Source organism: Pseudomonas sp. YA1, from assembly GCF_058680555.1.
Genome location: NZ_JBZWBG010000008.1, coordinates 112,048 through 224,334 on the forward strand (window position 1 = coordinate 112,048; position 112,287 = coordinate 224,334).

97 protein-coding genes, 1 pseudogene and 1 riboswitch (2 of these 99 cut by a window edge) are annotated in these 112,287 nt (G+C 66.7%); of the genes and pseudogenes, 55 read left to right on the forward strand and 43 right to left on the reverse strand.

The annotated features are described in order from the left end of the window. The 9 genes from AC4OR5_RS13135 to AC4OR5_RS13175 all read right to left on the reverse strand — a co-directional run. A protein-coding gene (locus tag AC4OR5_RS13135; protein WP_003110831.1) for a dihydrodipicolinate synthase family protein crosses the window boundary here: on the reverse strand, positions 1-548 show its 5' portion. Its footprint begins 370 nt before the window's first position; only the first 548 of its 918 coding nucleotides appear in the window; its start codon is at positions 546-548; its stop codon lies off the left edge, out of view. A 150-nt stretch (positions 549-698) separates the two neighbouring features. Further along, positions 699-1,733: a trans-3-hydroxy-L-proline dehydratase gene (locus tag AC4OR5_RS13140; protein ID WP_058160510.1), complete on the reverse strand. Its 1,035-nt coding sequence runs from the start codon at positions 1,731-1,733 to the stop codon at positions 699-701. A gap of 25 nt (positions 1,734-1,758) precedes the next feature. Beyond that, positions 1,759-2,481, reverse strand: a complete 723-nt coding sequence (locus tag AC4OR5_RS13145) for an amino acid ABC transporter ATP-binding protein (protein WP_003086746.1) — start codon at positions 2,479-2,481, stop codon at positions 1,759-1,761. After that, entirely contained in the window at positions 2,478-3,122 is a 645-nt protein-coding gene (locus AC4OR5_RS13150; RefSeq protein WP_058160509.1) for an amino acid ABC transporter permease, read from the reverse strand. The genes AC4OR5_RS13145 and AC4OR5_RS13150 overlap by 4 nt, the downstream gene beginning before the upstream one ends. A 10-nt stretch (positions 3,123-3,132) precedes the next feature. Continuing rightward, on the reverse strand, positions 3,133-3,798 hold the full coding sequence (locus AC4OR5_RS13155) for an amino acid ABC transporter permease (RefSeq protein WP_003086750.1): 666 nt from the start codon (positions 3,796-3,798) through the stop codon (positions 3,133-3,135). Further along, entirely contained in the window at positions 3,798-5,540 is a 1,743-nt protein-coding gene (lhpI, locus tag AC4OR5_RS13160) for a cis-3-hydroxy-L-proline dehydratase (protein WP_058160508.1), read from the reverse strand. Before lhpI ends, AC4OR5_RS13155 begins: the two co-directional genes overlap by 1 nt. Positions 5,541-5,598: 58 nt before the next feature. Further along, a complete protein-coding gene (locus AC4OR5_RS13165) occupies positions 5,599-6,420 on the reverse strand; it encodes an ABC transporter substrate-binding protein (RefSeq protein WP_003082561.1) in 822 nt (273 codons plus the stop codon). A gap of 257 nt (positions 6,421-6,677) precedes the next feature. Beyond that, positions 6,678-7,475, reverse strand: coding sequence for an AraC family transcriptional regulator (locus tag AC4OR5_RS13170; protein ID WP_003110834.1), 798 nt, complete (start codon positions 7,473-7,475; stop codon positions 6,678-6,680). Positions 7,476-7,516: 41 nt separating this feature from the next. Continuing rightward, the gene (locus AC4OR5_RS13175; protein ID WP_491952833.1) at positions 7,517-8,956 is read right to left on the reverse strand and encodes an MFS transporter; all 1,440 of its coding nucleotides are present in this window, start codon (positions 8,954-8,956) and stop codon (positions 7,517-7,519) included. A 38-nt stretch (positions 8,957-8,994) separates the two neighbouring features. On the opposite strand from AC4OR5_RS13175, the gene AC4OR5_RS13180 reads away from it, so the two are divergent. After that, positions 8,995-9,939, forward strand: coding sequence for a helix-turn-helix transcriptional regulator (locus AC4OR5_RS13180; protein WP_023443510.1), 945 nt, complete (start codon positions 8,995-8,997; stop codon positions 9,937-9,939). Positions 9,940-10,059: 120 nt separating this feature from the next. On the opposite strand, the gene AC4OR5_RS13185 is transcribed toward AC4OR5_RS13180, so the two are convergent. Continuing rightward, on the reverse strand, positions 10,060-10,926 hold the full coding sequence (locus tag AC4OR5_RS13185; RefSeq protein WP_023106932.1) for a LysR family transcriptional regulator: 867 nt from the start codon (positions 10,924-10,926) through the stop codon (positions 10,060-10,062). A 99-nt stretch (positions 10,927-11,025) separates the two neighbouring features. Between AC4OR5_RS13185 and AC4OR5_RS13190 the strand changes: the two genes are divergently transcribed. Beyond that, a complete protein-coding gene (locus AC4OR5_RS13190; protein WP_058160507.1) occupies positions 11,026-11,928 on the forward strand; it encodes a DMT family transporter in 903 nt (300 codons plus the stop codon). Here AC4OR5_RS13190 and AC4OR5_RS13195 read toward each other — a convergent pair. From AC4OR5_RS13195 to AC4OR5_RS13215, 5 genes are all read right to left on the reverse strand, one after another. Continuing rightward, on the reverse strand, positions 11,925-13,178 hold the full coding sequence (locus tag AC4OR5_RS13195) for an NAD(P)/FAD-dependent oxidoreductase (RefSeq protein WP_023099821.1): 1,254 nt from the start codon (positions 13,176-13,178) through the stop codon (positions 11,925-11,927). The two genes, AC4OR5_RS13190 and AC4OR5_RS13195, sit on opposite strands and share 4 nt — an antisense overlap. Continuing rightward, complete coding sequence (locus AC4OR5_RS13200) at positions 13,175-13,411, reverse strand: (2Fe-2S)-binding protein (protein ID WP_023095917.1); 237 nt, start codon at positions 13,409-13,411, stop codon at positions 13,175-13,177. Before AC4OR5_RS13200 ends, AC4OR5_RS13195 begins: the two co-directional genes overlap by 4 nt. Continuing rightward, a complete protein-coding gene (gene lhpB, locus AC4OR5_RS13205; protein WP_033990205.1) occupies positions 13,408-14,523 on the reverse strand; it encodes a D-hydroxyproline dehydrogenase subunit beta LhpB in 1,116 nt (371 codons plus the stop codon). The genes AC4OR5_RS13200 and lhpB overlap by 4 nt, the downstream gene beginning before the upstream one ends. Then, positions 14,520-15,464 carry a 4-hydroxyproline epimerase gene (locus AC4OR5_RS13210; protein WP_003117444.1) on the reverse strand — a complete coding sequence of 315 codons (945 nt, stop codon included), beginning with the start codon at positions 15,462-15,464 and terminating at the stop codon, positions 14,520-14,522. The genes lhpB and AC4OR5_RS13210 overlap by 4 nt, the downstream gene beginning before the upstream one ends. A gap of 116 nt (positions 15,465-15,580) precedes the next feature. Continuing rightward, entirely contained in the window at positions 15,581-16,249 is a 669-nt protein-coding gene (locus AC4OR5_RS13215; RefSeq protein WP_003086767.1) for a GntR family transcriptional regulator, read from the reverse strand. A 244-nt stretch (positions 16,250-16,493) separates the two neighbouring features. Here AC4OR5_RS13215 and AC4OR5_RS13220 point away from each other — a divergent pair, with 244 nt between their 5' ends. The 12 genes from AC4OR5_RS13220 to AC4OR5_RS13275 all read left to right on the forward strand — a co-directional run bounded on the left by AC4OR5_RS13220 (position 16,494) and on the right by AC4OR5_RS13275 (position 29,682). Next, positions 16,494-18,533 (forward strand): FUSC family protein, encoded by a 2,040-nt coding sequence (locus AC4OR5_RS13220; protein WP_058160514.1) that lies wholly within the window; start codon positions 16,494-16,496, stop codon positions 18,531-18,533. Positions 18,534-18,580: 47 nt separating this feature from the next. Further along, positions 18,581-18,788, forward strand: a riboswitch (cobalamin riboswitch). 96 nt (positions 18,789-18,884) lie between these two features. Next, positions 18,885-20,735, forward strand: coding sequence for a TonB-dependent vitamin B12 receptor (gene btuB, locus AC4OR5_RS13225; protein ID WP_023092068.1), 1,851 nt, complete (start codon positions 18,885-18,887; stop codon positions 20,733-20,735). A 63-nt stretch (positions 20,736-20,798) separates the two neighbouring features. Next, entirely contained in the window at positions 20,799-21,410 is a 612-nt protein-coding gene (gene cobO, locus AC4OR5_RS13230; protein ID WP_058160506.1) for a cob(I)yrinic acid a,c-diamide adenosyltransferase, read from the forward strand. Between the two features lie 31 nt (positions 21,411-21,441). Then, positions 21,442-22,749, forward strand: coding sequence for a cobyrinic acid a,c-diamide synthase CobB (locus tag AC4OR5_RS13235; protein WP_023126351.1), 1,308 nt, complete (start codon positions 21,442-21,444; stop codon positions 22,747-22,749). 1 nt (position 22,750) lies between these two features. Beyond that, the gene (gene bluB / locus AC4OR5_RS13240) at positions 22,751-23,407 is read left to right on the forward strand and encodes a 5,6-dimethylbenzimidazole synthase (RefSeq protein ID WP_058160505.1); all 657 of its coding nucleotides are present in this window, start codon (positions 22,751-22,753) and stop codon (positions 23,405-23,407) included. Then, positions 23,404-24,342 (forward strand): adenosylcobinamide-phosphate synthase CbiB, encoded by a 939-nt coding sequence (gene cbiB / locus AC4OR5_RS13245; RefSeq protein WP_058160504.1) that lies wholly within the window; start codon positions 23,404-23,406, stop codon positions 24,340-24,342. Before bluB ends, cbiB begins: the two co-directional genes overlap by 4 nt. Then, entirely contained in the window at positions 24,335-25,330 is a 996-nt protein-coding gene (gene cobD, locus AC4OR5_RS13250; protein WP_034048374.1) for a threonine-phosphate decarboxylase CobD, read from the forward strand. The genes cbiB and cobD overlap by 8 nt, the downstream gene beginning before the upstream one ends. Further along, entirely contained in the window at positions 25,323-26,795 is a 1,473-nt protein-coding gene (locus AC4OR5_RS13255) for a cobyric acid synthase (RefSeq protein WP_058160503.1), read from the forward strand. The genes cobD and AC4OR5_RS13255 overlap by 8 nt, the downstream gene beginning before the upstream one ends. Continuing rightward, entirely contained in the window at positions 26,788-27,309 is a 522-nt protein-coding gene (cobU, locus tag AC4OR5_RS13260; protein ID WP_003162533.1) for a bifunctional adenosylcobinamide kinase/adenosylcobinamide-phosphate guanylyltransferase, read from the forward strand. Before AC4OR5_RS13255 ends, cobU begins: the two co-directional genes overlap by 8 nt. After that, positions 27,306-28,361 carry a nicotinate-nucleotide--dimethylbenzimidazole phosphoribosyltransferase gene (gene cobT / locus AC4OR5_RS13265; RefSeq protein WP_058160502.1) on the forward strand — a complete coding sequence of 352 codons (1,056 nt, stop codon included), beginning with the start codon at positions 27,306-27,308 and terminating at the stop codon, positions 28,359-28,361. Before cobU ends, cobT begins: the two co-directional genes overlap by 4 nt. Continuing rightward, positions 28,358-28,942 (forward strand): alpha-ribazole phosphatase family protein, encoded by a 585-nt coding sequence (gene cobC / locus AC4OR5_RS13270; RefSeq protein ID WP_058160501.1) that lies wholly within the window; start codon positions 28,358-28,360, stop codon positions 28,940-28,942. Before cobT ends, cobC begins: the two co-directional genes overlap by 4 nt. Positions 28,943-28,944: 2 nt before the next feature. Beyond that, a complete protein-coding gene (locus AC4OR5_RS13275) occupies positions 28,945-29,682 on the forward strand; it encodes an adenosylcobinamide-GDP ribazoletransferase (RefSeq protein ID WP_023116311.1) in 738 nt (245 codons plus the stop codon). On the opposite strand, the gene AC4OR5_RS13280 is transcribed toward AC4OR5_RS13275, so the two are convergent. Next, positions 29,645-31,150: an MFS transporter gene (locus tag AC4OR5_RS13280; RefSeq protein ID WP_058160500.1), complete on the reverse strand. Its 1,506-nt coding sequence runs from the start codon at positions 31,148-31,150 to the stop codon at positions 29,645-29,647. The two genes, AC4OR5_RS13275 and AC4OR5_RS13280, sit on opposite strands and share 38 nt — an antisense overlap. Before the next feature lie 118 nt (positions 31,151-31,268). Here AC4OR5_RS13280 and AC4OR5_RS13285 point away from each other — a divergent pair, with 118 nt between their 5' ends. After that, on the forward strand, positions 31,269-31,829 hold the full coding sequence (locus AC4OR5_RS13285) for a TetR/AcrR family transcriptional regulator (protein WP_023106922.1): 561 nt from the start codon (positions 31,269-31,271) through the stop codon (positions 31,827-31,829). Positions 31,830-31,859: 30 nt separating this feature from the next. On the opposite strand, the gene AC4OR5_RS13290 is transcribed toward AC4OR5_RS13285, so the two are convergent. Then, positions 31,860-33,680: an acyl-CoA dehydrogenase C-terminal domain-containing protein gene (locus AC4OR5_RS13290; protein WP_031638239.1), complete on the reverse strand. Its 1,821-nt coding sequence runs from the start codon at positions 33,678-33,680 to the stop codon at positions 31,860-31,862. Positions 33,681-33,810: 130 nt separating this feature from the next. Between AC4OR5_RS13290 and AC4OR5_RS13295 the strand changes: the two genes are divergently transcribed. From AC4OR5_RS13295 to AC4OR5_RS13305, 3 genes are all read left to right on the forward strand, one after another. Further along, on the forward strand, positions 33,811-34,260 hold the full coding sequence (locus AC4OR5_RS13295) for a MarR family winged helix-turn-helix transcriptional regulator (protein WP_003082614.1): 450 nt from the start codon (positions 33,811-33,813) through the stop codon (positions 34,258-34,260). A gap of 73 nt (positions 34,261-34,333) precedes the next feature. Further along, positions 34,334-35,533 carry an MFS transporter gene (locus AC4OR5_RS13300; RefSeq protein ID WP_003449467.1) on the forward strand — a complete coding sequence of 400 codons (1,200 nt, stop codon included), beginning with the start codon at positions 34,334-34,336 and terminating at the stop codon, positions 35,531-35,533. Positions 35,534-35,697: 164 nt separating this feature from the next. Next, positions 35,698-36,252 carry a glutathione peroxidase gene (locus AC4OR5_RS13305; protein WP_003086801.1) on the forward strand — a complete coding sequence of 185 codons (555 nt, stop codon included), beginning with the start codon at positions 35,698-35,700 and terminating at the stop codon, positions 36,250-36,252. Between the two features lie 54 nt (positions 36,253-36,306). Here AC4OR5_RS13305 and AC4OR5_RS13310 read toward each other — a convergent pair whose 3' ends face one another. From AC4OR5_RS13310 to AC4OR5_RS13320, 3 genes are all read right to left on the reverse strand, one after another. Next, positions 36,307-37,581 carry an outer membrane protein transport protein gene (locus AC4OR5_RS13310; protein ID WP_003133490.1) on the reverse strand — a complete coding sequence of 425 codons (1,275 nt, stop codon included), beginning with the start codon at positions 37,579-37,581 and terminating at the stop codon, positions 36,307-36,309. A 205-nt stretch (positions 37,582-37,786) separates the two neighbouring features. Then, positions 37,787-38,266, reverse strand: coding sequence for a hypothetical protein (locus tag AC4OR5_RS13315; RefSeq protein WP_003082640.1), 480 nt, complete (start codon positions 38,264-38,266; stop codon positions 37,787-37,789). A 221-nt stretch (positions 38,267-38,487) separates the two neighbouring features. Beyond that, a complete protein-coding gene (locus tag AC4OR5_RS13320) occupies positions 38,488-39,081 on the reverse strand; it encodes a TetR family transcriptional regulator (protein WP_058160499.1) in 594 nt (197 codons plus the stop codon). A 111-nt stretch (positions 39,082-39,192) separates the two neighbouring features. Between AC4OR5_RS13320 and AC4OR5_RS13325 the strand changes: the two genes are divergently transcribed. Further along, the gene (locus AC4OR5_RS13325) at positions 39,193-40,032 is read left to right on the forward strand and encodes an alpha/beta hydrolase family protein (RefSeq protein WP_058160498.1); all 840 of its coding nucleotides are present in this window, start codon (positions 39,193-39,195) and stop codon (positions 40,030-40,032) included. A 21-nt stretch (positions 40,033-40,053) separates the two neighbouring features. Here the strand turns inward: AC4OR5_RS13325 and AC4OR5_RS13330 are convergent, their stop codons facing one another. After that, positions 40,054-40,908, reverse strand: coding sequence for a sulfurtransferase (locus AC4OR5_RS13330; RefSeq protein ID WP_058160497.1), 855 nt, complete (start codon positions 40,906-40,908; stop codon positions 40,054-40,056). 508 nt (positions 40,909-41,416) lie between these two features. Here AC4OR5_RS13330 and AC4OR5_RS13335 point away from each other — a divergent pair. From AC4OR5_RS13335 to AC4OR5_RS13390, 12 genes are all read left to right on the forward strand, one after another. Beyond that, the gene (locus tag AC4OR5_RS13335) at positions 41,417-41,908 is read left to right on the forward strand and encodes a hypothetical protein (RefSeq protein WP_023980797.1); all 492 of its coding nucleotides are present in this window, start codon (positions 41,417-41,419) and stop codon (positions 41,906-41,908) included. Further along, a complete protein-coding gene (locus AC4OR5_RS13340) occupies positions 41,892-44,171 on the forward strand; it encodes a type II secretion system protein GspD (protein WP_058160496.1) in 2,280 nt (759 codons plus the stop codon). The genes AC4OR5_RS13335 and AC4OR5_RS13340 overlap by 17 nt, the downstream gene beginning before the upstream one ends. Before the next feature lie 518 nt (positions 44,172-44,689). Next, positions 44,690-46,495 carry a hypothetical protein gene (locus tag AC4OR5_RS13345; protein ID WP_010895559.1) on the forward strand — a complete coding sequence of 602 codons (1,806 nt, stop codon included), beginning with the start codon at positions 44,690-44,692 and terminating at the stop codon, positions 46,493-46,495. Between the two features lie 147 nt (positions 46,496-46,642). Further along, entirely contained in the window at positions 46,643-47,656 is a 1,014-nt protein-coding gene (gene galE / locus AC4OR5_RS13350; protein ID WP_023875586.1) for a UDP-glucose 4-epimerase GalE, read from the forward strand. Positions 47,657-47,679: 23 nt separating this feature from the next. After that, entirely contained in the window at positions 47,680-48,804 is a 1,125-nt protein-coding gene (locus tag AC4OR5_RS13355) for a glycosyltransferase family 4 protein (protein ID WP_003133305.1), read from the forward strand. A gap of 19 nt (positions 48,805-48,823) precedes the next feature. Continuing rightward, entirely contained in the window at positions 48,824-50,092 is a 1,269-nt protein-coding gene (locus AC4OR5_RS13360; RefSeq protein WP_071536193.1) for an ABC transporter ATP-binding protein, read from the forward strand. Between the two features lie 17 nt (positions 50,093-50,109). After that, positions 50,110-51,795, forward strand: coding sequence for a GT-B fold glycosyltransferase domain-containing protein (locus AC4OR5_RS13365; protein ID WP_488986529.1), 1,686 nt, complete (start codon positions 50,110-50,112; stop codon positions 51,793-51,795). 16 nt (positions 51,796-51,811) lie between these two features. Then, complete coding sequence (locus tag AC4OR5_RS13370; RefSeq protein ID WP_016253654.1) at positions 51,812-52,540, forward strand: glycosyltransferase family A protein; 729 nt, start codon at positions 51,812-51,814, stop codon at positions 52,538-52,540. 96 nt (positions 52,541-52,636) lie between these two features. Further along, positions 52,637-54,121, forward strand: coding sequence for a glycosyltransferase family 4 protein (locus tag AC4OR5_RS13375; protein ID WP_016253653.1), 1,485 nt, complete (start codon positions 52,637-52,639; stop codon positions 54,119-54,121). A gap of 5 nt (positions 54,122-54,126) precedes the next feature. Continuing rightward, complete coding sequence (locus tag AC4OR5_RS13380; RefSeq protein ID WP_191634670.1) at positions 54,127-55,341, forward strand: glycosyltransferase family 2 protein; 1,215 nt, start codon at positions 54,127-54,129, stop codon at positions 55,339-55,341. Further along, a complete protein-coding gene (locus AC4OR5_RS13385; protein ID WP_191634672.1) occupies positions 55,338-57,110 on the forward strand; it encodes a glycosyltransferase family 4 protein in 1,773 nt (590 codons plus the stop codon). The genes AC4OR5_RS13380 and AC4OR5_RS13385 overlap by 4 nt, the downstream gene beginning before the upstream one ends. After that, positions 57,111-58,355 (forward strand): sulfotransferase family protein, encoded by a 1,245-nt coding sequence (locus AC4OR5_RS13390; protein ID WP_058160553.1) that lies wholly within the window; start codon positions 57,111-57,113, stop codon positions 58,353-58,355. A gap of 56 nt (positions 58,356-58,411) precedes the next feature. On the opposite strand, the gene cysC is transcribed toward AC4OR5_RS13390, so the two are convergent. Further along, positions 58,412-59,002: an adenylyl-sulfate kinase gene (gene cysC, locus AC4OR5_RS13395; protein WP_023085039.1), complete on the reverse strand. Its 591-nt coding sequence runs from the start codon at positions 59,000-59,002 to the stop codon at positions 58,412-58,414. A gap of 504 nt (positions 59,003-59,506) precedes the next feature. On the opposite strand from cysC, the pseudogene AC4OR5_RS13400 reads away from it, so the two are divergent. Both AC4OR5_RS13400 and AC4OR5_RS13405 read left to right on the forward strand, forming a co-directional pair. Further along, positions 59,507-59,759 (forward strand): annotated as a pseudogene (locus tag AC4OR5_RS13400) (hypothetical protein). A 15-nt stretch (positions 59,760-59,774) separates the two neighbouring features. Further along, positions 59,775-60,191: a hypothetical protein gene (locus AC4OR5_RS13405; RefSeq protein WP_003086969.1), complete on the forward strand. Its 417-nt coding sequence runs from the start codon at positions 59,775-59,777 to the stop codon at positions 60,189-60,191. A gap of 26 nt (positions 60,192-60,217) precedes the next feature. On the opposite strand, the gene AC4OR5_RS13410 is transcribed toward AC4OR5_RS13405, so the two are convergent. Beyond that, on the reverse strand, positions 60,218-61,840 hold the full coding sequence (locus AC4OR5_RS13410) for a two-component system sensor histidine kinase (protein WP_058160555.1): 1,623 nt from the start codon (positions 61,838-61,840) through the stop codon (positions 60,218-60,220). A 145-nt stretch (positions 61,841-61,985) separates the two neighbouring features. On the opposite strand from AC4OR5_RS13410, the gene AC4OR5_RS13415 reads away from it, so the two are divergent. The 7 genes from AC4OR5_RS13415 (at position 61,986) to AC4OR5_RS13445 (ending at position 70,525) form a co-directional block, all read left to right on the forward strand. After that, positions 61,986-62,618, forward strand: coding sequence for a response regulator (locus AC4OR5_RS13415; protein ID WP_009876145.1), 633 nt, complete (start codon positions 61,986-61,988; stop codon positions 62,616-62,618). Between the two features lie 305 nt (positions 62,619-62,923). Further along, positions 62,924-64,999 carry a type VI secretion system Vgr family protein gene (locus AC4OR5_RS13420; protein ID WP_058160557.1) on the forward strand — a complete coding sequence of 692 codons (2,076 nt, stop codon included), beginning with the start codon at positions 62,924-62,926 and terminating at the stop codon, positions 64,997-64,999. Then, on the forward strand, positions 64,996-65,844 hold the full coding sequence (locus AC4OR5_RS13425) for a DUF4123 domain-containing protein (RefSeq protein ID WP_058160560.1): 849 nt from the start codon (positions 64,996-64,998) through the stop codon (positions 65,842-65,844). The genes AC4OR5_RS13420 and AC4OR5_RS13425 overlap by 4 nt, the downstream gene beginning before the upstream one ends. Beyond that, entirely contained in the window at positions 65,841-66,632 is a 792-nt protein-coding gene (locus AC4OR5_RS13430; protein WP_058160562.1) for a hypothetical protein, read from the forward strand. The genes AC4OR5_RS13425 and AC4OR5_RS13430 overlap by 4 nt, the downstream gene beginning before the upstream one ends. Positions 66,633-66,775: 143 nt before the next feature. Next, complete coding sequence (locus AC4OR5_RS13435; protein ID WP_058160564.1) at positions 66,776-67,567, forward strand: hypothetical protein; 792 nt, start codon at positions 66,776-66,778, stop codon at positions 67,565-67,567. Continuing rightward, positions 67,564-69,804, forward strand: coding sequence for a lipase family protein (locus tag AC4OR5_RS13440; protein WP_058160566.1), 2,241 nt, complete (start codon positions 67,564-67,566; stop codon positions 69,802-69,804). The genes AC4OR5_RS13435 and AC4OR5_RS13440 overlap by 4 nt, the downstream gene beginning before the upstream one ends. A gap of 379 nt (positions 69,805-70,183) precedes the next feature. After that, positions 70,184-70,525: a hypothetical protein gene (locus tag AC4OR5_RS13445; RefSeq protein ID WP_003086981.1), complete on the forward strand. Its 342-nt coding sequence runs from the start codon at positions 70,184-70,186 to the stop codon at positions 70,523-70,525. Between the two features lie 15 nt (positions 70,526-70,540). Here the strand turns inward: AC4OR5_RS13445 and AC4OR5_RS13450 are convergent, their stop codons facing one another. After that, complete coding sequence (locus AC4OR5_RS13450; protein ID WP_015503220.1) at positions 70,541-71,461, reverse strand: LysR family transcriptional regulator; 921 nt, start codon at positions 71,459-71,461, stop codon at positions 70,541-70,543. A 204-nt stretch (positions 71,462-71,665) separates the two neighbouring features. On the opposite strand from AC4OR5_RS13450, the gene AC4OR5_RS13455 reads away from it, so the two are divergent. After that, the gene (locus tag AC4OR5_RS13455) at positions 71,666-74,953 is read left to right on the forward strand and encodes an acetyl-CoA carboxylase family protein (RefSeq protein ID WP_058160568.1); all 3,288 of its coding nucleotides are present in this window, start codon (positions 71,666-71,668) and stop codon (positions 74,951-74,953) included. A gap of 27 nt (positions 74,954-74,980) precedes the next feature. Here AC4OR5_RS13455 and AC4OR5_RS13460 read toward each other — a convergent pair whose 3' ends face one another. Together AC4OR5_RS13460 and AC4OR5_RS13465 are read right to left on the reverse strand one after the other, a co-directional pair. After that, a complete protein-coding gene (locus tag AC4OR5_RS13460) occupies positions 74,981-75,385 on the reverse strand; it encodes an ester cyclase (protein ID WP_003086989.1) in 405 nt (134 codons plus the stop codon). 77 nt (positions 75,386-75,462) lie between these two features. Further along, positions 75,463-76,134, reverse strand: coding sequence for an O-methyltransferase (locus tag AC4OR5_RS13465; protein WP_015503218.1), 672 nt, complete (start codon positions 76,132-76,134; stop codon positions 75,463-75,465). A gap of 92 nt (positions 76,135-76,226) precedes the next feature. Here AC4OR5_RS13465 and AC4OR5_RS13470 point away from each other — a divergent pair, with 92 nt between their 5' ends. Next, positions 76,227-76,859, forward strand: coding sequence for a TetR/AcrR family transcriptional regulator (locus tag AC4OR5_RS13470; protein WP_034020700.1), 633 nt, complete (start codon positions 76,227-76,229; stop codon positions 76,857-76,859). A 130-nt stretch (positions 76,860-76,989) separates the two neighbouring features. On the opposite strand, the gene AC4OR5_RS13475 is transcribed toward AC4OR5_RS13470, so the two are convergent. Then, the gene (locus tag AC4OR5_RS13475) at positions 76,990-77,217 is read right to left on the reverse strand and encodes a hypothetical protein (RefSeq protein WP_003082927.1); all 228 of its coding nucleotides are present in this window, start codon (positions 77,215-77,217) and stop codon (positions 76,990-76,992) included. Positions 77,218-77,387: 170 nt separating this feature from the next. On the opposite strand from AC4OR5_RS13475, the gene AC4OR5_RS13480 reads away from it, so the two are divergent. Beyond that, positions 77,388-79,343, forward strand: coding sequence for a UvrD-helicase domain-containing protein (locus AC4OR5_RS13480; RefSeq protein ID WP_058160570.1), 1,956 nt, complete (start codon positions 77,388-77,390; stop codon positions 79,341-79,343). An 18-nt stretch (positions 79,344-79,361) separates the two neighbouring features. On the opposite strand, the gene AC4OR5_RS13485 is transcribed toward AC4OR5_RS13480, so the two are convergent. The 3 genes from AC4OR5_RS13485 to AC4OR5_RS13495 all read right to left on the reverse strand — a co-directional run bounded on the left by AC4OR5_RS13485 (position 79,362) and on the right by AC4OR5_RS13495 (position 83,587). Beyond that, the gene (locus AC4OR5_RS13485) at positions 79,362-80,120 is read right to left on the reverse strand and encodes a nucleotidyltransferase domain-containing protein (RefSeq protein ID WP_058160572.1); all 759 of its coding nucleotides are present in this window, start codon (positions 80,118-80,120) and stop codon (positions 79,362-79,364) included. A gap of 35 nt (positions 80,121-80,155) precedes the next feature. After that, on the reverse strand, positions 80,156-81,097 hold the full coding sequence (locus AC4OR5_RS13490; protein WP_058160574.1) for a class I SAM-dependent methyltransferase: 942 nt from the start codon (positions 81,095-81,097) through the stop codon (positions 80,156-80,158). Between the two features lie 66 nt (positions 81,098-81,163). Further along, complete coding sequence (locus AC4OR5_RS13495; RefSeq protein WP_031685999.1) at positions 81,164-83,587, reverse strand: DUF3772 domain-containing protein; 2,424 nt, start codon at positions 83,585-83,587, stop codon at positions 81,164-81,166. Positions 83,588-83,796: 209 nt separating this feature from the next. Here AC4OR5_RS13495 and aphA point away from each other — a divergent pair, with 209 nt between their 5' ends. From aphA to AC4OR5_RS13510, 3 genes are all read left to right on the forward strand, one after another. Then, entirely contained in the window at positions 83,797-84,837 is a 1,041-nt protein-coding gene (gene aphA, locus AC4OR5_RS13500) for an acetylpolyamine amidohydrolase AphA (RefSeq protein ID WP_043080647.1), read from the forward strand. A gap of 10 nt (positions 84,838-84,847) precedes the next feature. Continuing rightward, a complete protein-coding gene (locus AC4OR5_RS13505) occupies positions 84,848-85,939 on the forward strand; it encodes an extracellular solute-binding protein (protein WP_003082943.1) in 1,092 nt (363 codons plus the stop codon). Between the two features lie 210 nt (positions 85,940-86,149). Beyond that, positions 86,150-87,061 carry a DMT family transporter gene (locus AC4OR5_RS13510; RefSeq protein ID WP_003082945.1) on the forward strand — a complete coding sequence of 304 codons (912 nt, stop codon included), beginning with the start codon at positions 86,150-86,152 and terminating at the stop codon, positions 87,059-87,061. Here the strand turns inward: AC4OR5_RS13510 and AC4OR5_RS13515 are convergent. Further along, complete coding sequence (locus AC4OR5_RS13515; RefSeq protein WP_003133268.1) at positions 87,021-88,214, reverse strand: MFS transporter; 1,194 nt, start codon at positions 88,212-88,214, stop codon at positions 87,021-87,023. The two genes, AC4OR5_RS13510 and AC4OR5_RS13515, sit on opposite strands and share 41 nt — an antisense overlap. A 104-nt stretch (positions 88,215-88,318) precedes the next feature. On the opposite strand from AC4OR5_RS13515, the gene ptrR reads away from it, so the two are divergent. Together ptrR and AC4OR5_RS13525 are read left to right on the forward strand one after the other, a co-directional pair. Continuing rightward, positions 88,319-89,191, forward strand: a complete 873-nt coding sequence (gene ptrR, locus AC4OR5_RS13520) for a putrescine utilization regulator PtrR (RefSeq protein ID WP_003087005.1) — start codon at positions 88,319-88,321, stop codon at positions 89,189-89,191. Between the two features lie 154 nt (positions 89,192-89,345). Continuing rightward, positions 89,346-89,480, forward strand: a complete 135-nt coding sequence (locus AC4OR5_RS13525; RefSeq protein WP_003087006.1) for a PA1414 family protein — start codon at positions 89,346-89,348, stop codon at positions 89,478-89,480. A gap of 59 nt (positions 89,481-89,539) precedes the next feature. Here the strand turns inward: AC4OR5_RS13525 and AC4OR5_RS13530 are convergent, their stop codons facing one another. The 7 genes from AC4OR5_RS13530 to speB all read right to left on the reverse strand — a co-directional run bounded on the left by AC4OR5_RS13530 (position 89,540) and on the right by speB (position 97,794). Further along, positions 89,540-90,268, reverse strand: a complete 729-nt coding sequence (locus tag AC4OR5_RS13530) for an MBL fold metallo-hydrolase (protein ID WP_003082954.1) — start codon at positions 90,266-90,268, stop codon at positions 89,540-89,542. A 44-nt stretch (positions 90,269-90,312) separates the two neighbouring features. Then, positions 90,313-91,695 (reverse strand): FAD-binding oxidoreductase, encoded by a 1,383-nt coding sequence (locus AC4OR5_RS13535; RefSeq protein ID WP_023106848.1) that lies wholly within the window; start codon positions 91,693-91,695, stop codon positions 90,313-90,315. A 13-nt stretch (positions 91,696-91,708) separates the two neighbouring features. After that, positions 91,709-93,310 carry a 5-guanidino-2-oxopentanoate decarboxylase gene (locus AC4OR5_RS13540; protein WP_003122953.1) on the reverse strand — a complete coding sequence of 534 codons (1,602 nt, stop codon included), beginning with the start codon at positions 93,308-93,310 and terminating at the stop codon, positions 91,709-91,711. 75 nt (positions 93,311-93,385) lie between these two features. Further along, positions 93,386-94,777 carry a sodium:solute symporter family protein gene (locus AC4OR5_RS13545; RefSeq protein ID WP_003100479.1) on the reverse strand — a complete coding sequence of 464 codons (1,392 nt, stop codon included), beginning with the start codon at positions 94,775-94,777 and terminating at the stop codon, positions 93,386-93,388. A gap of 93 nt (positions 94,778-94,870) precedes the next feature. Continuing rightward, positions 94,871-96,382: a purine-cytosine permease family protein gene (locus tag AC4OR5_RS13550; RefSeq protein ID WP_003087019.1), complete on the reverse strand. Its 1,512-nt coding sequence runs from the start codon at positions 96,380-96,382 to the stop codon at positions 94,871-94,873. An 18-nt stretch (positions 96,383-96,400) separates the two neighbouring features. Next, entirely contained in the window at positions 96,401-96,820 is a 420-nt protein-coding gene (locus AC4OR5_RS13555) for a YybH family protein (RefSeq protein WP_003109911.1), read from the reverse strand. Positions 96,821-96,834: 14 nt separating this feature from the next. Then, entirely contained in the window at positions 96,835-97,794 is a 960-nt protein-coding gene (gene speB / locus AC4OR5_RS13560; RefSeq protein ID WP_003087022.1) for an agmatinase, read from the reverse strand. A gap of 207 nt (positions 97,795-98,001) precedes the next feature. Here speB and AC4OR5_RS13565 point away from each other — a divergent pair, with 207 nt between their 5' ends. Beyond that, on the forward strand, positions 98,002-98,895 hold the full coding sequence (locus tag AC4OR5_RS13565) for a LysR family transcriptional regulator (protein ID WP_003087025.1): 894 nt from the start codon (positions 98,002-98,004) through the stop codon (positions 98,893-98,895). A gap of 3 nt (positions 98,896-98,898) precedes the next feature. On the opposite strand, the gene bdlA is transcribed toward AC4OR5_RS13565, so the two are convergent. Next, a complete protein-coding gene (gene bdlA / locus AC4OR5_RS13570) occupies positions 98,899-100,152 on the reverse strand; it encodes a biofilm dispersion protein BdlA (RefSeq protein WP_073646470.1) in 1,254 nt (417 codons plus the stop codon). A gap of 293 nt (positions 100,153-100,445) precedes the next feature. Between bdlA and AC4OR5_RS13575 the strand changes: the two genes are divergently transcribed. Continuing rightward, positions 100,446-101,057 (forward strand): tRNA-uridine aminocarboxypropyltransferase, encoded by a 612-nt coding sequence (locus AC4OR5_RS13575; protein WP_023095879.1) that lies wholly within the window; start codon positions 100,446-100,448, stop codon positions 101,055-101,057. On the opposite strand, the gene AC4OR5_RS13580 is transcribed toward AC4OR5_RS13575, so the two are convergent. Continuing rightward, positions 101,015-101,350: a hypothetical protein gene (locus AC4OR5_RS13580; RefSeq protein ID WP_003087031.1), complete on the reverse strand. Its 336-nt coding sequence runs from the start codon at positions 101,348-101,350 to the stop codon at positions 101,015-101,017. The genes AC4OR5_RS13575 and AC4OR5_RS13580 overlap by 43 nt on opposite strands. A 196-nt stretch (positions 101,351-101,546) precedes the next feature. Between AC4OR5_RS13580 and AC4OR5_RS13585 the strand changes: the two genes are divergently transcribed. Beyond that, entirely contained in the window at positions 101,547-103,163 is a 1,617-nt protein-coding gene (locus AC4OR5_RS13585) for an ATP-binding cassette domain-containing protein (RefSeq protein ID WP_079992436.1), read from the forward strand. Here the strand turns inward: AC4OR5_RS13585 and AC4OR5_RS13590 are convergent. Beyond that, positions 103,129-104,718 carry a hypothetical protein gene (locus AC4OR5_RS13590; RefSeq protein WP_058160579.1) on the reverse strand — a complete coding sequence of 530 codons (1,590 nt, stop codon included), beginning with the start codon at positions 104,716-104,718 and terminating at the stop codon, positions 103,129-103,131. The two genes, AC4OR5_RS13585 and AC4OR5_RS13590, sit on opposite strands and share 35 nt — an antisense overlap. Positions 104,719-104,977: 259 nt before the next feature. Here AC4OR5_RS13590 and AC4OR5_RS13595 point away from each other — a divergent pair, with 259 nt between their 5' ends. The 3 genes from AC4OR5_RS13595 to lasR all read left to right on the forward strand — a co-directional run bounded on the left by AC4OR5_RS13595 (position 104,978) and on the right by lasR (position 109,453). After that, on the forward strand, positions 104,978-105,409 hold the full coding sequence (locus AC4OR5_RS13595) for an acetyltransferase (RefSeq protein ID WP_003082981.1): 432 nt from the start codon (positions 104,978-104,980) through the stop codon (positions 105,407-105,409). A gap of 165 nt (positions 105,410-105,574) precedes the next feature. Further along, the gene (locus AC4OR5_RS13600) at positions 105,575-108,283 is read left to right on the forward strand and encodes a cation-transporting P-type ATPase (protein WP_031693307.1); all 2,709 of its coding nucleotides are present in this window, start codon (positions 105,575-105,577) and stop codon (positions 108,281-108,283) included. A gap of 450 nt (positions 108,284-108,733) precedes the next feature. Continuing rightward, positions 108,734-109,453: a transcriptional regulator LasR gene (gene lasR, locus AC4OR5_RS13605; RefSeq protein WP_003082999.1), complete on the forward strand. Its 720-nt coding sequence runs from the start codon at positions 108,734-108,736 to the stop codon at positions 109,451-109,453. Here lasR and rsaL read toward each other — a convergent pair. Further along, positions 109,443-109,685, reverse strand: coding sequence for a quorum-sensing transcriptional regulator RsaL (rsaL, locus tag AC4OR5_RS13610; RefSeq protein ID WP_003083010.1), 243 nt, complete (start codon positions 109,683-109,685; stop codon positions 109,443-109,445). The genes lasR and rsaL overlap by 11 nt on opposite strands. 131 nt (positions 109,686-109,816) lie before the next feature. Here rsaL and lasI point away from each other — a divergent pair, with 131 nt between their 5' ends. Beyond that, the gene (gene lasI, locus AC4OR5_RS13615) at positions 109,817-110,422 is read left to right on the forward strand and encodes an acyl-homoserine-lactone synthase LasI (RefSeq protein WP_003083017.1); all 606 of its coding nucleotides are present in this window, start codon (positions 109,817-109,819) and stop codon (positions 110,420-110,422) included. A 106-nt stretch (positions 110,423-110,528) separates the two neighbouring features. Here the strand turns inward: lasI and lapD are convergent, their stop codons facing one another. Beyond that, positions 110,529-112,287, reverse strand: partial view of a cyclic di-GMP receptor LapD gene (gene lapD / locus AC4OR5_RS13620; protein WP_003083019.1) — the 3' portion only. It continues 194 nt past the right edge of the window; only the last 1,759 of its 1,953 coding nucleotides appear in the window; the start codon falls outside the window, past its right edge — the gene reads right to left on this strand; it ends in the stop codon at positions 110,529-110,531.

The window sequence follows — 112,287 nt, forward strand, 5'->3', positions numbered from 1 at the left end:
CCCACCTGGTTGCGTACGTCGATGAAGCGGCGGGTGTCGCCGGAGCTGTCCTTGAAGCAGACGATGTTCTCGCAGTCGGCCAGGGAAACCAGGATGTCCGGGGTGACGTCGTTCCGGTAGATCGGCGGGTTGTTGTAGACCATCACCGGCAGGTCGGTGCCGCTGGCCACGCTGCGGAAATGCTCGGCGGTCTCGTGCGGCTTGGAGGAATAGACCAGCGCCGGCATCACCATGATGCCGTCGACGCCGACCCGCTCCACCGCCTTGGCCACCTTCGCCGCGCCGGCGCTGGTGAACTCGGCGATCCCGCAGATCACCGGCACGCGGCCGCCGGAGGCATCCTTGGCGACCTCGGTGACGGCCATCTTCTCCTCGATGGTCAGCGAGGTGTTCTCGCCGACGCTGCCGCATACCACCAGCCCGGACACGCCGTCGCGCACCAGGTTGGAAATGACCGTGTGGGTTTCCTCCAGGTTCACCGAGAAATCGGCGTTGAATTGGGTGGTGACCGCGGGGAATACGCCGCTCCAGTTGACGTGCTTGCTCATGGTTTCTCCTTTTTTCGTATTTCGTATACGAATTCAATCGGACCGCTGCGGTCCGAGTCACAGGGCGACGGCAGCGTTCGCCGTCGTGGGCGATCCGGTACGCGCCGGATCGGTTTCCGCCCGGCCGCTGCCTGCGGTCGGTCGGGGTGGTCAGCAGTGGCCGCCGGGCCAGGTATCGGACAGCCGATAGCCTTGCGGCCAGGGATCGTCCGGGTCGAGCAGGTACTGGTGGATGCCGGTGATCCAGGCCCGCCCGGACAGGCACGGGAGGATCGCCGGACGGCCGCCGAGTTCGGTCAGCGACTCGATGTGGCAGTGGAATTCCGAACCGATGATGGAGCGCCCGACGAAGCGTTCGCCGACCCGCAGCTGGCCTTTCGCCTGGAGCACCGCCATCCGCGCCGAGCAGCCGGTGCCGCAGGGCGAGCGGTCGATCTTGCCGGGGCGGATGACCACCGCGTTGCTCGCGCCGAGGACACCGTCGCGGCGCTCCGGCGGCGCGGCCAACTGGCAGAAGGACAGATGCTCCCAGTCCGGGTTGGTCGGGTGGTGGAAGCCCAGTTGTTCGTTGGCCGCGTGGGTGATCTTCAAGCCGGTGGCGACCAGCTCGGCGGCCTCGTCGGCGCGCAGGGCGAAGCCCAGGCGCCGGGCGTCGGCGATGACGAAGCTGTCGCCGCCGTAGGCGGTGTCGACCTGTAGCGAGCCGAGGCCCTCGACTTCGATCCAGGCGTCGAGGCGGTCGGCGAACGACGGCACGTTGCGGATTTCCACCCGCTCGGCCTTGCCGTCGCGGCATTCCGCGCGGGCCTCGATCAGCCCGCCCGGCGCTTCCAGCAGCAGCCGGGTCAGCGGTTCGCGCATCGGCAGGATGCCGCTGTCGAGCAGTACGGTGGCCACGCACAGCGAATTGGAACCGGACATCGGCGGGGTGTCGGCCGGCTCCATGATGATCCAGCCCATCTGCGCGCGCGGGTCCTTGGCCGGCACCAGCAGATTGGCGTGGCGGAACACTCCGCCGCGCGGTTCGTTGAGGACGAAGTTGCGCAGGTCCTGGTCTCTGGCGATCCAGCGCGACTGTTCCCAGAGGGTGGCGCCGGGCGGCGCGGCGACGCCGCCGACGATCACGTCGCCGACCTCGCCTTCGGCATGGCAACTGACGATGTGGACGATCCGCTGCGAACGCATGGCTATCTCCTGTGCGGGGGCGGGCTCAGAGCACCGAGCGGAGGAATTCCACCGTCTCCGGCCGCTGCGGGTTGCCGATCACCTGGTCGGGGGTGCCGATCTCGTGGACCAGGCCATTGCGGAAGAACGCCACTCGGTCGGACACGTCGCGGGCGAAGCGGATCTCGTGGGTGACCAGGACCATGGTCATGCCTTCTTCGGCGAGCAGGCGCATGGTGTCCAGCACCTCGCCGACCAACTGCGGGTCGAGCGCCGAGGTGGCTTCGTCGAACAGCATGTAGTCCGGCGACATCGCCAGCGCCCGGGCGATCGCCATGCGCTGTTGCTGGCCACCGGAAAGGCGCTGGGGGAAGACCTTGAGCTTGTCGCCGAGACCGACGTGGGTAAGTTGCTTCAGCGCCATCGCCTCGGCTTCGGCGCGGCTCTTGCCGAGCACCTTGCGCGGCGCGAGCATGACGTTTTCCAGCACGGTCAGGTGGGGGAAGGCGTTCCACTGCTGGAAGACGATGCCGATCTTCCGCCGCAGGCGGTTGAGGTCGGTACCGCGGGCATGCACGTCGATGCCGTCGACGCGGATGCTGCCGCGCTGGATCGGCTCCAGGCCGTTGATGCACATCAGCAGGGTCGACTTGCCGGAACCGGAGCCGCCGATGATCGACAGCACCTCGCCCTTGTCCACCCTCAGGTCGACGCCCTTGACCACCTCGAACTGGCCGTAGGCCTTGTGCACGCCGCTGATCTCGATCATTGCTGCCATCTCCGTTCCAGCCGGGCGCCGAGTCGCGCGACCACCCAGCTCATGAGGTAATAGACGAGCCCCGCGATGCAGAGCACGAAGAGCGGTTCCTGGATGCGCGTGACGATGGTCTGCGAGGCGCGCAGCAGTTCGACGATGCCGATCCAGAGCACCAGCGAGGTGTCCTTCATCACCGACAGGGTCAGGTTGACCCAGCCGGGGAAGGCCACCCGGGCGGCCATCGGCAGGACGATGTGGAGCAGGTCCTGGCGATAGCTCAGGCCCAGCGAACGCGCCGCCCGGCGCACGCTCGGCGGTACCGAGAGGACGCCGCCGCGGACCACCTCGGTGCAGTAGGCGGCGGCGTACACGCCGAGCACCAGGCAGGCCACGGCGAAGGCGCTCCAGTCGAGGCCGAGGATGCTCTTGAAGGAATTGAGCAGGACGAACTGGATCAGCAGCGGCACGCTGCGGAATACGTCGAGCAGCGCCGCCAGCGGCAGGCTGGCGCGTGGCAGCAGGGCGCGGAGCAGGCCGAAGACGACACCCAGCAGGGTGCCGATCAGCATCGCCATGGCGGTGATGGCGAGGGTGGTCCAGGCGCCTTGCAGGAGGAACAGCAGGTCGTTGGCGGTGAGGCTGGTGGTGAACACGGCATTCCCCTCAGTAACGGAACAGGCGCCAGCCCAGCAGGCGGGCGGCCAGCACCAGCAGCTTGGCCATGGCGAAGTAGAGGACGGCGGCCAGGGCGAAGTATTCGAAGGTGCGGAAGGTCTTGACGTTGAGCGCCTGGGTGACGCCGGTGAGGTCGTTGGTCAGGCCCACCACCACGCCGAGGGAGGTCATCAGCATGGCCCAGACCAACTGGTTGGTCAGCGGGTAGAACACCACCCGCAGCAGCTGCGGGATCACCACCAGGCGATAGGCCTGCGGCGCGCTCATGCCCAGCGAGCGGGCCGCCCGCAGCTGGGTCTCGGGCACCGCCTGGAGGCCGCCGCGGAAGGTCTCGGCGAGGTAGCCGGCGTTGTTGAAGGTGACCCCGGCGAGCAGGGCGAACCAGGAACTGACGTGCAGGCCGAAGGAGCCCAGGCCGAAGTAGAGGATGTAGATCTGGAATAGCGCCGGGGTATTCCGCGCGATGGAGATCCAGGCCCCGGCGGCGGCGCGCAGCGGGCGGTTGCCGCCGAGCCGGGCGAAGGCCAGGAGCAGGGCGATGAGGATGCCGAAGAGCATCGACAGCGCGGTGACCTGGAGCGTCACCAGGCTGCCGGCGAGCATCTCCGGCAGGGCGTTGAACGCCGAGCGCCAGTGGAAGGTGTAGTCGAACATCAGCAGTCCTCGCTCAGCCAGGCGGGCAGCCCGGCGGGGGCCCGTCCGCCGACGGCGGCCTCGACGCAGCCGGCGAGGCCGGCGAAGCGCACCTGGCGGCCGACCAGTCCGGGGGCGTAGTGGGCATACTTGGCGGAGTTGGTCATCAGGGTGCGCGCGCCCGGCGGTACCAGCGGTTCGTCGAGCATGCACCAGCAGGTGTCGGTGACCAGCCGCGCGCCGAACGCCTGCAGCGTCGCCAGGTGCCCGGCCGCTTCGGCCTGGGCGACGACCTGCCGGCTGCTGGTGATCACCAGCGCTACCTCCGGGTGTCTGCGGCGGCCGTGGCAGAGCGCGGCGAGCTGGGCGAATTCGCTGGCGGAGAAGTGCGGGTTGCCCAGCGCCACCAGGTCGATCCGCGTCTCGCCGGCGCTGTCCAGCTCGCGCCAGGCGTCGCGCAGGCGCTCGCGACCGACCCGCAGGGTCCGCCGCGGCGCGCGGCCGCCGAAGGCGCTGGCCAGGTCAGGGGCTTCCGGGGTGACGCCGATGACGTGGAACATCGGCACCGAGGAACTGGTGCCCAGCGCCGCGCCGAAGGCCTTGAGCGCGTCGCGGTCCGGCTGCCGCTGCCGCAGGCCGTCGATCGCCGGGATCTGTCCGTCGCAGAGCAGGCCGCAGAGGTAGCCGAGGGTCGGGTAGAAGGCATCGTCGACGCTGCCGAGGTCTTCCACTTCGATCAGTACCCGCGCCTGGCGCTGCTCGTCGAGGTGGCAGCCGGCCAGCGGCGCGCGACCGGTGAGGGCGCAGCAGATATCCATGAAGTCGGCGTACTTGTTGGTGCGTGCGCCGAGCACGCTGTTGGCGAAGAGCACCGCGTTGGACTCGGCCCAGACGATCTGTTCGCCGGCCCGCGCGCTGTCGTCGAGCAGGTAGGGCGCGCAGGTGAAGCTGGGCTGCGCGCCCATGTCGAGATAGGCCTGGGCCAGGGCCGCGGCCGGCTCGCCGAGGGTGGCGGGTACGCCCTGTTCGCGCCAGCGGCGCTGGTCCACGGAGATGGCGTTGAGGGTGGTCGGTACCCGCACCCGGGCACCGAGGTCGCGCAGGGTCTCGGCGAAGCGCAGGCCGGCCGGGCCGGTGTAGATGCAAGCGTCGATGTGCGCGCGCTGGATCTCGACCAGCCGTTGCGCGCCCTGCAACGCCGCCATGCGCAGGACGATGCGCATCGCCAGGCGCGCGGCTTCGCCGTGTTCGCCGGCGAGCAGGGCCTGGTCGAAGGCGTCCAGTCGCGGGCCGGCATCGGTCGCCAGCGCTTCGGCGGGCCGGGCCTCCAGCGGCGGCGGGGCATCGCGGTGGAGTTCCAGGCGACCGTCGGCCAGGCGCGCCCAGGGATAGGCGGCGAGTTCGTCGAAGCGCTCGCCGAGACAGGCGATGGGTAGCGAGCGGCCGAACAGTTCCTCGGCGACGATCGCGCCGAGGGCGAGGATTTCGTCCGGTTCGCGCAGGAGGATCGCCGCCGGCGCACGTCCGCCGAGGATCAGTTCCAGCAGTACGCTGCTGCCGGTGCAGGAGCCGCGCCCACCGGGAATCGCCAGCAGCCTGCCGTGCAGATGGCGGCCGCTGAGCGGGTGGTGGCGGTCGATCACTTCCGCGCTGCGCGGGTCGACGCCGCCCCAGAAGCTCAGGCCGGTCGGTGCGTACAGCAGTTCGCCGGACGCGCTGCCGGCGACCAGGGTACGGGGAACGATGAGGTGTGCGTGCTTCATCGGCGCATCCAGGACGGGGGGAAACGGCGCGGCCCGGCGGCGGACCGCGCCCTCGGCTTCAGCGGTAGACCGCGCTGGTGGTCAGCTCCGGCGCCGTGCCGCCGACCCATTTCTGCGCCAGCTCGGCGTAGCGGCCGGTGCGCACCTGCTGGTTGATGAACAGGTTCAGGTAGTTGAGCAGGCCGTATTCGTTGCGCTTGGCGCCGAGGGCCACGTAGTCGATGTCATAGGGCGCGTCACCGGCGATCTTCAGGCCCTTGTACTTGCCCGACTTGATCCACGAGGCGGCGACGGTGGAAGAGACGACCGTGGCGTCGATATGCCCCTGGCTGATCGCCAGGGCGGTGTCGGCCTCGGACTGGTAGGCGCGGAAGCTGCCCTTGGCGTCGCCCCAGGCCTTGCTGTCCTTCTCCAGGGCCAGCGCCTCGAAGGTGCCGGCGGTGCCGCCGACCGGGCGGCCCTTGAGGTCCTCGTAGCTGGCGATGCCGGTGTCCTCGCGGGTCAGTACCACCTTGACGAAGGCGAAGTAGGGGATGCTCATGCCGATGGTCTTGGCCCGCTCCAGGGTGTCCGAGGTGGATGCGACGATCACGTCGGCGCGACCCGACACCAGCGCCGGGATGCGGTCGGGAAAGGGCGTCTCGACGATCTCCGCCTTGACGTCCAGGGCCTTCGCCAGGTCGTTGCAGTAATCGACGTCGAAGCCCACCGGGTTGTTCTGCGCATCGCGCGAGCCCATCGGCGGAAAGTCCAGGGTGACGGCGCAGCGCAGCTTGCCGGACTCGATGATGTCGTCGAGCTTGTCGGCCTGGGCGAGACCGGCGAGGGAGCAGCCCAGGGCAGCGGTGAGGGCTAGGGCAAGGGTCTTCTTGGTATTCATGGGGGCCTCTGGCGATGCGGTTGAGTGGGAGGGCGGCAAATCCCGTATTTGTGATTTCGTATACGATATTTTAAGTGAGCAATGGCTGTGCCAGAACCTCGTCCGACGCCGATAAAAAATCTTTCGCTGGAGCGCGACCGCTTTGGCTGGCGCGTCGCTGTGCCATGCCGCGCCGGACTGCGCCCCGCTCGGGCGCGGCCGGCGGTGTTACAAAAGGGAGCAGGATTGCTACCGCCGCCCCGTGGCGGGGCGAGGCGTTACGCTTTTCGGGGCTGGCGATGGGTCTCGCGGTACTGGCTCGGCGAGAGTCCGGTGAGCGCCTTGAACTGGCGGCTGAAGGCGCTGTGGTCGGTGTAGCCGCAGCGCAGGGCGATCTCGGTGATCGGCGCGTCGCCGGCGAGCAGTTGCGAGGCGGCGCCGAGCCGCGCCTTGTGGATCATCTGCCGTGGGGTGAGCTGGAAGATGCGCTTGCAGTGACGCTCCAGTTGCGCCACCGAGAGCCCGGCGATGGCGGTGAGATCGGCGAGGCTGAGCGGCTGGTCGTAGTGCTCGCGGATATGCGCGTCCACCGCCGCCAGTCGGCCGTAGGCCGGGTGCGCCGACTGCGCCGCCGGCAGGTCGTGGGAGATGCCGGCCATGCCGATGATCGCCCCGTCGGCATCGCGCAGCGCCTGCTTGTGGGTCAGGCACCAGCCCGGCTGGCGACCGGGATAGAGGTGCAGCTCCAACTGGTTCTCCAGCGTCGCGCCGCCGCGCAGCACGCGCCGATCCTGCTCGGCATAGAGCGGACCGAGGCTGGAAGGGAAGACCTCGTCGGCGCTGCGGCCGAGCAGTTCGGCCTTGTCCTTCACGCCGCAGCGGCGTGCCAGGGTGCGGTTGACCAGGACGTAGCGGGCACGCTCGTCCTTGACGAAGAACACCACGCCGGGCATGGCGTCGAGCAGCGCCTCGACCTGGCGCAGGCTGGCCAGCAGGCTGGCGAGGTCGGCGGGGGGCGGGGCGGCGAGCAGGTCGTGCATCGGGGCGAAGGCCTGGCTGGGGGACCGCGCCAGCATACGGGGCGCCGGCGGCCGGGAACAGGGCCCGGCCGCGCGCCTCAGTTGCCCGGCGAGTCGCAGCGCAATGGCACCGTGCGCACGCGGCGCAGGTAGAAGAGGCAGGTGGCGCCGAGCAGCAGCGTCATCAGGACGAACTCGACGGCCAGGGTCGTCTGCGTCGCTTCCAGGTAGTCGCCATGGCGCTCCAGCCTGTGCGCGAACACCGCGCCGAGCAGCGCCGAGCCGAGGCCGAGGGAGGCCTGCTGGACGGTGGCGAGCATGGCGCTGCCGGCGCCGGCCTGGGCGGTCGGCACCTCCGAGAGGCCGATGCGGAAGAAGCTGCTGACGATGAACGCCTGGCCGAAGCCGATCACCAGGGTCGCCGGCGCCAGGTTGAGGATGCCCGGCTGCGGCCAGACCCGTTGCAGGGTCAGCATCAGGCCGAGCAGGCCGCACATCTGGATGACGCAGCCGAGCAGCAGCAGGCGTACCGGGCCGATCCGCGCCGCCACCCGGGCGGTGAGCAGCGCCGAGACGAAGTAGGAAGCGCCGAGGGCGATGAAGGCATTGCCGGCCTGCACCGGCGAGAGACCGGCGCCGGCCTGCAGGGCCAGGGCAAGGGCGAACATGAAGCCGCTCCAGCAGGCGAAGAACAGGATCGCCAGCAACAGGCCGAAGCGGATGCTCGGCAGGCGCAGCAGCGACGGCGGCAGCAACGGCCAGGCCTGGCGGCGTTCCTGGCGCAGCTCGGTGCGCCACAGCCAGGCCAGCAGCGGCACCGCCGCCAGCAGCAGGGCGCAGGGCCAGGACCAGTGCAGCGATGGGCCGAGAGCCAACGGCAGCAGCAGGCAGAGGATCAGCGCGGCGAGCAGCAGGGTGCCCGGCGCGTCGACGCGGGCGGCATGCTCGGCGCGGGTCTCCGGTACCCAGCGGCGGCTGCAAAGGAGAATGCCGAGGCAGATCGGCAGGTTGATCAGGAACACGCTGCGCCAGCCGAGGCCGCCGATGTCGGCGGAGACCAGGAAGCCGCCGAGCACCTGGCCGACGACGAAGGCCAGGCCGCCGATGGCGCCGTAGGCGGCCAGCGCGCGGGAATGCGCGTGGCCGCTGAGGCTGACATGCAGGGTGGCGAGGATCTGCGGCACGATCAGCGCCGCGCCGACGCCCTGCAGGGCGCGCGCCACCAGCAGCAGCCAGACCGAACCGGCCAGCCCGCAAAGCAACGAGGCGACGGCGAACAGGGCGACGCCGAGATCGAACAGGCGGCGACGGCCGTAGTTGTCGCCAAGCCGGCCGCCCATCGCCAGGCACACGGCGAAGGCCACGCCGTAGACGGCGACGATCAGTTCCAGTTCGGTTTCGCTGGCGCCGAGGGAATGGGCGAGGGCGTCGAGGGCGACGTTGACGATGGAGAAATCGATCATCGGCAACAGTTGCCCCGCCAGCAGGATGCAGAGCCCGGCGAGGCCGAGCCGCGACGACGAGACGGTGCTGGGCATGGGCGGAGTCCTTGTGCGGAAGGGAGTGGGCTGGCAGCATGCGCTTCTGGCTAACCCGGTACCAGTTCTTGCTTATCCTGGTATTGGCGCTACCCGTCTGCCCTCCGGAGGACTTCGCCATGCCCCTCGACGCCCCTGCCAGCCACGCTGCGGAAAGCCCCGCGCAGCCGTCCCGCGCCGAACAGCTGGGGGCCTTCCTGCGCCGCCGGCGGGAAAGCATCGAGCCGCAGCGGGTCGGCATTTCCCGCCTCGGCCGCCGACGCACGCCGGGCCTGCGTCGCGAGGAGGTGGCGCAGCTCGCCGGGGTCGGCGTGACCTGGTACACCTGGCTGGAGCAGGGCCGCGCGGTACGCGCCTCGGAGCAGGTGATCGGAGCCATCGCCCGGGCCCTGCTGTGCAACGAGACGGAAACCCACCACCTGTTCAACCTCGCCGGGCTGGCCGCGCCGACCTCGGCGCGGCGGGCGGTCTGCGAGAAGCCCTCGGCCGCCACCCAGGCCATCCTCGATGCCCTCGACCCGTTGCCGGCCATGGTGCAGAACGCCCGTTTCGACATCCGCGGCTACAACCGCGCCTATTGCCGGCTGGTGGGCATCGACCTGGCGGAGATCCCCGAGGAAGACCGCAACTGCATCTACCTGGCGCTGACCCACGAGCGCTGGCGCTACTGCATGGCCAACCGCGAGGAGGCGTTGCCGCGGATGGTCGGCTTCTTCCGCGCGGCAATGGTCGAGCGCATGGGCGATCCGCTGTGGGAGCGGCAGTTGCAGCGCTGCCTGGAGGCTTCGGCGGAGTTCCGCGAGATCTGGCGGCGCAACGAGGTGATGGGCATCGAAAACCAGCTAAAGCGCTTCCGTCATGCGCGCTGCGGCGAATTCGAACTGCAGCAGACCAACTGGTGGTCGGCGCCGAAGAACGGCGATCGCCTGCTGGTCTTCGTCCCCCTCGACGACCACGCCCGCGACTGCCTGGAGCAACTGTGAGTCGGCGCCCTGTCCCGTAGCCAGCGCCTGCTCGACCTGCTGCAGATTCTGCGCCGGCGCCGTTACCCGGTGGCCGGGCATGTGCTCGCCTGCGGGTCTAGCGCCCGGCGCTGTAGCGGCTCAGAGCCGGAACTCCTCGGCGATCAGTTCGCCGAGGCGCTCCAGCGCCGGCGGCCGCTCTCCCGGGGCGAAGGCCAGGCGAATGCGGTGGGCGGGCAGTTCGGCGAAGCCCTCCGCCGGCCCCAGCACGCGCATCGTCGGGCCGACCCGCGCGCGGTCGATCACGCCGATCGCCAGGCCGCCTTCGATGGCCGCTTCCAGCGCCGCCGCGCCGGGACTGCTGACCACCGTGCGCCAGCGCCGGCCCGTCGCGCCGAGGGCTTCCAGCAGCGCCTGCCGATAGGGACAACCCTGGCCGTGCAGGGCCAGCGGCAGCGGGCGTTGCGGATCGATCCGCAGGCCGTGGCCGGCGACCCACACCGGCTGGGTGCCGCCGATCTCGCGGGAGTGCCCGTCGTACGGGGGTTCGTCTTGCGCTTGCACCAGCAGGGCGAGATCCAGCTGGCCGCGCCGCAGGCGTCCGGCCAGCCTGCCGCTGGCGTCGGTGAGCACCTCCAGCTCCAGCGCCGGCAGTTCCGCGCCGAGGCGTGGCAGGAGGCGGCCGAGCAGCTTGCCGGCGTATTCCTCGGAAATGCCGAAGCGCACCCGCAGCGGCTCTTCCCGTCTGCGCAACCCGGCGAGCACGCGGTCGTGGGTCTCCAGCAGCTCGGCGGTCTGGCGCTGGAACCGCTGCCCCAGCGGGGTCAGCCGCACCGACTGGTTGTCGCGCTCGAACAGCCGGCCGCCGGCCAGTTCCTCCAGGCGCCGGACGTGGGTGCTCACCGCCGAGGGGCTGCGGTTGAGGTGGCTGGCCGCGGCGAGAAAGCGGCCGAAGCGCAGGATGGCATGGAAGGTACGCAGCAGCTCGATATCCAGGTTGGCGCTCATGGTTCCGATTTCCTGCATGACTGGTGCAGATAGTTTCGTTTGATAGTAGCGGCGGAGGCCGCCTAGCCTCGACTTGAACCTGACCGACGGAGGCGAGCGATGCGCGCGACCACCTGCACCCCGCGAGCGATGCCCGGGGCGACCCGCCTGCTGGCCGTGCAACTGGGCATGGTACTGGCCTGGAGTTCCGGCTTCGTCGGCTACCGCTATGCCATGGAACAGGCGCCGGTGTTCCTCACCAGCTTCTGGCGTTTCGCCGTCTGCCTGGCGCTGCTGCTGCCCTTCGCCTGGGCCGGGCTGCGCCGGTTGTCGGCGCGCCAGTGGCGGCGCCAGGCGCTGATCGGGGCGTTGGCCTACGCGGGCTACATAGCGCCGATCGCCAAGGCCATCGAACTCGGCGTCTCGCCGGGCGTGGCGGCGCTGATGGCCGACCTGTTGCCGCTGCTGGTGGCCTTGCTGGCGCTGGTCCTGCCGGGGCAGCGAACGCGGCCGGGGCAGTGGCCGGGGATCGCCCTGGGCGTCGCCGGGTTGCTCTGGGCCGGGCATGCTGCGCTGGCGCTGGGGCGGGCGCCGGGCTGGGCCTACGGCCTGCCGCTGCTGGGCATGCTGGCGCTGGCCCTGGCCACCCTGTTGCAGAAGCGCTGGGACGATGCGCCGGGATCGCTGGCCGTGGTGCTGTTCGTGCAGATCGGCGCCGCGCTGCCGGCGTTCGCCGGCCTGGCGCTGGCGGAGGGTAGCCTGCGGCCGCCGCTGTCCGGCGGATTCCTGTTCGGGCTCGCCTGGCTGGTGCTGCTGCCCACCTTCGGCGGCTACGGCCTGTACTGGCTGGGCCTGCGCCATCTTTCCGCACAGGGCGGCAGCGCGGCGCTGTACCTGAGCCCGGCGCTGACCCTGCTATGGGCGCACTGGATGTTCGCCGAGCCGCTGACACCCATGCTGCTGGGTGGCCTGCTGCTGTCGCTGGCCGGCCTCGGCTGGCTGTATCGCGCCGAGCGTCGCTAGCCGGCGTCGCCCTGCCAGCGGGCCAGGGTCTCCAGGCGCGCCGGGCTGAACGGCGGACGCGGCGCCGGAGGCGTCCAGCCGAACAGGAATTGCGCGGCGCTGCCGCATATCCGCCCCTGGCAGGCGCCCATGCCGCAACGGCTGTGCAGCTTGGCCTCGGTCCAGCCGGCATGCCCGGCCAGCGCGGCCAAGGGGACGTCTTCGCAACGGCAGACCAGGGTATCCGCCTCCGCCAGTTCACGCAGTTCGGCACGCAGGGCGAAGTGTCGCGCCAGGGTGTCGGCGAAGCCCTGCCAGCGTCGCCGTCGTGGCCACAGGCGGCGGGCCGCGTCGCGCTCGTCGACGGCGGCATGGCCGGCGATGGCGCCTTCCACCAGGGCCAGTTCGCTGCCGCCGAAGCCGGTGCATTCGCCGGCGGCGTAGTGGTCGGGCAGGCTGCCGGCCTGCCATTCGTCGACGGCGAGCGCCTGGCCGTCGAGGCGATAGCCGAGGGCCTGGCCGAGTTGCACGTTGGGCACCAGGCCGAAGCCGCAGGCCAGGCGTTCGCAGGCGATCTCGCGGACCCGACCGCCTTCGCGCAGGCGCACGGCTTCCAGGCGCTCCTCGCCGAGGGCGGCGAGCACGTAGCTGTCGGCGCGGTAGCTACGGGCGAACAGGCCGGCGGCCTGCCACAGCTTACCGGGCCAGCGCGGCAGGCGTACGGCGAAGGCGGCCAGGGTTCTCGCCGGCGCCTGTTCGGCGATGCGCAGCAGGCGCGCCCCGCACTGGCTGGCGCTGGCGGCGCTGGCCAGCAGCAGCGGGCCGGAGCCAGCCACCACCAGGCGCTGGCCGGCCAGTGGCAGGCCGCCTTTGGCCAACGCCTGCAGGCCGCCGGCGCCGGTGACGCCGGGGAGGGTCCAGCCGGGAAACGGCAGCAGCAGTTCGCGGGCACCGGTGCAGAGGACCAGGCGTCGGTAGCCGACCTGCCAGCCGCGTTGCGGGTCTTCCAGCAACAGGCGCCTGCCGGGACCGCAGGCGACCACCCGGGTCGCCGGGAAGTGCTCGACATTGGCGTGCCCGGCCAGGCGTTGGCGCATCTGATGGGCACGCGGCGGCAGGCTGGCACGCGGGCCGTCGCGCCAGATCTGTCCGCCGGCGGCCGGGTTGTCGTCGACCAGGGCGATGCGCGCGCCGCTCGGCGCGGCGGCCAGCGCTGCGGCCAGGCCGGCGGGGCCGGCGCCGACGATCAGCAGGTCGTAGTCGGCGCTCATGCCTGGGTCTCCACGCGCATGCCGGCTTGGCAGACGGTCTGGCAGGCCAGGCGTCGCCGACCGTCGATCAATACCCGGCATTCCTGGCACGCGCCCATGCCGCAGAACGGCGCGCGCCGCCCGCCGCCGACCGCGCTGCGGGAGCAGCCGTCGCCGCCGAGGGCGAGGGCGGCCGCCACGCTGGTACCGACGGCGACCCGCAGCGGACGCCGGTCGATGAACAGTTCGATCATGGCCGGGCACTCCCGGAGCTGGAGAGGAAGCGTTGCGGCAGATAAGGCGTGGGATCCAGCGGCGGCGTTTCGCCGAACAACTGGGCGGCGAGCAGGCGCGCGCTGCCCGGCGCGGTGGTCACACCCAGGCCCTCGTGGCCGACCGCCAGCCACAGGCCCGGCTGCGCCGGGTGCTCGCCGAGCAGCGGCAGGCCGTCCGGAGTGGCGGCGCGGAAGCCGGTCCAGGCACGGATCGCATTGAGGCCGGCGAGCCCCGGCAGGTAGTCCAGGGCACGCCGCAGCATGCGCGCCAGCACCGGGCCTTCCACCTGCGGGTCGAGCGTGTCGAACTGCCGCGAGGAGCCGAGGAAGACCTGCCCGGTGGGGCGCGGCTGGGCGTTGAAGGCTACCGAGGTACCGCTGCTGGCGTGGGCGCTGCTGACATAGCCGAGTTCCACCAGTTGATGGCGGAGGGTGCCGGGATAGCGGTCGGTGATCAGCAGGTGGCCTTTCTTCGGGCGGATCGGCAGCTCCGCGCACAGCTCGCCGGCATGGATGCCGTTGGCCAGCACCAGCGCCTCGGCGCTCAGCCAGCGGCCGTCGGCCAGGCGCAGGCGGCTGCCGTCCACTTCGCTGACTTCGGCGTGCAATCGACGCAGGCGCGGGCCGGCTCGTTCGAGCAGCCAGCGCGCCGCGTTGGGCGCGTAGAGGATGCCGTCGCCCGGCACCTTCAGGGCGCCGGCGAGGCCTGGCCGCAAGACCGGTTCCAGGTCACGCAGGCGCGCGGCGTCGAGCATCTCGCAGGCGACGCCGGCGGCCAGCAGGGCCTGGCGCTTGCGCTCGGCTTCGGCGAGTTCGGCGGCGTCGGCGGCCAGCCAGAGGGTGCCGCAATTGCGGTACGCGCAGTCTTCCGGCAGATCCGCCGCCCAGGTGCGCCAGGCCTGGATCGAGTAGTCGCTGAGGGCCAGTTCGGCCGGGTTGTCGTCCATCGCCACCAGGTGCCCCATGCCCACCGCGGTGGCACCGCCGCGGCGGCTATCCAGCACCAGTACGTCGAGGCCGCGACGCGCCAGTTCATGGGCGCAGGCGCTGCCGACGATGCCGGCGCCGACCACGATGACCTCGGCGTTCACCGGCGGATGCCCCAGGCGAACGGATCGTCGTCCGCCAGCAGCAGGGTGGCTTCCGCGCTGACGTGGGCGCGGCCGCGGATGGTCGGCACGATACGCCCGCCGGGCTGGCCGTCGAGCCATTCGTAACGCCCCTCGAACTGGCTGCCGATCACGCTCGCCTGGCGCCAGGGCTGGCCGGGCAGCAGCTTGCCGTCGGCGGCCAGGCAGGCCAGCTTGGCGCTGGTGCCGGTGCCGCAGGGCGAGCGGTCGTAGGCCTTGCCGGGGCAGAGCACGAAGTTGCGGCTGTCGGCGTGGGGGTCGTCGGCGAACAGTTCGATGTGATCGATGGCGCCGCCGTCCTCGCCGCGGATGTCCTGGTCGTCCAGCGCCTGCTGGACGGCGACGGTGTAGGCGGTGAGGGCGTCGAGGTTGTCGCCGGCGAGGCGCTGGCCGTGTCCGGCGACCAGGAAGAACCAGTTGCCGCCCCAGGCGATGTCGCCGCTGACCCGGCCGATGCCGGGCACTTCGACGCTGACCTGGCGACGGTAGCGGTAGGCCGGCACGTTGCGCACGCTGACCGAGCCGTCCTCGTGGAGGGTCGCCTCGACCTCGCCGACCGGCGTCTCGATGCGGTGCACGCCGGGACCGATCCGCCCGAGGTGTGCCAGCGAGGCGACCAGGCCGATGGTGCCGTGGCCGCACATGCCGAGGTAGCCACTGTTGTTGAAGAAGATCACTCCGGCACAGGCTTCGGGATCGACCGGTGCGCAGAGCAGGGCGCCGACCAGTACGTCGCTGCCGCGCGGTTCGAGGATGCAGGCGGCGCGCCAGGCGTCGTGGCGCTCGCCGAGCAGGCGCCGGCGCTCGGCCATGTCGCCGTGGCCGAGATCGGGAAAGCCGCCGATGACCAGGCGGGTGGGCTCGCCGCCGGTATGCGAATCGATGATGCGGATGCGTTGCATGGTGGCCCTCGCCTGTGCCGGGGTATGCGCCACAGGGTGGCGTTTCGGCGGGGCGGGGCGCTTGAGGGTTTTCGCTCAGGCGAGTGACGAAAGCGGCATAGCCGGGATGGCCCGGCTCAGGTGCTGGCCGGGCGGTTCGGCAGGTGTTCGTAGAGGGTCCGGCAGACCCCGACGATATGTGCCTCAATCAGTGCCGCGGCCCGTTCGGCATCGCCGGCGCGACAGGCGGCGACGATCTCGCGGTGTTCCTGGTCGGCGCGCTGCTTGCCTTCGGACAGGCTCATCTGCATGCGCAGATAACGTTCCAGCTTGTCGTGGATGGAGCGGATCAGGTTGACCAGGAACGGCCGCTGCGCCGGTTCGTAGAGGCAGGCGTGCAGTTGCCAGTTGAGTTCGGCCCAGCGTCCGACGTTGTCTTCGCCGACGAAGTCGGCGCAGATCGCCTCGGCGCGGGCGAAGGTGGTCTCGTCCATGTTCGGCACCGCCAGGCGGATCGCCTGCGCCTCGAGCAGCACCCGCACTTCGAACATCTGCGCCAGTTCCGGTTCGGAAATACGCGTCACCACCGCGCCCTTGTTGCGCTGGAACAGCACCAGGCCTTCCGCTTCCAGGCGCTTGAGGGCCTCGCGGACGGGAATCTTGCTGACATTGAAGAGTTGCGCGATGTCGTCCTGGCGGATCGGTTCGTCCTCGGCGAAATGCCCGGCGATGATCGCTTCGCGCAGGTGCTTGGCGATGATCTCGGAGGCCGAAGGGGCGATGCCCAGGTTAGGGGCGTTGAGCATGGAGAGAGGCAAGCGGGGCAACCTGCGTGGCGTTGGGAACGTGCGGGATATTGTATACGAACGCTCGGCGGCTGCCGCTGCCGGTTGGCGCCTTCTGCGCAGGCGTGTTGGTCGGCTTCAGTGGGCCTCCGTGGCGCATGTTTCGCAGGGCGAAACGCTCTTCCGGAAAGTTCGCGGAGAGGCTGGACAATAGAAAATTAGCTTGCTAATAATTCGCTCGCTCATGTATTTCGGGGCGCCCGCGATGGCCAAGCCTTCCTTCTTTTCCTCCGACCTGGTGCAGGTGCTGCTGTGCCCGCGTCTGCACGAACTGCAGTTCGCGGTGAAGGCCCTGCTGGCCGGTGGGTTGGCCCTGTACCTGGCCTTCAGCCTGGAGCTGGAGCAGCCGCAATGGGCATTGATGACGGTGTTCGTGGTCAGCCAGCCCTATAGCGGCATGGTCCTGGCCAAGGGCATGTTCCGCCTGATCGGCACCTGCGCCGGTGCGCTGGTGTCCATCGGCATGGTCGCGCTCTATGGCCAGGCATCGCTGCCCTTCCTCCTGCTGATGGCGCTCTGGCTGGCGTTCTGCACCGCCGGCGCGTCGCTGCTGCACAATCATGCGTCCTACGGTTTCGTCCTGGCCGGCTACACCGCGGCGATCGTCGCCCTGCCGGCCAGCGCCGATCCGGCGACGGTGTTCGACCAGGCGGTGGCCCGCTGCTCGGAGATCGGCCTGGGCATCCTCTGCGCGGCGCTGGTGAATGTGCTGCTCTGGCCGCGGCGCCTGGAACGCCAGTTGGCGAACCAGGGCAAGGCGGCCTGGGAGGCCGGCTTGCAGGCGGCCGCGGCGGAGCTGCGCGGCGCCGACGAACGCGGCGAGCTGCTCGCGGCGCTGGGGCGGATCGCCGCGGCGGACGCCCAGCGCGACCACGCCTGGTTCGAGGGTGCGCTCGGCCGCGCCCGTTCCCAGGCCTTGCGCGTGCTAGGCCTCGACCTGCTCGGTCTGCTGCGCGCGGCGCGCAAGGTGGCTCGCGAGCGGAGGCTGCTCGATCCGGCCAGCGCGCACGCCTTGCAGCCCTGGCTGGAAGAACTCGAGGCACTGTTGCGCGAGGGCCGCCAGGCCGAGTTCGAGGCCTGCCGGCAGCGCTTGCGCCTGGCGCTGGACGCGGCGCACGGACAGTTGCACCTGTGCCTGGTCTGCCTCGAACGCCTGCTCGGCGAGGCGGGGGCGGCCGGGCGCAGCGTCGAGGCGCTGGTCTATGGCGCGCCCACCCGCCAGGCGCCGGGCGCCATCGCCTGGCACCGGGACATCGAGCGCGGCGTGCTGTTCGGCCTGCGCAGCGCCCTGGCGTTCCTCTGCGTAGCCGCGTTCTGGCTGGCCAGCGCCTGGCCGAGCGGGTTGGGCGCGGTGTCGATCACCGGGGTGGTGCTGAGTCTCTTCGCCAGCCGCGACAACCCGGCCCAGGCCGGCCTGAACTTCCTTCGCGGGATTCTCCTGTCGATCCCGCTGGCCGGCTTCGTCGCACTGTTCTACCTGCCCGGCGTGGACGGCTTCCCGCTGCTCTGCCTGGGCCTGGGCGTACCGCTGTTCTTCGCTGCGCTGTGCGTGAACCGGGCGAGCCTGGCCGGGATCGCTTCGCCGTTCTGCATCTTCTTCGTGAAGAACGTCGCGCCGAGCAACAGCATGAGCTACGACCTCGCGCACTTCCTCAACAACGCCCTGTCGACGGTGCTCGGGGTGGCCTTCGCCGTGCTGGTGTTCAACCTGGTCAGCCTGCGACCGGGCGAACGCCATTACCGGCGCATGCTGCAGGCCACCCTCGGCGACCTGGCGCGGCTCACCCTGCGCTCGCCGGCGCAGGCCGAGGCCTGGTTCGGCGGGCGCACCGCGGATCGCCTGATCCGCCTGGCGCAGCGCTACGACCGTTTGCCGGAGGGGCGCCGCCAGCCCTGGTCGGACGGCCTGATGGGACTCGACTTCGGCGACGAGCTGCTCTACCTGCGGCAGTGCCTGGAGGAGGTCCCGGCGTCCCTGGCGCAGGCCCGCGACCGCTACCTGCGGCGCCTGCGCCTGGTGCTGCTGGGCGATGGCCCGCGGGCCGAGCGTGAACACGCCCTCGACCCGCCGACCGCGCGCCTGCTCAAGGCCCTGGCCGCCAGCCCGCTGGCCGGCAGCGAACGCGGCGAGCTGGCCGGCGCCGCGCTGGTGCAGTTGCAGGCCACCTGGCGGCAGTGGTGCCGCAGCCATGCTCCGGCCGGGACGGCGCTGCGCGTGGACCCGCTCCCCGGAGCCGGGCGCTAGTTCTGCGGTGGCCGGCCACATTGACCGCGCAAGCCCCGAACCACTAAGCTGCGCGCCTTGCGACAGGTGCCCCGCAAGGGGTGAAACAGGGAAGCTGGTGCGTTCCGTCGGAACCAGGCCAGCGCTGCCCCCGCAACGGTAGGCGAATCAGACAGCTGCTCGATGACCACTGTGCTCCGGCATGGGAAGGCGCGGCTGGAAGCGTCCAGCGCTTCGCTCGCGAGCCCGGAGACCGGCCTGACGCACCCACGGCATCGCGGAGGGCGCTGTCGGACGTCTCCTGCCGTCGCTTCGTCCTCCGTCTGCCTCAACCCAGGTCGCGCGGGTGAGAGCGACGGAGCAGCGCAGAGCATGAACAGAGTTTTCCTGACCCCGGCAGCCGTGGCGCTGTGCGGCGCGTCTTCCCTGAGCCTGGCCGAACCGGTCAGCCTTGCCGACCAGGTGGTGACCGCCACCCGTACCGCCCAGACCGCTTCCCAGAGCCTGGCGGCGGTGAGCGTCATCGACCGCGAGGATATCGAGCGCAGCCAGGCGCGCAGCGTGCCGGAGCTGTTGCGCCAGGTACCCGGCGTGTCGCTGGCGAACAACGGCGGTTTCGGCAAGAACACCACGCTGTTCCTGCGCGGCACCGAGTCCGACCATGTGCTGGTGCTGATCGACGGCATCAAGGTCGGCTCGGCCAGCGCCGGCCTCACCGCGTTCCAGGACTTGCCGGTGGAGCTGATCGAGCGCATCGAGGTGGTCCGCGGGCCGCGTTCCAGCCTGTACGGCTCGGAGGCCATCGGCGGGGTGATCCAGATCTTCACCCGGCGCGGCGACGGCCAGGGCGCCAAGCCGTTCTTCTCCGCCGGCTACGGCACCCATCAGACCCTGGAGGGTAGCGCCGGGGTCAGCGGCGGCGCTGGCAACGGCTGGTACAGCCTCGGGGTGAGCAGTTTCGATACGGCGGGGATCAATACCAAGCGCGCCGGTACTGCGGGCTATGAGCCAGACCGCGACGGCTACCGCAACCTGTCCGGCAACCTGCGCGGCGGCTATCGCTTCGACAATGGCCTGGAACTCGACGGCACCCTGCTCAGGGCCAAGTCGCACAACGACTATGACCAGGTCTTCGGCAACTCCGGTTTCAATGCCAACGCCGACGGCGAGCAGAACCTGGTCGGCGGCCGTGCCCGCTTCACTCCGTTCGATCCCTGGCTGGTGACCCTCCAGGCCGGGCGCAGCGAGGACAAGGCCGATGCCTATCAGGATGGCCGTTTCTACTCGCGCTTCGATACCCGTCGCGACAGCCTGTCCTGGCAGAACGACCTGACCCTGGCCGAAGGCCATGTGCTGACCCTCGGCTACGACTGGCAGAAGGACGAGATCAGCAGCAGCGAAGCCTTCAGCGTCGACTCGCGGCTGAACAAAGGCTGGTTCGCCCAGTACCTCGGCCGGTACGGTCGCCAGGATTGGCAACTGAGCCTGCGCCGCGACGACAACCAGCAGTTCGGCGTGCACGATACCGGCAGCGCCGCCTGGGGCTACGCGCTGAGCGACGCGCTGCGCTTCACCGTCAGCTACGGCACGGCGTTCAAGGCGCCGACCTTCAACGAACTCTACTACCCCGACTACGGCAATCCCGACCTGGACGCCGAGACTTCGCGCAGCCTGGAAGTCGGGCTGAGCGGTACGCATGGCTGGGGGCACTGGGCGGTGAATGCCTTCCGTACCAACGTCGACGACCTGATCGGCAACGATCCGCGTCCGGCGCCGGGGCGCCCCTGGGGGCAGCCGAACAACATCGACGAAGCGCGCATCCGTGGCGTCGAACTGGTCCTCGGCAGTCAGTGGCTGGGCTGGGACTGGAACGCCAACGCGACCTTCCTCGACCCGCAAAACCGTTCCGGCGGCGTCAACGACGGCAACGAGCTGCCGCGCCGGGCGCGGCGGATGTTCAACCTGGAACTGGACCGGCGCTTCGAGCGTCTTTCGCTGGGCGCCAGCGTGCACGCCGAAGGCCGACGCTATGATGACCCGGCCAACGAGGTGCGCCTGGGCGGCTACGCCACCCTCGACCTGCGCAGCGAGTACCGGCTGAACGACGAATGGCGCCTGCAGGGCCGGATCGCCAACCTGTTCGGTGCCGACTACGAAACCGCGTATGGCTACAACCAGCCTGGCCAGGCGGTCTACCTCAGCGTGCGCTACCAGGCCCTGTGAGGCCGGGTATTTCGAATGAACGAGGCGACGGCGCGGCCGCGTCGCCGCAAGGAGTGATCGACGATGAACGAATCCCCCGAGAAGGACCAGCGCCACCGCGAGCGGATGGAGCGCAAGAAGGCCGTGGTCGACGAGAAGATCGCCCAGGCCCGCGACGAACGCGGCGTGCTCCTGGTGCATAGCGGCAACGGCAAGGGCAAGAGCAGCTCGGCCTTCGGCATGGTCGCGCGGGCCCTGGGCCATGGCATGAAGGTCGGTGTCGTGCAGTTCATCAAGGGCGCCGCCAGCACCGGCGAGGAAGCCTTCTTCCGGCGTTTCCCCGAGGAAGTCAGCTATCACGTAATGGGCGAGGGCTTCACCTGGGAGACCCAGGACCGCCAGCGCGACATCGCCAAGGCCGAAGCGGCCTGGAAGGTCGCCGCGCAATTGCTGGCCGACCCGGACGTTGGCCTGGTGGTGCTGGACGAACTGAACATCGCCCTCAAGCACGGCTACCTGGAACTGGACAGGGTCCTCGCCGACATCCAGGCGCGCCCGGCCATGCAGCATGTGGTGGTGACCGGTCGCGGCGCGCAGCCGGGGATGATCGAGGTCGCCGACACGGTGACCGAGATGAGCCTGGTCAAGCACGCGTTCAAGGCCGGGATCAAGGCGCAGAAAGGAGTGGAGTTCTGATGCCGGCGCCATGCGCGGAGACGCTTCGCCCATGACCCAGGCACGCTGTCCGGCCCTGCTGATCGCCGCCCCGGCCTCCGGCCAGGGCAAGACCACCGTCACCGCCGCTCTGGCCCGCCTGCATGCGCGCCAGGGGCGACGGGTGCGGGTGTTCAAGTGCGGACCGGACTTCCTCGACCCGATGATTCTCGCTCGCGCCTCCGGCGCGCCGGTCTACCAGCTCGACCTGTGGATGGTCGGCGAGGCCGAAGCGCGACGCCTGCTGGCGCGGGCCGCCGGCGAGGCCGACCTGATCCTCATCGAAGGGGTGATGGGCCTGTTCGATGGCAACCCCTCGGCGGCAGACCTGGCGCGGCGTTTCGGCGTGCCGGTGCTGGGGGTGATCAACGGCGCGGCGATGGCCCAGACCTTCGGCGCGCTGGCCTACGGACTGGCGCATTTCCAGCCGGACCTGCCGTTTTCCGGAGTGCTCGGCAACCGCGTCGGCAGCCAGCGCCACAGCGACATCCTGCGCGATTGCCTGCCGCCCGGCATGCGCTGGTTCGGCGGCCTGCCGCGCTCGGCCGAGTTCGAACTGCCGAGCCGCCACCTGGGCCTGGTCCAGGCCGAGGAACTGGCCGATCTCGATGTGCGCCTGGACGCCGCCGCCGACGCCTTGCTGGCCAGCGCCGAGACCGACCTGCCGGAGCCGGTGACCTTCGAGGTGCCCGCTCCGGCGCCGCTGCAACGCAGCCTGGAAGGCGTGCGCATCGGCGTGGCCCGCGACGCCTCGTTCGCCTTCCTCTACCAGGCCAATCTCGACCTGCTGCGCGAACTCGGCGCCGAACTGGTGTTCTTCTCGCCGCTGCAGGACCAGGCGTTGCCCGCCGTGGACAGCCTGTACCTGCCGGGCGGCTATCCCGAACTGCACCTGGGGCGCCTGCAGGGCAATCGCGCCATGGCCGAGGCGATCCGAGCCCACCATGCCGCCGGCAAGCCGCTGCTGGCCGAGTGCGGCGGCATGCTCTACCTGCTCGACTGCCTGGAAGACGCCGACGGCGAGCGCGGCGAACTGCTCGGCCTGCTGCCGGGCCGGGCGCGCCTGCAGAAGCGCCTGACCGCCCTGGCTTTGCAGGAGGTCGAGCTGCCGGAAGGGCGGCTGCGCGGGCATACCTTCCATCACTCGACCCTTGACTGCGCCGTCGAGCCTCTGGCCCGTGGCGTCTGCCCGAACGGCCGGAACACGGCGGAGGCGGTGTTCCGTCTTGGCCGGCTGACGGCTTCCTATATCCATTTCTACCTGCCTTCCAACCCGCAGGCCGCCGCCGCGTTGCTGGCGCCCGCGCGAGACGCCGACTGACATGTCCGATTCTTCCCACGCCTTCAGCGCCACGGAACGCGCCGCCGTCTACCGGGCCATCGCCGAGCGCCGCGACATGCGCCACTTCAGCGGCGGCAGCGTGGCGCCGGAGCTGCTCGCGCGGCTGCTGGAGGCCGCGCACCAGGCGCCCAGCGTCGGCCTGATGCAACCCTGGCGCTTCATCCGTATCACCGCGCCGGCGTTGCGCCGGGCCATCCACGGGCTGGTCGAGGACGAACGCGGACGCACCGCCGAAGCCCTCGGCGAGCGCTCCGACGAGTTCATGCGGCTCAAGGTAGAGGGCGTGCTGGATTGCGCCGAACTGCTGGTCGCCGCCCTGATGGACGACCGCGAGCACCATGTGTTCGGTCGCCGGACCCTGCCGCAGATGGACCTGGCGTCGCTCGCCTGCGCGATCCAGAACCTCTGGCTGGCCAGTCGCGCCGAGGGCCTGGGGATGGGCTGGGTATCGCTGTTCGATCCGGCCGCGCTGGGCGAGCTGCTCGGCCTGCCGCCCGGCAGCGAGGCGGTGGCGGTGCTCTGCCTGGGCCCGGTGGCGGAGTTCTACCCGGCGCCGATGCTGGCGCTGGAGGGTTGGAGCGAACCGCGTCCGCTGGCCGAGCTGGTCTACCAGAACCGTTGGGGCGAGCGAGCATGAGCGCACTGCTGGGTATCCTCGGCGTGGCGCTGGATGCGCGCTTCGGCGAGCCGCAGGGCTGGCACCCGCTGGTCGCCTTCGGCCGCCTGGCCGATCGCCTGGAGCGCCGTTTCAATCGCTCGCGCCTGGCCGGCGAGGGTGATCCCGGGGTCGGCTGGCGCAGCCACGGGGTGACCGCCTGGGGCCTCGCGGTACTGCCGCTGACCCTGCTGGCCTGGGCGCTCGCTGAACTTCCCTGCCTCGGCTGGCTGGTCCAGGCCCTGGCGCTGTACGCCGCGCTCGGCCTGCGCAGCCTCGGCGAGCACGCCGAACCGGTGGCGCTGGCCTTGCGCGCCGGCGACCTGGACGAGGCGCGGCGACGTGTCGGCTACCTGGTCAGCCGCGATACCCGCGAACTGGACCAGGCCGGGGTCGCCCGCGCGGCCACCGAATCGGTACTGGAGAACGGCAGCGACGCGGTCTACGCCGCGCTGTTCTGGTTCGCCGTGGCCGGCGCGCCGGGGGTGGTGCTGTATCGCCTGAGCAATACCCTGGACGCGATGTGGGGCTACCGCAACGCGCGCTTCGAGCGCTTCGGTTGGGCCGCGGCGAAGATCGACGACATCCTCAACTACCTGCCGGCGCGGCTGGTGGCGCTGACCTACGCGCTGCTCGGCGGCACCCGCCAGGCCCTGCGCTGCTGGCGCGAGCAGGCGCCGCAATGGGACAGCCCCAACGCCGGCCCGGTGATGGCCGCCGGCGCCGGTGCGCTGGGCGTGTCCCTGGGCGGCGCGGCGATCTACCACGGCGAGTTGCACCAGCGGCCGCTCCTCGGCAGCGGCCCGCAGCCGCAGGGCCGCGACATCTATCGGGCCCTGGCGCTGGTACGCCAGGGCGTGCTGCTCTGGCTGCTGGTGCTGGCCGGACTCTGGGCCATGGGGTGGCTGCATGCTTGAACACGGAGGGCGGTTGCGCGAGGCGGCGCGCCGCTACGACATTCCGCTGGCGGACTGGCTGGACCTGTCCACCGGCATCGCGCCCTGGCCGTTTCCGCTGCCGGCGATCCCCGAGCAGGCCTGGACCCGCCTGCCGGAGAGCGACGACGGCCTGGAAGCCGCCGCCTGCCTCTACTACGGTGCCGAACGGGTATTGCCGCTGGCCGGCAGCCAGGCGGCGATCCAGGCCCTGCCAAGGTTGCGGCGGGGCGGGCGGGTCGGCGTCCTGTCGCCGTGCTATGCCGAGCACGCCCACGCCTGGCGCCAGGCCGGGCACCTGGTGCGGGAGATCGGCGAGGCCGAGGTCGAGCCCTATCTCGACAGCCTCGACGTGCTGCTGGTGGTCAACCCGAACAACCCCACCGGGCGGGTCTTCGAGCCCGCCGAGCTGCTGGCCTGGCATGCCCGCCTGCAACGTCGCGGCGGCTGGCTGCTGGTCGACGAGGCGTTCATGGACTGCACCCCGCAGTCGAGCCTGGCTGCCTGTAGCAACCGGCCCGGATTGATCGTGCTGCGCTCGTTCGGCAAGTTCTTCGGCCTGGCCGGTGCGCGGCTCGGCTTCGCCCTCGGCGAACGGCCGCTGTTGCAGGCGCTGGCCGAGCAGCTCGGTCCGTGGACGGTCAATGGCCCGGTGCGCCATGTGGCCCAGAGCGCCTTGCGCGACCGCCAGCAACAGCGCCAGCAGCGCGAGCGCCTGCTGGCCGCCAGCCAGCGCCTGGAGGAGCTGCTGCGCCGCCACGGCTGGCCGCCGGCGGGCGGCAGCGCGCTGTTCCAGCGCCTGGTCGATCCACGCTGCGCGGCGTTGCACGACTACCTGGCGCGGCGCGGCATCCTCACCCGCCAGTTCGAGCAGCCGGCCAGCCTGCGCCTCGGCCTGCCTACCGACGAGGCCGCCTGGGCCCGGCTCGATGCCGCGCTGCTCGGCTTCAAGGAGCCTGCTCATGAGTGATCGCGGACGGACCCTGATGGTCCAGGGCACCACCTCGGACGCCGGCAAGAGCACCCTGGTGACCGCGCTGTGCCGCTGGCTGGCCCGGCGCGGCGTCGCGGTGGTGCCGTTCAAGCCGCAGAACATGGCGCTGAACAGTGCGGTCACCGCCGACGGCGGCGAGATCGGCCGCGCCCAGGCGGTCCAGGCCCAGGCCTGCCGGCTGGCGCCGCACACCGACATGAACCCGGTGCTGCTCAAGCCGAACACCGACATCGGCGCCCAGGTGATCATCCATGGCCGCGCGGTGACCAGCATGGACGCCGCCGCCTACCACGACTACAAGCGCGTGGCGATGGAAGCGGTGCTGGCTTCCCATGGGCGGCTCGCCGCCGCCTACCGGGTGGTGATGGTGGAGGGCGCCGGCTCGCCGGCGGAGATCAACCTGCGCGCCAACGACATCGCCAACATGGGCTTCGCCGAAGCGGTGGATTGCCCGGTGATCCTGGTCGCCGATATCGACCGCGGCGGGGTCTTCGCCCACCTGGTCGGCACCCTGGAACTGCTCTCCGACTCGGAGCGGGAGCGGGTCAAGGGCTTCGTCATCAATCGCTTCCGCGGCGACATCGCCCTGCTGCAACCCGGCCTCGACTGGCTGGAGGCGCGCACCGGCAAGCCGGTGCTCGGCGTGCTGCCCTATGTCAGCGACCTGCACCTGGAGGCGGAGGACGCCATCGATACGCGCCAGGCGGCCAAGGCCGGGCCGCGCCTGAAGGTGGTGGTGCCGGTGCTGCCGAGGATCAGCAACCACACCGATTTCGATCCGCTGCGCCTGCACCCCCAGGTCGAGTTGAGCTTCGTCGGCCCCGGCCAGGCGCTGCCGCCGGCGAACCTGATCGTCCTGCCCGGCTCGAAGAGCGTGCGCGCCGACCTCGCGGCGCTGCGCGAGCGCGGCTGGGACGAGGCGATCCTTCGCCACCTGCGCTACGGCGGCCGCCTGCTGGGGATCTGCGGCGGCCTGCAGATGCTCGGCGAGCGCCTGCACGATCCGCTCGGCCTGGAAGGCGCGGCCGGCAGCAGCGCTGGCCTCGGCCTGCTGGCGTTGGAAACGACCCTGGAGGCGGACAAGCAATTGCGCAACGTACAGGGCCGCCTGAGCCTGGAGGACGCGCCGCTGTCGGGCTACGAGATCCATGCCGGGGTCACCCGTGGCGAGGCCCTGGCGCGGCCGGCGGTGGTGCTCGACGATGGCCGCGCGGATGGTGCCCGCAGCGTCGACGGGAACGTCATGGGCACCTACCTGCACGGCCTGTTCGAATCCACCGCGGCCTGTTCGGCGCTGCTGCGCTGGGCCGGCCTGCGCGAGGTCCAGGCGGTGGACTACCAGGCCTTGCGCGAACGTGACATCGAGCGGCTCGCCGACCTGGTCGAGCGCCACCTGGATACCGGGCGATTGCTCGCCCTCTGCGGAGAACCCCATGCGTGACCTGATCCTTGGCGGCGCCCGTTCCGGCAAGAGCCGCCTGGCCGAGCGCCTGGCCGCCGAGAGCGGGCTGGCGGTGAGCTACATCGCCACCGCCCAGGCCGGCGACGGCGAAATGGGCCGGCGCATCGCCGAGCACCGCGCGCGCCGCCCGGCCCACTGGCGAACCCTGGAAGAGCCCCTGGCGCTGGCGGCGACGCTGCGCAGCGAGGCCGAGGCCGGGCGCTGCCTGCTGGTCGACTGCCTGACCCTGTGGCTGACCAACCTGCTGCTCTGCGACGATCCCCAGCGTCTCGACGGCGAGCGCGAGGCGCTGCTGGAATGTCTCGGCGCGCTGCCGGGACGGATCATCCTGGTCAGCAACGAAACCGGGCTCGGCGTGGTGCCGCTGGGCGAACTCAGCCGGCGCTACGTCGACGAGGCCGGCTGGCTGCACCAGGCCATCGCCGAACGCTGCGAGCGGGTGACCTTCACCGTCGCCGGCCTGCCCATGCCGTTGAAAGGAGAACCGCTATGAGTCTGCAATGGTGGCGCGACACCTGCCGCGAGGCGGACCCGCAGATGCGCCGGCGCGCGGCCGAACGCCAGGACCGGTTGACCAAGCCGCGCGGCTCGCTGGGCCGCCTGGAGCAAGTGGCGATCGACCTGGCGGCGTTGCAGGGGCGCGAACGACCGAGCCTGGAGAGGCTCTGGGTGACGGTCTTCGCCGGCGACCACGGGGTGGTCGCCGAGGGCGTCTCGGCCTATCCGCAGGCGGTCACCGGCGAGATGCTGCGCAACTTCGTCCGCGGCGGCGCGGCGATCAGCGTGCTGGCGCGCGAACTCGGCGCCGGCCTGGAGGTGGTCGACCTGGGCACCGCCGTCCCCCTGGAAGCCTTGCCCGGCGTGCGCCACCTGCGCCTGGCGGCGGGTACCGCGAACTTCGTCGAGGTCCCGGCGATGGGCGCCGAACAGTGCCTGCTGGCGCTCGAGGCCGGGCGCGAAAGCGTGCGCCGCGCCGAGCAGGCCGGCAGCCAGCTGTTCATCGGCGGCGAGATGGGCATCGGCAATACTACCGCGGCGGCGGCCATGGCCTGCGCGCTGCTGGATGCGCCGGCGAGCGCGCTGGTCGGGCCGGGAACCGGGCTGGACGCCAGCGGCGTGGCGCACAAGACCGCGGTGATCGAGCGCGCCCTTGCCCTGCACGGCGCCCATCGCGCCGACCCCTTCGAAACCCTCCGCCGTCTCGGTGGGCTGGAGATCGCCGCGCTGGCCGGCGCCTACCTGGCCTGCGCGCAGAAAGGCATGGTCGCCCTGGTCGACGGCTACATCTGCAGCGTCGCGGCGCTCTGCGCGGTGCGCCTGAACCCGGCCTGCCGCGACTGGCTGCTGTTCGCCCACAGTGGTGCCGAGCCGGGCCATCGGCATGTGCTCGAAGCCCTGGCGGCGCAACCGCTGCTCGACCTCGGCTTGCGCCTGGGCGAGGGCAGCGGCGCGGCGCTGGCGGTGCCGCTGCTGCGCCAGGCCTGCGCGCTGCACGCGGGGATGGCGACCTTCGCCGAAGCGGCGGTCTCGGACCGCCCGGCATGAGCCTGCGCCTGGACCTCCTGCGGCATGGTGAAACCGAGTCCGGCGGCGGTTTCCGCGGCAGCCTCGACGACGCCTTGACCGCGCGTGGCTGGGCGCAGATGCGCACGGCGGTGGAAGGCGGACGCTGGGACCTGCTGGTCAGCTCGCCATTGCAACGTTGCCGCGCCTTCGCCGAGGAACTGGCGCAGCGCCAGGGGATCGAGCTGGAACTGGAAAACGATCTGCGCGAACTGCATTTCGGCGATTGGGAGGGGCGCTCGGCGGCCGCCCTGATGGACGGCCACAGCGAGGCGCTCGGCCGCTTCTGGGCCGATCCCTACGCCTTTACCCCGCCGGGCGGCGAGCCGCTGTCCGAGTTCGAGGCGCGGGTGCTGGCCGCCCAGCGACGCCTGCGCCAGCGTCACGCCGGCCGTCGTGTGCTGCTGGTGACCCATGGCGGCGTCATCCGTCTGTTGCTCGCTCGCGCCCGTGGCTTGCCGCGCGAGCGCTTGCTGCAGGTGGACGTCGGTCATGGCGCACTGTTCTGCCTGCGCGCCGGAAAGGGCGACGATCGCTGGCACGAATGCCGGGAAGGGGAATAGCCATGCGCGAAGCCTTGCGCTCACTGCTGGTCGCCTTGCAGTTCCTCACCCGCCTGCCGGTGCGCCTGTCGGCGATGCCGACGCCGGAACAGTTCGGCCGCGCGGTGCTCTGCTATCCACTGGTCGGCCTGCTGATCGGCGTCGTGCTGTACGCCGCGGCGCGGTCGCTCGACGGTACGCCGCCGCTGTTGCAGGCAGCCTTGCTGCTGAGCCTGTGGGTGGCGCTGAGCGGCGCGCTGCACCTGGACGGCCTGGCCGACATGGCGGACGCCTGGGTCGGCGGGTTGGGCGACCGCGAGCGGACCTTGGCGATCATGAAGGACCCGCGCAGCGGCCCGGTGGCGGTGGTGGTCTTGGTACTGGTCCTGTTGTTGAAGTTCTCCGCCCTGGCGGCGCTGCTCGGCCAGGGCGAGGCCGGGTTGTTGCCGCTGGCCCCGTGGCTGGCGCGCAGCAGCCTGCCGCTGCTGTTCCTGACCACGCCCTACGCGCGCCCCGGCGGCCTCGGTCAGGCCATCGCCGAGCACCTGCCGGCGCGCAGCCTGCCGTGGGTGCTGGGGGTGAGTTTCGGCCTGGCCCTGGCGTTCGGCCTGGCCGGCCTGCTGGCGTTGCTGGTGACGCTGATGCTCTTCGCCTGGCTGCGCAGCCGTTTCCTCGCGCGCCTCGGCGGCACCACCGGGGACACCGCCGGCGCGCTGGTCGAACTTACCGAGTGCGCGGTGCTGGTAGCCCTGGCTCTGTAGCCGGACGCGGTTGGCGCAGGACCGCCATGGCGCTGAGGAAGAGCAGCGCGGCGGCGGCCAGTAGCACGGCGACGAAGGCCTGGTCGAAAGCCTGCCGGGCAAGCTCGACGAGTCGCGACGCGACCTCCGGCGCCAGGCCCTCGGCGACCAACAGGGCGTCGTCGAGGCTGTCGCGGACCCGCGCCGGCAGCTCGGCCGAGGGCAGCCTCAGCGACATCCCGTAGACGAAACTCATCAGGCTGCCGAGCAGGGTCACGCCGATCACCCCGCCCAGTTCGTAGGATACGTCCTCGATGGCGGCCGCCATTCCGGAACTCTGTTCGTCCACGTTGAGCATCACCGCGGTGGAGGCGGCGGTCATCGCGCCGCCGAAGCCGACGCCGAGCAGCACCAGGCTGGCCAGTTGGGCTCCGGTGGCGGCCTGGTAGGACAGGGCCAGGCCGAGCAATCCGGCGCTGCCGAGCAGCAGGGAGGCGCACATCACCCGGTTCTCGCCCCAGCGCGGCACCAGCCAGCCGGCCAGCGGCCCGACCACCAGCGAGGCCAGCGGGATCGGCAGGACGAACAGGCCGGCCTTCAGCGGCGTCAGGCCCTGCACCAGTTGCAGGTGCTGGCTGAACACCAGCTCCATGCCGACCAGCGCCATGGTCGCCACCAGGGCCACCGCGACGCCGCGGGCGAAGCGCCGGTTGCGGAACAGTGCGAAGTCGATCATCGGCTCGCGGGCGCGGCGCTGGCGACGGACGAACAGGTACAGGCAGAACACGCCGCCGAGCGCGGCCAGGACGGCCAGTCCGAAGTCCGGGGCGCGCGCGCTGAGTTCCTTGATCGCATAGACCACCCCGACCAGGCCGAACATCACCTGCAGCGAGCCGAGGGCGTCCCATGGTCGCCGTGACTGGCCGCCGCAGGCGGGGATGGCCGGCAGCGCCAGCAACAGGGCGATGGCCACCACCGGGACGTTGATGAGGAACACCGAGCCCCACCAGAAGAACTCCAGCAGCACGCCGCCGACCACCGGCCCCAGCGCCGCGCCGGCAGAGGCGACGGAGGCCCAGATGCCGATGGCCAGGGCGCGTTCGCGTTCGTCCTGGAAGACATGGCGGACGATCGACAGGGTCGCCGGCATCATCAGCGCCGCGCCCACCGCCAACCCGGCGCGAGCGGCGATCAGCGCCGTGGCGCTGGGGGCGAAGGCGGCGCACAGCGAGGCGAGGCCGAACAGCGGCAGGCCGGCGAGGAACAGCCGCTTGTGGCCAAGGCGGTCGCTGAGCAGACCGGCGCCGGGCAGCAGGCCGGCGACCACCAGCGGATAGGCGTTGACGATCCAGAGCTTCTCCGTGGCCGTCGCGCCGAGATCGTGGGTCAGGCGCGGCAGGGCCGTGTAGAGCACGGTCATGTCGATGATGATGAGGAACAGGGCGCTGGAGACGATGGCCAGGACCAGCCAGCGATTCTGCCGGAACATGGGATAACCTCTGTGGCGAACGGTTCTTCGCTCGCCGTGGATAACGGGAATTGCGCGCCACGGGCGGACGCGTGAAAATATAAATACATACGTATGGATTCAAACTCAAGAGGTAGCCATGGGACGCCGACGAACGATCGACCGCGACCAGTTGCTCGATGCCGCCGAGGCGGTGATCGCCCGCGAGGGCGCGGCCGGCCTGACCATCGATGCGGTGGCGAAGGAGATGGGCATCACCAAGGGCGGCGTGCAGTACTGCTTCGGTACCAAGGACGCGCTGATCGACGCGATCTTCGAGCGCTGGGGCAAGGCCTACGACAGCCTGTTCGAAGCGGTGGCGGGGAAGCAGCCGACGCCGCTGACGCGGGTTCGCGCGCATGCCGAGGCGACCCAGCGTTCGGACGAGTTGTCCAGCAGCAAGGCGGCGGCGCTGATGGCGGCGCTGATCCAGACGCCCGAGCACCTGGAGGGCAGCAACCAGTGGTATCGCAGCCGGTTGGAAGGCCTGGACCTGTCCGCACCCGAGGGGCGCCGTGCGCGCCTGGCGTTCCTGGCGGTGGAGGGCGCCTTCATGTTGCGCTACTTCCGCCTGATGGACATTGGCCAGGACGAGTGGGACTCGATGCTCGACGACGTTCGTGCGTTGTTGCTGACCCCGGCTGGCGCCAGCGGAGACTGAGGCTCCGCTGGCGCGCTGCGGGTGGTCGCCTCAGTCGAAGGCGAAGTGCTCGCTCTTCAGGTCCATGATCGAACCGGTCGGCTTCGCCATCGCCGCCGCGTGGCCTTTGGCGCGCGGAAGCAGGCGGGCGAAGTAGAACTCGCTGGTGGCGATCTTGGCCTTGTAGAAGTCCGCCGACTCGCTGCCGCCCTGGCGCAGCCGCCGGCGCGCAGCGGCTTCCTGGAGGGCCCAGGAATAGGCCAGCGTGGCGTAGCCGGAGAACATCAGGTAGTCGTGGCTGGCGGTGCTCACCAGATCGCGTTGCTTGCGCGCGCTGAGGGCGATGCGCAGGGTCAGCAGGTTCCATTGGGCGCAGAGCTTGAGCAGCACCAGGGCGCGGCCGCGCATGCGCGGCTCGTTCTTCAGCAGGTCGACGGCGAACCGGGCCACGCCCCTGGTGAAGTCGCGCACGGCCTTGCCCTGGGTCATCAGCAGGACCTTGCGGCCGAGCAGGTCGAGGGCCTGGATGCCGGTGGTGCCTTCGTAGAGGGTGGCGATCCGCGCGTCGCGGACGATCTGCTCCATGCCGTGTTCGCGGATATAGCCGTGGCCGCCGAACACCTGCATGCCGAGGTTGGCGCTTTCCAGGCCGAGTTCGGTCAGGCAGCCCTTGAGGATCGGCGTGAGGAAGCCGAGCTTGTCGTCCCAGCGTTCGTATTCGGCGTCGTCGTTGCTGAGGATGCCCTGGATCATCCGGTCGGCGTACTGGGTGGCCAGGTAGACCAGCGCCCGGCCGCCTTCGGCGATGGCCTTCTGGGTCAGCAGCATGCGCCGCACGTCACCGTGGTGCATCAGGCTGTCGGCGACCTGGTCGGGTTCCTTGGTCCCGGAGAGCGCGCGCATGGAGCGGCGTTCGCGGGCGTAGGCGAGGGCGCCCTGGTAGGCCAGCTCGGCGGTGGCCACGCCCTGGATGGCGGTGCCGATGCGGGCGCTGTTCATGAAGGTGAACATGCATTCCAGGCCCTTGTTCGGCGGTCCGATGAGGAAGCCGGTGGCGCCGTCGAAGTTCATCACGCAGGTGGCCGAGGCCTTGATCCCCATCTTCTTCTCCAGCGCGCCGCAACTCACGCCGTTGCGCGGGCCGAGCGCGCCGCCTTCGCCGGGAAGGAACTTGGGCACGATGAACAGGGAGATGCCGCGGGTGCCCTTCGGTGCGTCCGGCAGGCGGGCGAGGACGATGTGGACGATGTTCTCGGTGAGGTCGTGTTCGCCGGAAGAGATGAAAATCTTCGTCCCGCTGATGGCGTAGCTACCGTCGGGGTTGGCCTCGGCGCGGGTCTTCACCTGGCCGAGATCGGTGCCGCACTGCGGCTCGGTGAGGCACATGGTGCCGCCCCAGCGGCCTTCGGTGAGCGGAGCCAGGTAGGTCTGCTTCTGTTCCTCGGTGCCGTGCTGCATCAGAGTGTTCATCGCGCCGAGGGAGAGGCCGGGATACATGGAGAACGGCCAGTTGGCGGTGCCCATCATCTCCTGCTTGAGCGCGCCGAGGCTCATCGGCAGGCCCTGGCCGCCGTACTCCACTGGGTGCGAGAGGCCCTGCCAGCCGCCGGCGACATAGGCCTCGTAGGCTTCCTTGTAGCCCTTCGGCGTCCGTACTTCGCCGTTCTCCAGGTGGCAGCCTTCCTCGTCGCCGCTGTGGTAGAGCGGGGCGATCACTTCCTCGCAGAGCTTCGCGCATTCGCCGAGGATCGCATCGACCATGTCCGGCGTGGCTTCGGCTCCGTTGACCAGGTTGCGGTAATGCTCGGGGAAATCGAAGACTTCGTTGAGCAGGAAGCGCGTGTCGCGCAGCGGGGCTTTGTAAACGGGCATGGCTACCTCGGCGATGGATGGAGGGCGCCGAGTGCTCCCGGTCGCCGCTGACAGCGCGAGTTATAGGCCAGCGCCCGGCGTCCGGCCTTGGCAGGGGCAACAGACGGCGTTGGCAGTTCGGACAATCCGCTTGACCGACGAGAGGTACGGGTATATACACGCATCCATGCTACCGACCCAATGCCTCTGTACCAAACTGCGTCGCGCCGCCCGCAGCGTTTCCCGCTTCTACGACGAGGCGCTGGCCGATACCGGCCTCAAGGTGGCGCAGTTTTCCCTACTGCGGCACCTGCGGCGCCTGGACCGGCCGAGCATTTCCGAACTCGCCGAAGCCATGGGACTCGACCGCAGCACCCTCGGTCGCAACCTGCGGGTGCTGGAAGGCGACGGCCTGCTGCGCCTGACCGGTGGCGAGGACCAGCGCAACCGCCTGGTCGAGCTGACGCCTGCCGGGCTGGATGCCCTGGAGCGCGGAACGCCGGCCTGGGAAGACGCGCAGCGGCGTCTCGCCGGGCGCCTTGGCGAGGAGCGCAGCGGCGCCTTGGCGGCGTTGCTGGTGGAACTGGAGCGACTGGACTGACAACCGACGAAGCCTCTCGCCGAGGCGCTTCGTTCACGACAAAGCGGGTATATACCCGTAGATGGAGCGACCCATGCCGCGTGCCGCCTTTTGGATCCTGCTGTCCGGAGCCCTGATCCTCGCCCTGTCCCTCGGCGTGCGACATGGCTTCGGCCTGTTCCTCGCGCCGATGAGCGCCGACTTCGGCTGGGGCCGCGAAGTCTTCGCCTTCGCCATCGCCTTGCAGAACCTGGTCTGGGGCCTGGCCCAGCCGTTCACCGGGGCGCTCGCCGACCGCTACGGCGCGGCGCGGGCGGTGCTGGTGGGGGGCCTGCTGTACGCCCTCGGCCTGGTCCTGATGGGGCTCTCGCAGTCGGCCACCGGACTGTCGCTGAGCGCCGGCCTGCTGATCGGCCTGGGCCTTTCCGGCACCTCGTTCTCGGTGATCCTCGGCGCCGTCGGCCGCGCCGTGCCGGCGGAGCAGCGCAGCATGGCGATGGGTATCTCCAGCGCGGCCGGCTCCTTCGGCCAGTTCGCCATGCTGCCCGGTACCCTCGGCCTGATCGGCTGGCTGGGCTGGTCCTCGGCCCTGCTCGCCCTGGGCCTGCTGGTGGCGCTGATCGTGCCGCTGGCCGGGCTGATGAAGGATCGCCCGTTGCCGCCGCAGGGCCACGAACAGAGCCTCGGCGAAGCGCTGCGCGAGGCCTGCGCGCATTCCGGGTTCTGGCTGCTGGCGCTGGGCTTCTTCGTCTGCGGCTTCCAGGTGGTGTTCATCGGCGTACACCTGCCGGCCTACCTGGTCGACCAGCACCTGCCGGCGCAGGTCGGCACCACGGTGCTGGCGCTGGTCGGGCTGTTCAACGTGTTCGGCACCTACATCGCCGGCTGGCTCGGCGGGCGCTGGTCGAAGCCGCGCCTGCTGACCGCGCTGTACCTGGTGCGCGGGGTAGTGATCGTGCTGTTTCTCTGGCTGCCGCTGAGCGTCTACAGCGCCTACGCCTTCGGCGTGGCCATGGGGCTGCTGTGGCTGTCCACGGTGCCCCTGACCAACGGCACCGTGGCGACCCTGTTCGGCGTGCGCAACCTGTCGATGCTCGGCGGCATCGTGTTCCTCTTCCACCAGTTGGGCGCCTTCCTCGGCGGCTGGTTGGGCGGGGTGGTCTACGACCGCACCGGCAGCTACGACCTGGTCTGGCAGTTGTCGATCCTTCTAAGCCTGCTCGCGGCGCTGCTCAACTGGCCGGTGCGCGAGCGTCCGGTGGCGCGCCTGCAGGTGGCCGGAGGCGCGGCGTGAAGCTGGCCTGGCTGCTCGCCGCCGGGGCGCTGCTGGGACTCGCCTGGTGGGGCTGGCAGCGTGGCGGACTGGCGCTGCTGGAACTGGGCATGGGCGCATGCTGATAGGTGGCGATAGGCGCGGGGAAGGGTAAGCTGGGACATTCGTCGCCAAGGAGCCATTCCATGAAACCTCGCGTGCTGTTGTCCGCCCTGGCGCTCGCCGGGCTGCCGCTGAGCGGCTGGGCCGCCGATTGCCCGGAACTGTTGCAGGGCCAGTTGACCAAGCTGCGTTCCAAGGAAAGCATCGATCTTTGCCAACGTTACGCCGGCAAGCCGCTGGTGGTGGTCAACACTGCCAGCCACTGTGGCTTCACCCCGCAGTTCAAGGGGCTTGAGGCGCTCTACCAGCGCTACAAGGGGCAGGGCCTGGAAGTGCTCGGGGTACCCTCCGACGACTTCAAGCAGGAAGCCGCGGATACCGCCGAGACCGCGAAGATCTGCTATGGCAACTACGGCGTGACCTTCGCCATGACCCAGCCGCAGCACGTGCGCGGCGACGAGGCGATCCCGCTGTTCCGCCAGTTGGCCGAGCAGAGCGGCCAGGCGCCGCGCTGGAATTTCTACAAGTACGTGGTGGATCGCCAGGGCAGGGTGGTCGCGCAGTTCTCCAGCAAGACCACCCCGGACGATCCGCAGCTCCAGGCCGCCATCGAGAAAGCCATCGCCAGCCAGCCCTGAGGAGCAGGCATGAAAAAGCCGGGCAATGCCCGGCTTCTTCGTTGGCGCGTGCGATCAGAAGCGATAGGTGACCTGGGCGGTCAGGCCATGCGCGCTGTTGTCGTACTTGGCGCTGTAGGCCGGCTGCAGGGCGCTGCCTTCCTGGTTGACGCCGGCAGTGGTTTCCCACAGGTAGGCGTAGGCCACGTCGACGGTCAGGTCCTGGTTCGGCGACCAGCCGGCACCAACGGTGAAGACCTTGCGGTCGCCCACCGGGATGCGCACGTTGCGGTCCTCGTTGGTGGTCGGCGAGGGCTCGTAGGCAAAGCCGGTACGCAGCACCCACTCCGGGGTGGCCTGGTAGGAGGTACCTACCGAGAAGGACCAGGTGTCGCGCCAGTTCAGGTCTTCGCCGATGGTGTTGAAGCCCAGGGCCTGGCCGAGCGCCGGTACGCCGCTGTTGCGCACTTCGATCTTCTCCAGGCGGCTCCAGCGGGTCCAGACGGCGCCCAGGTAGCCCGTCCACTTGTCGTCGAACTTGTGGGTGATGGAGGTATCCACCGACTCCGGCAGGGTGATGTCCAGCTTGGCATCGTACTTGCCGTTCAGGCCCAGGGCACCCGGAGCGTTCTTCACTTCGGTGTTGCCGCCCAGGTGGTACTTGACCTTGGAGTGGTAGGTCAGGCCCCAGGTGGTGTCGTCGGTCAGGTCGACCATCACGCCGACGTTGTAGCCGATGGCAGTGTCGTCGCCCTTGATGTTGATCTTGGTATCGCCGTTGCTGCCGAGCAGGCCATTGGTGGCCAGGGTGTTCTTCAACTGGCCGTCGATGCGGTTGAAGGTCGGACCGAAGCCGACGGAAACCTTGTCGTTGATCTTCCAGGCGATGGTCGGCTGCACGGTGATCACCTGCACCTTGCTATAGGAGCCGTGGGAACTGCCCATGAAGCCGTTTTCGTAATCGTTGATGATGCCGTAGGGCACGTAGATGCCCAGGCCGAAAGTGAAATCTTCGTTGATCGGCGTGGAGAAGTAGCCGAACGGTACGGCGGCCAGCGGTACCGAGTCGCCCTTGTTGCTGCCCTGGGCGGTGCTGTGGGCCTGGCTGATGTCGTCCTTGGCCTTGACGATGGCCAGACCGCCGCTGACTTCGGTGCGTTTCAGCTTGGACAGGCCGGCCGGGTTGCCGTAGATGGTGCTGGCATCGAGCGCGGACGAGGCGCGGCCGGCGTAGGCGGTGCCGGCGCCGCTGGCGCTCTGTTCGTTGATGGCGATGCCGTTGGCGAGGGTGTAGGTCGAGACAGCGCTAATGGTCAGTGCGAGAGAGGTTTTAAACCATATTGTTTTCATTGTTGGAGCAACTCCTGTGTATAACGGCGCGCAAACTACCAAGATTCCCAGACCGGCGCCAGTGTTCCGAAGTTCCGCAGGGTGCGGAACAGAGCGGTTGGCTCCGGTGCCAGTGAAGCGAAGGTAGCGCAACCGTTCGTGTCTGTATGTAAAAAATTTTCTGACCGGTTGGTCTGTTTTGGACGCGGGATTTTTCCATTCGCCGTCAGGCGACCTGGCTGAGGCTGCCGATGCAGCGTTGCCAGGCGTCGATGAACTCGTGCAGGCGACCGTGCGGCTGGAATACCTGGCGCCACACGCGAGCCTGGGCGAGGTGGTCGTGCTGGTCGGGCAGCGGCAGTCGCGCGGCTTCCACCAGCGACCAGGCGATGGCCGTGCTGTAGCGCAGGTTCACCGTCAGTTCCAGGTGCGGCGCGGCGAGGAAGGCATGCTGGCTGGCCAGGCCGCGGACCCGGCTGGCGCGCTCCGGGTCCAGCGCCAGGTACTGGTCCCAGAGCTGCTGGTGGCGTTCGCTGGCGATGCGGTACAGGCCGTGGCCACGGCGGTCGTCGAGGGCGCTCCCGAGCGCCGACTGGCAGGCCGCCGCGCCCAGCAGCAGCGCTTCGGCGGCGGGGCTGTGGCAGGACAGGTAGTCCAGGGTCGGGCGTATCACGTGCTGGCAAAGATCGTTGGCGGAAATACCCATGACGGCCTCGCGCAAGGTGGATCGGCGGGGCCGGGCAGTTTGGCAGCTTCTATTCCGATGGCCCCGCCGATAGCGGACTTAGCCGCTTGATTTGAAGTGTAGTGAAACAAGTCAGCTGTAAAGGACTGTTTTTAAATTGTTTCCAGCTTTAGAGAACGGCTGATATGCCCGCTGGAAATTAAACCGGCGCGTCCTTGCTTCGCTTGTGCTGGGCGGCATTCTCAGCCCCTGCGCAGGCTGTAGAGGAAGTCGCGGATGATGGCTTTCACTTCATTGGCCGCTTGCCGCTTGTTGCGTGCATCGCGAAGACTCATCGCGGCCTGGGTAAGGAAGCCGTAGAGCTGGCCGACCAGGGTTTCCCGGCGGTAGTCCTTGAGTTCGCCACTGGCCGCCAGTTCGTCCACCAGGCGCCCGACGTAGCGCAGCGTATGGCGCGAGTCGATGCGTTTCCATCGCTCCCAGCCGACGACCGTGATCACCTCCTGCAGCGACAGTTGCCGCTTGCCGCGCGCCATCACGCTGTCGATGAAGGCCTCGGCCAGCGCGGCGGCCTCCGCCCACTTGTCGACCTGCGCCGGCACCCTGTCCAGGTCCTCGGCGATCGTCCGTACCTGGCGTTCGTAGCATTCGGCGAGCAGTTCCTGCTTGCTGCCGAAGTGGTGGTAGAGCGCACCCTTGGTCACGCGCGCCTCGCGGGCGATGGCGTCGATGGAGACGCCGCCATAGCCATGTTCGATGAAGGCGGAGAGGGCGCTTTCCAGCAGTGCCTCGCGGGTCGCCTCGGCATTTTCCTGCTGCCTGCTCTTGACATTCATACTGTTGCCTTCTTACATACCGTCGGTATGTTCATGCTAGCACGCCTGGCGATCCGTCGAGCATTGCGTCCGTCCCGGCTGCTCGAACCCGCACGGAAAAGGAGAGCGCGAATGAGTACCGCAGTGGAGATCGCCTGCCGTGACGGTGTGCGCCTGGCCGGCGACCACTTCCCGGCCGTCGGCGATGCGCAGGGGAGCATCGTGGTGGCCTGCGCGCTCGGCGTCAGGCGCGCCTTCTACCAGCGCTTCGCCGTCCTGGCCGCGGCTTCCGGCTACGAGGTGCTGTTGTTCAGCTACCGCGGCAGCGAAGGCGACGACCCTGCCGTGGCTAGCTATCGCCTGGCCGACTGGGGACGCGAGGACATCGATGCGGCGCTGGCCTGGTGCCGAGCGCGCGCGCCGGAGCTACCGCGCTATTTCGTCGGCCACAGCATCGGCGCGCAGTTGCTCGGTCTGGCTGGTCAGGCCAGCGGATTGAGCGGCGCCGCGTTCGTCGCCGGTTCGTTTCCGTACTGGAGGCGCTGGCGAGGCAGGCAGCGCTGGCAGATGTTCGGCCTGTTCTGCGTGGCGGTGCCGCTACTGACCGGACTGCTCCGCCGCTTTCCCAGCCGTTTCTTCGGCCTCGGCAGCCTGGATATGCCGAGTCATTTCATGCGCGACTGGGCGCGCTGGGTGCGGCAACCGGACTACCTCCTGGCACCGCGCTTCGAATTGCGGCGGCAGGGTTACGAGGCGCTGGACATCCCCGTCGCCAGCTTCCTGTTCGAGGACGACGACTACGTGCCCTGGGCTGCGGCGGAAAAGCTTCACCAGGTCTATGCCGCGGCGCGCCTGGAGTTGCGTCGCAAGGAGCGGTCGGAGGGAGCGGTCGGGCATTTCGGGCTGTTCCGCAACGAGGCGTTGCAGAAGGAGTTGCTCGACTACTTCAGGAAGCTGCCCGACGCGGCGTAAGCCGCGTCCGAGCGTATGGCGTCAGTCGCCGGTGGCGACCGGGCGGCGCGGGTCGGTGATCCACTCGCTCCACGAGCCGGCGTAGAGGCGCGGAAGCGGGAAGCCGGCGAGGCTCAGGGCGAACAGGTTGTGGCAGGCGGTGACGCCGGAGCCGCAGTAGGCGACCAGCTCGTCCACCGGGCGACCGCGCAACAGGGCGGAGAACCGCTGGTGCAATTGTTCCGGCGGAAGGAAGCGGCCGTCGCTGCCGAGGTTGTCGCTGAAGGCGGCGCACTGGGCACCGGGAATGTGCCCGGCGACCGGATCTATGGGCTCGACTTCGCCACGGAAGCGCGGCTGCGCGCGAGCATCGAGCAGCGCCAGTCCGGGTTGGCCCAGTTGGGCCTGGAGGGTGGCGGCGTCGACCAGCAGCGAGGCATCGGGCTGGCCCTGGAAATCGCCGGGTCGAAGACTGCTTTCGCCATTGGTCAGTGCCAGCCCCGCAGCCTTCCAGGCCGCCAGGCCGCCATCGAGGAGGTAGACCCCGTCGCGCTTGCCCAGCCAATGCAACAGCCACCAGGCGCGGGCGGCGAATGCGCCGGGGCCGTCGTCGTAGAGCACCACCTGGCTATCCTGGCGCAGGCCCCAGGCTTGTAGCTTGAGCGCTAGCTCGGCGGGATCCGGCAGCGGATGGCGACCGGTCACGCCCTTGCGCACGGGAGCGGAAAGATCCCGTTCGAGGTCGGCGAAATGCGCGCCGGGAATGTGGTTCTCCTGATAGACGCGGGCACCGTAGGACGGGTCTTCGAGGGCGAAACGGCAGTCGAGGACCAGCAGGTCGGGTTCGCTGAGGCGGGCGGCCAGTTGTTGCGCGGTCAGCAGTTGGGCGGACGACATCGCGGACTCCTTGGGTCGGGAAGCAAAGCCGGTGGCGGATGGGTGGATCATGCCCCTTGGACCGCGTCGCGTCATCCCGGCGTCGCGCGGCGAGGCGGAGAAATGGCGAAAGGAAAGGGCTGGCTCCAGGCGAGGAAGATTCCTACTCGGTCATCAGCCTCGCCCGGCAGCGAGGTATTTGTCCAGACATGCAGAATCGGCTCGTTCCGAGGTATCCGCTCCTGTGTTCTATCCCTCGGAACGCTTGTCCGATTGGCTTGGCCCGGCGCTTGCGCCGGGCTTTTTTTCGCCTCTGTCCCGACCGCACCGCTTGCCTATCCATCCCGGGCCGCCTGCCGTAATGGTTGGGACCTTGCATGCCTGGCGATGGAGTCTCGAAATGATTGGGTTTTACGACTTGTAAGTTGGGAGTTTTCTTACTTCTAACTCAGGATTTTCAATTTTCTATAAATGCCACACTTCCCGCATCTTCAACTCATCGCTTTCCATCCTGCCATTTGCAAACCCAATGACGCCTCATGCCTTTGCTCGCTGGAATCTTCTGCTTCTGGTCGCTTCCATCTTTGCCGGACTTGTCTTTGCTCCGAGTGCCGATCTTTCCGCCTTGCCCACTCCTGAAGCCCGGAAGTGGGTTCTGGTGGAAGTTCCGTCCGTTGCGGTTGATACGACGGTTGCCGGCAAGTTGGCTGGAATGTCGTGGTGGGGGAGAACCGTGGACGAGGAGCGCGAAGCTGAATCGAAGCGGGTTTCGGTGGGCGTGGATGGAGTGGCGCTAATCAAGGTCGATTGGCTGCTACGCGGCATTGTCCGCGATGAAGGCGGCATCTTCGCCCTTGTTGCCAAAAGCGCCGAGGGGCCTCTGCGGCGTTTTGCGGCGGGCGCCACTCTGCCTGGCGGCGAGCGTCTGGAGAGCATCACTGAACAAGGAATCCGCTTCTCGTTCTCGCAGGACGGGAACACCCAGGGTTTTGAAAGGAAACTGTATGCACCCTTGCCATAGGCCGAGCTTTGCCTTCTTGCGCCACCCGTTGTCCATTGTCGTCTGTCTGGCCCTATTGGCAGGTTGCAGTACTTCCCCATTGCAGTTTCCCGAACCATTGCTCGCGAAGTCGGAAAAAGCCAAGGCAACCGAGGGCGTAGCCCTGGTGAGCGACGACGGAAAGAAAGCTCCGGCATCGTTGGCTGTTCCGAAGACGGAGTTCAGTGGCACGCCCACATCGCCTCGGTCGATCGTAGGCGGTGTAGTCGATCGAATGGACAAGGCGATCCTCGACGACAAGAAGGCTGACATCAGTCTGAACGTGGAGGACGTACAGCTTGCCGCATTCATCAACGAGGTATTCGGCAACATCCTCGGTTTGCCGTTTGAGATCGAAAGCGCTCTGAAGGAAAAGACTGATCGCGTGACCGTTCGTTTGGAACAGCCGCAGACTGCACAGATGGTCTACGAAGTCGCGCGCCAGGTGCTCGTCAACTACGGCGTGGAGATACTCCACCAAGGCGATATCTATCGCTTCCAGATCAAGCAGGTAGGGCTCAGCCCGGACGAGCCGCCCATTCTCATCAGTGGCGAAGCACGGCCTAGTGTGCCGATTGCCTATCGGCCGGTATTTCAATTCGTGGCATTGCACAGCGTCGACCCCAAGGATGTGATTCCCTGGTTGAACAGTGCCTACGAAAAATCCGGCCTGAGCGTGATGGCCGATGGTGCGCGGAGTGGCTTGATGCTCAAGGGCATGTCTTCCATCGTCAGCCAGGCCACCGAAGCCGTCCGCCTTCTCGATCAACCTTTCATGCGTGGACGTCACAGCCTGCGTATCGACCCGGCCTTCGTCAGTGCTGCCGACATGGCCAGTCAACTCAAGAGCGTGATTGCGGCGCAAGGCTACAGCGTCGGTATCGGCGAAGCGGTCGGCAGCATAATGCTGGTACCGCTGGAAAGTTCCAATGGCCTCATCGTCTTCGCCAACGATGGCCAGCTTCTCGACTTGGTGCGCGAGTGGGCGCAGCAGGTCGACAGGGCTCCGATGGCGGTTGCCGCAGGTATCGGCGAGGAGAAGGAAGGGCTGTTCTTCTACGAAGCTCGCAATACCCGTGTCACCGAACTGGCCAAGTCGTTGCGGGCATTGGTATCGGGGTTCGCTGGGGAGGGTGCCTACGGGATCACCTCCGGACTGCAAAGCAGCGCTTCCAAGCGATCTGGCGGTGGCAGGCGCGCTGGAGAAGATGGCGCGGCACCGGCGGTCGCTCCCTTGCTGCAAGCCGCAGGTGCCGCCGCGTTGGTGGGGGGCGACAGTGCTAACGGTTTGCTCGGTGGCTTGGCGGCCGGTATCAGCGGCAGCGGCACCATAGTAGAGGACGAGAATCGAAACGCCATCTTGTTCCGAGGAGCGGCGCGTACCTGGCAGCAGATGCAGGGCTTGCTCCGGGAAATGGACAAGCCGGCCCGCCAGGTATTGATCGAGGTGACGGTGGCCAGCGTAAGTCTCAGCGACACCCAGGAGTTGGGCGTGGAGTGGGAGATGCTCAACGGCAGTTTCAATAGCGCGACCTCGACCGGAAGCAAGGGCAGCGCCGGGAAAGGAGGCTTCAACTACGTCATCAACACCGCCGGAGGCAATACCGCAGCCATCCAGGCAATGGCGGACAATCAACGAGTCCGGGTACTCGCCACTCCCCGTATCTTGGTCAAGAGCGGCGAGCAGGCCAACATCAATGTCGGTCGGGATATTCCTATCCCAACGGCTCAGGTCAACGACGACAGCACCACTGCTGGAAGCACCAACCTGCGCAATGAAATTGCCTACCGCTCTACCGGCACAATTTTGAATGTCGCCCCCGTAGTCTACTCGGATAGTCGGGTCGATCTTACGGTCAGCCAGGAGTTGAGCGACAGTGGCGGTTCTTCCGGCGGCGGTGGCAAGGCCAGTGGCGGAGGAATCAGCGCTCCGGAGATTTCCAGGACGTCGCTGGAAACATCGCTTACGTTGAAAAGCGGTGGGTCGGTGCTGATGGGGGGGCTGATTCGGGACAACATAACGGACTCCAACGCTGGCGTGCCTCTCCTGAAGGACATTCCCGGGATCGGTTTCCTCTTCGGACGCCAGAAAGCCGTGAAGACCCGTGAAGAAGTCATCATGTTGATCCAGCCTTACGTGCTGGAAAGTGATGCCGATGCCAGGGAAGTGACGGAAAAGCTGCGCGCCATGCTGAGCAAGACACTGGCCTGCTCCGATAGACCGGGCGCCTGCCGTATGGAATGAGGTCGGTCACCTGCAACACTCATCTAGACGACTCTCGTCGTGGTCCCCGATAGGCCTGGAACTTTCCGGGCCGTATCCATCCATAAGAATCTATTGCGAATCTTCTTTCTAAATGCTCAGAAGTAGCCTTTTACTTCTGGGTATAAGCCAGTTTTTAGAAGCGTTTGTCCGTGATCGCTTGGATATTCTTAAGAATTTTCTCTATTTTACGGTTTTTGTTTTTACCTTCTTCCGTAGGAAAATTCATTTATTAAATAGGAAGAGGTGAAAACGCACTTTTTGCTATTGCTGAGGTGCTTTGGCAATTATATAAAGCCATCCGTTGGTGCCTGTGTGGCCACTTCAGGTAGTGGCTGGGCGTCAATTCGATCGGTGTCACCGGAATGATTGGAAGTATTCATGGTGTCAGGCCTTTCGATGTGTTGGTTGATTACCGATACATGATCATTAGCGTGTCGTCCAAAGATGGACACTTGACTGGAATGCTCAATATAAACGCTTCAAGGAGTTATTTTCTCATGCTCAAAAGAACACTACTCAGCGCCGCTGTAGCTTCGGCACTGTTTGCTGGAGTCGCGAACGCTGCCGGAGTGGTTGCTATTGCCACAAGCCCCACTCTGGAGGCGAACTCGCCTGGTGCAACCGAGCAGTACGGACCAGGACAGGCCAACTATGTCGTCGGCAAGAGTGTGGAAAATGGTGCCAACCTCGATAGCAAGGCGGCCAACATCACCCTGGCTCAGGAGATTTTCGGCAACAAGTCCGAAGAAACTACCTTTGACCTGCCCAGCGTTACCTACACCATCGATCCAGTGAAGGCTGGAAATGCCGCTGCGGGCCACACCATCAAGCTGACCCTTGGTCGTACCGTCGTGCGCTTCGCCAAGGCCGTGACCGCCAACCAGATCAAGATCGGCGCCCTGGCTGCGGGTAGCGGCTTCGTCATCACCAGCGGCACTGGCGCCACCGACAACACGCTTGAGCTGCGCCTCGACCAGGCGGGTGCCGACATGATCAAGCAGACCGCGACCGGCGGCAACGTGGTGTTCTTCAACTTCCGCGAGCCGAGCAGCCAGGACAGCCAGCCTGCCAAGGTCACCAACATGCGCGCTCCGCTTCAGGGCGATGCCACCTTCGTGGCTGGATCCTGGAATCCGAAAGTGAGCCTGCAGAACGACCCGCTGAACGAATTGCGTTTCCAGGTCACGGTTTCCGCACAGTTCGATACCACCACTGGCGCCGATGCTGGCAACCCTGCGAATAACGACTCTGCACCGCCCCTGACCATTTTCACTTCGCTGCCCGCGGTTTACTGGGATGTTCTCAACACCAACCAGTATGGGCAGAATCGCGTCCTGCATCCGTTGAACCTGAACAATCAGGATCGCTCCTTCGATACCACGGTGTCCGTCGGTGGCGATAACACCGATTATTATGGTGCCAACTATGCGCGTCTGGGCGCCGTACGGCTCGGCATCAATACGGATGTGCTCAACGAGGCGGGTCGAACCGTGTTTGGTTTCGCCGGTGGCGACAAGGTGACCAGCACCCTGTCGGGTAACTTCAACGGGATCAGCGACATTGGCCTGACCACCGGGAACTGCTCCGCCTTTGCCGCCAATCCGGGGTCTGCCGCCAAGCTCTGGAATTCTGCCGCCATCGAAGGTGTAGTGGATGCGCAGGGCAACGGTACTTTGCCGGTATCGTTCGACAACTCGAATATCAACCAGACCTACAACGTCTGCGTGAAGGCTTCCGGCACCGTGCCGATGCAGGCGCTGCAACGTTTCGATGTGGGTGATCTGAAGGTCGACTTCGAGAACGTACGCTATGTCGACCGTACCATTGCAGGCAACCGTCTCGACGAGTTCTGGAAGAACAGTTGCGTCGCCAGTCTGTTCAATCTGCCTGGCTCCAATGTTTCCGACCAGTTCTTCATTCGTCTGACCAACACCAGCGACGATGGTCGGGACGGCAAGGTGCGCGGGGTACTGTTCGACCAGAACGGTAAGCGTTATCCGGCGACTGGCAGCACCTACCTGACCGACTCGAGTGGGAAGACTGCCCTGAAAGCGCACGAAACCGGTGTGTACACCGTAACCGAAGTAGCCAAGGCCTTCGGTATCGACGGTACCAACTGGAACGGTGCCAACGGTCGCGCACGTCTGGTCCTGGAAGGCGAGTTCCCAACTTGCGAGGCGCTCGGCCTGATCCGCTCTGCCAATGGCACCATCACCAACATGACCTCCACCACCCAAGGCAACTTCAACGAAGATGGCTCGTCCACCTCGGAGAACCACAAGGCTGGTAACAACCGCAACTAAGTCACTTTAGCTGCAGGCCAAAGGAGGCGATCTTCTCGATCGCCTCCTTTTCCACTGGGTAAGTAGAAAGAGAGTGCGTTACAGACGGGCTCGATGGGAGTTCTTACCCCTGAAAACCCAGCTCTGTACGTATCAAGGTGAGGCGAGATGCGCGTATTGGTCACAGGAGGTGCAGGATTCATTGGCTCTCATGTGTTGGTCGAACTCTTAGGCCAAGGCGCCAAGGTTGTGGTTCTGGATAATCTTGTCAACGGTTCTTCGGAATCTCTAAAGCGAGTGGAAAGAATAACCGGGCATCCGGTTGGCTTCGTACTGGGAGATGTTAGAGACAGTCTTCTTGTTGAGCGCCTGCTGATCGGTGAGAAGGTTGATGCGGTCATTCATCTGGCAGGGTTGAAAGCTGTTGGAGAAAGCGTTGATGACCCGCTGGAGTATTACGAGAGCAACGTTCAGGGAACTATTTCGCTGCTACGCGCCATGCAGAGGGTCGGGGTATTCAAGATTGTCTTCAGTTCTTCCGCAACGATCTATCAGATGCCTGGCACCTTGCCTATATCCGAGAGTTCGAAAGTGGGAGGCGTGGCCAGTCCCTATGGCCGGACAAAACTGACTGCCGAGCATATGCTCGATGACCTGGCTCGCTCCGATGCGCGTTGGTCCATCGCGGTGCTCAGATACTTCAATCCCATCGGTGCTCATGAAAGCGGCCTCATCGGTGAGGACCCATGCGGTACCCCAAACAATCTTCTGCCCTATATCGCCCAGGTTGCAGTCGGACGTTTGAGTCGGTTGACGGTACATGGCGGCGACTATCCGACTATCGACGGGACGGGAGTCCGGGACTACATCCATGTTTGCGACCTGGCAGCAGGACATACCAGGGCGCTCGAATACCTGGGGCAGGGGCACGGCTACCACGTCTGGAATCTTGGGACGGGCACCGGCTATTCGGTCTTGCAGGTCATCGAAGCTTTCGAGCGAGTCTCTGGCAGGCGCATTCCCTTTACGGTGTCCGGTCGCCGCCCAGGCGATGTGGCCGAGTGCTGGGCGGATGTTTCCAAGGCGGAGCGAGAGTTGGGCTGGAAGGCGGGGCTGGGCCTCGAATGCATGATTGCGGATGCTTGGCGCTGGCAGGTTTCCAATCCGAGTGGGTATTCATGAATCACGCCGCTGTTGTCGATGGGTTGCCTTTTAGCAACCTTGCGCTGATCTCCAATCAGGCTTTTTCAATCTACAATTTTCGTGGCGATTTCATTCGAGAGGTCGTACGTCGAGGAGCGAAGGTCTACGCTTTCGCTCCAGACTATGACGAGGTGACAAGCCGTCAAGTTTCGGAGCTTGGAGCAATTCCGGTTTCCTACAGCTTGAAACGTGCGGGCATGAATCCCTTTCAGGAGTTGCACGCGCTCCTGAGCCTGATCTGCAAGCTGCGGGCGCTGAAGATCGATGCCGTGTTCAGTTACTTTATAAAGCCCGTTATCTACGGTGGTATCGCGGCTTTTTTGACGGGTGTCAGATTACGCTATTCGATGATCGAAGGCGCTGGTTTCATCTATTCGGAAGAAGGCTATACCCATTTTCTACGGAAGCTGCTTAGGCATGTCGTGACCTGTTCGATCAGGTTGGTCCTTCGGTTCTCGTCTCGTGTATTTCTGCTCAATCAGGATGACTATGACCTGTTTGTGAGCCCTCGGCTGGCCAAGACGGGACGTGCCTTGATATTGCCGGGTATAGGCGTCGATCTTGATTATTTTGCCGCGAGTTCTCCCGTGTTGCGGCCTATTACTTTCGTGTTTGTCGCTCGTCTTCTCAAGGAGAAAGGTATCTATGATTTTGTGGAAGCCGCGAGAATCGTTAGAAAACGTAGTCCGCTCGCGCGTTTTCTGGTCTTGGGAGGCGTCGACAGTAATCCAGGAAAGGTTTCACGGGAGGAAATGAACCAGTGGGTAGCCGAAGGCTTGTTGGAGTGGCCTGGCCATGTGCATGACATCAAGGCATGGGTGGTCAATACAAGTGTATTCGTGCTGCCATCCTATTATAGAGAAGGTGTGCCGAGAAGTAGTCAGGAGGCCATGTCCCTGGGGAAGCCTGTGATAACGACTGACTGGACGGGATGTCGTGAAACGGTACTGGATGGTGTCAATGGGTTTCTGGTACCGATCAAGAGTCCGCAGAGTCTAGCCGCGGCAATGTTGAAGTTCATCGAGTCGCCTTCGCTCATCGCACGTATGGGAGAAGCCAGTAGATCGTTGGCGGAACAGCGCTATGACGTTTTCAGGATAAACAATACGATGCTTTCTGCGTTGTAGGGATCTGGCTGTGAGTTGTATGAATGGTAAGGCGCCGGTACTTGCGGCCGTAGATATAAGCAAGGGTTTTAGAGTCTACAGGGCTCCTCATCAAAGGATGTTGCAGGCCATCTGGGGTGAGAGAAAGAAGTTTTATTCGGAATTCTGGGCTCTGCGGAATGTGAGTTTCCAGGTTTTTCCTGGGGAGGTGGTTGGAGTAATCGGCTGCAACGGCTCCGGGAAGTCCACCTTGCTGCAGATACTTGCGGGTACCTTGCGCCCTACGAGTGGACAGGTGGTTCGCCCAGAAAGGGTAGCGGCATTGTTGGAGCTGGGGGCCGGTTTCAACATGGAGTACACCGGCAGGGAAAACATAATCTTCAATGCCATGCTTCTTGGACTGGGCGAGCAGGAGATTTCTGAACGCCTCGACGAGATAATCCAGTTTGCCGATATCGGTGAGTTCATCGATCGTCCGGTTCGAACATATTCGAGCGGTATGTTCGTGCGTTTGGCTTTCTCCATTGCGGCATATGTCGATGCCGATGTGCTGATCGTGGACGAGGCCCTGGCGGTAGGTGACGCCGCGTTTCAGTTCAAATGCCTGAACCGGCTTGAAGAACTGCTGCTGAAAGGCATCACCATCCTGCTGGTCTCCCACGATATACAGTTGATCAAGAGTTATTGTAGTCGAGCGATCTATCTATCCAAAGGTAGAGTGATATTCAATGGCGACTGTGAAACAGCCACGGAACTCTATCTGCGGGACAGTATAGAGACACAGCGGGCGGAAGTCCGCTCAGGAAGCCTGATCGCTTCTGGCGAACACGGGAACTCGGTAATTGCATATGGAAATGGGCAGGGCAGGTTTCTATCCATCCGCATGGGTGTACTTGACGAAGCCCGGGATTACTTCGATTCGGGTGAACGTGTCTGGGTCGAGGTACTTGTGCAATTTGACCTACCCGTCCCGGAGCACCCAAAGATCACCCTGACTATCCGTGACCAGCGCGGTTACAACCTCTATGGCATAAACAATTTATTGCAGGGCAAGGCTCTGAATGTCGAGCCTGACGGGCGCTTGAGAACACGTATCAGCTTCGACTGCGACTTGCAGGCCGGCGAATACGCCTTGACGTTTCGTCTGGAGAACTCTTTGTCGGAGTCCGTTTGCGAACTCATGGATAAACAGGTCAATGCAGCGATATTCAGGGTCTTCAATTCGCCCAAGTGCTTCGATGCAGTGGTGAATCTGCATGGAGCATTCGAGCCGGTTTCGTTCTGCTGCGAGACCCGGGCTACCCAATGAAGTCATCGTCTTTGACCATGGTATTCGTCGTCCACGCCGGCGAGCTGGAAATCAAGTCTGCCGTGTTGGCGGCTTCTCTACGCAAATGCTTTGGCTTTTCCATGGATATCATTGCCGCATGTCCATCGGGAAAGGCTGACTGGGGTGTGCCAAGCGATGCATCCCGGCGCTTATATGAGCGTTTGGGCATTCCTCTTTTGCCTATGGATAGTCCTTTCGGGCCAGAGTATCCAATAGGCAACAAGTTTTCGGCGTTGGCGCTGGGGCCGGCTGTTGGGCATACGTTGTTTCTCGACAGTGACATGATCTGTGTCGATGCATTCGAAGCTGACATGCTTTGTCGTTTCGACGCGGCACTCAAACCTGCCGATATGGCATTGGTGGCAAAACAGAACGATTACTGGCAACGCATATACGCCCATGCGGGATTGGCATTGCCTGGAGATCGGGTAGTGACCACTTGTTCCGGGGAAGCGATGCCTGCGTACTATAACGCTGGCTTTATCCTGGTACGTGATGCCAGGCGTTTCGCCGAAGTCTGGTACAGGCTCGCCGAACGCGTCCATGCGGACCCGCTGATCATCAACAAGATGCCCTGGCTGGACCAGCTGACGCTACCCGTCGCTCTGCACGCGTTGAACTACAAGACGAGAGCGCTCAGCGAACGGTTCAACTATCCGCTTCATATCAAGCCGCTATCCGCTGCGTCCCTACCGCCCTTCTTCTGCCACTACCATTCTCTCGACACACTTGTCCGCGAGCGTTCGCTATGGGCCGAACTGGACGAACTGGGCAAGCGTTTCCCTGAGCTGCGCGAAGTGCTTGCGCTGGATGCCAACTGGAAGAAAGCAATCCTGGCTCCTGCGCCTCGGCTGGCTTTCTCGGAAGGTGATTCCACCGGCACTGTCGAGGCCGGACAGGACCTGGTGATCACCGGGATTCCCCGGAGCGGAACCAGCCATCTATGCCGTCTGCTCTCCCAGCAGCCCGACACCGTGGTGCTCAATGAACCTCCTCAGGTATTCGAAGCGCTGAAACTCTCGCCTCTTCCTTGGGGACTGCCACGCTACTACGCAGAGTTACGTCGCGACATCCTGGCGGGCAGGCCCGTGCCGAACAAGCATGTGAATGGCCGCCTGGTCGACGACACTGCCAGGGGCAACGATCAGTCCAGCGACTATTTCGCTGAGGTGCGGGGGGCTTCGTTTCACCTGGGAACGAAGAACACGCTTGCCTATATCGCCCGGCTGCCCCTGATCCGCAAGGTCATGCCGACGGCGTTGCTGATCGCAACCATCCGTCATCCCTACGACACCCTGAACTCCTGGGCGAACACCTTCGAGCACCTGCGCCAGGCTGCCGTCGAACGCCAGCCGTTCGGATGTCCCGATGACCTGGCCCTCACGGGATGGCAGCGCAAGGCACTGCTGGCCATTGCCGATACCGACCACCTAGCTGTCCGGCGTGCTCTGTGGTGGCGTTACCTGGCACTGCAACTGGAGGACGCCGGGGATTACGTCCAGTTGTTGCGCTGCGAGGACTTCGTCGAGGCGCCGCAAACGACCTTGGCCGCTCTGCGAAACAACCGCCCCTTGCCTTTCGACGAGCCTGTGGCATGGAGCAAGGGGCTGGCGCCGGACGAGCAGGAGCTGGTTGCCAACATAGTCTGCGACGTTGCCGAGCGATTCCACTACGTCTTGTAGAACCGGGAGAACCCTTATGCTGGATATCAGTTTAATCATGAATTTCCATGCGGAAGACGTGCTGGCGCATTGGAGCCTGCTGGGTTTTCAACGCATGCGTGAATTCGCGTCGCACCATGGGGTTTCCGTGCAGTTGGTGGCGGTGCTCGACCGCGCCTCGCAAACGACTCGGCGAATCGTCAGGCAGCATCCGGTCCTGCGCGAGGGCGACAAGGTCCTTCAGGTCGAGCATGGCGATCTCGGGCTTTCCCGGAACGCCGGGATCGATAGCGCGGATGCGTCCACGGTGGGGGTGTTGGATGGCGACGACTACTGCTCGGCGAACTGGTTGGTCGAAGCCCTGCAGGTGGTATCCGAGAAGGGCAATGGCGTCGTGGTCCATCCCGAGTACACGGTGAGCCATGGAGCCTGCCATTTGCTGGGGCGTTCGGTAGATCAACTGAGCGAAGACTATCCCGTGGAAAGTTGCTTCAAGCATCACCCATGGGTTTCCGTTGCCGTAGCCGAGAAAGCCGTATTCCAGGAGCTTCCATACCTGGAGACCCGAGTGGGGAAATCCGGCTTCGGTTATGAAGATTGGCATTGGAATCTCGAGGTGATTGCGTCCGGTCGGAAGCACACCCTGGCTAGCGGCACCTGCCTGTTCTATCGCCGCAAGGAAGCATCGATGCTGGCCGCCATGGGCGCGCTGAACGCAGTGGTTCGCCCCGGACGATTCTTCGATGGACGGTGTTTCGATCACTAGCCGGCTTCTCTGGGGCCGGGGAGGCACATGCCTGCCGCGGCAGCCCCGCATCGATGAGCCGAGCATCCAGCACTTCTACCAAGTGGAACTTTCCTGATGAGCCTGAACGGCAGACTGAAAGCTCGTGCGGCCAGCTTCGCTCGCACAGCCTATCCACCTATTCTTGGATCGTTGCGGCGGGTGCTCTCCGAGCGCCAACTACAACGCTTCATACTGGTCTGCGACCGTTTGAAGGGCTGGTTGCTCAAGGAGGCAGTCGTCGTACCGTCACCCTCTCCGATGGCGCTGCCGCCATGGATAGTCGACGAAATGAAGGCGTTGGCCCGGATCGAGCCTGCCCTGTATCCCTCGGCGGCGAAGCTGCGCGTTTTCACTTCCTGGAAGGCTCCGATAGATAACGGACCGGCGCAACTGTACCGGGGATGTCTGGCGGACTTCATCGAATATGCGCCGGATATGGTCTTCCTCGTCCCGCATTTGCAGCGCGGTGGCGCTGACCTGGGAATCCTGCATCATGTGCGGTTATGCGCCGAGATGGGCGTGAAGGTGACGGTAGTGGTCACGCGGGATGTGGTGTCTCCCTGGCTCAACCGGCTTCCGGCGGAGGTTCGGGTGGTGGAGTTCGGACGCCTGGGCAATCTGCTCGGTGAGGAGGACCGGCGGCTGGTACTGCTGCGCCTTTTGCTGCAATGTCCTGCCAGGAGTATCCACATCATCAACTCGCAACTGGCCTGGGAACTGCTCGAGCGGCATGGCAAGACGTTGATGTTCGAGGGGAAGCGGATTTACGCCAGCGTCTTTTGCGACGACCTGGACGGCAATGCGATTCGCTGCGGCTATGCCAGCGAGTTCCTCCCACGGTCCTGGATGCACCTGGCGGGCCTGCTTTCGGATAACCGGACCTTCCTCCAACAGATTCACGAGCGGGACGGCATTCCGCCGGAGCTTATGCATGGGCTCTACTTTCCCGCCAGCGACCATGCAGAGGCGATTCCGACCGCAGGCTCGACGATTCTTTGGGCCAGCCGTATCTCGCCGCAGAAAAGGCCGGGCCTGCTCTACGAGATTGCCCTGGCGCTTCCCGAATACCTGTTCGAAGTCCATGGCGAGGTCGATCCTGCTTGCAGGGGAGAAACCCAGAGGAAGCTGCGACGCCTGCCGAATGTCAGGCTTCATGGGCGTTACGACTCCTTCCAGGCCCTGGCTCGGCAGGGGCGATATGCGATGTTGCTGTATACCTCTCGCTATGACGGCTTGCCGAACATCCTGCTCGAAGCCACTGCCGCAGGGCTGCCCATAGTCGCCCCCGACGTTGGGGGTATCGCTGAGTTCCTGAATACCGAAACGGGCTATCTGGTCGGCGCTGACGCCGATGCCGGCGAGTTCGCAAGGGCAATCAGGAGTGCGCTGGGCAATCCCGTGGAGACGGCGAGACGGGTGAAACGCGCCCGCGAGTTGCTGACGCGACGTCATGGCTGGGCCGCATTCAGGGATGCGGCCAGGAAGATACCCGGCTACCTGCCTGGGGGCGTGCGGCCTGAGCAAGAGGTTTCCATGGAAACCGAACCGGTGTCCAGGTGAAGGGCGTGAGGTCGGCCCATTTTCTGCAACGTCTGCTATTTTCCCTACCGCCTGCTTTTCGTTCGTGGCTGGGAGAGAAGGGAAGGCTCCTGGTCCATCTTGTCCTCGATATCGGTTCGGCCTCGGCGCTCCGGCAGGATTCCGGGCACGCCACTCCGTGGGATCCGCAGAAGCCCCTGCTGAGCGTGGTCATTCCCTGCTTCAACCATGGGAGGTATTTGAGGCGCGCGCTTGATAGCCTGGCTCGGCAGAGCTTCCAGGACTTCGAGATCATTCTGGTCGACGATGGTTCTGATGACCCTTCGACCCTGGGCCTCCTCGAGGCTCTCCAGGAGCCCGGCATGACGCTCCTGCGCCAGCCCAATCGTGGGCCATCCGCAGCGCGGAATGCCGGTGTGGCGCGGGCGAGGGGGCGTTATATCTGTTGCCTGGATGCGGATGACTGGCTGGCGTCCACCTATTTGGAAAAGTGCCTGGTCTTGCTGGAGGGAAACTCTGGCGTCCGCCTGGCGTACAGCTGGGTCCAGGTGGTGGGAGAGGAGCATCGGCTGCATCGTTCCGCCGGCTTTCATCCCGGACTGTTGCGTTACTTCAATCCGTTCTGTGTCTCTGCGATCTTTCATCGCGATGACTGGCTGGCGGTAGGCGGTTTCGACGAAGCCAGGCAGGCGCAGTTCGAGGATTGGGATTTCTGGATCGCCCTGGTCGGATGTGGGGTGCGAGGCAGGCTGATCAGGGAACCCCTGTTGTTCTATCACCGCCAGGTCGGCTCCAGACTGGAGACCGGCAAACGTCATGCCTTGAGTTCTTACAAGCGCATGCGGACTCGCCATCCTCGCTTCTATCGAGGGAGTCCATTTCTTCGAGCGCAGCGGCAAGGCTATTACGACTGCTGGGCATATCCTCCTCTGCTCAACCTCTCCCGCGCCGACCAATACAACGCCGTCATATCCGATGCGGTAGCCGTGGTGGCCGACGGGCCGCTCACCGAGGACTGGAACGCATGGCGTCGACAATTCGATGAGCTGCCAGCGTCCTCGACGGTTTTCGTCATTGCCGGTGGGTGCCGGAAACTCCCGGGCTGGCTGCTGGAGAGGGCGAGCGCCATCTACTGGCTGGACGACCTGCTGCACGAGCGGCAATGGTCGGCTTTCATCGATAACTTCAGGCGGACCCGCGGAATCTCCAAGGTGTTTTCCGTGGGCAGGACGGCGTGGTGAAGGTTCTTTCGCGAGGTCCCGTCGCCGATGCCGTGCCGTTGCTGTCCATCCTCACGGCCTGCGATTGCAGCGTGGAGGAACTCGAACGAATCGCCGCATTTCTCGAGACGCAGACGCTGAAACGCTGGCGCTGGCTTCATTGCCCAGGAGTGGACAGTGACTGTCTGCCGGTAGAGGGGATGGCGGTACTGTACTTGCCGCGAGCACCGGCAGCCCTGAGGGCGACTGCTCTGGAAGAGGCGATCTGGTTCCTGCTGTCCCGACCGACCCTGCCGTGGGTCGAACTCCGCGAAGATGCGCGACGCGGCGACCTCTTCGTCAGTCACAGGTCGTTGCCCGAGGGCCGTATTGGCGCAAGGCTGAACGGGCGCAGGCAGCCTTGCTCGTCGGCCATGCTGGCGCCGGGGGGCTTGCCTAATGCCCCGGGAAAGCGCCTGTTACTGCTGGCGCCCTGGCTTGAACCAGGCGGAGCGGATCGTTGCAATCTGGATATGCTTCGAGCCTTGGCCCGGGAGGGCTGGATGCTGACGGTGGTCGCCAGCCTGGCGGCCGAGCATCGGTGGCGGGATCGTTTTACCGCGCTCACTGCGGATGTCTGGGTGCTTCCGGACTTTCTGGCTGCCGAGAAAGCTTGCGCCTTCCTTGCCTATCTGGTGGACAGTCGACAACCCGACCTGATGCTGCTTTCCAACTCTGCATTCGCCTATGACGTGCTGGGGTACGTCCGGACCCGCTACCCGGGCTTGCCCGTGGTCGACCTCAATCATATGGAGGAGGGCTGGGACGATGGCGGCCATCCGGGTAGAGCCGCTCGATGCACTGCCTTGCTGGACAGGCACTGGGTCGTATCCGGGCACCTGCGCCACTGGCTGCTCGACCGTGGCGTCGAGGCGAGCAAGGTCGAGGTGTTGCACTGGTTCGCCGATGTGGACTCGTGGAAACCCGACAGCCTGACGCGCGCGAAGGTCCGGGCGCGCCTGGGAATAGCTCCGCAGTGCGTAGTGATCGCCTATGCGGGGCGGCTCTGCGCGCAGAAGCGACCGGAGCTGTTTGCCGCCAGCCTTGGCGAGTTGGCGCGCCGTGGTAGTGATTTCGTCGCGTTGGTACTGGGCGATGGCGAGCTGGCAGGGGAGCTGCGGAACGACCTCCGGCGCCATGGCTTGGCCGGGCGGGTGCGGATGCTGGGCTGGCAGGACGAGGCTGCGTTGCGCGAGTTGTTCCAGGCCTCCGATATATTTTTCCTGCCATCGGCCGGCGAGGGTATCGCACTGGTTCTCTACGAGGCGATGGCGTGCGGAATGGCCATAGTCGCAGCCGATGTCGGCGGTCACGCAGAACTGGTCTCTGCCCACTGCGGCTTCCTTGTTCCGCGGCGCGATGCCGAACGAGAGGCCAGGGATTACGCCGCTAGGCTCGAGAGCCTCATGCGCGAACCGGAAATGCTGAGGCGGATGGGGCAGAACTCCGCACGCCGCATCCGCGAAGAATTCACCTTGTCTCTTTTCGAGCGGCGTTTGCGGGAGTTGCTGGAACGCGTGCCGGTTTCGACTCCATGCGGCGTTTGCACGGATAGTCCGGTGCCTGCCCTGGGGGCGGCCAGGCTGTCCATGCAATGGGCGTCCTACCGACTGGCAAACGGATTGCGCTGCCGGCTGGATATCCAGAAGCACGGCCGTTTTTCAAGATTCCTGGAGCGATGCGCGAAGGGGGTGTTCTTCTTGCGCACATTCGGGGCGAAGGCGCTTTGGCAAAAGATCAGGAAGCACTGAATGAATAGGGAGGTTTCATCCATGACGCCCAGGGTGGTGGTGATTCTCGGCATGCATCGCTCCGGTACGAGCGTACTTTCCGCCGGACTCGAGGCGCTCGGGGTCGAGTTTGGCGAGAATCTGATCCCACCCAGGCCGGACAACCCCAAGGGATACTGGGAAGATGCCCGCCTGGTGGCTTTCAATGACAGAGTCCTGTCCCTGTGTGGGTTTTCGTCGGGCGACGTCGGGTTGTCCAGTCGCCGGGTGCTGGGCGTCGAGCGATTCGAAGAGATCGTCCAGCAGGCCATGGCGCTTTTGACTGAGCTACTGGCAGGCAAGGCGCTGCTGGGTATCAAGGATCCGCGTATGCCGCGTCTGATGCCGATCTGGCAAGCCGCGTTCGATGCATTGGGGCTATGGGTCGACTATGTCATTGCGGCTCGCCATCCTCTTAGCGTCGCGGAGTCTCTTGCTGCCCGTGACCACTTGAGTCGGGAAAAGAGCCTGATGCTCTGGTACGAACATTCCTGTCGCTCGATGCAGTGGGCGCTCCACAAGGGGGCCGTGGTGGTCGACTACGATCGATTGCTGGCTCTGCCGCGACAGGAACTGGGCCGTATTGGCCATCGACTTTCCTTGCCGGTGGACGAGTCGGCTTGCGCCCGCTTCGTCGGTGATGTCCTGGATGTCGCATTGCGTCATTCATCCCATGATGCGAGCGCGTTGGCTGCCGCAGCGGGAAGCTTTCAGGCGCTGCTCGAGGTGCATGAGGCACTGCAGCAGCTTGCCGTGGACCGGTTCGACATCGAAGGGTGGAAGGGCCTGGAGCGGGAATTCAGCAGAACGATGCCGTTGCTGGAGTACGTGGGGGAGCTGGACAGGCAACTCTGGCAATCGGCTTCGTCCCACAACGAGAGCATGACGCGGTTCAGCGAGCAGGTGGCTGACCTGGCCATGAGCTGTACCGCACAGAGGCAACTGAACGATGGACTGAGAGATCGCTTGCTTGAGGCCGGTGCTCGGATCGAACAGAACGAACGAGCCATGCGGGAACTTTCTCGGCGATTGTCGGCGTGTCGCGAAGAGCTTGCTTCCGCTCAGCGCAATCTCGCCGAAACGGACAACTTGCTACGGCGCACGCAGGTAGATCGCGATGATACTCACGCCCGTTTGATGGCTATATTGGACAGTCGCTTCTGGCGTTTCACGAAACCCTTGCGAAACCTGTCCCGTCTGTTCGGCAGCGAGACGGGGTGTCCCTGAGCGCAAGCTGGAAGTGCTGCTGCGGACGGTTCGTGTCTCCAGGCCCAGTCATCTTGTCAGGCTGGCTGGTTCGTCTCCAGGTAGGAAATGATTCGCTTCACCGCCAGGTCGGGGTCTTCTGAAAGTGTATCGATCGTTATGTTCGGCTGTGCGGGCGTTTCGTAGATCGAGTCGATCCCGGTGAAGTTTTCGATCTTGCCCGAGCGTGCTTTCCTGTACAGGCCTTTGGGATCTCTTCTCTCGCATTCCGAGAGCGGCGTGTCGACAAAGACCTCGATGAAATGCTCGATGCCGATAAGCTCCCGAGAGAGGCGCCTGTCTCGCGAAAATGGCGAGATGGTTGCCACGATCACGATAAGGCCGGCTTCCAGCAGGATCTTTGCCACTTCCGCGATTCTTCGAATGTTCTCGGTGCGATCTTCGTCGCTGTAGCCAAGGTTTCGGCACAGGCCAAGGCGGAGATCGTCGCCGTCCAGGAGAAACGTATGTTTCTTCTGTTCGAAAAGCGCTAGTTCCAGGGCATTCGCAATAGTGGATTTTCCAGCGCCACTCAACCCGGTCAGCCAGATGACCGCTGGGCGTTGGCGCTTGAGCGCACTGCGTGTCTCGTTATCGATCGATCGTTTTCCATGTTCACGAGGGTTCATCGCTGTTTCTGCCTGGAGGATTGGTTAACTGCATGGGAAGGGGGACCTCCCGAAGTTGGAGTTGGATTCCGTTGGGGGCCGGTACTTCTTCTAATGCGCGGTCAGGGCGTGTTTGTGTAGTTAGTTAAGTTAACGTTGCGCCAAATAAGTGCGTATAAGAAATTTCTTTATTTTCAGTAGGATGTTCTTTCCCTTAGGTATTTAAGCAAGTGGCTGGTTTCACTTGTCTTCCAGCCATGGCCGTGCAGTGTTCGGTCGCGAGGGTGCTGTTGGAGACCGAGAAAACAGGGGAACTCATCCAGTGTTTTCCGGGGCGCAGAGTTGGTCGATGGCATGGCGCAGCTTCGACCGGAACTCACCGAGGTGACGTCCCGATCGGACGAGCCGAGAAAATAGTACCTCTGTGCTATTCGAGCTTCTTCGCCGCGACGCTATAGTCCCGCCCTTGATCCCCGCGTTTCGCGGAAACCGGTTGTGCAGGACGCACGCGACTTGGAAGGAACCATGACTCGGCAATCCGCACTCGCCACCGGCCCGGAGGCCAGCGATTGGTGGCGCTTCGGCAGCGGCGACGAGCCGGCGCGAGTCGTTCTCTGCCGGTGGGCGTTCGCTTGCGGCGTCGAGAAAACCTGCCGCCGCACCGCGCGGAATGGCCGTGGCCGAGCAGGCGAACCGCGCGCAAGCGTCCGGGCAGGACGCCGCGCCGGGCCTGCGAGCCTTCGATCTGCTGCCTGGCAACCCGCCGAAGAACCCTTAGACACGGAGTCAACCCATGCGCCGGATATTCATCGCGCCGTTACTGGCGTCGCTTTCCCTGGGCGGCTGCATCCAGATGGACACGCTGCCCGAGGTCTACGCCCGCAGCCAGTGGAAGGGCCGTTCCGCCGAGGAAGCGATAGCCTTCTTCGGGACGCCGCAGAACATGGAGCGCACCGCCGACGGCTCGCAGGTGGTGATGCAGTGGTACACCGACACCAGCTATTCCCGCTATGAAGTGGTGGGCTCCAGCTCGGAGATGCAGGGCAACGTGATGGTGAACACCAACTACTGGGATACCGTCAACCACCCCAATCGCTGCATCATTTCCGTCACCGTCGACAAGAGCAAGCGGATCACCCAGTTCGAGGCCGACGACGGCGAGTTGCTGCTGTCCCACGGCTGCGCCGGCATGAAGTACGGCCCGCCGTAGGCCTGCGCTCCTCGACCTGCCTTGCCTCAGGAAGCGTGGCTGGCGGCCTCCGGGCGCTCGCGCAGGGCGCGCAGGGTGGCGCGCAATTCCGTGGGGCGCACCGGCTTGGAGAGTAGGGCGATGTCGGTGTCTTCGACGCTGGCCTGGATACGCTCGATGTCGTGGCCGCTGATTACCAGCGCCGGTATCGCCTCTCCGCGTTGCCGCCGTACCCGCTCGATGCACTCGACGCCGGAGGCGTGGGGGCCGAGGTCGTAGTCGACGACGAGGATGTCGCAATCGGTTCGCCAGCCGTCCGCCTCGGTTTCCGCCTGGACCGTGCAGCCCCAGCGTTCGAGCAACGCCGAGGTGGCGCGCAGGACGTTGCGATCATCTTCCACCAGGCACACCCGCAAGCCGGTGAGCAGGCCGGCCTGCAGGGGATCGTCGCGGCGGGGCAGGGCTTGCGCGGCGACCGCCGGCAGGCCGTGCAGGGTCACCGCGGTGCCGCGTCCGACCCGCGAGCGCAGCGTCACCTCGATCCCGGTCAACTGCCCCAGGCGGCGGACGATGGACAGCCCCAGGCCGATTCCCTCGACGTCGCGGTCGCGCGTCTCGCGTACCCGGTAGAACTCCTCGAACACCCGCGGCAGGTGTTCCTCCGCGATCCCCCGGCCCTGGTCGTAGATGGCTACGGCCAGGCCGTCGCCTCGCCGCCGCACGCCGATCAGCAGCGGGCGCTCGGCGGCGTACTTGAGGCTGTTGGAGAGCAGGTTCTGCAGCATGGTGGACAGCAGCCCCGGATCGGTTCGCGTCCACAGGCGGCAAGGGCGCAGGCGCAGTTCCACCCCGGCCCAGCGCGCCGCTTCGGCGTTGCGCCGGACCAGGTCGCGCAGCAACTCGCCCAGGTGGACGTTCTCCTGCTTGGGTTGGAGCCGACCGTTGTCGAGGGTGTAGAGATCGAGAATGGAGCGGAACAGTTGCGAGACGTTGAGCAGCGAGCGGTCGATGTTGTCCACCAGGCGCCGTTCCTCTTCGCCCAGGCGGGCGTCGCGCAGGCAGGCGGTGAACAGGCCGATGGAGTGGATCGGCTGGCGCAGGTCGTGGCTGGCCTGGGCCAGCAGGCGCGATTTCTCCTGGTTCGCCTGCAACGCTTCCTCGGTGGCCTTGCGCGTGCGCTCCAGCAGGAGGTGCGCGTAGAAGGGAATGACGGTACTGGTGGTCATCAGCATCAGCACCATGAACGGCTGTGCCTGCCAGGCCGGGGTCAGTCGATAGATGACCAGTAGCGCGAGCAGCGCCAGGGCAGTGGCGATGGCCAGGTAGCGCGAGCCGTAGCGCATGCCGTTGCCCAGGTTGATCCAGACCATCACCGCGTACAGCGGCAGCGCTGCCTCGCCGCCCACGATCAGGCCGAACGAGGTGCCGGCGTAGTCGTGCAGCATGCAGAAGATCCGCCGCGCCGGGTAGTGCCCCGGCCAGCGCACGATGGCCTGGCGCAGCAGTATGGAGGCGATCAGGAACAGGCCGTAGTAGGCAACGATCGGCAGGTAGGTCTCGACCTTCAGGCCGGGCAGCAGGCCGATCAGCACCACGTAGAGGATCGCGCAGGTGGCCACGATCAGTCGCAGGTTGGCCTGGTCCAGCTCGGTATTCTTCTCGAACTTCATGTGCACCTCCGTGTGCATGGGAGCGCCGCGCGCCTTTTCCTCTGTTTCGCCCCCTTCGTCACGAAGACGGACGAAGGGTGGGCGCGGCGGTAGCGGGCTAAGGTAGCATGCGCGGCGGAAACTGCGACTCCTGGAGACTACAAGAATGACTGGCCGCATCATCGTCGCCGATGATCATCCGCTGTTTCGCGAGGGCATGCTGAGTATCCTCCAGCGCCTGCTGCCCGAGGCCAGGATCGAGGAGGCCGGCGATCTCGCCGGGGTCCTGCGCCTGGCTGGCGAAGGCGAGCAGCCCGATTCGCTGATCCTCGACCTGCGTTTCCCCGGCCTGACCCGCATCGAGATGCTCGCCGACCTGCGCCGCCGGTTCCCGCGCACCACCCTGATCGTCGTCTCGATGGTCGACGACCCGCAACTCATCGGCGAAGTGATGAACGCAGGGGCCGACGGCTTCCTCGGCAAGAGCATCGCGCCCGAGGAACTCGGCCAGGCGATTCTGGCCATCCGCGCCGGGGAAGTGCTGGTGCGCTACGAACCCTCCGGCCTCCTGCCGCTGCAGCCCAGCCCGCGCCTGGAGGGGCTCACCGAGCGCCAGCTGGATGTCCTGCGCCTGCTGGCCCAGGGCAAGAGCAACAAGGAGATCGGCCGCGCCCTGGACATCTCCCACTACACGGTGCGCATCCATGTGTCGTCGCTGCTGCGGGCACTGGACGTGCCGTCGCGGACCGCGGCGGCGGTGAAGTACCGGGCGGCTCTGGGGCATGGCGACGGGGAGTAGCGGCAGCGATGGGCCCGGCGCCGATCAGACGTCGTGCGCCTTGTCCTTCCGCCGGCATGGGGCCTTGGTCCTAACAGGCCAAGACCATGCGGCTCGGCACGTTCAGTAGCGTTGCGAGTATGGCTTGACAGTCGCTTGACTGCCTGAGTGAGACGGCAGCAGGTCCCGACAGAACCACTTCTGGTCAGACAGCGTTTTCAGAATTTTCTGCGCATACGTTCGAAGGGCGACTTGCTAGAGTCCTCGCTCCATGCCCGCGCAGCCGCATTTTTACAAGTGCGCTGTCCAGCTTAAGGAAAAGCAAAATGTTCGCGCCAGCCAATAGTGCGCACTTTGCGCTATCGATCCCCTCCGTACGCAATGACTTCAAGGTACTGGCTTTCGATGGCACCGAAGCCATCAGCACCCTGTATGCCCTCCGTATCGAACTGCTCAGCGAGAACCCCGATTTCGACCTGGAGGGTTTGCTCGGTCAACCGGCATTTCTCCAGTTCGGCCTGAGCGGCGAAGGGATCCATGGGCATATCGAAGACGTGTACGTGGGCGAAGCCGGTAGGCGCCTGGCGCGCTATCACCTGACCCTGGTGCCGGTATTGCACTACCTGCAATTCAGCTTCAACCAGCGCATTTTCCAGCACCTGACAGTACCGCAGATCATCGCACAGGTGCTGGCAGGCCATGGTATCCAGCCTGATGTTTACGTCTTCAATGTCCACTCCAGCCCGGAACGCGAATACTGCACCCAGTACGGTGAAAGCGATTTCGATTTCATCCAGCGGCTGTGTGCCGAGGACGGCATCGCTTGGCACCACCAGCATTCAGCGGATAATCACCTGCTGGTGTTCACCGAGGACCAGGCCTGGTTCCCCGTGCTGGGATGCACGCCATACCGCCAGGATACTGGAACGGTCGCCGATCATCCGGTGGTCAATCGGTTTTCCCAGCGTTTCAGTTCCCGCACCAGCAAGGTAACTCGCCGCGACTACGACCTGCAGCGGCCAAGCCTGTTGCTGGAAAGCCAGTTCACCGCGGAGTTCGAGCCGGCCCTCGAGGACTATCGTTATCCTTCGCCGATCACCACGCTGGAGCGTGGACAGGTGTTGGCCAGACAGGCTCTGGAACGGCATCGTGTCGATTACCAGTTGGCCGAAGGCCAGAGCGATCAGCCGACGTTGCGCAGCGGTCACTTCTTCAAGCTGACCGAGCATCCGCGCAAGACATGCAACGAACTGTGGTTGTTGCTGAGCGTCACGCACTCTGGTCGGCAACCCCAGTCACTCGAAGAGTCCGTGACCGGGGATAGCCAGGCAGAAGACCGCTTCACCCAGGGTTATCGCAATACCTTCACCGCCATTCCATGGGATGTGTTTTTCCGGCCGCCGCTGCTGACGCGCCGGCCCCTGCCGGGGTGCCAGACCGCTCGGGTCACCGGTCCGGCCGGCGAGGAAATCTTCTGTGATGAATACGGGCGGGTGAAGGTCGAGCTGCATTGGGACAGACGGGAACTGGGAAGCGACAAAAGCAGTTGCTGGCTGCGGGTTGCTTCCAGTTGGGCAGGCGAGCGTTTCGGCGCGGTGACCATTCCGCGCATTGGCATGGAAGTGGTGGTGAGCTTCCTCGAAGGCAACCCGGACCGCCCGCTGATTACCGGTGTTGTGCCGAACAAGACCACGCCTGTGCCCTACGCGCTGCCGGCGAACAAAAGCAGAACCGTATTGCGTAGCCGAAGTACGCCGAACAGCGGCGGCTACAACGAACTTTCGATCGAAGACCGGGCAGGCCAGGAAAAGATCTTCCTGCGCGCGCAACGCGATATCGAGCAACTGATCCTCAACGACAGTCACACCAGCATCGGCAATGACCGTCACGAACGGATAAGCCGGGACAGCCGCAGCCTGGTCGAAAACGACCGCTTTGAGCAGGTGAACATGAACAGTTCCAGCCTGATCAAGGGCGATGAGCTGCATACCACCCAGGGTGAGCGCCACACCCGGATCGGCGGCAACGAACTGCTTTCCATCAGCGGCGCCGGCAGCATCGCCGTGGACGGCACCTGGGTCGTGCAAGCCGGATCACAGGCCCGCGTCACCGCCACCAATGTGCTGGTCGATGCCGGCGTGAACCTGACACTCAAGGCCGGTGGACAGCATATCGTCATCAACTCCGCAGGGATTTTCAGCAGCGTGCCGATCGTGCAGGGCGGAGCCCCCATGGCCGGCATCGCACCGCAGCAGGCACTCCAGGCTCTGGCCGAAGCAGCACAGACCGTCGTCGCCAATTCGCTGCCTCTCGTGGCTGCCGCCAGGCAACGCGCCGCGGACTTCTGCCCGCTCTGCGAAATCTGTCGCGATGGACTGTGCCGTGTTGGAGGTGCCGCATGACCACGGCCGAACAATGGCTGCAGAAACAAGGCGAGCTGGGCCGATACCTGTACCTGGTACTGGACTCCGATGGCCAGCTCGACGAGCGCGATGCCTTGCTCGAAGGGCGCGAACCCCATCAGTACGGCAATCTGTATAGCGGTACGCCCGCCAGTTCGCTGGCGGCGATAGGTCCCTACCTGTTCCGGCTCGATGCGCTGGACCATCCGGTCATTCAGGCGTTGCTCAAGTCGCCCGAACGTCATTGGGGCTGGCTGGCCAGCAGCGTGAGCAGTGATCTGGAGTCGCTGGCCCGGCATTGGCGCACTCGCCTGGTAACGGGCGAGCGGCCGAACCAGGCGCTTTATCGCTTTCACGACAGTCGCGTGCTGGGTCGCGCCCTGGCACACCTGCAGCCGGAGCAGCGCCCGGCGTTCCTGGGACCGATCTCCAGCGCGTGCTACTGGCTGGCCGGGCGATGGCTCCATGCCGACAACCCCGCCCCTGGCGACCATCCCGTGCCGGCCGAACCGGCGTGGCTCGTTGTCCCCACGGCTTCGGAGACGGCGGCAGGTATTCAGTTCGACAACGCCTGGCGCTACCTGATCGCCGAGTGGACGGAGCCGTTTGCGGAATTGGCCGGGCAGCGGGATGCCGATGCCTGGCTTCGGGCGCAGTTGGAACTGGCCCGCACATGGGGCTGGCGGGCGCCTGAACAAATCCGCTTTCTACTGCTTCAACGCCTGTTCGCATCGGATGAAGCCCTGCCCAGGTCCTGGTCACCCCTGCCTGACGAAACCCCCACGACGCATTTCGAGCGTGTGTATCAGGAGGTGCGGTTCTGGCAAGGAGACGCCCCCGTATGAACCGCACCCTTAAAAACATGACCCTTGCCAGTTGCCTTGTGCTGGCACAGGGCTGCACTGCCCTGGGCAAGTCCAACAGTTTTACCGTTACGGCGGACCTGCCACCTGAGTTCACTTACGAAGCCACGGCGGCCTATGTCCCGGCCAAAGGTGAGACTTGCACAGTGCCGGGTAGGCGGGATACCAAAATTGGCTACAACTCGGGCCGGGAAAAGTACAAACGTGATTCGAAGATATTGTTACGTCGCACGGTCAGCGGCTGCCCTCTGGTACTGCAGAGCATCGATTTCTATATCTATGGCTGGTACGGCAAGGCTAGGGGGGACTTCGGGCGTGACTCGGCCCTGATCGTCGTACGAGACAAGCTGGTCGAGGTGAAAAAGGGCACTTTCAATGCGGCCGGGGAAAGCGAGTTTGCCGGGCAATGCCAGTGGCTGTTTCGTACAGCCGGGAAGACCCGTGTTCTGAGAAAGCTCCTCGATTGCAAAAGGATGGATGAGACGGGTGTACGGCGCAAAGCGAAACCTTTCGTGGCTTACACCCTGGACCAACTTCCCGGCAAGACGGTGAAGTTGAGGATCAAGCTGGCTGACGAAGAGAGGCCGGGGTGGGGGGACACTTGGGTCAAAGTGCCCGGTGGTTGGAGGCGCTGCATGGGCGAGAGTTTTGACGATCAAAGAGCCTATTGCAACGGCAACTACAAGGATTTCAGCACCTTCAGAATGCCGGATGGGCGCAACTGCACCATCTACCCAGGCTGTACGGAAAACAAGGCGGTGACCCCATGACTCTTGGGCCGATGGAGGAGTGGGATAAGCCGCTCTTCGCTGAGCGTATCCATACCTGCCCGCTGCGCTCGCACTCCAGCAACTTTCAACCCGTGGACGAATAACGTCCAAGACTGCAGTTATTGGCAAGGAGACGCCTCCAGATGAACCGCACCCTTAAAAGCATGACCCTTGCCAGTTGCCTTGCGCTGGCCCAGGGCTGCACTGCCCTGGGCACGTCCAACAGTTTTACCGTTACGGCGGACCTGCCACCTGAGTTCACTTACGAAGCCACGGCAACTTATGTACCGGCCAAAGGTGAAACCTGCACGGTGCCGGGGGGAAAGGATACGCAAATTGGCTACAACTCGGGGCGGGAAAAATATGAACGGGATTCGAAGATATTGTTACGCCGTACGGTCAGTGGCTGCCCCTTGGTACTGCAGAATATCTATTTTTATGTATATGGTTGGTATGGCAAGGATTGGGGGGATTTCGGACGAGACTCAGCAATGATTGCCGTGCGCGAAAAGCTGGTCGAAGTGAAAAAGGGTACTTTTAATGCCGCCGGGGAAAGTGAATTCTCCGGGCAGTGCCAGTTTCTATTCCGCACGGTAGGCAAATTGCGCCGTATCGTAAAAATCCTCGATTGCAAAAGGATGGATGAGACGGGTGTACGGCGCAAAGCGAAACCTTTCGTGGCCTACACCCTGGATCAACTGCCCGGCAAGACGGTGAGGTTGAGGATCAAGCTGGCTGACGAAGAGAGGCCGGGGTGGGGCGACACTTGGGTTAAAGTGCCCGGTGGTTGGAAGCGCTGCATGGGCAAGAGTTTTGACGATCAAAGAGCCTATTGCAACGGCAACTACAAGGATTTCAGCACCTTCAGAATGCCGGATGGGCGCAACTGCATCATCTATCCCGGCTGTACGGAAAACAAGGCGGTGACCCCATGACCCCTGGGCCGATGGAGGAGTGGGAAAAGCCGTTCTTCAGCGAACGTATCCATGCCTGCCCGCGACGCACCCACTCGACCAGTTTTCAACTGGTGGATGAGCGGGGGGATGGCAGGCCCTATGCCGGCCTGGCCTATGAAGTCAGCGATTCTGAGGAGGTTGTCTACCTTGGCATTCTGGACGAAACAGGGACTGGGAAGATCAATCGGCACTATTGCGGGCCGGTGCTGCTCAAGCTTGATAAGAGTTACCAAGGAGGAGATGAGCCTTATAAGGACTTGAGGAATAGACCACATTACCCGCTCCCCATCACTGAACTGCAAGTGCGTGCCGAGAAGACCCGCTTTGTAAACCCTGACGGCGCCCGCACCCGGTCCAACCCCGCCCAAGGCCAGGCCGATTCTTTCTGCCAGGTCGAGGTGAGCGAACTGGTGGAGCACCGGGCCCATCTTCCGCCCCTGGCGCCCCGGTTCTTTCCGCCCCGGCACCAGGTGCATGCGCTGATGCGCCGTCCCTCGGCCGCCATGGCGGAGTTGGGATTTGCTCCCAGGCCTCCCCGGATTCGCGGTATCGCGCTGTTGCCGAACCGGCACCATGTGCTGGAGGTGCGCCCCTTGCGGGCGCTGAGTCCGCTCCTGTCCACGGGCGAAGCGTTCTGCTACCTCAACCTGTACCAGTTGGCGCTGATGTCGACCCTGAGCTATAGCCCGTTTGGCCAGGAACCCGATACGCAACCGGTGGAAACCGACAGTGTGAGCTTTCCGGCGCAACCCAGCGTCGGCAACTGGTTCGGCGATGCCCTGGCCAGGTCCGATGAGCTGTGGCAAGTGGACGCAACTCAGGCCGGCGGGAAGACTTACTACCCCCTGTATGAAGACGTGGCCTACTCCAGGCGCCTGGAGGTCATACCGTTCGACCCCGAGCTATACCCCGAAGTGAACAGCCCCGAGCTTGGGGTGGATCAGGAACATCCGTCCAGGCTCCATTACCTGGACGATGCCAAAAAACGGGATGGTACCGATACGCAAGCCTATATCACCCATAACAATGAGTTGATCCTGCTGGTGGTACGCGGCACCGCGAGTATGGCTGACGTTCTGCGCGATGTGGATGCTGCGCAGACGCCGTTCGAGGAAACCAGCGGCAAGGTACACAACGGGTTTTACGAGTCGGCCAAGGTGGCCATCAAGTTCTTTACAACCTACCTGGATAAGTTCTACAGCGGGCAGAAGCTGGTGATCACCGGCCACAGCCTCGGTGGCGCAGTTGCACTGCTGATCGCCGAGATGTTACGCCACAGGAGCGGTTTCACTTATGACATCGTGCTCTACACCTACGGCAGCCCGCGCGTAGGCGACAAGACCTTCGTGGAAAACGCCAGGCCTCTGGTGCATCACCGCATGGTCAACCAGAACGATCCGGTGCCCAGTGTCCCGGCGGCCTGGATGAAAACGTCCTGGCGCATGTCGGGGGCGGGTGTCCTGCTGATGCTCTTCAACCCTGCCATCGGAGGGGCGGTGGTGCTCCTGAGTCCCGTCAACATCGTCGGCGAGCCTTACACGCACCACGGCAAACTGCGTCATTTCATGCCCGTGTCGTTTGCCGATGGCCACAAGTCCGCGATCCTGTGGACGCCCGGCTGCGAAAGCATTACCGAGCGCGGCGGCGCAGCGGTTTGCGCCAAGGCACTGGCTGCAAGGAATGGCTTGCCGGAGCGAGGCGGGCTGCTGCGGCAGATGCTGGATAATGCCGATCACAAGATGGTCGCCAGCTACATTCCGCATTGCTGGGCTTCCTTGCGCCGTGCACAAGAGGCCTTGGAGGAAGGCCGCACCGTGGTGACCCCGACCGAGTACGAGCGGGTCGGGGAAGCGCTGCAGGACTTCAAGGCGCAGTTGCGGGAAAAGGAGGCGGCGGCCTACGGTTCTGCCAGGGAACAACAGATAATGGGGCCATTGCGCGCTGAAATCGGCAGGTTGCAACAGACCGCTGTGCGACTGAAAGCATTGAGTGTCGAACGTGTCAGCGAGGCCAAGGTCTACGGCCGGGTTGCCGAGCGGCCCGAGGCGCTGGCGGTGAGTCTGGAGCGCTGGCTGGCGCACTCGTTCAATCGCTCGCATGAACAACTCGCGATGGCCCCGCCGGATGCCGACAGCAATGAGCGCGCGATCGCTACCCTGGTAGGCGGCCATGCCCCTGGAGCGGTGTTCGATCTGGATATCGATACGCTTGGATAGAGCGGAGTCAAACAAACCCTATCGAGGGCTCTATCCATATCCGCCTCCCCTCGGCTTTTTGCCTGGGACCTGTTCCAAGCCACATGGGCAGGCGCGCGTTGTAGCGACGTTCGCGCAATACCGACACGTGCTGGCGACGCCCGTCTTTCAGGGCATCGGTTTGAAGCGCGGTGAAGATGCGCAGCAGGCGTGGCTTGTGGGTCATCTCCAGGCCGAGGACCATCGGACAGGCTAGCCGCTCGGCCGCCATCTGCCGTTGGGAGAAATGGCTGGCTGGGCACGGCTTGCCGCGTGGGAGCGGCTCTGAGGCGATGGCGGGTGCGCCGAGGCGCCGGGGCTGTTTTAATGGCGCTCTCTCCATGGCCAAGGAAACGGACACATGCGTAGCCCGCTTGCCACGATCGCCTGCGCCTGCCTGCTGCTCGGCGGCTGCTCCAAGTCCGCCGAGGACAGCGCCAACCCGTTGCTGGGCAAGGATGCCGAGTGCCTCGAGCTGTTCGCCCGCAGCAATGCGCTGTACTGCGACATCCGCGAGGACGAACGCGAATCCCAGGCGAAGGGTACGCCGCGCCGGCACACCGACTACGAGGTAGCCGATGCCGCCTACCTGCTCAAGGCCACCGGGGAGCGCTGCGCGATCGATACGACCTATGTTACGGAGTGTTCGGCGAAGGCCGGGCAGTGGCTGCAGAAGGCCCGCGCCAAGGCGGCGAAGCCCTAGTCGCAGCGCCCGCGCTCAGCGCAGGCGCGTCGCCAGCTCCGCCAGTTCGCCGCGCAGCCAGAGGCTGCCGGCTTCGTCGTCGGCCTGGCGCGACCAGTAGAGATTCAGAGTCACCGCTGGCAGGGCCAGCGGCATCGGCAGCAGGCGGTTACCCAGGCCGCGGTTGATCAGTTCGGCGTAGCCTCGGGTCAGGGTCAGCAGGTAGCCGCCCTGGGCCACCAGCAACGCCGCCGACAGGTAGTGCTGGCAGCGCTGGCGCACCTGGCGGGTCAGGCCGAGGTGGCCGAGGGCCAGGTCTTCGATGCAGATGCCGCGTCGCCGCGAGGTCACCGCGACATGGTCTGCCGCCAGGTACTCCTCCGCACTCAGTTCGCCGGCGAAGCCCGGCCCGGCCATCACGCACAGGCTATCGTCGAGCAGGTGCTGGCGGCGCAGGGCGGCGTCGGTGGGCCGGGCGATCTCGATGGCGAGGTCGATGCGTCCGGCGCCCAGTTCCGCCTTCAGGTCCGCCCAGTGCAGGCTGTTGCAGCGTATCTCGATGCGTGGCGCGGCCTGGCGCAGGTGACCGAGGATCGCCGGGAGCACCAGCGGCTCCAGTTGCTCCGGCATGTTCAACTGGAAGGTCCGCGCGTCGCGCCGAGGGTCGAATGTCTGGCAGCGATTCATGCTGCGGTGCAGGCCGGCGAGGGCGTCATGGATGCCCGGCGCCAGTCGCTCGGCCAGCGGCGTCGGCGCTACTCCGCGTCCCTGGCGAACGAACAGCGGGTCGCCGAGCTGGTCGCGCAGGCGCGCCAGGGCGTGGCTGACGGCCGACTGGCTGAGATGCAGGAGGCCCGCCGCGCGGGTCAGGTTGCGTTCTCGATAGACCACTTCGAAGACCCGGAACAGGTTCAGATCGAAACGGCTGAGGGGCGACCATTCATGTGGCTGATTCATGTTTGCGCGCGCCTGTCTGGGGAAGGCGCCAGCCTAGCAGGCATGCTCGCCGATAGAACCATGCATAGGCTTCATGGATGGCGATGAATAAGCCTCAGTTCTGCCGCTTCCTTCGGCTGCCTAAGATGCCTGCGACGATGACCAATGCGCCGCCGGGCCAGCTCCTTTCGCCGGCCCCCTGACCCGCTCCCCGGAGAACCTGCCGTGACCGTTCCCTTCAACGCCTTGCTGATCGCCAACCGCGGCGAGATCGCCATTCGCATCGCCCGCGCCTGCGCCGACCTGGGTATCCGCTCGGTGGCGGTGTTCGCTGAAGACGATGCCGCTTCCCTGCACGTGCGCAAGGCCGATGTCGCGCTGCCGCTGGCCGGCCGTGGCGTGGCGGCCTATCTCGACATGGATCGGCTGGTCGCGCTGGCCCTGGAGCAGGGCTGCGAGGCGATCCATCCGGGCTACGGTTTCCTCGCCGAGAACGGCGAATTCGCCCGGCGCTGCCAGCGCGCGGGCATCCACTTCGTCGGGCCGCAAGCGGAAGTGCTCGACCTGTTCGGCGACAAGGCTGCCGCGCGTGCCCTGGCCGAGCGCCTGGAGGTGCCGCTGGTGGCCGGGATCAACCGCGCGGTCAGCGTCGAAGAGGCCGAGGCGTTCCTGGAAGGGCTGGGCGATGGCGCCGCGGTGATGCTCAAGGCCCTTGCCGGCGGCGGCGGACGTGGCATGCGCGCAGTGGAGGAGGTCGCGCAACTGGCCGATGCCTACCGCCGTTGCCGTGCCGAGGCGCAGGCGGCGTTCGGCCGGGATGAGTTATACGTCGAGCAACGGGTGGCGCGGGCCCGGCACATCGAGGTACAGGTGCTCGGCGACGGCAGCGGTGCGGTCAGCCACCTCTGGGAGCGCGATTGCAGCCTGCAACGGCGCCAGCAGAAACTGCTGGAGATCGCGCCCAGCCCGGACCTGCCGGAGGCCACCCGCGAGGCGCTGATCGATTGCGCCCTGCGCATGGCCGGCGCGGTGCGCTATCGGGGGATCGGTACCTTCGAGTTCCTGGTCGACGAAGAGCGCCCCGGGCGCTTCTATTTCATGGAAGCCAATCCGCGCATCCAGGTGGAGCACACCGTCACCGAGGAAGTCACCGGGGTCGACCTGCTGCACGCCCAGTTGCGTCTCGCCGCCGGCATGGAGCTTGCCGCCCTCGGCCTGGAGCGACCGCCGGCGATCGGCGGCTGCGCGGTGCAACTGCGGATCAACCTGGAGACCCTGGCGGCCGACGGCAGCGCCCGTCCGGCGGTGGGCACTATCGGCGCCTACGAACCGCCCAGCGGTCCCGGCCTGCGGGTGGACGGCTACGGCTATGCCGGCTATCGGGTCAGCCCCAGCTACGATTCGCTGCTGGCCAAGCTGGTCGTGCGCGGCGCGGATTATCCCGCCGCGTTGCGCCGGGCCTACCGGGCGCTCTGCGAATTCCGCCTGGAGGGCGTGGCGAGCAACCTGGACCTGCTGCGCAACCTTCTGCTGCATCCGGCGGTACAGGCCAACCGGGTCGACACCCGCTTCGTCGAAAGCCACCTGGAGACACTGCTGGCGCCTATCCCGGCGAGCCATCCGCGGCTCCGCGCCGAGTGCCCGCTCGCCGAGGACGCCGCGCCTGCGCGGGTCGAGGCGCCACTCGGCAGCCTGCCGCTGTCGGCGCCGAGCAGCGGGGTGCTGGTGGCCCTGGAAGTGGCCGAGGGCGAACGGGTGCGTGCCGGCCAGCGGGTCGCGATCCTGGAAGCGATGAAGATGGAGTTCGAGGTCAAGGCACCCGGCGGGGGGATCGTCCGGCGGCTCGCGGCGAGCCTCGGGGAGCCTCTGGAGGAGGGCGCGACGCTGCTGTTCCTTGAACCGACGGAGGATGACGACGAGCAGGCACCGACCGAACAGGCGCTGGACCTGGCGCATATCCGCGCCGATCTCGCCGAGGTACTCGAGCGCCAGGCAGCGCTGGGCGACGAGCGTCGTCCGCAGGCGCTGGCCAGGCGGCGCAAGACCGGACAGCGTACCGCGCGGGAGAACGTGCTCGACCTGCTGGACGAGGGCAGCTTCAGCGAATATGGCGGTTTCGCCCTGGCCGCCCAGCGTCGCCGGCGCTCCGCCGAGGAGTTGCTGGAGCTGAGCCCCGCCGATGGCCTGGTCGCCGGCACCGGTACGGTGGGGGCCGCCAGCTTCGGCGTGCAGGCCGCGCGTTGCCTGGTACTGGCCTACGACTACACGGTGTTCGCCGGCACCCAGGGGGTGATGAACCACAAGAAGACCGACCGCCTGCTCGGCCTGGCCGAACAGTGGCGCTTGCCGCTGGTGCTGTTCGCCGAGGGCGGCGGCGGGCGCCCGGGCGATACCGATTTCGTCGGCGTCGCCGGCCTCGATTGCCATACCTTCGTCGGCATGGCCCGGCTCTCCGGGCTGGTGCCGCTGGTGGGAGTGGTCTCCGGTCGCTGCTTCGCCGGCAATGCCGCGTTGCTGGGCTGCTGCGATGTGATCATCGCCACCCGCGACGCCACCATCGGCATGGCCGGCCCGGCGATGATCGAGGGCGGCGGCCTGGGCCGTTTCGCCGCCGAGGAGGTCGGTCCGACGGGCGTGCAGGGGCCTAACGGAGTGATCGACGTACTGGTGGCGAACGAGGCCGAAGCAGTTGCGGTGGCCAGGCGCTACCTCGGCTATTTCCAGGGCCCGCTGGCCGACTGGAGTTGCGCCGACCAGCGCGAGTTGCGCCACCTGGTGCCGGAGAACCGCCTGCGTGCCTACGACATCCGCCAGGCGATCGAGGTCCTGGCCGACCGGGGCAGCGTGCTGGAACTGCGGCGCCAGTTCGCTCCCGGCCTGGTCACCGCGCTGCTGCGCATCGAGGGCCGCGCGTTCGGCCTGATCGCCAACAACCCTGGCCATCTCGGCGGCGCCATCGATGCCGCGGCCGGCGACAAGGCCGCGCGCTTCATGCAGTTGTGCGACGCCTTCGACATCCCGATCGTCTCGCTCTGCGACACCCCTGGCTTCATGGTTGGCCCGGAGGCGGAAAAACAGGCCACGGTGCGCCACGTCTCGCGGATGTTCGTCAGCGCCGCCAGCCTGACGGTGCCGTTCTTCACCGTGGTCCTGCGCAAGGGCTACGGACTGGGTGCCCAGGCCATGGCGGCGGGCAGCTTCCATTCGCCGCTGTTCACCGTCGCCTGGCCCAGCGGCGAGTTCGGCGCCATGGGCCTGGAAGGCGCGGTGCGGCTGGGCTTCGCCAAGGAGCTGGCGGCCGAGGAAGACCCCCAGCGGCGCGAGGCGCTGTTCCGCGGCATGGTCGACAAGGCCTACCGCAACGGCAAGGCGCTGAACATGGCCAGCTACCTGGAGATCGACGCGGTGATCGACCCGGCGGAGACCCGCGCCTGGCTCCTGCGCGGCCTGGCCGTCGCCGGAGAACCGGCGCCGAGGGCGGGGCGCAAGCGGCCGTTCGTGGATACCTGGTAGATGGTCGGCCCGCAGTGCCCTGGCGCCTCAGGACGACGGCGTCGCCTGAACCTGCGCGGCGACCGCCGCCTTGTCGATCACCGACCAGACGCCGGCGATGCGCTCGTCTTCGAATTCGTAGAAGACGTTCTCGGCGAAGCGTACCCGCTGGCCGTTGACCGGGATGCCGAACAGCCGGCCGCTGGGTGTGCAGTCGAAGTGCAGACGGCAGGCGACGCCCGGCGGATCGACGAGCAGGCGTTCGATCTCGAAGCGCAGGTCGGGGATTGCCAGGAAGTCGCCTTCGAGCATCCGCAGGTAGCCGTCGAGTCCGATCTGCACGTCGTTGTAGCGCACCCGGTCATGGACGAAGTCGCCCAGGCGCGCCCAGTCCTGGCGGTTCAGGCAGTCGATGTAGGCGCGGTAGCGCTCGGCGAGTCGGTCACGGGTCATGCGGGTCTCCTTCGAGCTGTCCGGGCGGCATGAGCCAGACCCTAGCAAACCCGCGAGATGCCGTCAGTCGCTAGGCTTCAGCCCAGGCGCATGGACAGCTCGACATCCTCGGCGAAGGGCGTCGACAGGTAGCCGTTGGCCGGCGAGCGGACATGGGCCAGGTACTCGGGACTATGCTCGGCGTTGTCGGCGATCACCAGCGCGCCGGGGCGCAGGCGGCTTTCCAGCAGGGCAAGGACCTCCGGGTAGAGCGCCTTGGCGCCGTCCAGCAGGACCAGGTCGATGCTGTCCGGCAGGTCCTTGGCGAGGGTTTGCAGGGCGTCGCCCTCGCGCAGTTCCACCAGGTCGAGCAGCCCCCCGGCGGCCAGGTTGCGCCGTGCCCGCTCGGCCTTGGAGGGTTCGAACTCGCTGCCGATCAGGCGGCCACCGCCGTTGTCCCGCAGCGCTGCGGCGAGGTGCAGGGTGGATAGACCGAAGGACGTGCCGAACTCGACGATGCTGCGCGCCGAGCTGCTGCGCGCCAGCATGTAGAGCAGGCTGCCGGTTTCGCGGGAGACGGGCAGCGCCAGATCCTTCAGGCGGCCGTAGAGCTCGCGGTATTCGGTCTTGCTGCCCATGAGGCGCTTCAGCTCGGCCTCCGAGAGGTCGGCGAGGGCGGGACTATTGCCCGGTGCGCTGGCTTCGGCTTCGGCTTCGGCGAACAGGCGTTGCAGGAGATCGGCGAGCGGGGCGTTGGTGAGGGTATTCATGGATGGCTCCGGGAATGTTTGAGCGCGTAAGTGCGTGGACCTAGAATGCGACGGATTCATCGCATTCCGCCATTCGCATTCCGGAGCCTTCCATGAGCGACAAGCGAAACCCGCGTATTTCCTCGCGCAAGCAGCCGCAGCAGGCCCGTTCCAGCGAGTTGGTGGCGAGCATCCTGGAGGCGGCTGTTCAGGTTCTGGCCAGCGAAGGCGCGCAACGTTTCACCACCGCGCGGGTGGCGGAGCGCGCCGGGGTGAGCATCGGTTCGCTGTACCAGTATTTCCCGAACAAGGCGGCGATCCTCTTCCGCCTGCAAAGCGACGAGTGGCGGCGCACCACGCGTCTGCTCGGCGAGATCCTCGAGGATACCGCCCGGCCGCCGCTGGAGCGCTTGCGCCGGCTGGTGCTGGCATTCGTGCGCTCGGAGTGCGAAGAGGCGGCGATACGCGTGGCGCTGAGCGACGCGGCGCCGCTGTATCGCGACGCCGACGAGGCGCGGGAGGTGAAGGCGGAGGGCGCGCGGGTGTTCCAGGCGTTTCTCCGGGAGGCCTTGCCGGAGGTCGCCGAGGCCGAGCGCAGCCTGGCCGGCGACTTGCTCACCACCACCCTCGGCGCGGTCGGCAAGCAGTTCTCCGAACAGCCGCGCAGCGAGGCGGAGATCGAGCGTTACGCCGAGGCCCTGGCCGATATGCTCTGCGCCTATCTCGCCGCCCTTGACGAGCGCTGAGGTGCCGTGTGGCCGGAGCAAAACCGTCGCTTGGCCCAGCGGCCCCAGGTGCGCGGCTGGCGCATTCGTAGGCTTGGTGGAGCAGGCTGTATCGGCGGAAGCGACCGGCGCCTGCCGGTCGCGGGAGGGATCAGGCTTCGGCGATGCCGGTGACGACGATGCCGAAGCGGCGCAGCAGCAGTTCCGCCGGCTCGTCGCTTTCCAGCTTGCCGGTGCTGTAGTGGCCCGGCTTGAGGTTGGCCTCGGCCCATTCCAGCAGGTGCTCGGCGACCTCTTCGGGGCTCGGCTTGTGGGGGAACGGTAGGACTTGGCGCTCGGTGGCTTCGTCCTTGCTGTAGGTGATTGCCCAATCGCTCATGGGTAGGCTCCTTGTTTTCGCTGAGTTGGCAGGCCGGCAGGGCCCGAAGGGTAGACCGGCGCGGTCGCGCAAGGGTTGCCCTGGCGCGATGGGCGGTTCCCAGCCGACTGTCGGCCGAGGGCGGAAAACACTTATGATTCAGCCACATGCTTTGTCTGGACCGGTCCCCGATGCTGTCTGCCGTACGGCGCTACAAGTCGATGCTTTCCAGCGCCCTGGCGCGTTGTTTCCCGCGTACCACCGCCTACCTGCAGGCCGAGCGCGAGGCCCGCGAAGCCTTGTTGCAGCCGGCCAAGGCCCGCTCCCGGAAGAACGCCGCGAAGGCCCCGGCCAAGGCCACCGGCAAGCCTGCGAAGGGCGCCGCTCGGGGGACTTCGCGCAAGCCCGCTGCCGCCTCGCGGGGCGCGCCGCAGGGAATCTATCCGGCTGCCGCACTGAAGGTCGACGACTCCCAGGAGCGCGCCATGCGCGAGCAGGTGGCGCAGGCCGCGACGCTCGGCGTGGTCAGCCCGCCGTCCGAGGAACAGTGGGCGATGATCCTCTGCCGCCAGCCGCTGGCGCGGATCTTTGCCGGTGCCGGCTCGGGCAAGTCGACCACCCTGGTCCTGCGGGTGGTGTTCATGCTCTGCCACCTGGGCGTCGAGCCGCAGCGGCTGACGGTGATTTCCTTCACCAACGCCTCCTGCGCGCAGTTGCGCGAACAATTGCTGCGCGTGCTCGCCCATTGGCAGTACCCGTTCGACGCGGCCCAGGCGCGGCAGTGCGTGCGCACTTTCCATTCGGCGCTCGGCAGCCTGGCTCGCGAGGTGCTCGGCAATCCGCGCTGGTTCGAACAACTGGACGACCGCGACCCCGCCGCCGAGCCGGACAACCCCCTTGCCGCCGGACGCCTGCGTCCGGCCCAGCAGCGCCTGCTGAAGCAGGCCTACCAGCAGTGCTACGCGGAAAGCCTGGCGTTCCGCGCCAAGACCCACAAGCTGCTGGAACTGCCGCCGCCGGCGGAGCCGGAAGAGGGCGCGCGGCGGCAGCCGAAGGCGCCGCTGGAGCCGTTCAAGCTGGCCGGCGAGTTCCAGGCGCTGCCGCTGTACGAAGCCTTCCATGCCCAGGCCGGGTTCGCCGAGAGCCTGGGCCTGTGCGTCGAACGCCTGGACAGCGGCAAGCTGGAATGCGGGCTGCGCGAGAAGATTTTCGTTGAAGCCATGGCACTGTTCTGGGCGAGGTTCCAGGCGCTGTTGCGCGAGGAGGGCCTGATGACCTTCGACGCCGCGTTCCAGCAGCTCGGCGAGCGGATGGCCGGCGGGGCTCTGGCGGAAACGGCGCTGGCGCCGTTCACCCATCTGCTGATCGACGAGTTCCAGGATGTCTCGCCGCAGATCGTCCTCTGGCTACAGGCGTTGCACCGTCGCCTGGCAACCCAGGGCACCGCGCCGAGCCTGATGGCCATCGGCGACGACTGGCAGTCGATCTACGGCTGGCGCGGCAGTTCGCCGGAGCTGTTCATCGACTTCGACCGGCACTTCCCCTCGCGTGGGCGGGGACGCAAGAGCGCGCTGCTGGTGCTGGAAACCAACTACCGCTCCGTCGAACCGATCATTCGCGACGGCGAGAAGGTGCTGGCCGGGGTGCGTTTCAAGCAGGACAAGACCTGCCGCGCGTTCCGCCCGATCCAGCCGGGCGACCATGGCGTGAAGCTGGTGCAGCGTTTCGACCTGCGTGCGCAACTGCCGAAGCTGCTGGCGGAAATCCGCGCCCAGTGCGAGCACGCCGCCGCTCGCGAAAGCAGCGAGCGCACCGCGGTGCTGTTGCTGAGCCGGCGCAACGAGCCGTTGCAGGCGATCCAGGCGGAGTTGGATCGCGCGCTGCCGGTGAAGGGCATGACCATCCATCGCGCCAAGGGCCTCCAGGCCGAAGTGGCGATCGTCGTCGACGACTGCCTGCCGGGCGAGAAGCATCCGTTGCGCAACGCGCTGTACGCGGCATCGGGCTTCTTCCGCAACAGCTACGACCAGGCCATGGAGGACGAAAGCCTGCGCCTGGCCTACGTGGCGATCACCCGTGGCGTCAGCCGGGTGCTCTGGTACACGCGCAAGGCGCAGGGCGCCACGGCTCTGTTGGCCCGACGCTGAGACGACTGTCTCGGCGGGCTACGCCTGGCGCTGCATCCAGGCGCTGAACGCGCGCAGGCGCTCGATGAACGCCGCCGGGTCTTCGACCTGGCCGTCCAGCACGGACTTGAAATATTCCAGGGCCGGCGCCTGTCCGGGGTGCCGCGCGCGAAACAGCGCCAGGTAATGCTCCAGGGTCTCCGGCCAGACGCTCTCCGTCTCCCCGCGAAGGATGTCGCTGGAGCGGATCAGCTTCTTCGCCGCTTCCCGTTGCAGGCGGCGGCGCTCCTCCTCCGAGGACGCGCTTTCCAGGCGTCGCGCATAGTCTTCCAGCACCTGCGCATAGTCGCCGTTGAGGGCCAGGGCGATGGCTTTCGCCGGACGCAAGGGCGGCAGGGCGCTGGCCAGGTCTTCGCCCCACAGGCAGCGGCAGCGGTGCTTGAGCCAATAGCCCCAGCTATCGCGGTTGGCCGGATCGCGGGCCTGGTCCAGGTGGCCGATATCGAAATCGATCTTGCTGACTTCCGGGTGGCGCGCCTGCAATGCCAGGCGTGCGGTTTCCAGTTGCGCGGCCAGTTCGGGGCTGGGCGGGTCGCGCAGGACCAGGGTCAGGTCGAGGTCGGAGCGCCCCGCGTTGGCCTCGCCGCGGGCGACGCTGCCGTACAGGTAGACGCTGTGCAAGGCCCGCTCGAACGGAGGCCGGGCCAGGGTCCGGCGCAGGTCGTCGAGCAGGGGGCGAAAGGCCGCCTGCGGTTCGACGCGTGGCGGCAGGGGGATGAAGCCATCGGGCATGTCCATGCCGACAGCCTAGCGGCACGCCGCCCGCGCGTCGATCAGCCTGCGTTGCGGAACAGCAGCGCCTTGAGGCCCGCCGCGGGATCGACATCGGGGAACTCCGACGGGTTCTCCAGGCGTTCGACGAAGTGCAGCGACGGCGCCTCGCGGGCGGTTTCCTCGAGGAGGAAGTCGGGGCCGATGGCTGGGTCGTTGATACAGGCCAGCAGGGTGCCGCCGGGCACCAGCAGTTCCGGCAGGCGGCGGAGGATCCTGCGGTAGTCCTGGGTCAGGACGAAGCTGCCTTTCTGGAAGCTCGGCGGATCGACGATCACCAGGTCGTACGGGCCGAGCTTGCGCAGCTTGCCCCAGGACTTGAACAGTTCGTGGCCGAGGAAGCTCACCCGGCCGAGGTCGTGGCCGTTCAGGCGGTGATTGTCGCGGCCGCGGTTGAGCGGGCCGTGGGCCATGTCCAGGTTGACCACCTGGCTGGCGCCGCCGGCAATGGCCGCCACCGAGAAGCCGCAGGTGTAGGCGAACAGGTTGAGCACGCGGCGGCCGGCGGCCTGCTCCTGCACCCAGCGGCGGCCCAGGCGCATGTCGAGGAACAGCCCGGTGTTCTGGTTGCGTCCCAGGTCGAGGCGGAAGCGCAGTCCGTTTTCCACGATGTCCCAGGTTTCCAGCGGCTCGCCCGACAGCCATTCGCAGGCGCTGTCTGGGCGGTAGCGGTGCTGCAGGACCAGGTGCCGGCCCTGGCTCGCAGCCCAGGCCGGCGCCGTGGTCAGTTGCCCCAGGGTCCGACGCAAGGCCTCCAGTTCCTCCGGCTGCGGCTCCTTGAACAGAGTCACCAGCAGGACGCCCTGCAGCCAGTCCGCGGTCAATTGTTCCAGGCCCGGCCAGCAGCGGCCGCGACCATGGAACAGACGGCGGGTCTCCGCCGGCGCCGGGGACAGCGCGGCGAGCAGGTGCTGGAGGAGGGTATCGAGGGCTTCGCGATTCATGACGGTTCGGCGTTGAAAAAGGGGCGGATTCTACCCGTTGCGTGACGGACAGTCCGCCCCTTCGCTTCAATCGGGCGTCGCGGGCGCAGGCGCGGCGCTGGCCGGACCGCCATCCTGGATCATCAGCAGGCTCTGTGGCGAGGACAGCGCGATGCCTTCGCTGCGCAAGCGGTCGAGGATGGTGAAGAGCAGGTCGCTGCGCGCGCCGGCCACCGAACGCGGGCTGTTGACGAAGCCGCTGGCGTTGAGCACCAGGCCGTTGCTGGCGAGATCCTTGAACGTCACCGAGGGCGCCGGTGCGTCGAGGATCGCCGGGTGTTCGGCGAAGGCCTGCAAGAGCAGTTCGCGGACCTTCATCGCGTCGGTGTCCAGCGGCAGGGTCAGGTTCACCCCGACCACCCCGAGGGCATTGCCCATGGTCACGTTGCGCACGGTCTGGGAGATGAACTGCGAGTTCGGCACGATCACCGTGGAGCGGTCGCCCATCTGGATCTCGGTGGCGCGCACGTTGATCCGCCGGATATCGCCCTCGACCCCGCCCAGGCTGACCCAGTCGCCGACCTTCACCGGCCGCTCGGTCAGCAGGATCAGGCCGGAAATGAAGTTCTGCACGATGGCCTGCAGGCCGAAGCCGATGCCTACCGAGAGGGCGCTGACCACCCAGGTCAGGCTGGTCAGGTTGATGCGCAGGGTGGACATCACCAGCATCGCCAGGAGCACGAAGCCGAGGTAGCCGACCAGGGTCACCAGCGAGGCGCGCATGCCGGCGTCCATGTTGGTTTCCGGCAGCAACCGCTCGCTCAGCCAGCGCTTGACGATGCGCAGGGCGAACAGGCCGCCGACGAACAGCAGCAGGGCGACCAGGATGTCCTGCGGGACGATGTTCAGGTTGCCCAGGGTCTTGCTGCTTTCGCCCAGTTGGGCGAAGCCCTGCAGCAGTTCGCTGGGGCTTGAGCCGACCGGAAGGAAGGCCAGCAGCAGCGCGGTGAGCAGCAGCAGGGTGCGGCCGACCCCGGCCAGCACCGTGCTGGCCTGGGCCTGGTGGCGCGGCGACAGGCCGAGCGCATTGGCCAGCGCCAGGCCGCTGGGGTGCTTGGGCGAGAGCAGGGTTTCGCAGATGTCGCCGAAGAAAGCGATCAGCAGGTAGGTGGTGGCCGCGATCACGCTGATCCACAGCAGCTTGCCGGTGAGGAAGTAGGCCAGCGACAGGTAGCCGGTGAACAGGGCGAGGAGGATCGCCGCGATCCATACCGAGGCGACGAAGGGGATCAGCCCGGCGATCCCGCCTGGCCGCTCCAGGTCGTGCTTGCGCCGCACATGGTGGTAGCGCAGCAGGGCGGCGGCGAAGATCAGCGCGGTGACCAGCGCGGTCAGGCCGTTGAGGGCGACGGTCAGGGCCAGGCTGGTGCCGGTGACGCTGTTGATCCGTTCCTCGGTGGCCACCAGCATCAGCGCCACTGCGAGGATCGCCGGGAACGGGCCGAGGGCGCTGGCGATCCTGTCCGGGATCGCCGGCAGCCGCCAGGATGGTCGCGGCAGCATCAGCAGGGCGCGGCCGAGGCCGGCGATGAAGGCGCAGAAGGTCGCCAGGCTCACCAGTTGATCGGTCAGGCTGGCCATGTCGGGGCTCAGGCTGGCGTTGCTTTCCAGGCCCCAGCGCATCAGCGACACCGCGCCGACGATGGTCAGGATGGTCGCCAGCCCGACCGCCAGGGCCAGGGCGCTGCGCCGCAGGCGGCCTTCCGGCAGCCAGCGGATCATCGCCCAGGTAAGCATGCGCTCCAGCAGGCGGCGGCCGAAGCTCCAGATCAGCACGGTGGCCAGCAGGGTTCCGGCGAAGGCCCAGCGGTGTCCGGGCGCGATGGCGCTGTCGAAGGCGACCAGGGCCTCCGCCTTCAGCTTGTCCAGCCGGCGCAGGTCGTCGTCGGTGGGACGGATCAGGGTCGACCAGAAGCTCGGGCTGAACGGTGTCGCCGCGCGGCTGCTGATCTGCGAGTTGAACAGGCTGCGGCGCAGGTTGACGATCTGTGCTGCCAGGTCGCGGGACGACTGGCCGAGCTGGGTGGCCTGGCGTTCGTCGTCGAGCAGGGCGTTCTTCTGCCGGGTCAGGGCCTGGCGCTGGGCGGCGAGGCTTTCCGCCTCGTCGGGCTGCGGCGGGCCGATCACTTTCAACTGATCGTCGAGCCGCTCGATGTCGGCCACCCGCAGCGCGAGCAGGGCGTCGGCCTGGCGCTGGACTTGCAGCGCGCTCTGGCGCAACTCGGCGAGGAGGTCGTCGCTGGCGTCAGTGGTGACGCGCTGGCGGATCAGGTCGAGTTGCGCGTTGAGCTGGTCGAGGCTGGCGTCCTCGGCCAGGGCGGGCGGCGCTTCCAGGTCGACGGCCGCCTGCGGAGCCGGCCTGGCGGCCCAGGCCTCGCTGCCCAGGCTCAGGAGCAGGCCCAGGGCCATGGCGAACTGGCAGAGCAACATATGCAGGCTGGCGCGCCTCATCGAATCCCCCTTTCGATCCTGACTGGCTCAAGCAGTATGGACCGGCGCGGACGCCGAGTAATTCCCCGCGTCGATAATCGCCAGGCGGCGCTAAAGGGACATGGATTCTGGCCATATCGATCCCTTTTTGGCCGCCGCCGCCGTTTTGCCGCGACCGCGCGCTGGGCAGAATCCCTCCACCAAGAACAAGAAACCTGCGAGGTCTCTCCATGCTGAGCGTCTACAGCGACGATCATCGTCTGCACTTCGGCCAGTCGGAACTGGTCGACGGCAAGCTGCAACCCTGTTTCGAAATGCCCAGCCGGGCCGACACCGTGCTGGCCCGGGTGAAGTCGCAGAACCTTGGCGAGGTGATCGCGCCGAAGGATTTCGGCCGCGAGCCACTGCTGCGCATCCACGACGCCGCCTACCTGGACTTCCTCCAGGGCGCCTGGGCCCGCTGGACCGCCGAAGGCCACAGCGGCGACCTGGTGTCCACCACCTTCCCCGGCCGCCGCCTGCGCCGCGACGGGCCGATCCCCACGGCGCTGATGGGCGAGCTGGGCTACTACAGCTTCGACACCGAGGCGCCGATCACCGCCGGCACCTGGCAGGCCATCTACAGCTCCGCCCAGGTCGCGCTGACCGCCCAGGAGCATATGCGCCAGGGCGCCCGCAGCGCCTTCGCTCTCTGCCGTCCGCCGGGCCATCACGCCGGTGGCGACTTCATGGGCGGCTACTGCTTCCTCAACAATGCCGCCATCGCCACCCAGGCGTTCCTCGACCAGGGCGCCCGGCGCGTGGCGATCCTCGATGTCGACTACCACCATGGCAACGGCACCCAGGACATTTTCTACCGCCGCGACGACGTGCTGTTCGCCTCGATCCATGGCGATCCGCGGGTCGAATACCCGTACTTCCTCGGCTACGCCGACGAGCGCGGCGAAGGCGCCGGCGAGGGCTGCAACCACAACTATCCGCTGGCCCACGGCAGCGGCTGGGACCTCTGGTCGGCGGCGCTCGACGACGCCTGCGTGCAGATCGCCGGCTACGCCCCGGATGCCCTGGTGATTTCCCTTGGCGTGGACACCTACAAGGAAGACCCGATCTCCCAGTTCAGGCTGGATTCGCCGGACTACCTGCGGATGGGCGAGCGCATCGCCCGGCTGGGCCTGCCGACCCTGTTCATCATGGAAGGCGGCTATGCGGTGGAAGCCATCGGCATCAACGCGGTCAACGTGCTGCAGGGCTACGAAGGCGCGGCCCGCTGAGGAGCGAAGCATGCAATCGACTCGCAAGCTGCTGGCCGGCCTCGCGCTGGCCGTTTCCGCCGGGCTGGTCCAGGCCGCGCCGGAAGTACGGATCTACAACTGGTTCGACTACATCGCCCCGGACACCCTGAAGAACTTCCAGGCGCAGACCGGCATCGCGCCGAAGTACGACGTCTACGACAGCAACGAGGTGCTCGAGGCCAAGCTGCTGTCCGGGCATTCCGGCTACGACCTGGTGGTGCCCAGCGACAGCTTCCTGCCTAACTACCTGAAGGCCGAGGTGTTCCAGCCGCTGGACAAGAGCAAGCTGCCGAACTGGAAGAACCTCAACCCGGCCCTGCTCAAGGTGCTCGCCGGCAAGGACCCCGGCAACCGCTACGTGATGCCCTACATGTGGGGCACCAACGGCATCGCCTACAACCTCGACAAGGTCCGCGCGGTGCTCGGCGACGATGCGCCGCTGGACTCCTGGGACCTGGTGTTCAAGCCGGAGAACCTGGCGAAGCTGCAACAGTGCGGCGTGGCCTTCCTCGACTCGCCCACCGAGGTGATCCCCGAGGTGCTGCACTATCTCGGCCTGTCGCCCAACAGCCACCAACCGGAAGACTACCGCCGAGCCGAGGAGCACCTGGCGAAGCTGCGCCCGTACATCACCTACTTCAGTTCCTCGAAGTTCGTCAGCGACCTGGCCAACGGCAACGTCTGCGTGGCCATCGCCTGGTCCGGCGGAGCGATGCAGGCGGCCAACCGGGCCAGGGAAGCGAAGAACGGCATACGCATCGAGTACCGCATTCCGAAGGAGGGCGCCGCGGCCTGGTTCGACGTGCTGGCGATTCCGCGCGACGCGAAGAACGTCGAGCAGGCGCACGCCTTCCTCGACTACCTGCTGCGCCCGGAGGTGGTGGCGCCGATCTCCGACTACGTGGCCTACGCCAACCCGAACAAGGCGGCGGACGGTTTGATCTCGGCGGAGTTGCGCGACAACCCGAACGTCTACCCGCCGGAAGAAGTGCAGGCCAGGCTGTATTCGGTGGAGATGCTGCCGCCGAAGCTGGAGCGGCTGCGCACGCGGACCTGGAGCAAGATCAAGACCGGCAAGTGAGCGGCCAGATGGCGGGTTCGCAGGACGCATAGCGCCACAGGCGCTATGCGTCACGCCCCGCAGGCCAGGCGAGCGGGCCGGAACTGCCGTGCACGACCCGCTGGAGGTCGCTTCCAGGCTTCGACCGGGCGCGCCGGCTTGTCCATAATGGCGCTGCCCGACGGTCGCCGCTGGCGGCCGCTTCCTTCCATGCCTGCCTGTGAGTCCGCCATGCGTAAGTCCGCCGATGCCTTCGCCTTCCAGACGATGCTGTTGCTCTGCGTGATCTGGGGCATCCAGCAGGTGACCATCAAGTGGGCGGCGACGGACATCGCGCCGGTCATGCAGGCGGCCATCCGTTCCGGCATCGCCGCCGCCCTGGTCGGCCTGCTGATGTGCTGGCGCGGCGGCTGGGAGGGCTTGCGCCAGGGCACCCTGGGCGCCGGCCTGCTGACCGGCACGCTGTTCGCCCTGGAGTTCCTGTTCATCGCCCTCGGCCTGCAATACACCACGGCTTCGCACATGTCGGTGTTCCTCTATACCGCGCCGATCTTCTCTGCCCTCGGGCTGCACTTCCTGCTTCCCAGCGAACGCCTGCGGCCCTTGCAGTGGCTGGGCGTGGCGGTGTGCTTCGGCGGCATAGCGGTGGCCTTCGGCGGAGGCCTGTCGTGGGCGGAAATGGATGGGCGGATGCTGCTCGGCGACGCTTTCGGCCTGCTCGCCGGGATGTCCTGGGGCGCGACCACGGTGGCAGTGCGCGGCACCCGGCTGTCCGAGGCACCGCCAAGCCTGACGCTGTTCTACCAATTGTTCGTGGCATGCGCCGGGCTATTGCTGATCGCTCTTTTCAGCGGCCAGTTCGGCGAGGTCCGCTGGACCCCGGTGAGCACCGCCAGCGTGCTGTTCCAGGGCGTGGTGGTGTCGTTCGCCAGCTACTTCTGCTGGTTCTGGCTGCTGCGTCGCTACCTGGCGAACAACCTGGCGATCTTCTCCTTCATGACCCCCCTGTTCGGCGTCACCTTCGGCGTATTGCTGCTGGGCGAGCCGCTCAGCCTGAACTTCGTCGCCGGCGCGGCGCTGGTCCTCGCCGGCATCACCCTGGTCAGCGGCGAGCAGTGGCTGCGACGCCTGCTGCGACGCTGAGCGAGTGCGACCGGCGCAACAGCAGGCCGGCGAAGACCAGGCCGAGCCCGGCGAGCGCCAGCGCCGGTTGCAGGCCGCCGGCGAAATGCGTGCTGAGCGCCGCCAGCAGCGGGCCGAGCAACTGGCCGAGAGCGAAACCGGTGGTCAGTTGGCCGGCGTTGCGCTGCGGCGTATGCGGCGCCAGTTCGCGGGCGTATTGCATCACCAGTTGCATGCCGGCGAGGAACGGCAGGCCGGTCAGCACTACCCCCAGGGCCAGTCCGCCGATCCCCGGCAGCAGGCAGGCGAGCACGCCGAGGGCCTGTAGCCAGAGCGCGCCGACCAGCCAGCGGCGGGTGCCGTCCGGGCGCTGCCGGCGCAGGCTGATCAGCACTACCCCGGTGGCCGAGGCCAGGCCGAAGCAGGGCCAGAACAGATCGGCCTGCCATTGCCCGTGGAAACGCGCCGCGGCCATCTGCGAGAGAAAGGTGGCCGGGATGATGTAGCCGAGGCCGACCAGTCCGTAGGCCCAGGTCAGGCGGCCGAGGCCGGCGTTCTCGCTTGCCGTTGCAGGCGCGTCGTGGCCGGCGCTGCGTGCGGCCGGGCGCGGCAGCAGCGGCAGGAGCATGAGGATCAGGACCAGCGCGAGGTCGGCGAAGAGCTTCCAGATGAACACCGAGTCCTGGCCCAGGGCGTTGCCCAATGCCGCCAGCAGGCCGGTGACCATCACCCCGATGCCGGGGCCGGCGAACACCAGCGCGCCCAGCCGGGCCCGGCCGCTTTCCGCGGCGAGGCGCTGGCTGAGGGCGGTGACCATGATCAGGACCCAGGCGCTGGCCACGCCAAGACCGAAGCGCAGCAGCGCGTGCGGCCAGAAGCCCTCGGCCCAGACCGAGGCCAGGGTCAGGCCGAAGCAGGCCCATAGCCCGACCAGCAGGCGCAAGCGCGCCTGCCGCGCTTCGCGGGCGAACAGCGCGTCCAGCGCGCCGACCAGGTAGCCGAGGTAGTTGGCGGCGGCCAGCAGGCCGGCGCCGGTCAGGTCGAGCTGGCCTTCGCGGATCAGGTGCGGCAGTTGCGGGGTCAGGGAGAAGCGCCCGACCCCCATGGCGACCACCAGCGCCAGCAGGCAGGCGAGCAGGCCGACCAGCGGCGAACGAAGAAAATCACGGGACATGTGCGGATTCCTGCCGGGGGATGAATGGCAGCAGGTTAGGCCTTGCGGCAATTCTGTAAAAATGAATAATCGTGAATTACTTGTTCTGTTTTGGAGAATTAACCGTGGAGTTCGGCCAGTTGAGGATCTTCCAGGCGGTCGCCGAGGAAGGCTCCATCGCCCGCGCCGCCGAGCGCCTGCACCGGGTGCCGTCGAACCTGTCGACGCGCCTGCGGCAACTGGAGGAACAGCTTGGCGTCGACCTGTTCCTCCGCGAACGCCAGCGCCTGCAACTGTCGCCGGCCGGCAAGGTCCTGCTGGACTACGCCGCGCGGCTGTTCGCCCTGCAGGAGGAGGCGCGCGCGGCGGTGCAGGGGGGCGAACCGGTGGGCGATTTCGCCCTCGGCTCGATGTACAGCACCGCGGCGATCCACCTGCCGCCGCGCCTGGCGGAATACCACCGGCGCTATCCGGCGGTGAACCTGCAATTGCAGACCGCGCCCAGCGGCGAGCTGGTCGAGTCGCTGCTGGGCGGGCGCCTGGACGCCGTGCTGGTGGACGGCCCGCTGGACTTCGACGGTCTGGAGGGCCTGCCGATGTTCGAGGAGCGCATGGTGCTGGTCACCGAGAATGGCCACCCGCCGGTGCGCGGTCCCGAGGACGTGGCCGGCAGCGCGGTGATCGCCTTCCGCCCGCGCTGCTCCTATCGCCTGCTGCTGGAGTCCTGGTTCGCCAGCGCGCGGGTGAGCATGGGCCGGGTGATGGAGATCGAGTCCTACCACAGCATGCTGGCCTGCGTGGTGGCCGGCGGCGGGGTGGCGCTGATGCCGGTGTCGATGCTGCAAAGCCTGCCGGGGCGGGAGTCGGTGGCGGTGCATGCGCTGGCCGAACCGTTCGCCCGGGCGAGTACCTGGCTGGTCTGGCGCAAGGGCATGGTCGGCGCCAACCTGAAGGCCTGGATCGGTCTCCTGCAAGGGCGGGAATCGGCGTTGGCTTGATTCAGGTCAGGGTCCGGGGCCGGTTTCCCGCAGTAAAGTTGTTTCCAAGGACGGAGTGGAACGTGCGGAGAGTGGGACGCCGGTCTACTCTTTCCTAGGGCGACCTGACTTGTCAGGTCGCCCGATTCTCCTTCCCTTGGACAAGGGGCCTGTCATGAAACTCTGGCTGCAAAACCTGGCGTGGCAACTCGGTGTCGCCCTTGGCCTGATCGAGCCCCCGCGCATGCAACCCATCCCGGTGGAAAACGACGAGCAACGCCGGCGCCTCGCCGCGCGGCAACGTCGCTGAGCCGGTTCCCCGACGCTCTGGCCTCCGCCTGTGGCGCTGGCCAGAGTCCCGGTTTTGGCCTATCGATCGTGGTTCCTGAACCAGGCGACGATCATTTCCCGCAAACGCTCCCCGGAAAAGCTCGCGAAATGCCCACCATGCACGGTGCGCACCGGTAGCTCGCGCAGGCGCGCGAGGCTGGCGGCATAGTCGTCGAGGTTGGAATGATAGGCGTCCTCGACCAGCGGACCGTCGTAGACGATGTCGCCGGAAAACAGCGTCTGTGTCGCCGCTTCCCACAGGCTGATGCCGCCCGGCGAGTGCCCGGGCGTGTGCAGCACCTGCAGCACGCGGTCGCCGAGATCGAGCACGTCGCCTTCGTCGATCAGGCGGGTCGCCGGCGCTGCTCGCACCCGGTATTCGGCGTAGCACAGCGGGCACTCCGGATGCGCCTCGAACATCTCGTCGCCGACATAGGCGCGCGCCAGGGTGTTGTCGCCGTCCGGCGCGGCGAGGATCTCCGCCTCGGCCGGATGCGCCAGGCGCTCGGCGAATTCGTGGTGGCCGGCGATATGGTCGAAGTGGGTGTGGCTGGCCACCGCCAGCAGCGGTCGTTCGGTGAGCCAGGGCAGTTGCTCGCGCAGGCTGACCAGACCGGAGCCGCTGTCCACCAGCACGTCGCGCTCGCGGCCCTGGACATGCCACATGTTGCAGCGATAGAAGGGGCGCACGTAGGGCTCGTGGATCAGGCTGATACCGTTGTAGAAGTGCCGGGTTTCGAACCAGCGGTCGCGGCTGACGATTCTCATCGCGGTCTCTGTCGGTGGAAAGGCTATCCCAGAAGGATAGGCGTTCAGGGTATGACCTTGCCCGGGTTGAACAGTCCGCTGGGGTCGAGCAGTTCCTTGATCTGCGCCATCAGCGCGAGCTTCAGCGGATCGGCGTAGCGACCCAGAGCTTCCTTCTTCTCCAGGCCGATGCCGTGCTCGGCGGAGATCACGCCAGCGCATTCGCCCAACTCGCCGTAGAGGATTTCCTCCACCGCCTGGTGCAGCGGCAGCAGCGGGACGTCGGCGGCGAGCATGACGTGCAGGTTGCCGTCGAGGAAATGGCCGAAGAGGAAGACCCGCATGCCCTTCACCAGGTCGTCCAGGCGCCGCCGGATGCGCTCGACGTAGCCGGCCAGGGCCGGTACCGGCAGCGATACGTCGAAGGACAGGCTGTCGACGCCGGCGTGGATGGCCGCGTCGGAGTCTTCGCGCAGGCGCCAGATGGCCAGGCGCTGGGTTTCGTTGGCGGCGAGCAGGGCGTCTTCCACCAGCCCGTCCTCGAAGCAGCCTTCCAGCAGGGCGGTGAGCGCCTCGCCGGCATCCAGGTGGCGGTCCTCGGCCAGTTCCACCAGCAGGTAGAGAGGGCAGGGCGCCAGGCTCGGCGCGCTGTCGCCCATGGGCGCGGCGGTGCATTGCAGGTAGTCGTGCCAGAGGATCTCGCAGGCGAACAGGCGTTCGGCGTGCTCGCGGCGCAGGCGCGCGGCGATGGCGATCGCCGCGTCGACGTCGGGCAGGCCGAGCAGGGCGGTGGCGCCGGGACGCTGCAACGGCTCCAGGCGCAGTACCGCACGGGTGACGATGCCGAGGGTGCCTTCGGCGCCGACGAACAACTGCTTGAGGTCGTAGCCGGTGGTGTTCTTCAGCAGCCCGCGCAGGTCGCTGTAGACGCTGCCGTCGGCGAGTACCGCTTCCAGGCCGAGCACGCGCTGGCGCATGGTGCCGAAGCGGAAGGCGCGGATGCCGCCGGCGTTGGTCGCGACCAGCCCGCCGACGCTGGCGCTGCCGCGCGCGGCGAGATCGATGCCGGGGTCGAGTCCGGCCTCGGCGGCCAGCGCCTGGGCCTGTTCGAGGGTGACGCCGGCGTCGAGGTCGAGGGTCTGGCTGGCCGCATCCAGCCGATGTATGCGGTTCAGCCTGCGCAGCGAGAGCAGCACGTCGCCGGCTTGCGCGGCGCCGCCGCCGACCAGGCCGGTGAGTCCGCCCTGGGGCACCAGGGCGCGTCCCGCCTGGCGGCACAGACGCACCACGGCGGCGACCTGGTCGGTGCTTTCCGGCAGGACCAGGAAGCTTCCGGCGAGGTTCTGCGGATGGTAGCCGGGGTCCTGCCCGGCGAGCGCGGCACTGTCGCGCACGCCACGGGCGCCGAGGATCTCGCAGAGGGAGCGGTAGAGTTCGGAATCGTCCATGGCGGGCTCCGGGTCAGGGATGGAAGGGCGCGGCTTGCAGCACTTCGACGATCAGCGGACGGTCCGCCGGGGCGCCGCGCAGCAGTTCGCGCAGGTGCTCGAGATCGCGCGCGCGTTCGGCGGCGCAGCCGAAGCCGCGGGCGATGGCGAGGAAGTCCGGAGTGTAGATATCGACCCCGAGCGGAGTGATCTCGCGCCGCTCCATGTAGCGCTTGATCTCGCCATAGCCGTGGTTGTTCCACAGCAGCACGACGATGCCGACCTTGGCTTCCACCGCGCTGGCCAGTTCCGGCAGGGTGAACTGCAGGCCGCCATCGCCCATCAGGCTGACCACCGGGCGTCCCGGCTCACCGAGCTTGGCGCCGATGGCGGCGGGCAGGCCATAGCCGAGGGTGCCGTAGCCGGTGGAGGCGTTGAACCAGCGGCGCGGCTCGTCGAGATCGACCAGGTGGTTGCCGCTGTAGACGGTCTGGGTCGAGTCGCCGACGAAGCGGGCGTCCGGCCACTCGGCGAGGATCGCGGCGAACAGCTGGCGATAGTGCGACCAGCCGGCGAAGTCTTCGGCCAGGCGCTGACGCACGGCGGCGGCGCGCCGGGCCCCGGGGCTGTCCGGCGAGGCCTCGCCGCCCGGCAGTTCGGCCAGCAGCACGCGCATGGCCAGCCGGGCGTCGCTGTGGATGGCCAGGCTCGGCGTGTAGTTGCGCATCAGTTGCTGCGGGTCGATGTCGATGCGGATCAACTCGCCATCGAGGGCGAAGCCGCCGTCGAACACCACGTCGTAGTCGGTTTCGCCCAGCTCGGTGCCGATCGCCAGCACCACGTCGGCCTCGGCGGCCAGCTCGCGTACCGGCACGCAGGACTGGTTGCTGCCCAACAGCAGCGGGTGGTCGGCCGGCAGCAGGCCCTTGGCGTTGATCGTCAGGGCGGTCGGCGCGTCCAGCGCGGCGGCCAGGGCACGGGCCTCGGCGGCGGCCTCGACGCAGCCGCCGCCGAGCAGCAGCAGTGGCTTCTTCGCGTTGCGCAGGCGCGCCGCGGCCTCGCGCAAGGGCGCGAGGGCCGGCGCCGGGCGGCTGGCGACGGTGCGTGGGCGCAGGGCCAGGTGTTCGGCGGGAGCGGTGATGACGTCGAGCGGCAGCTCGATGTGCACCGGCCGCGGCCGCTCGCTGTCGAACACGGCGAAGGCGCGGGCGAGCACCGCCGGCAGCTCCTCGGCGCTCATCAGGGTATGGCTGAAGGCGCAGACGTTGCCTACCAGGTTGCGCTGGTTCGGCAGCTCGTGCAGGTAGCCGTTGCCGTGGGCCAGGCGCGCGCGTTCGTTGACGCTGGAGATCACCAGCATCGGAATCGAGTCGGCGTAGGCCTGGGCCATGGCGGTGAGGATGTTGGTCATCCCCGGGCCGGTGATGATGAAGCACACGCCGGGCTTGCCGGTGACCCGTGCGTAGCCGTCCGCCATGAAGCCGGCGCCCTGCTCGTGGCGCGGGGTGACATGGCGGATACGGCTGCCGGGCAGGCCGCGGTAGAGTTCTACGGTATGTACGCCGGGGATGCCGAAGACGGTCTCGACGCCCCAGGCTTCGAGTTGCTTGACGAGGAATTCGCCGCAGGTGGTCATGGCCGTTCCTTTTTCATGTTCTCGGGAATGGAAAAGGCGAGGGAAAGTCCCTCGCCTGTCGGGGTTGTGCCTGGTTCAGGCGGCGCTGGCGACACCCGTCGGGCGCCGCGAGAACAGGCTGACCAGGACGAAGCTGAGCAGGCCGACCGCCAGGCTGTAGTAGATCGGCGTATTCGCGTCGAGGCCGTCCTTGATCATGAACACCAGCACGGTAAGGAAGCCCAGGGTCATGCTGGTGATGGCGCCGGCGGTGGTGGCGCGCTTCCAGTAGATCGCGCCGATCAGCGGGATCAGCATGCCACCTACCAGCAGGTTGTAGGCCACGGTCAGGGCGCTGATCACGTCGCTGACCACCAGGGCGATGCCGAGCACTACCAGGCCCAGCAGCAGGGTGGCGATGCGGTTCTCGTGCACGTCGCCGTTGTCGGACTGGCCGCGGCCGCGGCGCAGGCGCGGCAGCAGGTCCTGGGTGACGGTGGTGGACGCCGCCAGCAGGCCGGCGCTGGCGGTGGACATCAGCGCCGCCAGGGCGGCGGCGATGACCAGGCCGCGGATGCCGTTCGGCAGGCTGTGCTCGACCACGCTGGCGAAGGCGTTGTTGACGTTCTCCAGGTCCGGCAGCAGGACCTTGGCGGCCATCCCGATCAGCGCCCCGGCCATGCCGTAGAGCACGCAGTAGATACCGGCGGCGGAGCCGGCGACCTTGGCCACGGTCTCGCTGCGGGCGGTGAACACCCGCTGCCAGATGTCCTGGCCGATGAAGATGCCGAAGAAGTAGATCAGGAAGTAGGTGACGATGGTGTCCCAGCCGATCGCGGTGAAGTCGAAGTAGCTGGCCGGCAGCTTGGCCACCAGGGCGTCCCAGCCGCCGGCGTCGTTGATCGACAGCGGCATCAGCAGGAACACCAGGCCGACGGTCATGATCAGGAACTGCACGATGTCGGTCAGGGTCAGCGACCACATGCCGCCGATGGTGGAGTAGAGCACCACGACGCCGCCACCGATCAGGATCGAGACCCAGAACGGCAGGCCGAACAGGACCTGCATGACGGTGCCGATGGCGATGGTCGAGGTGGCGCCGATCATCAGTGCGTAGACCAGCATGATCAGGGCGCTGGCGTGGCGCGCGGCGGGGTTGTAGCGACGCTCCAGGACCTGGGTGACGGTGTAGATCTTCAGCTTCAGCAGCGGCTTGGCCAGGAACAGGCTGAGGCCGACGATGCCGAGGCCGATCGCGCCGCACAGCCAGAAGCCGGAGATGCCATGGACGTAGCCCAGGCGCACGGTGCCGATGGTGGAGGCGCCGCCGAGGACGGTGGCGGCCATGGTTCCCAGGTAGAAGCCGGGGCCGAGGTTGCGGCCGGCCACCAGGTAGTCGTCGCGGGTCTTGGCGCGGCGCATGCCGTACCAGCCCAGCGCGATCATGCCCGCGGCGTAGATCAGAACGACGAATATGTCGAGGGCCATATCAGGTCTCCCAAGTTTCTCATTGTCATTGTTGTATCCGGCGAGGCGCCGGAAGCGCGGGACGCTGGCGTCCCGCCGTGTGTGTACCCCGCCTCAGGCGGTGGCTATCGCAGGGGCCCTCCGCGTGCCGTGCGCGCGCACCCAGCGCGGTCCTTGCGGGCCATAGACGCAAGGCGGTTCCGGGAACAGGCGCAGCAGTGCCAGGTAGAGCAGGGCGGCCAGGCCGAGGGCGACCGGCAGGCTGAGGTCGATGCCGCCGGCCAGTTCGCCGAGCGGACCGACGAATTGCCCCGGCAGGTTGACGAAGGCCAGGCCGGCTGCCGCGCTGGGAATCCAGGCGCCCATTCCGCGCCAGTTCCAGCCGTGCTCGAACCAGTAGGCGCCGCCGCGCTGGCCGCGGGTGAACACCTGCAGGTCGTCCGGGCGGTAGAAGCCGCGACGGGTCAGCAGGCCGATCAGCATGATCACCATCCACGGGGTGGTGCAGGTGACGATCAGCACGGCGAAGGTGGAGACGCTCTGCACCAGGTTGAAGGCGAAGCGGCCGACGAAGATGAAGCCGATCGAGGCGACTCCGATCAGCACCGTGGCCTGCACCCGCGAGAGCAGGCGCGGGAACACGCTGGACATGTCCAGCCCGGTGCCGTACAGCGAAGTGGTGCCGGTGGACATGCCGCCGATCACCGCGATCAGGCATACCGGCAGGAAGAACCAGCCGGGAGCGATGGCCAGCAGGCCGCCGACGTAGTTGTTGGCGGCGATGTAGTCCGGCGCGCGGACGGCGACGATGGTCGCGGTGGCGAGGCCGAACAGGAAGGGAACCAGGGTCGCCAGCTGCGCGCCGATCACCGCCAGCATGATCCGTGCCTGCGAGGTCTGGCGGGGGATGTAGCGGGCCCAGTCGCCCAGGAAGGCGCCGAAGGAGATCGGGTTGCTCATGGCCAGCAGGGTGGCGCCGATGAAGGCGGCCCAGAAGCCCGGCTGGCCGAGCTGCACGCTGCCGGCGTAGGCGGCGTCGAAGGGGCCGGCGAAGGCGAACAGGCCGAGCAGGAACAGCAGGCTGGCGGCCCACACGGCGATCCTGTTGACCAGCAGCATGAAGCGGAAGCCGTAGATGCATACGGTCAGCACCAGCACGGCGAACAGGCCGTAGGCCAGGCCCAGGTTCAGTTCGCTCTCTTCCAGGCCGACCAGGCGCCGGGCGCCGCCGACCAGGGCGTCGCCGGAACTCCATACCGAGAGCGAGAAGAAGGCGATGGCGGTCAGCAGCGAGAGGAAGGAGCCGACGATGCGCCCGTGCACGCCGAAGTGCGCGCCGGAGGAGACCGCGTTGTTGGTGCCGTTGAGCGGGCCGAACAGGCCCATCGGGGCGAGGATCAGCGCGCCCAGCGTGACGCCCAGCAGGATCGCCCACAGCCCGGCCTGGAAGGACAGCCCGAAGAGCACCGGAAAGCTGCCGAGCACGGCGGTGGCGAAGGTATTGGCGCCGCCGAAGATCATGCGGAACAGATCGACCGGCGTGGCGTTGCGTTCGTGGTCGGGAATCTGTTCGACCCCGAAGGTTTCGATGCGTGTGATTGCGTGTTGGTTATTGTTGTTATCCATGACGTTCTCCCGGGAGAGCTAGCTAGTCGATGGCAGGTACTCCGGCATCGCCGACAAGTGCTCATGGCAGGCCAGCCAACGGCCTTCTTGTTGTTCTAGGCGGAACAGGATGGTTTCCCGTTCCCGGTTCAGGCTTTCCGTTCCCTGGAGGCGCAGCCGGGTGGCGACGTCGTGGCTGAAGATCGCCAGGTCGCCTTGCAGGCTGACGCAGGTATTGCTGGATTCGCACGCCAGCACTTCGAAGCCGTCCTCGCGTCGCCAGCGCTCCCACAACTCGCGGTAGGCCGCGCGCGAGCGCAGCGGCTGAGGCCAGTTGTGGAAGATGAAGCTGGCGTCCTCGCTGAAGGCGGCGAAATAGGCCTCGGCATCGTTGCGGGCGAAGGCCGCCACCAGTCGGCGGGCGGCCTCCAGCACCTGTTCGACGCGGTCGTCGGTCATGGTCGCGCTACGGCTCAGCGACGCACCACGCCCGGGAGGACGCAGAGCATTTCATAGAGCAGGTTGGCGCCCAGCAACGAAGTGTTGCCGGTGGTGTCGTAGGGCGGCGAGACTTCGACCAGGTCGCAGCCGACCAGGTCCAGGCCCTGGCAGCCACGGATGATTTCCATCGCCTGGATGGTGGTCAGGCCGCCGATTTCCGGGGTGCCGGTGCCGGGCGCCCAGGCCGGGTCGATGCCGTCGATGTCGAAGCTCAGGTAGACGGGGCCGCCGCCGACCTTCTCGCGGACCTCGGCCATCAGCGGCTCCAGCGACTTGTGCCAGCACTCTTCGGCCTGCACCACGCGGAAGCCCTGCTTGCGGCTCCAGTTGAAGTCCTCGGCGGTGTAGCCCTGGGCGCGCAGGCCGATCTGCACCACGCGGTCGCAATCCAGCAGGTCTTCTTCCACCGCGCGGCGGAAGGTGGTGCCGTGGGCGATCTTCTCGCCGAACATGTGGTCGTTGACGTCGGCGTGGGCGTCGATGTGGACCAGGCCGACCTTGCCGTGCTTCTTCTTGATCGCGCGGAGGATCGGCAGGGTGATGGTGTGGTCGCCGCCGAGGGTCAGCGGGAGGATGCCGTGACCGAGGATGCGGTCGTATTCCTGCTCGATGATGCGCACGGCTTCCAGCAGGTTGAAGGTATTGATCGCGACGTCGCCGATGTCCGCCACGTTCAGCGAGTCGAAGGGGGCGGCGCCGGTGGCCATGTTGTAGGGACGGATCATCACCGATTCGGCGCGGATCTCGCGGGGGCCGAAGCGGGTACCGGAGCGCAGCGAGGTGCCGATGTCGAGGGGCACGCCGACGAAGGCGGCATCGAGGGCGTCGAGTTCGGCGGGGGACTGGACATGGGGCAGGCGCATCATGGTGGCGATGCCGCCGAAGCGGGGCATTTCATTGCCGCCCAGGGGCTGGTGGAGATTCTTGTCCACGGGGTGGCCTCACGGTCGTTGTGGTTGTTTTAGGGGTCGGACGGATTCTCTTCACAGCCGGTAGCGAGTCAAATCGCTGGCTACAAATAATCAGTTCAGAGATTTCTAAACTAATGGCGAAGCGGCTAGACTTCGCCGCCGAGCCCGGACGGCGGCCTTTGCCTCGGCCCGCAGTTCGAAATCCTCGCCCCGCAAACCGGAGTCGCCGTGTCCAACGCCTTGCCCGACCTGCGCCTGTTGCGCATCTTCGCCGCGGTGGTGCGCCACCAGGGCTTCGCCGCCGCCCAGCAGGAGTTGAACCTGTCGACCTCGGCGATCAGCACCTACATGAGCCAACTGGAGAACCAGCTCGGCATCGTGCTCTGCCACCGTGGCCGCGGCGGCTTCAGCCTGACCAGCAAGGGCGAGCTGTTCCACCAGGAGACCCTGCGCATCCTCGGCGAACTGGAAGGCTTCGGACGCTACGCGCTGGCGTTGAAGGGCGAGCTGCGCGGCACCCTGAACCTCGGTGTGCTCGATTCCACGGTGAGCGACCCGGCGCTGCCGCTGGCCGAGGTGATCGGCGCCTTCAGCCGCGAACACCCGGCGGTGCACCTGCACCTGCTGGTGCAGAGCCCCTACGAACTGCAACTGAGCGTGCTGGAGAACCGCCAGGACCTGGCCATCGGCGCCTTTTCCAGTCGCATGAACGGACTGGTCTACCAGCCGCTGTACCGCGAACAGCACTGGCTGTACTGCAGCGACCGGCATCCGCTGTTCGACGGGCGGAGGATTCCCGCCGACCTGATCACCCAGCAACGCATGGTCGGCCGCGGCTACTGGAGCCAGGCCGAGCTGGCCCGGCACGGCTTCAAGCACAGCGCGGGGACGGTGGAGAGCATGGAGGCGCAACTGATCCTGATCCTGTCCGGCGGCTACATCGGCTACCTGCCGGAGCACTACGCCCACCCGTGGGTCGAGCAGGGCCGTCTGCGCGCCCTGCTGCCGGCGACCTTCGGCTACCAGGCGCCATTCTCCCTGATCCTCCGCCGCGGCCGCTCGCGCGAGCCGCTGATCCAGGCCTTCCGCGACCAGTTGCGGACGCAGATGAGCCTGGCCTGAGCCCTAGAGATCGGCGTTGAGGGTGCGCGAGAACTGCTGCACCGCCTCTACCACCTTGTGCGTGCTCTCGCGGATGCCGAGGATCGCCGTGCCGGCCTCGTTGGCCAGCTCCACGCCGCGCCGCGCCTGTTCCTGGCTGTGCTGCATGTCGTCGATGACGCTGCGGGTGCCGGTCTGGATGCGACCGATCATGTCGGCGATCTCCTTGGTCGACTTGCTGGTGCGCTCCGCCAGTTGCCGCACCTCGTCGGCCACCACGGCGAAGCCGCGACCCTGGTCGCCGGCGCGGGCGGCCTCGATGGCGGCATTGAGGGCGAGCAGGTTGGTCTGCTCGGCGATCTCGCGGATGGTGTTGACGATCGAGGTGATCTGTTGCGAGTGCTGTGACAGTTCGCCGATGTTCAGCGAGGAAGCATCCAGGGTATTCGCGATCTTGAGCATTTCCTCCACCGCGCTCTGGATGATCAGCGCGCCGTGTTCGGCGACGGTGCGGGTCTCGGTGGATAGGGTGTGGGCCTGGTGGGCGTTGTCCGCCTCGGCCTGGTAGCGGCGCATGCGGTCGCTGACGTCGCTGGCGAACTTGACCACCTTGAACAGCTTGCCGTCGGCGTCGTAGACCGGGTTGTAGCTGGCTTCCAGCCAGACCGGCTGGCCGTTGCGGTGGACCCGGCGGAACTGCCCGGTAACGTACTCGCCGCGGTTCAGGCGGCGCCAGAGGTCGGCGTACTGCGGGCCGTCGCGGTAGCCCGGTTCGCAGAACTGGCGGTGGTTGGCGCTGGCCAGCTCGGCTCGGCCATAGCCCATGGTGGCGAGGAAGTTGTCGTTGGCCGCGAGGACATTGCCGTCGAGGTCGAACTCGATCATCGCCATCGAGCGGGACAGGGCATCCAGCTTGCTCTGCATCTCGTGTTCCTGGTGGACGATGGCATCGATGTCGCTGGCGTACTTGACCACCTTGAGCAGTCGACCCTGCCCGTCGCGTACGGGGTTGTAGGTGGCTTCCAGCCAGAGTGGCCGGCCCTCGCGGGTAATGCGCTTGCAGCGGCCGGAAAAGTGTTCGCCGCGCCGCAGGCGTTCCCAGAAGCGCCGGTAGTCTTCCGATTGCGCGTAGGCGCCGTCGCAAAGCTGGCGATGCGGTTTGCCGAGGATCTCGTCGCGGCGGTAGCCCAGCAGGGTCAGGAAATTCTCATTGGCATCGGTGATGTTGCCGTCGGGGTCGAACTCCACGCGCGCCATGGAGCGGTCCAGCGCTGCCATGTGCAGGCGCTCGGCGGCGAGTTGCTGTTGCAAGTCGGCGTTCATCTGTCGGTACTTGCGAGTGAACATGAGAAACATCCTTGGATAGAGAGGGGCTCATCCCAGTCTTCGGCGCGGACGGACGGGAGTTGAGAGGGCGGGACGATTGTATTTTTTCATCGAACGACAAAAATTCGTCGTTATTCTTAATGGGTGAAGAAAGTTGCTGCCATTCGTCGGAAATATGACGTTTTTGCGAGCGAGAGAATGCCTCTCCGCCTGTGGCACACTGGGCCCCTTCCAGGAGTCGTCCCATGTCACGTATCCGCTGCGAGCGTTGCGCTCGCCCCGCCAGCCACTGCCTCTGCGCATTGATTCCCTCCTTGCCGTCGCGTACGCGGGTGCTGGTCCTGCAGCACCCCAGCGAGGTCGGGCACGCGCTGAATACCGCAGGGTTGGCCGTGCTCGGCTTGCGCAATGCGGAATTGCGGGTCGGCGAGCGTTTCGCCGAGGAGACCTGGCGAGTGCCGGGCTACCGGGCCTGCCTGCTGTTTCCCGGCGAGCAGGCGCGAGCGCTGGCGGGGATGGCCGCCGAGGCCGCCGGCGAGCCCCTCCTGCTGGTGGTGCCGGACGGCACCTGGCGCAAGGCGCGTAAGCTGCTGCACCTGAACCCGGCCCTGGCGGCCCTGCCGCGGGTGAGCCTGGCCGAAGGCATGGCGTCGCGTTATCGCCTGCGCAAGGCGCCGGGAGAGGGCGCGCTGTCGACCATCGAAGCAATCGCTGCGGCGCTCGACGAACTGGAGGCGCCGCGTACCCACGAAGCCTTGCTGAAACCGTTCGATGCCCTGATCGAGGGGCAGATCGCGGCGATGGGGGAGGATACCTACCGGCGCAACCATCTCAGCCAGGAGCGCCGCCGCCGATAGCGGTCGAGCAGTTCCGGGATTGCCGTTTCGCGCCAGAACTCCGGGCTGACCATGCCGCTGGACATGCCGCCGTGGGCGTGGCGCGCGAGGTAGATCAGGGCATCGTATTCCAGCGGATGGCCGCTGAGGCGCTCGAAGGTCTCGCCGAGCAGGCGTTCCAGGGCCGCGGCGGAGGCCGGCCAGGGCGCGTCCGCCAGTTGCCCGGCCATTTCCTGCCAGAGGTAGGGGTCGCCACGGCCGCCCCAGCGCGAGGGTTCCCGTTCGAAGAGTTCGGCGATGCGCAGTCTGGCCATGTCGGTCGGTCGTGTCTGTCGAAAGAGAAAAGTATGCCCGATTGGCGGGACCGCATGGGCGGAGTAGACTGCCGCGGTCTTTCCTTCCTTACGAGGTGTTCGTCCGATGCGCACTTGATGCTGCCGTGTCCGCACGGCCGGTTTTCCGTCCCTGGCCCGAGGGCCCGGGGGAATGCATGGCATCAAGGGGGTATCCATGACGAATACGTCGACCCTGACGCTCGATGGCGTCTCTTTCCAGCTGCCGGACGGCAGCCTTCTGTTTTCCGATCTCGACGAAACCTTCGACACCCGACACACCGGGCTGGTGGGACGCAACGGCGTCGGCAAGTCGCTGCTCGCGCGCCTGCTCGCCGGACACTTGCAGCCGTCCAGCGGCAGCGTCCGGCGCCAGGGGCGCGTGCGCTACCTGGCGCAGCAGCTCGATCCGGCCGAGTATCCGACCGTCGCCGACCTGGCTGGCGTCCGCCCATGGCTGGAGGCGCTGGCGCGGATCGAGGCGGGTAGCCTCGACGCCGCCGACTACGAATGCCTGGGCGAGCGCTGGGACATCCGCCAACGCCTGGCCGACGCCCTGGCCGCCGAGGGGCTCGGCCATCTCCGCGCGGACACCCCGAGCGAACGCCTGAGCGGCGGCGAATGCATGCGCGTAGCGCTGCTCGGCGCATTCCTCGACGACGCCGACTTTCTCATCCTCGACGAACCGAGCAACCCTCTCGACGGGCCGGCACGCGCTTTGCTGCGGGCGCGCCTGGCGGCATGGGACGGCGGCCTGCTGCTGGTCAGCCATGACCGCGAACTGCTCGAGGGCATGCAGCGGATCGTCGAGCTGTCGACCCTCGGCCTGCGCAGCTATGGCGGCGGCTATTCCTTCTACGCGCAGAGCCGGGAGGAGGCGCGCGAGGCCGCCGAGCGCCGCCTGGACCAGCGTCGTCTGGAGCGCAAGCGGCAGACCCTGGCCATGCGCGAACAGCAGCAGCGCCAGGAGCGGCGCCAGGCCAGCGGCCGGCGCGAAGGCAAGACGGCGAACCAGGCGAAGATCCTGCTCGGTGGGTTCAGGGAACGTAGCGAGGTCAGCGCCGGCAAGCTGCGCAACGCCCACCAGGCGGAGCGCGAGCGTCTCGACCGCGAGGTGCGCGAGGCTGCCAGGGAGGTCGAGGAGGCGTCGCCGCTGCTGCTCGATTCGCCCGATGCCGAACTGGCGGCACAGCGCCGGATCGTCGAGTTGAAGGGCGCGGTCCTGCCGCATCTGCGCGGGCCGTTGCGCGAAATCGACCTGCTCCTGAGCGGTCCGCGACGGCTGGCGCTGGTCGGCCCGAACGGCAGCGGCAAGTCGACCCTGCTGCGGCTGCTGGCCGGGCAACGGGCGCCGCTGGCGGGAACCTGCGCGGTGACGGTGGGCGCCGCCTATCTCGACCAGCGGCTGAGCGTGCTGGACCACGGGCGAGGCGTGCTGGAGCAGTTGCTGGAGGTCAATCGCAGTCGCGGCGAAAGCTGGCTGCGCACGCGCCTGGCGCAACTCGGCTTGCCGGCCGAACGGCTCGCCCAGCCGTGCGCGACGCTGAGCGGCGGCGAACGCCTGAAGGCGGCCCTGGCTCTGGTGCTCTACGCCGACCGGCCGGTGCAGCTGCTACTGCTCGACGAACCGGACAACCACCTCGACCTGGCTGCGCGGCAGGCCCTGGAAAGCATGCTCGGGCAGTACCGTGGGGCCTTGCTGGTGGTGTCCCACGACCCGGTGTTTCTCCGCCACCTGGCGCTGGACGGCGAACTGCGGGCTACTGCCGCGGGTTGGCGCCTGCAGGACCGATGAGCTGGCCATCCGCCGCGACCTGCAGGAGGCTGACTCCGCCGTGGCTGAAGCCGATGGCGAGGAGTTTGTCGCTGACTGCCAGGCACAGCGGTATGGCGTCTGCCGTGCGGTAGCGCCAGCGACATTCGCCGCTGGCGAGGTCGCGTACCTCGACCTGACCATCGACCAGCGCCAGTGCGATCCATTGTCCGCCGGGCAACGGCGCGAAGGCGCTGACCTGGGCGGACAGGGTCGCGCCCCAGAGCGTGCCGCGGCTCTCCAGGTCGTAGCAGCTCAGGCGCTGGGTGCCGTAGGCGTGATGCGGCGAGTTGTAGACCTTGGCGTTGAGCAGCAGGCGATTGCCCAGCAGGCAGCCGTGCAGGTTGTTGAAGTGCTCCGGGTGGCGCTCCAGGCGTAGCACTTCGCGGGCCTTGAAGGTCTGCGGGTCGAGGCGGAACAGGCCTTTGTCCTGGTGCTGCTCCGGCGGATTGCCGGCCAGGTAGAAGAAGGCTTCGCCACGGTCGATGCGCAGATGGTGGTTGAACAGGTCGTAGTGTCCGAGACGGCGCCTGTGGAGGATCCGGCCGGCCGGGTCGAGCACGAGGTCTTCCAGGTCTTTGCTCTCGAAGGCGATCTGGCGGGCGAGAAAGCCGCCCTGGGCGGATTGCGCCAGCAGATGGCGGCAGTCGCTCAGGAGCAGCGGTTGTCCCGGCGTCAGCGGCACCTTGAACAGTCGCTGGGCGGCATACCCGAGTTGCAGATTGACCAGCAGGCTGTCGTCCGTGGCGTTATGGAAGACCTGCAGGCACTGGCCCCGTTCGGCCAGTTCGAAGCTGCGCAGGTTGTCGTCGGCCAGATTCCAGACTTCGAGCCGGGGGCTGGCGCGGGCGATGGCCAGGCGTTGTCCGTCGAGAAAGCACAGGTCCCACACCGGTGGACGATGCAGGAACCGCCGATCTTTGCCCTGGGCGAGGTTTTCCAGGATCGGCAACGCCGCTTCGCGTTGCGTCGAGGCTGGGTAGAGGGCCCAGTCGAAGGGCAGGCGGGTGCCGGGCAGGTCGTCCAGCACCAGTGGGGCGTCGACCGGAAAGGCTAGCGAATGGCGCTGGCGGAACAACGGTCGGTCCTCCAGGTCGTCGCAGGGGGCGACGGTGAAGGTCAGGCGCCGGCCGTCGTCCTCGAAGTCGCAGGCGAGCACTTCGCGGTTGTCGGCGAGCAGCGATTGGGTCTTGCCGCTCGCGTAGTCCCAGGCCAGCAGACCGCCTTCGAAGAAGGCGCCGCCGTCGTAGCGTCCGCCGCCGATCACCAGTACGGGCCGGCTCGGGTGCCAGGCGATGGCGTTGAGCGGAAAGCCCAGGTCCGGCAGGACGGCGATGCATTCGAGGTCGCCGCCACGGTACAGGCGCAGGCTCTGTTCGTAGACGTCGAGCTGTCGGCCCGGGTGTTGCCCATGAAAGGCGCTGGCCACCGCGAGGAGCACGCCGCCGGGAGCCTGAAACACGGCGTAGGGCTCGCCGATGTCGGCGAAGGCGCAAGCGGGCAGCCTGCGGCCGGAAGGAAGCGGGGAGCTGGGCATGGGCGATACCGGGAAAAAGAGTCGGGCGCAGTGTCGTTCATTCGTCGTTTCGGGAAAAGCATGGGAAGAGCGGCTGTTCCGACCGGTCGTTTTCTTCTAGGATGGCGCTCCCTTCCTCTCTCGCCGCCGCCGCTGTGCACCGTCCATGCGTTGATTCGCGCCACGGGCATCCAGGCGACGAACCTCAGCGTGGCGCCCGGCCTGGCGGTCGCGGCTGCCTTTCGTTCTACCTGGAATCTTTCGGATAAAGGAATCCAGCATGCACATTCGCAAGCGCGTCGACGCCGACAACACGGCATTGGTCGACCTGTGGGAACGTTCCGTCCGCGCGACCCACGATTTTCTCAGTGAAGCGGACATCGTCGAGCTTTACCCACAGGTCCGCGACCTGTACCTGCCGGCCGTCGAGGTCTGGGTGCTGGTCGACGACGACGGCGTGGCCCAGGGCTTCATTGGCCTGAACCAGGCGCATGTCGAGATGCTCTTCGTCGAACCCGGGCTGCGCGGCCGGGGTATCGGCCGACGCCTGCTCGATCATGCGCGGGCGACCTGGCCGCGCCTGAGCGTCGATGTCAACGAGCAGAACCCGCAGGCCTGCGGTTTCTATCGACACTATGGGTTCCGCCAGACTGGCCGCTCCGCGACCGACTCGGCGGGGCGGCCGTTCCCGCTGCTGCACATGAGCCTGTAGGAGGGCGCGGCACCTCGCCCTGTGGAGCGAGGTGCCGCGCAACATCCGGAAAAGTTTTCCCCGGCCAGATGCTTTCAACTGCAAGCATCCGTTTGAGACAGGTCAAACGTTGCGGCGCAGGGCTGCCCGATAGTTCTGCTCATCAGAACGAGGCGCAGGAATCCCATGAACGGCATCCCACCCCTGTCTTCCCGCGACGCCCATGCCAGCCCGCCGCAACGGGTGCTGGAACGATTGCACAGCTCCGCCGCCGGCCTGGATGCGGACGAAGCCGCCCGCCGCCTGGCGGCGCACGGCTACAACCGGTTGCCCGCGCCGAAACGCCAGGGGCCGCTGCTGCGCTTGCTGCGGCAGTTCCACAACGTCCTGCTGTACATGATGCTGTTCGCCTCGCTGGTCACCGCGCTGCTCGGCTTCTGGGTGGACAGTGCGGTAATCCTCCTGGCGGTGGTGGTCAACGCGCTGATCGGTTTCGTCCAGGAGGGCAAGGCGGCCAACGCGCTGGACGCCATCCGCGACATGCTTTCGCTGCATGCCCTGGTCCTGCGCGACGGACAGCGCCAGGCGCTGGACGCCGAACGCCTGGTACCGGGCGACGTGGTGCTGCTGGCCTCCGGCGACCGGGTGCCGGCCGACCTGCGGCTGTTCGAAACGAAGAACTTCCATGTCGACGAGTCGGCCCTGACCGGCGAGTCGGTGCCGGTGGAGAAGGGCTGCGTCGCGGTGGCCATCGACGCGCTGCTCGGCGACCGCCGTTGCATGGCCTATTCCGGCACCCTGGTGACCAGCGGCCAGGCGCGCGGAGTGGTGGTCGCCACCGCCGGGGATACCGAACTGGGCCGGATCGGTACGCTGTTGCGCGAAGTCCGCACCCTGGCCACTCCGCTGCTGCGACAGATCGCCAGCTTCAGCCGCTGGCTGGCCCTGGCGATCCTGCTGCTGGCCGGCGCCACCTTCGTCCTCGGCACCCTCTGGCAGGGCCAGCCGATGGTGGACATGTTCATGCTGGTGGTGGCGCTGACCGCCTCGGCGATTCCCGAGGGGCTGCCGGCGATCATGACGGTGATCCTCGCCCTCGGCGTACAGCGCATGGCCCGGCGCAACGCCATCGTCAGCCGCCTGCCGGCGGTGGAGACGCTGGGTTCGGTGACGGTGATCTGCTCGGACAAGACCGGCACCCTGACCCGCAACGAGATGACCGTGCAGCGTATCGTCACCGCCGACCAGGTGATCGAGGTCAGCGGCGCCGGCTACGCCCCGCTGGGTGGTTTCAGCCACAACGGCGAAGGCCTCGATCCCGCCGGACGCGACGATCTGCAGGAGATCGGTCGCGCGGCGCTGTTGTGCAACGAGGCGCGCCTGCACCAGCAGGGCGAGGCATGGCAACTGGAGGGCGACCCTACCGAAGGCGCGCTGCTCAGCCTCGGCCTCAAGCTGGGCCTCGATCCGCAGGCGCTGGCGGCGGAACGGCCACGCAGCGATGCGATTCCGTTCGAGTCCGAGCATCGCTTCATGGCCACCCTGCACCACGACCACGCGGGCCAGGCGATGGTCTACCTGAAGGGCGCGCCGGAGCGCATCCTCGACATGTGCGAGGCTGAGCGGGTGGGCGACTCGGTGCGGCCGCTCGACCCGGATTACTGGCGGCGCCTGGCCACCGACACCGCCGCTCGCGGCCTGCGCCTGCTGGCCATCGCCCGGCGGGCGATGCCGGCGGAGCAGCGCACGCTGGATTTCGCCGACGTGGAGCATGGCTTCACCCTGTTGGCCCTGGTGGGCATCATCGATCCGCCGCGCGAGGAGGCCGTGGCCGCGGTCGCCGAATGCCAGGCGGCGGGTATCGCGGTGAAGATGATCACTGGCGACCACGTCGACACCGCGCGGGCGATCGGCGCCATGCTCGGGATCGGCATCGACCGGCCGGCGCTGACCGGCGCGGAGATCGAGTTGCTCGACGACCAGCGCCTGCGCGAAGTGCTGCCGGGCGTCGATGTGTTCGCCCGCGCCAGCCCCGAGCACAAGCTGCGCCTGGTGCAGGCCCTGCAGGCCAGCGGCGAGGTGGTGGCGATGACCGGCGACGGGGTCAACGATGCGCCGGCGCTGAAGCGCGCCGACGTCGGCGTAGCGATGGGCAACAAGGGCACCGAGGCGGCCAAGGAGGCGGCCGAGGTGGTCCTCGCCGACGACAATTTCGCCACCATCGCCAATGCCGTGCGCGAGGGAAGGGCGGTCTACGACAACCTGAAGAAATTCATCCTCTTCATGCTGCCGACCAACGGTGGCGAGGCGTTGATCGTGATCGCCGCGATCCTGTTCCAGCTGACCCTGCCGATGACGCCGGCGCAGATCCTCTGGATCAACATGGTCACCTCCAGCACCCTGGGCCTGGCGCTGGCCTTCGATCCGGCCGAGCGCGGCCTGATGCAGCGTCCGCCGCGCCCGCCGGCGGAGCCCCTGTTGTCGCTGTTCTTCGTCTGGCGGGTGCTGCTGGTCTCGCTGCTGATGATGGCGGGCGCCCTGGGCCTGTTCCTCTGGGAGCTGGAGCATGGCACCGGGCTGGAGCGCGCGCGGACCATGGCGGTGAACAGCGTGGTGGTGTGCGAGATGTTCTACCTGCTCAACAGCCGGCATATCTACGATTCGGTGCTCAGCCGCGAGGGCCTGTTCGGCAACCGCCAGGTCTTGCTGGCGATCGCCGCCTGCGTGGTGCTGCAACTGCTCTATACCTACGCGCCGCCGTTGCAGGCGCTGTTCGGCTCGGTCGGCCTGGCCCCGGGCGAGTGGGCGCGGGTGCTGCTGGCCGGGCTTGGCCTGTTCTGCGTCGCCGAACTGGAAAAGTGGCTATGTCGCCGGGTTCGTGCCCGGCAGGCCTGACGCCGCGAGGTCGCCCCTTTGGCCACGGCGCTGTGCCTTTGCCCGTGCGCCGCGCACCGACGACTGCGCCTCGGATCGCCCGGCCGAGAGCGGTCGCACGCGTGGCGAGGGGCCGACAGTGAACCCGGGGACCAGGCGTGACTGGGTATTCAGTTCGCATAAAATGTGATCTAGATCACATTTAAACGTTTGCTTACCCTCTAGGACGGGTATCGTACTAGGTGCATCAAACGCTGCGGTCTATTGTTAAGTGGGACTGAAATGTGCCTTTCCGGCACAACGCCAACTCTATAGAGTGGGCTGACTGGACATCTTCAGGGGTCGTCGGGCACGGGCGCATGCGCCTCGGCAGGAAGCCGGGATTCTCGGACTGCCGTACAACGTGCCGGATATCGGGTGCCGAATCCATATTTGGCTGATTGGTTAATAGTTTAAGAAGAACGTAGCGCTATGGCCTTGGTTGACGGTTTTCTTGAGCTGGAACGCTCAAGTGGAAAATTGGAGTGGAGCGCCATCCTGCAGAAGATGGCGAGCGACCTTGGATTCTCGAAGATCCTCTTCGGCCTGTTGCCTAAGGACAGCCAGGACTACGAGAACGCCTTCATCGTCGGCAACTACCCGGCCGCCTGGCGCGAGCATTACGACCGGGCTGGCTACGCGCGGGTCGACCCGACGGTCAGTCACTGTACCCAGAGCGTACTGCCGATTTTCTGGGAACCGTCCATCTACCAGACGCGAAAGCAGCACGAGTTCTTCGAGGAAGCCTCGGCCGCCGGCCTGGTGTATGGGCTGACCATGCCGCTGCATGGTGCGCGCGGCGAACTCGGCGCGCTGAGCCTCAGCGTGGAAGCGGAAAACCGGGCCGAGGCCAACCGTTTCATGGAGTCGGTCCTGCCGACCCTGTGGATGCTCAAGGACTACGCACTGCAGAGCGGTGCCGGACTGGCCTTCGAACATCCGGTCAGCAAACCGGTGGTTCTGACCAGCCGGGAGAAGGAAGTGTTGCAGTGGTGCGCCATCGGCAAGACCAGTTGGGAGATATCTGTTATCTGCAACTGCTCGGAAGCCAATGTGAACTTCCATATGGGAAACATTCGGCGGAAGTTCGGTGTGACCTCCCGCCGCGTAGCGGCCATTATGGCCGTTAATTTGGGTCTTATTACTCTCTGATCTTGCCTCTCAGGTCGGCAAGCTGGCGATCGGTGATTTGCCCTTCTATATAGAAATGCAAAAGCAGGTATATAGGGAAGGGCAGGTTCTCGCCATTCTCGAAACGACTGCCGCAGGATTGGCTTATCCCGAAGCGGCTCCAGAAAGTTTCCTGGCTTTCCCGTCGGGCGGTGCGGGTGGCCTTTGCCCGGAAGGCCATGTTTTGGGGCTGTGTTCTCTCGTGTGAAGCCATTGCTCTGATCTTTTCGGACGTTTCTTCGAGCCTAGCAAGGGTCCGGGTTCACCGAAATCTATCTCATTTGCTAGTTATAAAATTATGAAATTTGCATAAATTCTTCAGCTTCCTATTTGGAGGAAGTGAAGATGATCGTACAAATTGGTCGGCGCGAAGAGTTCGATAAAAAACTGCTGGGCGAGATGCACAAGTTGCGTGCTCAAGTGTTCAAGGAGCGCAAAGGCTGGGACGTTAGTGTCATCGACGAGATGGAAATCGATGGTTATGACGCACTCAGTCCTTATTACATGTTGATCCAGGAAGATACTCCTGAAGCCCAGGTTTTCGGTTGCTGGCGAATTCTCGATACCACCGGCCCCTACATGCTGAAGAACACCTTCCCGGAGCTTCTCCACGGCAAGGAAGCGCCTTGCTCGCCGCACATCTGGGAACTCAGCCGTTTCGCCATCAACTCTGGACAGAAAGGCTCGCTGGGCTTTTCCGACTGTACGCTGGAGGCGATGCGCGCGCTGGCCCGCTACAGCCTGCAGAACGACATCCAGACGCTGGTGACGGTAACCACCGTAGGGGTGGAGAAGATGATGATCCGTGCCGGCCTGGACGTATCGCGCTTCGGTCCGCACCTGAAGATCGGCATCGAGCGCGCGGTGGCCTTGCGCATCGAACTCAATGCCAAGACCCAGATCGCGCTTTACGGGGGAGTGCTGGTGGAACAGCGACTGGCGGTTTCATGACGGGGACCTGTCGGCTCGCGCCGGCGCGTTCTCTGTCGGAGAGGGAGCGCCTGGCGTCGATGCCGAATCCGCTGTAAAGCGAGTCCGACCCGCTCCGGACTCGCTATCAGGCATCCCCGGACCAGGGCGCCGGGCTGCCGAACAGGCGTCCCATGGCGCCACGCAAGCCCATTTCCCGCAGTACTTCGAGTTCACCGAGGGTTTCCACCTGTTCCGCGATCAACGGTAGATCGATGCTGTGGGTGGTGCGATAGACCGCTTCGATGAACAACCGCTTGTCGCCTTCCCGGTCGACGGCGTGCAGGTAGCAGCCGTCCAGCTTGAGGTAGGCCAGCCCCAGATGGGTAAGGTTGCCGATCAGGCTGAAGCGGCCGCCGAAATGCTGCAGGCCGAGACCGCAGCCCAGTTCGCGCAGGACCTGGCTGAGGCGTTCCAGTTCGGCCGCGGCTGGCAGGTGCCGCTCGTCCAGTTCCAGGGTCAGCTGGCGCGCCTCCTGCGGATGCGCCTTGAGCAGGGCCAGTAGCGGGGCGAACGCCTGCGCATTGCGGACACTGGCGGCCGACAGGCTCAGCGCCAGCGGCCGTGGATGGCGCCGCAGGTGCTCCAGGCTCTGTTCGAGCATCGCCAGGTCGAGACGCGCGGCCCAGCCGAAACGTTCTATCCAGGGCAGGAAGCGCCCGGCGGCGATGGCCGTGGCCTGCGGGTCGAGCAGGCGCGCGAGGACCTTGTGGTGGAGGACGCGCTGGGTGTCCAGGCAGTCCACCACCGGCTGGAAATAGAGCAGCAGGCGGCGCTCCGTCAGGGCCTGGTCGATCCAGTCGTGCCAGTCCTGGCTGTCGTTGAGCGCCGCGAGCGCGGTGCCGTCCTGGCTCGCCCAGGGCTGGGCGGGCTGGCTTTCGGCCTGGGCCAGGGCCTGGTCGGCACGGGCCAGGAGATCCGCGGGCGAGTCGCCCTCGGCGAACGCGCTGATACCGAGATAGGCGACCGGCGTGAGATCGCTGGCACCGGTGCGGGCAAGGTTCTCCAGGCCTTCGCAGAGTTCCTCGGCCAGGCGTTCGGCCTGCTCGCGGGAGCAACCGGGAGCCAGCACGGCGAACTCGCCGCCGCGGCTGCGGGCCAGCAGCCAGTCGGCGCGCCCTTGCTGGCCGCAGGAGTCGACCAGCAAGCGGGCGACCGCCTGGATCAGTTCATCCGTGCGTTGCCCGCCGAGACGCTGGTTCAGCCCGTTCAGGTCGTTCAGGCGCAGCAGCAGGAGCTGCCCGGCATGCTCGTGCTCGCCGGCACCCAGCTGTTCGTTGAGGCGGGCGTCGAACAGGCGCCGGTTGGGCAGGCCGGTGAGACTGTCCTGGTAGGCCTGGGCGCGTAGCTTGTCGCTACGCGCGGCCTCCTCGGCGAACAGCGTGCGAAGTTTCTCCACCATCTGGTTCATCGCCTGCACCACGCGGCGCAGCTCCGGCGTGCGCGGCAGCCTGGGCAGGCTGAGGAATTCCCGCCGGCTGATGGCATGGGCCTGGCGCACCATCTGGTCGAGCGGGCGCAGTTGGCGGCGCAGCAGCCAGCCGCCAAGCAGCAGGCTCACCGCGCCGCAGGCCAGCAACCAGTAGAGGCTGCCCAGGGCGCTGTCCCACAGGCGCGCCAGGGCGAATTGCGGATGGCTGACCACCTCGACCCGCGCCGCCTGTTCCCAGCCGCGCATGATCAGCGCGTCGCCACCCTGGGGCTGGAGATCCACCAGGCGTTCGAACCAGCCGGGCACCGTACGCTCGGCATGCGCTTGCACGCGCTCGACCAGCGGCTTGCCGCTCTTGATGTCGATCACCCGGATGCTGGCGAAGTAGCCGCTGTCGAAGATCGAGCTGACCATC

Bases quoted from the DNA above. Each gene is read 5' to 3' on its own strand.
- AC4OR5_RS13460 (WP_003086989.1), bottom strand. From the start codon at position 75,385: ATGACCCGTGACCGACTCGCCGAGCGCTACCGCGCCTACATCGACTGC.
- cobU (WP_003162533.1), top strand. From the start codon at position 26,788: ATGCGTGACCTGATCCTTGGCGGCGCCCGTTCCGGCAAGAGCCGCCTG.
- AC4OR5_RS13510 (WP_003082945.1), top strand. From the start codon at position 86,150: ATGCGTAAGTCCGCCGATGCCTTCGCCTTCCAGACGATGCTGTTGCTC.
- AC4OR5_RS13580 (WP_003087031.1), bottom strand. From the start codon at position 101,350: ATGGCCAGACTGCGCATCGCCGAACTCTTCGAACGGGAACCCTCGCGC.
- AC4OR5_RS13390 (WP_058160553.1), top strand. From the start codon at position 57,111: ATGAATAGGGAGGTTTCATCCATGACGCCCAGGGTGGTGGTGATTCTC.
- AC4OR5_RS13200 (WP_023095917.1), bottom strand. From the start codon at position 13,411: ATGATCGAACTGTTCATCGACCGGCGTCCGCTGCGGGTCGCCGTCGGT.
- AC4OR5_RS13340 (WP_058160496.1), top strand. From the start codon at position 41,892: ATGCACCCTTGCCATAGGCCGAGCTTTGCCTTCTTGCGCCACCCGTTG.
- AC4OR5_RS13370 (WP_016253654.1), top strand. From the start codon at position 51,812: ATGCTGGATATCAGTTTAATCATGAATTTCCATGCGGAAGACGTGCTG.
- AC4OR5_RS13285 (WP_023106922.1), top strand. From the start codon at position 31,269: ATGGGACGCCGACGAACGATCGACCGCGACCAGTTGCTCGATGCCGCC.
- AC4OR5_RS13440 (WP_058160566.1), top strand. From the start codon at position 67,564: ATGACCCCTGGGCCGATGGAGGAGTGGGAAAAGCCGTTCTTCAGCGAA.
- AC4OR5_RS13280 (WP_058160500.1), bottom strand. From the start codon at position 31,150: ATGTTCCGGCAGAATCGCTGGCTGGTCCTGGCCATCGTCTCCAGCGCC.
- bdlA (WP_073646470.1), bottom strand. From the start codon at position 100,152: ATGGCAGCGCTGGACCGCTCCATGGCGCGCGTGGAGTTCGACCCCGAC.
- btuB (WP_023092068.1), top strand. From the start codon at position 18,885: ATGAACAGAGTTTTCCTGACCCCGGCAGCCGTGGCGCTGTGCGGCGCG.
- lasI (WP_003083017.1), top strand. From the start codon at position 109,817: ATGATCGTACAAATTGGTCGGCGCGAAGAGTTCGATAAAAAACTGCTG.
- AC4OR5_RS13410 (WP_058160555.1), bottom strand. From the start codon at position 61,840: ATGAAGTTCGAGAAGAATACCGAGCTGGACCAGGCCAACCTGCGACTG.
- AC4OR5_RS13405 (WP_003086969.1), top strand. From the start codon at position 59,775: ATGCGCCGGATATTCATCGCGCCGTTACTGGCGTCGCTTTCCCTGGGC.
- AC4OR5_RS13515 (WP_003133268.1), bottom strand. From the start codon at position 88,214: ATGTCCCGTGATTTTCTTCGTTCGCCGCTGGTCGGCCTGCTCGCCTGC.
- AC4OR5_RS13300 (WP_003449467.1), top strand. From the start codon at position 34,334: ATGCCGCGTGCCGCCTTTTGGATCCTGCTGTCCGGAGCCCTGATCCTC.
- AC4OR5_RS13490 (WP_058160574.1), bottom strand. From the start codon at position 81,097: ATGAATCGCGAAGCCCTCGATACCCTCCTCCAGCACCTGCTCGCCGCG.
- cobC (WP_058160501.1), top strand. From the start codon at position 28,358: ATGAGCCTGCGCCTGGACCTCCTGCGGCATGGTGAAACCGAGTCCGGC.
- AC4OR5_RS13375 (WP_016253653.1), top strand. From the start codon at position 52,637: ATGAGCCTGAACGGCAGACTGAAAGCTCGTGCGGCCAGCTTCGCTCGC.
- AC4OR5_RS13190 (WP_058160507.1), top strand. From the start codon at position 11,026: ATGCGCGCGACCACCTGCACCCCGCGAGCGATGCCCGGGGCGACCCGC.
- AC4OR5_RS13505 (WP_003082943.1), top strand. From the start codon at position 84,848: ATGCAATCGACTCGCAAGCTGCTGGCCGGCCTCGCGCTGGCCGTTTCC.
- AC4OR5_RS13595 (WP_003082981.1), top strand. From the start codon at position 104,978: ATGCACATTCGCAAGCGCGTCGACGCCGACAACACGGCATTGGTCGAC.
- AC4OR5_RS13175 (WP_491952833.1), bottom strand. From the start codon at position 8,956: ATGCCCAGCACCGTCTCGTCGTCGCGGCTCGGCCTCGCCGGGCTCTGC.
- AC4OR5_RS13220 (WP_058160514.1), top strand. From the start codon at position 16,494: ATGGCCAAGCCTTCCTTCTTTTCCTCCGACCTGGTGCAGGTGCTGCTG.
- AC4OR5_RS13330 (WP_058160497.1), bottom strand. From the start codon at position 40,908: ATGTCGTCCGCCCAACTGCTGACCGCGCAACAACTGGCCGCCCGCCTC.
- AC4OR5_RS13255 (WP_058160503.1), top strand. From the start codon at position 25,323: ATGAGTGATCGCGGACGGACCCTGATGGTCCAGGGCACCACCTCGGAC.
- AC4OR5_RS13145 (WP_003086746.1), bottom strand. From the start codon at position 2,481: ATGATCGAGATCAGCGGCGTGCACAAGGCCTACGGCCAGTTCGAGGTG.
- AC4OR5_RS13550 (WP_003087019.1), bottom strand. From the start codon at position 96,382: ATGGATAACAACAATAACCAACACGCAATCACACGCATCGAAACCTTC.
- cobT (WP_058160502.1), top strand. From the start codon at position 27,306: ATGAGTCTGCAATGGTGGCGCGACACCTGCCGCGAGGCGGACCCGCAG.
- cobD (WP_034048374.1), top strand. From the start codon at position 24,335: ATGCTTGAACACGGAGGGCGGTTGCGCGAGGCGGCGCGCCGCTACGAC.
- AC4OR5_RS13335 (WP_023980797.1), top strand. From the start codon at position 41,417: ATGACGCCTCATGCCTTTGCTCGCTGGAATCTTCTGCTTCTGGTCGCT.
- AC4OR5_RS13310 (WP_003133490.1), bottom strand. From the start codon at position 37,581: ATGAAAACAATATGGTTTAAAACCTCTCTCGCACTGACCATTAGCGCT.
- AC4OR5_RS13535 (WP_023106848.1), bottom strand. From the start codon at position 91,695: ATGGACGATTCCGAACTCTACCGCTCCCTCTGCGAGATCCTCGGCGCC.
- AC4OR5_RS13180 (WP_023443510.1), top strand. From the start codon at position 8,995: ATGCGCTTCTGGCTAACCCGGTACCAGTTCTTGCTTATCCTGGTATTG.
- AC4OR5_RS13210 (WP_003117444.1), bottom strand. From the start codon at position 15,464: ATGCAACGCATCCGCATCATCGATTCGCATACCGGCGGCGAGCCCACC.
- AC4OR5_RS13540 (WP_003122953.1), bottom strand. From the start codon at position 93,310: ATGACCACCTGCGGCGAATTCCTCGTCAAGCAACTCGAAGCCTGGGGC.
- AC4OR5_RS13235 (WP_023126351.1), top strand. From the start codon at position 21,442: ATGACCCAGGCACGCTGTCCGGCCCTGCTGATCGCCGCCCCGGCCTCC.
- AC4OR5_RS13530 (WP_003082954.1), bottom strand. From the start codon at position 90,268: ATGAGAATCGTCAGCCGCGACCGCTGGTTCGAAACCCGGCACTTCTAC.
- AC4OR5_RS13140 (WP_058160510.1), bottom strand. From the start codon at position 1,733: ATGCGTTCGCAGCGGATCGTCCACATCGTCAGTTGCCATGCCGAAGGC.
- AC4OR5_RS13165 (WP_003082561.1), bottom strand. From the start codon at position 6,420: ATGAATACCAAGAAGACCCTTGCCCTAGCCCTCACCGCTGCCCTGGGC.
- AC4OR5_RS13320 (WP_058160499.1), bottom strand. From the start codon at position 39,081: ATGAATGTCAAGAGCAGGCAGCAGGAAAATGCCGAGGCGACCCGCGAG.
- AC4OR5_RS13590 (WP_058160579.1), bottom strand. From the start codon at position 104,718: ATGCCCAGCTCCCCGCTTCCTTCCGGCCGCAGGCTGCCCGCTTGCGCC.
- AC4OR5_RS13555 (WP_003109911.1), bottom strand. From the start codon at position 96,820: ATGACCGACGACCGCGTCGAACAGGTGCTGGAGGCCGCCCGCCGACTG.
- AC4OR5_RS13450 (WP_015503220.1), bottom strand. From the start codon at position 71,461: ATGAATCAGCCACATGAATGGTCGCCCCTCAGCCGTTTCGATCTGAAC.
- AC4OR5_RS13365 (WP_488986529.1), top strand. From the start codon at position 50,110: ATGGTATTCGTCGTCCACGCCGGCGAGCTGGAAATCAAGTCTGCCGTG.
- AC4OR5_RS13480 (WP_058160570.1), top strand. From the start codon at position 77,388: ATGCTGTCTGCCGTACGGCGCTACAAGTCGATGCTTTCCAGCGCCCTG.
- lhpI (WP_058160508.1), bottom strand. From the start codon at position 5,540: ATGAAGCACGCACACCTCATCGTTCCCCGTACCCTGGTCGCCGGCAGC.
- AC4OR5_RS13600 (WP_031693307.1), top strand. From the start codon at position 105,575: ATGAACGGCATCCCACCCCTGTCTTCCCGCGACGCCCATGCCAGCCCG.
- AC4OR5_RS13420 (WP_058160557.1), top strand. From the start codon at position 62,924: ATGTTCGCGCCAGCCAATAGTGCGCACTTTGCGCTATCGATCCCCTCC.
- AC4OR5_RS13485 (WP_058160572.1), bottom strand. From the start codon at position 80,120: ATGGACATGCCCGATGGCTTCATCCCCCTGCCGCCACGCGTCGAACCG.
- aphA (WP_043080647.1), top strand. From the start codon at position 83,797: ATGCTGAGCGTCTACAGCGACGATCATCGTCTGCACTTCGGCCAGTCG.
- AC4OR5_RS13470 (WP_034020700.1), top strand. From the start codon at position 76,227: ATGAGCGACAAGCGAAACCCGCGTATTTCCTCGCGCAAGCAGCCGCAG.
- AC4OR5_RS13290 (WP_031638239.1), bottom strand. From the start codon at position 33,680: ATGCCCGTTTACAAAGCCCCGCTGCGCGACACGCGCTTCCTGCTCAAC.
- cobO (WP_058160506.1), top strand. From the start codon at position 20,799: ATGAACGAATCCCCCGAGAAGGACCAGCGCCACCGCGAGCGGATGGAG.
- AC4OR5_RS13215 (WP_003086767.1), bottom strand. From the start codon at position 16,249: ATGCTCAACGCCCCTAACCTGGGCATCGCCCCTTCGGCCTCCGAGATC.
- AC4OR5_RS13495 (WP_031685999.1), bottom strand. From the start codon at position 83,587: ATGAGGCGCGCCAGCCTGCATATGTTGCTCTGCCAGTTCGCCATGGCC.
- AC4OR5_RS13435 (WP_058160564.1), top strand. From the start codon at position 66,776: ATGAACCGCACCCTTAAAAGCATGACCCTTGCCAGTTGCCTTGCGCTG.
- galE (WP_023875586.1), top strand. From the start codon at position 46,643: ATGCGCGTATTGGTCACAGGAGGTGCAGGATTCATTGGCTCTCATGTG.
- AC4OR5_RS13170 (WP_003110834.1), bottom strand. From the start codon at position 7,475: ATGCTGGCGCGGTCCCCCAGCCAGGCCTTCGCCCCGATGCACGACCTG.
- AC4OR5_RS13275 (WP_023116311.1), top strand. From the start codon at position 28,945: ATGCGCGAAGCCTTGCGCTCACTGCTGGTCGCCTTGCAGTTCCTCACC.
- AC4OR5_RS13315 (WP_003082640.1), bottom strand. From the start codon at position 38,266: ATGGGTATTTCCGCCAACGATCTTTGCCAGCACGTGATACGCCCGACC.
- rsaL (WP_003083010.1), bottom strand. From the start codon at position 109,685: ATGGCTTCACACGAGAGAACACAGCCCCAAAACATGGCCTTCCGGGCA.
- cysC (WP_023085039.1), bottom strand. From the start codon at position 59,002: ATGAACCCTCGTGAACATGGAAAACGATCGATCGATAACGAGACACGC.
- AC4OR5_RS13445 (WP_003086981.1), top strand. From the start codon at position 70,184: ATGCGTAGCCCGCTTGCCACGATCGCCTGCGCCTGCCTGCTGCTCGGC.
- AC4OR5_RS13325 (WP_058160498.1), top strand. From the start codon at position 39,193: ATGAGTACCGCAGTGGAGATCGCCTGCCGTGACGGTGTGCGCCTGGCC.
- cbiB (WP_058160504.1), top strand. From the start codon at position 23,404: ATGAGCGCACTGCTGGGTATCCTCGGCGTGGCGCTGGATGCGCGCTTC.
- AC4OR5_RS13305 (WP_003086801.1), top strand. From the start codon at position 35,698: ATGAAACCTCGCGTGCTGTTGTCCGCCCTGGCGCTCGCCGGGCTGCCG.
- AC4OR5_RS13415 (WP_009876145.1), top strand. From the start codon at position 61,986: ATGACTGGCCGCATCATCGTCGCCGATGATCATCCGCTGTTTCGCGAG.
- AC4OR5_RS13545 (WP_003100479.1), bottom strand. From the start codon at position 94,777: ATGGCCCTCGACATATTCGTCGTTCTGATCTACGCCGCGGGCATGATC.
- bluB (WP_058160505.1), top strand. From the start codon at position 22,751: ATGTCCGATTCTTCCCACGCCTTCAGCGCCACGGAACGCGCCGCCGTC.
- AC4OR5_RS13155 (WP_003086750.1), bottom strand. From the start codon at position 3,798: ATGTTCGACTACACCTTCCACTGGCGCTCGGCGTTCAACGCCCTGCCG.
- AC4OR5_RS13360 (WP_071536193.1), top strand. From the start codon at position 48,824: ATGAATGGTAAGGCGCCGGTACTTGCGGCCGTAGATATAAGCAAGGGT.
- AC4OR5_RS13195 (WP_023099821.1), bottom strand. From the start codon at position 13,178: ATGAGCGCCGACTACGACCTGCTGATCGTCGGCGCCGGCCCCGCCGGC.
- AC4OR5_RS13430 (WP_058160562.1), top strand. From the start codon at position 65,841: ATGAACCGCACCCTTAAAAACATGACCCTTGCCAGTTGCCTTGTGCTG.
- AC4OR5_RS13425 (WP_058160560.1), top strand. From the start codon at position 64,996: ATGACCACGGCCGAACAATGGCTGCAGAAACAAGGCGAGCTGGGCCGA.
- AC4OR5_RS13465 (WP_015503218.1), bottom strand. From the start codon at position 76,134: ATGAATACCCTCACCAACGCCCCGCTCGCCGATCTCCTGCAACGCCTG.
- AC4OR5_RS13475 (WP_003082927.1), bottom strand. From the start codon at position 77,217: ATGAGCGATTGGGCAATCACCTACAGCAAGGACGAAGCCACCGAGCGC.
- AC4OR5_RS13575 (WP_023095879.1), top strand. From the start codon at position 100,446: ATGTCACGTATCCGCTGCGAGCGTTGCGCTCGCCCCGCCAGCCACTGC.
- AC4OR5_RS13585 (WP_079992436.1), top strand. From the start codon at position 101,547: ATGACGAATACGTCGACCCTGACGCTCGATGGCGTCTCTTTCCAGCTG.
- AC4OR5_RS13185 (WP_023106932.1), bottom strand. From the start codon at position 10,926: ATGAGCGCCAACCTGGATATCGAGCTGCTGCGTACCTTCCATGCCATC.
- lasR (WP_003082999.1), top strand. From the start codon at position 108,734: ATGGCCTTGGTTGACGGTTTTCTTGAGCTGGAACGCTCAAGTGGAAAA.
- AC4OR5_RS13345 (WP_010895559.1), top strand. From the start codon at position 44,690: ATGCTCAAAAGAACACTACTCAGCGCCGCTGTAGCTTCGGCACTGTTT.
- AC4OR5_RS13525 (WP_003087006.1), top strand. From the start codon at position 89,346: ATGAAACTCTGGCTGCAAAACCTGGCGTGGCAACTCGGTGTCGCCCTT.